Source organism: Parabacteroides leei (assembly GCF_023369805.1).
GTDB lineage: Bacteria > Bacteroidota > Bacteroidia > Bacteroidales > Tannerellaceae > Parabacteroides > Parabacteroides leei.
The window spans coordinates 1-100,511 of record NZ_JAMBQG010000021.1 but is presented as its reverse complement, the minus strand read 5'-3'; the positions used below and the strand labels follow the sequence as shown (position 1 = coordinate 100,511).

75 protein-coding genes are annotated in these 100,511 nt (G+C 44.9%); 26 read left to right on the top strand and 49 right to left on the bottom strand.

The features are described 5' to 3' along the window. Positions 1–548 precede the first annotated feature (548 nt). Positions 549–1,427, top strand: coding sequence for a pirin family protein (locus tag M1P97_RS22135; protein ID WP_249390228.1), 879 nt, complete (start codon positions 549–551; stop codon positions 1,425–1,427). Between the two features lie 105 nt (positions 1,428–1,532). Then, positions 1,533–2,045, top strand: coding sequence for a ferritin-like domain-containing protein (locus M1P97_RS22130; RefSeq protein WP_195374573.1), 513 nt, complete (start codon positions 1,533–1,535; stop codon positions 2,043–2,045). A gap of 66 nt (positions 2,046–2,111) precedes the next feature. On the opposite strand, the gene M1P97_RS22125 is transcribed toward M1P97_RS22130, so the two are convergent. Then, on the bottom strand, positions 2,112–2,780 hold the full coding sequence (locus M1P97_RS22125) for a Crp/Fnr family transcriptional regulator (protein ID WP_195374572.1): 669 nt from the start codon (positions 2,778–2,780) through the stop codon (positions 2,112–2,114). Positions 2,781–3,119: 339 nt separating this feature from the next. Between M1P97_RS22125 and hcp the strand changes: the two genes are divergently transcribed. After that, positions 3,120–4,775 carry a hydroxylamine reductase gene (hcp, locus tag M1P97_RS22120; protein ID WP_249390227.1) on the top strand — a complete coding sequence of 552 codons (1,656 nt, stop codon included), beginning with the start codon at positions 3,120–3,122 and terminating at the stop codon, positions 4,773–4,775. A gap of 74 nt (positions 4,776–4,849) precedes the next feature. Continuing rightward, a complete protein-coding gene (mscL, locus tag M1P97_RS22115) occupies positions 4,850–5,275 on the top strand; it encodes a large-conductance mechanosensitive channel protein MscL (RefSeq protein WP_075558442.1) in 426 nt (141 codons plus the stop codon). Positions 5,276–5,307: 32 nt separating this feature from the next. On the opposite strand, the gene M1P97_RS22110 is transcribed toward mscL, so the two are convergent. From M1P97_RS22110 to M1P97_RS26465, 8 genes are read right to left on the bottom strand one after another with little or no spacing between them, the layout of a single operon-like run. After that, the gene (locus M1P97_RS22110) at positions 5,308–6,660 is read right to left on the bottom strand and encodes an aspartate kinase (protein WP_249390226.1); all 1,353 of its coding nucleotides are present in this window, start codon (positions 6,658–6,660) and stop codon (positions 5,308–5,310) included. Positions 6,661–6,681: 21 nt separating this feature from the next. Further along, on the bottom strand, positions 6,682–8,412 hold the full coding sequence (locus M1P97_RS22105; protein WP_195374569.1) for an ATP-binding protein: 1,731 nt from the start codon (positions 8,410–8,412) through the stop codon (positions 6,682–6,684). Position 8,413: 1 nt separating this feature from the next. Continuing rightward, positions 8,414–9,535 carry a sensor protein KdpD gene (locus M1P97_RS22100; RefSeq protein WP_249390225.1) on the bottom strand — a complete coding sequence of 374 codons (1,122 nt, stop codon included), beginning with the start codon at positions 9,533–9,535 and terminating at the stop codon, positions 8,414–8,416. A gap of 13 nt (positions 9,536–9,548) precedes the next feature. Further along, complete coding sequence (locus M1P97_RS22095; protein ID WP_195374567.1) at positions 9,549–10,304, bottom strand: TorF family putative porin; 756 nt, start codon at positions 10,302–10,304, stop codon at positions 9,549–9,551. A gap of 48 nt (positions 10,305–10,352) precedes the next feature. Beyond that, positions 10,353–10,931, bottom strand: a complete 579-nt coding sequence (locus tag M1P97_RS22090) for a K(+)-transporting ATPase subunit C (RefSeq protein WP_249390224.1) — start codon at positions 10,929–10,931, stop codon at positions 10,353–10,355. A gap of 21 nt (positions 10,932–10,952) precedes the next feature. Continuing rightward, a complete protein-coding gene (kdpB, locus tag M1P97_RS22085; RefSeq protein ID WP_249390223.1) occupies positions 10,953–12,995 on the bottom strand; it encodes a potassium-transporting ATPase subunit KdpB in 2,043 nt (680 codons plus the stop codon). Between the two features lie 27 nt (positions 12,996–13,022). Further along, positions 13,023–14,732: a potassium-transporting ATPase subunit KdpA gene (kdpA, locus tag M1P97_RS22080; protein WP_195374564.1), complete on the bottom strand. Its 1,710-nt coding sequence runs from the start codon at positions 14,730–14,732 to the stop codon at positions 13,023–13,025. Positions 14,733–14,753: 21 nt separating this feature from the next. Then, positions 14,754–14,834 (bottom strand): potassium-transporting ATPase subunit F, encoded by an 81-nt coding sequence (locus M1P97_RS26465; protein ID WP_075558450.1) that lies wholly within the window; start codon positions 14,832–14,834, stop codon positions 14,754–14,756. Positions 14,835–15,301: 467 nt separating this feature from the next. Between M1P97_RS26465 and M1P97_RS22075 the strand changes: the two genes are divergently transcribed. Next, on the top strand, positions 15,302–15,970 hold the full coding sequence (locus M1P97_RS22075; protein WP_195374563.1) for a chloramphenicol acetyltransferase: 669 nt from the start codon (positions 15,302–15,304) through the stop codon (positions 15,968–15,970). Between the two features lie 98 nt (positions 15,971–16,068). On the opposite strand, the gene M1P97_RS22070 is transcribed toward M1P97_RS22075, so the two are convergent. The 14 genes from M1P97_RS22070 to nrfH all read right to left on the bottom strand — a co-directional run bounded on the left by M1P97_RS22070 (position 16,069) and on the right by nrfH (position 39,593). After that, entirely contained in the window at positions 16,069–18,099 is a 2,031-nt protein-coding gene (locus M1P97_RS22070) for a hypothetical protein (protein WP_249390222.1), read from the bottom strand. Between the two features lie 17 nt (positions 18,100–18,116). Beyond that, a complete protein-coding gene (locus tag M1P97_RS22065; protein WP_249390221.1) occupies positions 18,117–19,127 on the bottom strand; it encodes a family 43 glycosylhydrolase in 1,011 nt (336 codons plus the stop codon). After that, on the bottom strand, positions 19,124–20,080 hold the full coding sequence (locus tag M1P97_RS22060; protein WP_195374560.1) for a glycoside hydrolase family 43 protein: 957 nt from the start codon (positions 20,078–20,080) through the stop codon (positions 19,124–19,126). Before M1P97_RS22060 ends, M1P97_RS22065 begins: the two co-directional genes overlap by 4 nt. Positions 20,081–20,104: 24 nt before the next feature. Further along, positions 20,105–22,894: a family 43 glycosylhydrolase gene (locus M1P97_RS22055; protein WP_249390220.1), complete on the bottom strand. Its 2,790-nt coding sequence runs from the start codon at positions 22,892–22,894 to the stop codon at positions 20,105–20,107. 86 nt (positions 22,895–22,980) lie between these two features. Further along, the gene (locus M1P97_RS22050) at positions 22,981–24,552 is read right to left on the bottom strand and encodes a RagB/SusD family nutrient uptake outer membrane protein (protein ID WP_249390219.1); all 1,572 of its coding nucleotides are present in this window, start codon (positions 24,550–24,552) and stop codon (positions 22,981–22,983) included. Positions 24,553–24,571: 19 nt separating this feature from the next. Continuing rightward, the gene (locus M1P97_RS22045) at positions 24,572–27,571 is read right to left on the bottom strand and encodes a SusC/RagA family TonB-linked outer membrane protein (protein WP_249390218.1); all 3,000 of its coding nucleotides are present in this window, start codon (positions 27,569–27,571) and stop codon (positions 24,572–24,574) included. Positions 27,572–27,880: 309 nt separating this feature from the next. Continuing rightward, entirely contained in the window at positions 27,881–31,849 is a 3,969-nt protein-coding gene (locus M1P97_RS22040) for a hybrid sensor histidine kinase/response regulator transcription factor (RefSeq protein ID WP_195374556.1), read from the bottom strand. A gap of 56 nt (positions 31,850–31,905) precedes the next feature. Then, entirely contained in the window at positions 31,906–33,252 is a 1,347-nt protein-coding gene (locus M1P97_RS22035; protein ID WP_249390217.1) for a sigma-54-dependent transcriptional regulator, read from the bottom strand. Positions 33,253–33,331: 79 nt separating this feature from the next. Continuing rightward, on the bottom strand, positions 33,332–33,997 hold the full coding sequence (locus tag M1P97_RS22030; RefSeq protein ID WP_195374554.1) for a Crp/Fnr family transcriptional regulator: 666 nt from the start codon (positions 33,995–33,997) through the stop codon (positions 33,332–33,334). Positions 33,998–34,059: 62 nt separating this feature from the next. Beyond that, positions 34,060–35,373, bottom strand: coding sequence for an alginate export family protein (locus tag M1P97_RS22025; protein WP_249390216.1), 1,314 nt, complete (start codon positions 35,371–35,373; stop codon positions 34,060–34,062). 51 nt (positions 35,374–35,424) lie between these two features. Then, the gene (gene ccsA / locus M1P97_RS22020) at positions 35,425–36,219 is read right to left on the bottom strand and encodes a cytochrome c biogenesis protein CcsA (RefSeq protein WP_249390215.1); all 795 of its coding nucleotides are present in this window, start codon (positions 36,217–36,219) and stop codon (positions 35,425–35,427) included. 2 nt (positions 36,220–36,221) lie between these two features. After that, positions 36,222–37,493: a cytochrome c biogenesis protein ResB gene (locus tag M1P97_RS22015; protein ID WP_249390214.1), complete on the bottom strand. Its 1,272-nt coding sequence runs from the start codon at positions 37,491–37,493 to the stop codon at positions 36,222–36,224. Between the two features lie 2 nt (positions 37,494–37,495). Beyond that, a complete protein-coding gene (gene nrfA, locus M1P97_RS22010; RefSeq protein ID WP_249390213.1) occupies positions 37,496–38,980 on the bottom strand; it encodes an ammonia-forming cytochrome c nitrite reductase in 1,485 nt (494 codons plus the stop codon). 25 nt (positions 38,981–39,005) lie between these two features. Continuing rightward, positions 39,006–39,593 carry a cytochrome c nitrite reductase small subunit gene (nrfH, locus tag M1P97_RS22005; protein WP_249390212.1) on the bottom strand — a complete coding sequence of 196 codons (588 nt, stop codon included), beginning with the start codon at positions 39,591–39,593 and terminating at the stop codon, positions 39,006–39,008. A gap of 95 nt (positions 39,594–39,688) precedes the next feature. On the opposite strand from nrfH, the gene M1P97_RS22000 reads away from it, so the two are divergent. Further along, on the top strand, positions 39,689–40,522 hold the full coding sequence (locus tag M1P97_RS22000; RefSeq protein WP_195374548.1) for an OmpA family protein: 834 nt from the start codon (positions 39,689–39,691) through the stop codon (positions 40,520–40,522). Positions 40,523–40,772: 250 nt separating this feature from the next. On the opposite strand, the gene M1P97_RS21995 is transcribed toward M1P97_RS22000, so the two are convergent. The 6 genes from M1P97_RS21995 to M1P97_RS21970 form a co-directional block, all read right to left on the bottom strand. After that, on the bottom strand, positions 40,773–41,300 hold the full coding sequence (locus tag M1P97_RS21995) for a hypothetical protein (RefSeq protein ID WP_195374547.1): 528 nt from the start codon (positions 41,298–41,300) through the stop codon (positions 40,773–40,775). 260 nt (positions 41,301–41,560) lie between these two features. After that, positions 41,561–43,933 (bottom strand): response regulator, encoded by a 2,373-nt coding sequence (locus M1P97_RS21990; protein ID WP_249390211.1) that lies wholly within the window; start codon positions 43,931–43,933, stop codon positions 41,561–41,563. A gap of 49 nt (positions 43,934–43,982) precedes the next feature. Further along, on the bottom strand, positions 43,983–44,777 hold the full coding sequence (locus M1P97_RS21985; protein WP_249390210.1) for a DUF6261 family protein: 795 nt from the start codon (positions 44,775–44,777) through the stop codon (positions 43,983–43,985). A gap of 825 nt (positions 44,778–45,602) precedes the next feature. Continuing rightward, entirely contained in the window at positions 45,603–46,820 is a 1,218-nt protein-coding gene (locus M1P97_RS21980) for a sugar MFS transporter (RefSeq protein ID WP_249390209.1), read from the bottom strand. A gap of 10 nt (positions 46,821–46,830) precedes the next feature. Beyond that, positions 46,831–47,172: an L-rhamnose mutarotase gene (locus M1P97_RS21975; protein ID WP_075558471.1), complete on the bottom strand. Its 342-nt coding sequence runs from the start codon at positions 47,170–47,172 to the stop codon at positions 46,831–46,833. Positions 47,173–47,264: 92 nt separating this feature from the next. After that, complete coding sequence (locus M1P97_RS21970; RefSeq protein WP_249390208.1) at positions 47,265–48,749, bottom strand: DUF4153 domain-containing protein; 1,485 nt, start codon at positions 48,747–48,749, stop codon at positions 47,265–47,267. Positions 48,750–48,908: 159 nt separating this feature from the next. Here M1P97_RS21970 and M1P97_RS21965 point away from each other — a divergent pair, with 159 nt between their 5' ends. Further along, positions 48,909–49,391 carry a ferritin gene (locus M1P97_RS21965; RefSeq protein WP_195374542.1) on the top strand — a complete coding sequence of 161 codons (483 nt, stop codon included), beginning with the start codon at positions 48,909–48,911 and terminating at the stop codon, positions 49,389–49,391. Positions 49,392–49,557: 166 nt separating this feature from the next. Here the strand turns inward: M1P97_RS21965 and M1P97_RS21960 are convergent, their stop codons facing one another. From M1P97_RS21960 to M1P97_RS21945, 4 genes are read right to left on the bottom strand one after another with little or no spacing between them, the layout of a single operon-like run. Beyond that, positions 49,558–50,259, bottom strand: coding sequence for a GDSL-type esterase/lipase family protein (locus M1P97_RS21960; protein ID WP_394803938.1), 702 nt, complete (start codon positions 50,257–50,259; stop codon positions 49,558–49,560). 22 nt (positions 50,260–50,281) lie between these two features. After that, positions 50,282–51,220, bottom strand: a complete 939-nt coding sequence (locus tag M1P97_RS21955; RefSeq protein ID WP_249390207.1) for a glycine betaine ABC transporter substrate-binding protein — start codon at positions 51,218–51,220, stop codon at positions 50,282–50,284. Positions 51,221–51,250: 30 nt separating this feature from the next. Further along, positions 51,251–52,066 carry an ABC transporter permease gene (locus M1P97_RS21950; protein ID WP_075558476.1) on the bottom strand — a complete coding sequence of 272 codons (816 nt, stop codon included), beginning with the start codon at positions 52,064–52,066 and terminating at the stop codon, positions 51,251–51,253. Further along, positions 52,063–53,289 carry a quaternary amine ABC transporter ATP-binding protein gene (locus tag M1P97_RS21945; RefSeq protein ID WP_249390206.1) on the bottom strand — a complete coding sequence of 409 codons (1,227 nt, stop codon included), beginning with the start codon at positions 53,287–53,289 and terminating at the stop codon, positions 52,063–52,065. The genes M1P97_RS21950 and M1P97_RS21945 overlap by 4 nt, the downstream gene beginning before the upstream one ends. A 1,070-nt stretch (positions 53,290–54,359) precedes the next feature. Between M1P97_RS21945 and M1P97_RS21940 the strand changes: the two genes are divergently transcribed. From M1P97_RS21940 to M1P97_RS21890, 11 genes are all read left to right on the top strand, one after another. Beyond that, the gene (locus M1P97_RS21940) at positions 54,360–55,208 is read left to right on the top strand and encodes a DUF3298 and DUF4163 domain-containing protein (RefSeq protein ID WP_129732468.1); all 849 of its coding nucleotides are present in this window, start codon (positions 54,360–54,362) and stop codon (positions 55,206–55,208) included. 9 nt (positions 55,209–55,217) lie between these two features. Continuing rightward, on the top strand, positions 55,218–55,838 hold the full coding sequence (rsmG, locus tag M1P97_RS21935; RefSeq protein ID WP_195374538.1) for a 16S rRNA (guanine(527)-N(7))-methyltransferase RsmG: 621 nt from the start codon (positions 55,218–55,220) through the stop codon (positions 55,836–55,838). After that, the gene (locus tag M1P97_RS21930) at positions 55,835–56,473 is read left to right on the top strand and encodes an MBL fold metallo-hydrolase (RefSeq protein WP_195374537.1); all 639 of its coding nucleotides are present in this window, start codon (positions 55,835–55,837) and stop codon (positions 56,471–56,473) included. The genes rsmG and M1P97_RS21930 overlap by 4 nt, the downstream gene beginning before the upstream one ends. 14 nt (positions 56,474–56,487) lie before the next feature. Next, entirely contained in the window at positions 56,488–59,340 is a 2,853-nt protein-coding gene (gene gcvP / locus M1P97_RS21925) for an aminomethyl-transferring glycine dehydrogenase (protein WP_195374536.1), read from the top strand. A 19-nt stretch (positions 59,341–59,359) separates the two neighbouring features. Further along, a complete protein-coding gene (locus M1P97_RS21920) occupies positions 59,360–60,472 on the top strand; it encodes a glycoside hydrolase family 10 protein (RefSeq protein WP_249390205.1) in 1,113 nt (370 codons plus the stop codon). Positions 60,473–60,584: 112 nt separating this feature from the next. Further along, positions 60,585–61,973, top strand: coding sequence for an MFS transporter (locus tag M1P97_RS21915; RefSeq protein ID WP_195374534.1), 1,389 nt, complete (start codon positions 60,585–60,587; stop codon positions 61,971–61,973). 847 nt (positions 61,974–62,820) lie between these two features. Next, positions 62,821–66,045, top strand: a complete 3,225-nt coding sequence (locus tag M1P97_RS21910; protein WP_249390204.1) for a SusC/RagA family TonB-linked outer membrane protein — start codon at positions 62,821–62,823, stop codon at positions 66,043–66,045. A 22-nt stretch (positions 66,046–66,067) separates the two neighbouring features. Next, positions 66,068–67,531, top strand: a complete 1,464-nt coding sequence (locus M1P97_RS21905) for a SusD/RagB family nutrient-binding outer membrane lipoprotein (protein ID WP_195374532.1) — start codon at positions 66,068–66,070, stop codon at positions 67,529–67,531. Between the two features lie 323 nt (positions 67,532–67,854). Further along, the gene (locus tag M1P97_RS21900) at positions 67,855–68,763 is read left to right on the top strand and encodes an electron transfer flavoprotein subunit beta/FixA family protein (protein ID WP_195374531.1); all 909 of its coding nucleotides are present in this window, start codon (positions 67,855–67,857) and stop codon (positions 68,761–68,763) included. Between the two features lie 4 nt (positions 68,764–68,767). Further along, positions 68,768–69,787, top strand: a complete 1,020-nt coding sequence (locus M1P97_RS21895) for an electron transfer flavoprotein subunit alpha/FixB family protein (RefSeq protein WP_122363315.1) — start codon at positions 68,768–68,770, stop codon at positions 69,785–69,787. Between the two features lie 3 nt (positions 69,788–69,790). Continuing rightward, positions 69,791–71,497 (top strand): acyl-CoA dehydrogenase family protein, encoded by a 1,707-nt coding sequence (locus M1P97_RS21890; protein WP_249390203.1) that lies wholly within the window; start codon positions 69,791–69,793, stop codon positions 71,495–71,497. Positions 71,498–71,723: 226 nt separating this feature from the next. Here M1P97_RS21890 and M1P97_RS26460 read toward each other — a convergent pair whose 3' ends face one another. The 6 genes from M1P97_RS26460 to M1P97_RS21860 form a co-directional block, all read right to left on the bottom strand. Beyond that, the gene (locus M1P97_RS26460; RefSeq protein WP_249390202.1) at positions 71,724–71,885 is read right to left on the bottom strand and encodes a hypothetical protein; all 162 of its coding nucleotides are present in this window, start codon (positions 71,883–71,885) and stop codon (positions 71,724–71,726) included. A gap of 296 nt (positions 71,886–72,181) precedes the next feature. Next, on the bottom strand, positions 72,182–73,477 hold the full coding sequence (locus M1P97_RS21880) for an MATE family efflux transporter (protein WP_249390201.1): 1,296 nt from the start codon (positions 73,475–73,477) through the stop codon (positions 72,182–72,184). Between the two features lie 217 nt (positions 73,478–73,694). Further along, a complete protein-coding gene (locus M1P97_RS21875) occupies positions 73,695–75,767 on the bottom strand; it encodes a BT4734/BF3469 family protein (protein WP_249390200.1) in 2,073 nt (690 codons plus the stop codon). Positions 75,768–75,923: 156 nt separating this feature from the next. Continuing rightward, positions 75,924–76,310, bottom strand: a complete 387-nt coding sequence (locus M1P97_RS21870; RefSeq protein WP_195374526.1) for an HU family DNA-binding protein — start codon at positions 76,308–76,310, stop codon at positions 75,924–75,926. Positions 76,311–76,672: 362 nt separating this feature from the next. Beyond that, on the bottom strand, positions 76,673–78,280 hold the full coding sequence (locus tag M1P97_RS21865) for a RagB/SusD family nutrient uptake outer membrane protein (protein WP_249390199.1): 1,608 nt from the start codon (positions 78,278–78,280) through the stop codon (positions 76,673–76,675). 34 nt (positions 78,281–78,314) lie between these two features. Then, the gene (locus M1P97_RS21860) at positions 78,315–81,407 is read right to left on the bottom strand and encodes a SusC/RagA family TonB-linked outer membrane protein (protein WP_249390198.1); all 3,093 of its coding nucleotides are present in this window, start codon (positions 81,405–81,407) and stop codon (positions 78,315–78,317) included. Positions 81,408–81,979: 572 nt separating this feature from the next. Between M1P97_RS21860 and M1P97_RS21855 the strand changes: the two genes are divergently transcribed. Beyond that, positions 81,980–83,572 carry an arylsulfatase gene (locus M1P97_RS21855; protein WP_195375453.1) on the top strand — a complete coding sequence of 531 codons (1,593 nt, stop codon included), beginning with the start codon at positions 81,980–81,982 and terminating at the stop codon, positions 83,570–83,572. Between the two features lie 127 nt (positions 83,573–83,699). On the opposite strand, the gene M1P97_RS21850 is transcribed toward M1P97_RS21855, so the two are convergent. Both M1P97_RS21850 and tpx read right to left on the bottom strand, forming a co-directional pair. Next, positions 83,700–84,917 (bottom strand): MFS transporter, encoded by a 1,218-nt coding sequence (locus M1P97_RS21850; RefSeq protein WP_249390197.1) that lies wholly within the window; start codon positions 84,915–84,917, stop codon positions 83,700–83,702. 197 nt (positions 84,918–85,114) lie between these two features. Then, on the bottom strand, positions 85,115–85,618 hold the full coding sequence (tpx, locus tag M1P97_RS21845) for a thiol peroxidase (protein WP_195375455.1): 504 nt from the start codon (positions 85,616–85,618) through the stop codon (positions 85,115–85,117). Positions 85,619–85,777: 159 nt separating this feature from the next. Here tpx and M1P97_RS21840 point away from each other — a divergent pair, with 159 nt between their 5' ends. From M1P97_RS21840 to M1P97_RS21820, 5 genes are all read left to right on the top strand, one after another. Next, positions 85,778–87,055: a DNA recombination protein RmuC gene (locus M1P97_RS21840; RefSeq protein ID WP_249390196.1), complete on the top strand. Its 1,278-nt coding sequence runs from the start codon at positions 85,778–85,780 to the stop codon at positions 87,053–87,055. A 5-nt stretch (positions 87,056–87,060) separates the two neighbouring features. Then, positions 87,061–88,644 carry a YfcC family protein gene (locus M1P97_RS21835; RefSeq protein ID WP_249390195.1) on the top strand — a complete coding sequence of 528 codons (1,584 nt, stop codon included), beginning with the start codon at positions 87,061–87,063 and terminating at the stop codon, positions 88,642–88,644. 38 nt (positions 88,645–88,682) lie between these two features. Next, positions 88,683–89,060: a diacylglycerol kinase family protein gene (locus M1P97_RS21830; protein WP_195375458.1), complete on the top strand. Its 378-nt coding sequence runs from the start codon at positions 88,683–88,685 to the stop codon at positions 89,058–89,060. Between the two features lie 61 nt (positions 89,061–89,121). Continuing rightward, on the top strand, positions 89,122–89,298 hold the full coding sequence (locus M1P97_RS21825) for a DUF4250 domain-containing protein (RefSeq protein ID WP_075560084.1): 177 nt from the start codon (positions 89,122–89,124) through the stop codon (positions 89,296–89,298). A gap of 31 nt (positions 89,299–89,329) precedes the next feature. Then, positions 89,330–89,896 (top strand): phosphatase PAP2 family protein, encoded by a 567-nt coding sequence (locus M1P97_RS21820; RefSeq protein ID WP_229058725.1) that lies wholly within the window; start codon positions 89,330–89,332, stop codon positions 89,894–89,896. 46 nt (positions 89,897–89,942) lie between these two features. Here the strand turns inward: M1P97_RS21820 and M1P97_RS26315 are convergent, their stop codons facing one another. The 5 genes from M1P97_RS26315 to M1P97_RS21800 form a co-directional block, all read right to left on the bottom strand. Then, positions 89,943–90,077: a hypothetical protein gene (locus M1P97_RS26315; protein ID WP_262923251.1), complete on the bottom strand. Its 135-nt coding sequence runs from the start codon at positions 90,075–90,077 to the stop codon at positions 89,943–89,945. A 390-nt stretch (positions 90,078–90,467) separates the two neighbouring features. After that, positions 90,468–91,718, bottom strand: a complete 1,251-nt coding sequence (locus M1P97_RS21815; RefSeq protein ID WP_249390194.1) for an ABC transporter permease — start codon at positions 91,716–91,718, stop codon at positions 90,468–90,470. A 12-nt stretch (positions 91,719–91,730) separates the two neighbouring features. Next, positions 91,731–93,017: an ABC transporter permease gene (locus M1P97_RS21810; RefSeq protein ID WP_249390193.1), complete on the bottom strand. Its 1,287-nt coding sequence runs from the start codon at positions 93,015–93,017 to the stop codon at positions 91,731–91,733. A gap of 52 nt (positions 93,018–93,069) precedes the next feature. Further along, positions 93,070–94,335 (bottom strand): ABC transporter permease, encoded by a 1,266-nt coding sequence (locus M1P97_RS21805; protein WP_195374447.1) that lies wholly within the window; start codon positions 94,333–94,335, stop codon positions 93,070–93,072. Between the two features lie 13 nt (positions 94,336–94,348). Next, positions 94,349–95,680 (bottom strand): ABC transporter permease, encoded by a 1,332-nt coding sequence (locus M1P97_RS21800; RefSeq protein WP_249390192.1) that lies wholly within the window; start codon positions 95,678–95,680, stop codon positions 94,349–94,351. A gap of 43 nt (positions 95,681–95,723) precedes the next feature. On the opposite strand from M1P97_RS21800, the gene M1P97_RS21795 reads away from it, so the two are divergent. Further along, complete coding sequence (locus tag M1P97_RS21795; RefSeq protein WP_249390191.1) at positions 95,724–96,533, top strand: DNA-binding domain-containing protein; 810 nt, start codon at positions 95,724–95,726, stop codon at positions 96,531–96,533. Between the two features lie 206 nt (positions 96,534–96,739). On the opposite strand, the gene M1P97_RS21790 is transcribed toward M1P97_RS21795, so the two are convergent. Beyond that, positions 96,740–97,405 (bottom strand): ABC transporter ATP-binding protein, encoded by a 666-nt coding sequence (locus M1P97_RS21790; protein WP_075558508.1) that lies wholly within the window; start codon positions 97,403–97,405, stop codon positions 96,740–96,742. 380 nt (positions 97,406–97,785) lie between these two features. After that, positions 97,786–99,030 (bottom strand): efflux RND transporter periplasmic adaptor subunit, encoded by a 1,245-nt coding sequence (locus M1P97_RS21785; protein WP_249390190.1) that lies wholly within the window; start codon positions 99,028–99,030, stop codon positions 97,786–97,788. A 202-nt stretch (positions 99,031–99,232) separates the two neighbouring features. Between M1P97_RS21785 and M1P97_RS21780 the strand changes: the two genes are divergently transcribed. Beyond that, positions 99,233–100,072 (top strand): PepSY-like domain-containing protein, encoded by an 840-nt coding sequence (locus M1P97_RS21780; RefSeq protein ID WP_249390189.1) that lies wholly within the window; start codon positions 99,233–99,235, stop codon positions 100,070–100,072. A gap of 347 nt (positions 100,073–100,419) precedes the next feature. Here the strand turns inward: M1P97_RS21780 and M1P97_RS21775 are convergent. Then, the coding region (locus tag M1P97_RS21775) for an IS3 family transposase (protein WP_249390155.1) at positions 100,420–100,511 on the bottom strand (92 nt) is incomplete at its 5' end.

Below are 100,511 nucleotides of genomic sequence, written 5' to 3'. Positions count from 1 at the left end.
GATCAAACTCTTCGTTGTATAAATTGTTTTGTCTTGCTCAGAATCCGTTATTTATTCTCAAGTTTTTGACGGTATTAATTTTTTAATACTTGTACTACTTGTTGATATGTAAATCTTTCAAAGAACTCTTGTTGTTACATTCGCCAGATTTTTAGCGAACGTGGATGCAAAGATAAGAACTTTTATTTCATACTTCCAAATGTTTTCAGAAGTTTTTTCTAAAAGTTTTTTCATCATGTTTTGCAGTGCCGTTCTCTCTCGAATGCGGATGCAAAAGTAGTGTTATAAAACATACGCTCCAAACTTTTCTCACTTTATTTTTTACTTAATATCGCAGCAAAATCACTACACTTCTGTATCACTGAACGTTACAAGTGAAAAAAAATCAAACCAAGTCTAATAACACAAAGCCCCTTCAATTTCAGCCGCTATCCAATTGCCAACCACATCAAAAGCCATTTCTCTATACATTATTATATGGGAAAGGCCAGCTGGTACAACAAAGCCTGTCTCTTTTTTGTTTTACTAAAAAAATAAGGAGATTATTTATGACGGTAAAAAAAGTAGAAAATATCATAGCCCCACCTGCTCCGCACATGGTTGGAGACGGATTCAGAGTACATAACTTCATACCACATCTGGAACAATTAAATAGAGAACGTATGAATCCATTCATCTTGTTAGATTACAATGCTAAAATGGAATTCTCACCGCGCAAAGAACCTAGAGGTGTCGGAGTGCATCCTCATCGCGGATTTGAAACTGTCACAATCGTATATAAAGGAAAAGTTGCCCACCATGACAGCAGAGGTAATAGCGATGTGATCGGTCCAGGTGATATCCAATGGATGACAGCGGCCTCCGGGGTACTTCATAAGGAATACCATGAAGAAAGCTTCAGTCAGAAAGGAGGTGAATTCCATGTTGTACAATTATGGATCAACCTTCCTGCCAAGGATAAAAAAGCTGATCCTAAATATCAGTCTATTATAAACAGTCAGATTCCGAAAGTCGAACTGCCTGATAATGCCGGTCAGATCGAGGTCATTGCCGGTAAATACCAGGAAACAGACGGAATAGCATCCACCTTTACTCCTATGCATTTATTAAATGTCCTATTAAATAAAGGAGGAAGCGCCGAATTCTCATTCCCGACAGATTATAACACAGCAGTGTTAGTCGTTGAAGGTTCTGTAAAGATCAATAATAATGAACTGGTTCCGACCGACTATTTCGCTTTATTCGAAAATAAAGGAGAAACCTTCACCATCCAGGCAGTAAATAAGGCAACCGTACTTATCTTGAGTGGTGAACCGATCAAAGAACCTATTGCTGCATACGGCCCATTCGTTATGAACAATGTAGCAGAGTTAAAACAAGCTTATATTGATCTGGGAGCAGGTAAGTTCGGCAAGCTAGACGATTAAATCACTACAATCTCATAGAAAAATCACTATCAATTATGAACAAACGCCCAGTAGCATTGTTTGAACAATACAAACGAGCATTATACTAAACTAAATTTTACAGTTATGGCAAAAGAAAGTGTTAAGATTCTACAGCAGAAACTAGATGTAGAAAGTTTATTATCACAGCTTAACGCTGCATTATCAGAAGAATGGTTAGCATACTATCAATACTGGGTAGGCGCTTTGGTTGCAGAAGGTGCTATGCGTGCAAACGTACAGGCTGAATTTGAAGAACATGCCAACGAAGAATTAGGCCACGCCAAGTTACTGGCCGACCGTATTATCGAATTGGAAGGCGTTCCTGTACTCGATCCTAAAAAATGGTTCGAACTGGCAAGATGCAAATATGACGTACCTAGCGATTTTGACGTTGTCAGCCTATTGAACCAAAACGTTGCTTCCGAACGTTGTGCTATCGTCAGATACCAGCAAATCGCCGAATTCACAGACGGTAAAGACTTCACAACCTGTGAAATAGCAAAACATATCTTGGGTATGGAAGAAGAACATGAACAGGATTTGCAAGACTACCTGACAGATATTGCCAGAATGAAAAGTTCTTTCTTAAACAAGTAATAGCCGGTCCGGTATAAATTACTTAGAAAATGAGCCCACTCTCTTCTCAGGAGTGGGTTTATTTTATTATTGAGCCATCTGCTTAAGAGCCGGCATATTACGGACTTTTATAATCTTCCGGTCGATGGAAATAACACCCTCCTGCTCCATTTCAGCCAAAGCTCGTGCCAGAGAAGGGCGGGTCACTCCAAACGAGTCGGCTATCTCCTGCTGAGTTTCAGTCAGATGAATAACATCTACCGTTGGCTCCGGCAGTTTACGAAGCAAATAATCTGCAATCTTATTCTTTATATTCTTTAGTGATAAGAACATAATCTTATCGCTCAGGAAATGACTTCTGCCGGATATCAGCATCAAGAAGTTCTGAAGAAGCTGCTTGTTCAGCTGCATCCATTGGGTAAAATCATCCCGATGAATAAATAATATCTCCGAAGGCTCCATTGCCAGAATGTTTACCGGAAGATTATTTTTCGGAGCATACAGGAAAGCCGGCGCCAACAACTGGGAGGCTCGCAACTCTTCAATAACAACAAGTTTACCGGCGTCATTCACCATCTGCCCTTGTAGAAGCCCACTCAATACAATCATCAGATGATTGCATGGTGCTCCCTGAAGAGCGACAATATCTTTCGAACGATAAGCTATCACCCTGTAAACTGCTGTTTCCAGCAATTCTGAAATCTCTGCATCAGAGATATTTCTAAACAGTACGGATTTGGAAAGTATTGCTATCATCGTCATTTATATATAAGGCAAATATAAGAAAAAAGAGGAGGAAATCTTATTTTCCTGCAAAGGAAAGTTATTGCCGAGGGCGTCAACAATATTGTCGAGGACGTCGGCAAAGCTTTCGAGGACGTCAACAATATTGCCGAGGGTGTCGGCAACAACTTTCATCAGCAACTAAATAAAATTACATCAGGTCTGATATAAGTTTCATTCCTATCCAAATAAAAGTACTACCGTATCTATCTGAAAAATATTCGCGTTTGTAACATTTGGTACAATATAAGAAACGGGGCTGTCCTACTTTTGTTTTCAAAATAATATAAACCAATAAAATAATAGAATAGTATGGATGCAAAAATGTTTTGTTTTCAGTGCCAGGAAGCAGCGAAAGGAACCGGCTGTATGATTAAAGGAGTCTGTGGAAAAGACGATGAGACTGCCAACCGGATGGACTTGTTGTTATTCATCACCAAAGGAGTATCTGTTGTTGCCACTCAACTGCGAAATGCCGGGGTAGAAATACCCGCACATATCAATCATTTCGTTGTGGATGCCCTTTTCTCTACAATCACGAATGCAAACTTCGATATAGAAAGTATTACCCGACGCATTGTCAAAGGAATAGAATTAAGGGATCAGTTAAAAGACGAAGCCGGTAAACGCGGTATCGAACTGCCCGTCATCGACGAACTGGTGTGGAAAGGCGATAAAAGTACTTTCGAAGGGAAAGCCCTGACGGTCGGTGTATTGCGCGAAGCAAATCCCGACATCCGTTCTTTGAAGGAACTGATCATTTACGGACTGAAAGGGATGGCCGCTTATGTGGAACATGCCGGAAACTTGGGATTTGAAGAAGCAGACCTACACCGGTTCATTCAGTTTGCGTTGGCAGAGACCTTACGGAAAGACCTTTCGGCTGAACAGCTAACGGCATTAGTGCTGGAAACCGGAAACTACGGGGTGAAAGCAATGGCATTGCTGGATAAGGCAAATACCAATAGCTATGGCAATCCGGAGATCACGCAGGTAAATATCGGTGTACGCAACAATCCGGCCATTCTGATCAGTGGTCACGACCTGAAAGATATGGAAGAACTGCTTGCACAGACAGACGGAACCGGAGTAGATGTATATACACATAGCGAAATGTTACCCGCCAACTATTATCCGGCCTTCAAGAAATACAAACATTTTGTCGGCAACTACGGGAACGCCTGGTGGCAACAACGGGAAGAGTTCGAGAGCTTTAACGGCCCTATCCTGTTCACGACAAACTGTATAGTTCCGCCACTGGAAGGTGCTTCATACAAGGATCGCGTTTATACGACCAACTCGGCCGGTTTTCCGGGATGGAAACATATCCCGTCAAGAGAAGATGGCAAGACCAAAGATTATTCAGAGATCATAGCCCATGCCAAACGCTGTGCCGCTCCGAAAGAGATAGAGCACGGACAAATTACCGGAGGGTTCGCCCACAATCAGGTAATGGCTTTAGCTGATAAAGTGGTCGATGCGGTAAAAAGCGGTGCCATCCGCAAATTCGTAGTGATGGCCGGATGCGACGGACGTATGAAAAGTCGTAACTATTATACGGAGTTCGCCAGCGAATTGCCATCCGATTGCGTTATCCTGACGGCCGGTTGTGCAAAATACCGTTACAACAAACTGCCGCTCGGTGATATAAGGGGCATTCCCCGCGTATTGGACGCCGGACAATGTAACGACAGTTATTCCCTGGCAGTGATCGCCATGAAGTTGCAGGAAGCATTCGGGTTGGAAGATATCAACCAGTTACCGATTGTCTACAATATTGCATGGTATGAACAGAAGGCAGTCATCGTCCTGTTGGCTCTATTGAGCCTTGGTGTTAAAAACATCCATCTAGGCCCGACACTACCGGCTTTCCTTTCGCCGAATGTTGCACAGGTATTGGTTGAAAACTTTGGGATAGGAACGATCAGCACACCGGACGAAGATATTGAAAAGTTAATTCTTGCCTGATTTTTAACAAAATATTGTATATTCGCAACCAAATACAAACGATTACGGTTATATCATAAAAAAGGCGAATATATATGGGGAAATTTTTACAAGAATTTAAGCAGTTTGCCATGCGCGGCAACGTTGTCGACATGGCAGTCGGTATCATCATCGGTGGTGCTTTCGGTAAGATAGTATCATCAGTCGTAGGAGATATCATCATGCCGGCAGTTGGATTACTGGTCGGAGGAGTAAACTTTACAGATTTGAAAATCGTATTGAAGCATGCAGTGATGGAAGGTGACAAAGTGATTACCCCTGCCGTCACGATCAACTACGGAAATTTCTTACAGGTAACATTAGACTTCATCATCATCGCTTTTGCGATCTTTATGATGATAAAAGGCATGAATGCCCTGAATAAGAAAAAGACAGAGGAAGCCCCGGCTACACCTCCCGCTCCACCTGCAGATGTTCAGCTATTGACTGAGATACGTGATTTACTGAAAGATAAAAAGTAAGAAAACTAAGATAAGTGTCAGTATCAACCGCTTCAAGAAGCAGTCGATACTGACTTTTTTGTGTCCATGCACGAAGGGAATAATCGGTTGCTTAAAGCCTGTAAAGCCCTCACCTTATCTTCCGCTTTCATCACTAAAGAGACATTACTGCTACTTCCTCCGTATGAGATCATCCGGACAGGCACATCCTTCAATGCATTGACTATCTGAGCCTCAAATCCTACATTCTGCCACTCGAGATCACCAACGACACATACTATCACCATGTTTCTTTCCACACAGACCGTTGCATACTCTTCCAAACACGAAATAATTTCGGATAGATGCACAGGATTATCGATTGTCACCGAAATGCCCACATCAGAAGTCGTTACCATATCGACCGCCGTCTTATACGTTTCGAAAGTATTAAAGACCAAGCTCAGAAACTTATGGGCAGGAAGAAGGTTCAACGACTTGATCTTTATATAAACAATATTATCCTTAGCTGCGACAGCTTTTATCCTTCCTTTTTCAGCCGTATTGGAAATCAATGTACCCGGTGCAGACGGCTGCAATGAATTAAGTAAACGAACGGGAATATTGCTTTCTTTTGCCGGACGTATACAACAGGGATGAAGTATCTTTGCACCAAAATAGGCCAGCTTGGCTGCTTCTTCAAAATTCAACTGTCGCACAGGGACAGTATGATCGACTACACGAGGATCGTTATTATGCATTCCGTCAATGTCAGTCCATATCTGAATTTCCTCTGCAGAAATAGCCGCTCCTATCAGAGAGGCACTAAAATCACTGCCTCCTCGTTGCAGGTTATCGATCTTGCCATAGGCATTCCGACAAATAAATCCCTGCGTGATGAACAGGTCGGCATTCGGATAAGAAGCAAGCTGTGCACACAACTTCTCCTTTATATACGACAAGTCCGGCTCCAGCTCTGCCGTGATACGCATAAAATCTAATGCCGGAAGTAAAACAGAGTTAACGCCTTTTTCCTTCAAATAGAGATCCATCATTCCGGTGGAAATCAGTTCACCTTGTGCCAACACTACTTTTTCATCGAACGGGGTGAACGGTGCCTCTGCGAACGACCATATATAACGAAAGCGGTCGGCCACCAGTTCCAAAGCCTGTTCCTTATAAACATCAGATTCATATAAACCGTCAATACATACAGCATATACCTGCTCCAACCGACTAATTATCTTATTAGCTTCATCTGTTTCTTTCCGATGAAAAGATCCGGAGATATCGACCAGAGCATTTGTCGTACCCGACATAGCGGACAAGACCACAATATTCCGTTCTCCATTACAGATAATGGACGCGACGTTCTTCATCCGTTGGGCTGAGCCAACGGATGTACCACCAAATTTCAATATTTTCATGATTATATTATACTATTCTTTTTATACGTTAAACCGGATAACAAATGTACTCCCTTTACCGATCTCGCTCTCCACATGGATCGTTCCGCCGTGAGCCTCAACAAAGTCTTTACTGATTGCCAACCCGAGACCGCTCCCCTGCACTTTCGTTCCGGGAACACGGAAATAACGATCGAAGATACTTTGGTGATAACGCGGGTCAATGCCTTTACCAAAGTCTTTCACAAATATTTCCACGGTTTTATCCATCTGCCTGGCCCCAATGATGATACGCCCATTCTCCGGTGTGTAATGGATAGCGTTCGATAACAGGTTAGTCAACACCCAGGCTATCTTTTCACTGTCGACAAACAACTTCGATATCTTTTCCGGATACTCGACTTCGACATGACAACCGAAACGTTCGGCCTGCACACGGTTTGCTTTGATGGCATAGTCGATCAGTTCGATCGGTTTGGTGATCTTCGGGTTCAGTTGCAGTTTACCCGTTTCCACCTGCGTCATTTTCAGGAGTTCGCCGGTGATATCCAATAAACGATCGCTGCTGTCTTTGATACTTTGTGACAAGGCCCTTTGCTCATCGTTCATTTCGCCTACCCGTTTATCTTCCAGAAGCTTCAGACTCATCATGATGGCTGAGATCGGTGTCTTCAGTTCGTGGGAGATCGTAGAGATAAATGTAGTCTTAGCCGAGTCCAGCTCTTTAAACTCCGTAATATTCTTCAACAGGATCACATCGCCGACATACTGGTTCTCCTTCCCGTTCTCATCCGTCACACGGATCGGGATATATTTTGCCTGGAAATAACTTTCCTTGTTATCAGCATATATTTTCAACGGTTCCTTTTTCTCATCCGGTTGGATCAGTTCACGCACCAAACGACGAAGCAAGTCATTCTTTAAAGCCAGTTCGGCGGCGGATTTACCGATCACGACATCCCGTTTCAGGTTCAGGATCGTTAATGCCTCATCATTGGCAAAAAGAATCGAACGGTTGCCGTCGAGACCGATAATGGGCTCCGTGATACTGTTGACAATCGCTTCAATATACTTTTTAGCCTGGATGATATCGGCCAGGGTACTTTTACGGTACTCGGTGAGCCGTTCAGCCATCCGGTTGAAAGAGTTCGCCACATCCGAAAACTCCTGATAATCTCCTAAGTCAAGCCGCTTCTCATAGTTATGGTTGGCAATCTCCATGATACCGTCGGTCAGCTTCCTTATCGGCGTATTGATCGAGCGGGGCAAACGGATCAGGAAAACAAAAGCAGTCAAAATACAGATAACAGCTATTATGCAGATCCACAACAATGCCTGGTCTGCCGTATGTCCGGCGATCTGGCTTTTGCGGTATATGGTAGCCATATTCAGGCTCATGATATCGTTGAGTGCCATGCGTACCCGTTGGATCGTCGTATCATTCAGTTCGTTATGCATCGCTTCATATTGGGTAGCCAGATGAGTCGTTGCCACGTTCTCGTCCACTTCCGTTATATTCATTTTCTGCAATTCGAGGTTTTTATCAAACTCCGCCTGCGCTACGGGGTCAGTCTTGATGCGTTCAAGGGCACTCAACATTCTTCTTGAATAGAGAAGCGAATTGTAATTATCCGCCAGGATATTCTGAGTATCGACAGACATATTGTGGATATTCTTTACAGCCAGTCCTCCCAGCAACACAATCATAACGAACAACAAACCTATCCCATAGATAAGCTTCGTTTTAATCTTCAGACTAACAGACTTACTCATATCATGCTATTATTATTAAATCAATATTCAACTGCGACAAACTATTCAGTAATTTCCGGTAACGATACGAAGAAAATAACAAAGTACGCAAACTAAAGGAAGGCTTACCGATACAAAGCGTCGTTATCATTTTCTCCTTACACACCTGAACGATACTATCCGTCACCGACTCAGACTGTACCTGTATCACCTCTCCCCCCAGTTCCGTTGCCAGCTTGAAATGATTGGACAGATAACGCTGGTTGGCCAACGGTATCCGGTCGATGCTCTCCCGTGGAGTCTGCACATACAAAACAAAGAACTTCGTATTATAACGGGTAGCCAGACGGGCTGCTTTCCGGATTACTTTCCGGGGCGTACGCTCATTACTGCTGATGCAGGCCAGGAACTTTTCATGCCGGACACCCATATTGACCGGAACCGAATTCTCCACCTTCTTCTCTACCCTCAAAGCCACCTCCTTCAAGGCCAGCTCGCGCAGCTGAAGGATGTTTTCCGACTTAAAAAAGTTATTGAGGGCGGTTTCCACCTTCTCCGGACGGTATATCTTTCCGGCTTTCAGGCGCTTCACCAGTTCGTCGGCAGTCAGGTCGATATTGACCACCTCATCGGCCTGCTCCAGCACGCTGTCCGGAATCCTTTCTTTCACTTCTATTCCGGCTATATCCTGCACCTCTTCGTTCAACCCTTCCAGATGCTGGATATTGACTGCCGTGATTACGCTGATGCCCGCTTCGAGGATATCCATTACATCCTGCCAGCGTTTTTCGTTCTTACTACCTTCTACATTGGAATGGGCCAGCTCATCGACAATGACTACTTCGGGATGGACACTCAGGATGGCCTGCAAATCCATTTCCTCCACCTCTTTCCCTTTATAAAAGGATTTCCGGCGCGGAACATGGGGCAATCCCTCCACCAACGCTTCCGTTTCAAGCCTGCCGTGTGTTTCTATATAGCCGACCTGTATATCGATGCCGCTACGAAGCAACTCGTGTGCCTCCTGAAGCATACGATACGATTTACCTACACCGGCAATCATACCGATGTAGATCTTGAAGTTACCACGGCGGGACTTTTTCAGTAAGTCCAAAAAGTGCTGTACACTCTGTTCTCTGTCCATCCGACTATCTATATTACGGTTTCAAAGTGAATCCGAAAACCAAATGAGCATCTTCGAGGCGAGGATTCCAAATGGCTTGTGCAAAAATAGGCAAAGAAAACGAATCGCTGAACTTTATTGCGGTCGTTCCTTTGAGCGCCACGTTCGTTACGGCAAAACTGTTTGTCTGATACTGCGGCGCATTCCAGGGAGTGAAGCCACAGGTCACATTCAGGTCTACCATTTTAACACTGAACGGATAATTCATTTCCACATACGTAGAGTATGCCTGCTCATCATGGCTATTCTTATCCAGACCGGCAAACATTGTGTACCAGGCAATTGATAAAGGAAACTTTTCTACCGGCAATGAATAAGCAATAGCACCTTCAAAATGATGAGCAGTTTCATGACTCTTAAAATTAAAATACTTTCCGGCTCCCTGTCCGGCCCACCACAAGTCGGCAACCGACAATGTCAATCCGGAGTTTCCGAATGTATAAGCCGCTGTCAGGTCGATCTCTTTAGCCCCCTGTCCGGAATTCTCGTTTACACCGGTAAAGTCGGTCGACCCCCAGGCAGTCAGGGAGAAGCCCCCTACGCTCAGGCCGAAAGTCGGCTGGAAGCTGGCACTCGTCTGATACATTCCACGCCATACATAAGAACTCACCAGGTCGCCCTGTACCGTAAACTTTACGCCAGCCTCACCCTCCTGGGCTTGCATTACAGAGAAAGAAGAAACAGAGAAGATCATTGCCACAACGGCAATCTTTTTAAGTATCGATTTCATATTCTTGTTATATCGTTATTTGCTTGTTTAGTAAACTTATTTAATCAATTATTTATCCAGGGCCTTTTCCACAGCCACATTCAATTTCAGGACATTCACCTTTTCCGTTCCGAAAAGTCCCAACAACGGTTTCTCCACATTGGCATTTACGATAGCCATCAATCTTTCCGGAGACACACCACGAGCGGCTGCCACCCGCTGTACCTGTACATAAGCAGCCTTCGGCGAGATATGAGGATCGAGCCCGGAACCACTGGCGGTAACGATCTCGGCCGGAACCTCTTCACGTTTCAGATACGGATGATGTACGAGGAAGGTATCGATGCGCACCTGAAGGTCAGCCAGATACACTTCATTGGATGGTCCCTTGTTACTACCTGCGGAACTGGAAGCATCATATCCGTCGCCCGCGCAGGAAGGACGACCCCAGAAATAAATATCTTGCGTAAAGGATTGGCCAACATTGGCCGCTCCCACTACTTTTCCATTCAATTCCACCACTGTGGCATTCCCACTATTCGAAGTGGCAACCTGGGCAAAAGCCCATAAAACAAATATGTAACAAACACTGAACAATACACAGAAAGCTATTGTCAACTTTAACGATTTAATTAGATTCGATATCATGATTTCTATACTTTTAATTGATTACATAAACAAACTGACAACCAGGTCGATCAACTTGATACCGACAAACGGTGCCACTATACCGCCTACTCCATAGATCAGCAAGTTGCGGCGCAATAATGCGGAAGCTCCGATCGGCTTATAAGCAACCCCTTTCAATGCCAGCGGAATCAGGATCGGAATAATGATCGCATTGAAAATGATCGCACTCAATATCGCACTTTCAGGACTATGCAGATGCATGATATTCAATGCACCCAACTGTGGAATAGCCACCATAAACAAAGCCGGGACAATAGCAAAATATTTAGCCACATCATTCGCAATACTGAATGTAGTCAATGTTCCGCGCGTCATCAATAACTGCTTACCGATCTCCACGATCTCGATCAGCTTGGTCGGGTCGTTATCGAGATCCACCATATTACCGGCTTCTTTAGCTGCCTGCGTACCGCTGTTCATAGCAACCCCGACGTTTGCCTGAGCCAGTGCCGGAGCATCGTTCGTACCGTCACCCATCATCGCAACCAACTTACCGCTGTCCTGTTCTTTCTTGATATAGTTCATCTTATCTTCCGGCTTGGCTTCGGCGATATAATCATCTACACCAGCTTTCTCTGCAATATATTTGGCAGTCAGTGGATTATCACCCGTCACCATTACCGTCTTTACCCCCATCTTACGGAGACGTTCGAAACGTTCCTGGATACCCGGTTTGATAATATCCTGCAATTCAATCACACCGATAATAAAGTCATCCTGCGAAACCACCAGCGGCGTCCCCCCGTTACTCGTGATCTTCTGTACAAGGTCGGCCACCTCTTCCGGATATTTATTCCCGGCAGCCTCACTCATCTTGCGGATCGCATCGAAAGCCCCTTTACGGATACGGATACCGTCTTTCAGGTCGACACCCGAACATTTGGTTTCTGCGGTAAACTTAATCATCTTCGAACCCGAAGTACTCAGATCGCGGATACGAATACCCCGTTCACGTCCCAGTTCGACAATCGATTTACCTTCAGGCGTTTCATCCGACAGGGAAGCCAACAAGCAAGCCTGCACGAATGCCTGTTCCTCGATACCGGATACCGGGTAGAACTGCGTAGCCTTACGGTTACCGATCGTTATCGTTCCGGTTTTATCCAATAACAAAGTATCTATATCGCCGGCCGTTTCCACCGCCTTACCCGATTTGGTAATCACATTGGCACGCAAGGCACGATCCATACCTGCAATACCGATCGCCGACAGCAAACCGCCGATCGTTGTCGGGATCAGGCAGACAAACAAAGAAATGAAAGCCGCAATCGTGATCTGCGTATTCGAATAATCGGCCATCGGTTTCAACGTACCGCAAACAACCACGAATACCAATGTAAAACCGGCCAGCAGGATCGTCAACGCGATCTCATTCGGAGTCTTTTTCCTTGAAGCACCTTCTACCAGGGCAATCATCTTATCGAGGAAGCTCTCGCCCGGTTGTGTGGTCACCACCACCCGAATCTGGTCTGAAAGTACCTTCGTACCGCCGGTTACGGAACTCTTATCACCACCTGCTTCGCGGATCACCGGGGCCGATTCGCCTGTAATGGCACTTTCGTCGATGGAAGCAAGCCCTTCGATGATCTCGCCGTCGGACGGGATCGTATCACCGGCTTCACAAATAAATACATCGCCTTTTTTCAACTTCGAACTGCTTACGGATGTGATAGAACCGCCAGCACCAATCAACTTGGCCGGTGTCTCTTCACGGGTTTTGCGCAAGCTGTCCGCCTGGGCTTTGCCACGTGCCTCGGCAATCGCTTCGGCGAAGTTGGCAAAGAGCAGCGTGAGAAACAACACAATAAAAACAAATAAGTTATATCCGAACGTTCCCTGGTTTTGTGCTCCGGTGGCGGCAGCCCAAATCGTAACGATCAACATCACAAACGTCACTATCTCGACAATGAACATGATCGGATTGCGAAACATCGTACGCGGGTCCAGTTTTGCGAACGACTGTTTCATGCTTTCTATGACAAGCTCCTTTGGAAACAAAGAAGCGGATTTATTCTCTTTCATCTTATTTCTTTCTTAACTATCAGCTAATTAGTAAATGCTAAAATATTCGGCAATCGGTCCCAGTGTCAGTGCGGGGAAGAAGGACAGGGCGGCAACGATAAAGATCACGCTGAATGTCATTACAGCAAACGTCACCGTGTCGGTCTTCAATGTCCCTGCGCTTTCGGGGATGAACTTCTTCTGTGCCAGCAATCCTGCGATGGCCACCTGTCCCACGATCGGAAGGTAACGCGAAATGATCAATGCCAAGCCTGTCGTAAAGTTCCAGAACCAGGTATTATCTCCCAATCCCTCGAAACCCGAACCGTTATTGGCCGAAGCAGAGGTATATTCGTAAAGCATTTCACTGAAACCGTGGAAACCCGGATTATTTAACCATCCACCTTCGCCCTCCACAAAGGCAGGGTGATAAACATAAATATAATTTGCAATAGCCGTAAAGATCAGAATCACGAACGGATGCGCCAGCGCCACGATCGTAGCGATCTTCATCTCACGCGCTTCCACTTTCTTGCCGAGGAATTCCGGCGTACGCCCAACCATCAGCCCGCTGATAAAGACAGCAATGATAAGGAAAGCATAATAGTTCATAAAACCGACTCCCACACCGCCGAACCAGGTATTGATCTGCATATTCAACATTTCCATCATGCCTGAAAGCGGCATCGTACTGTCGTGCATACCATTCACCGAGCCGTTGGAAGTAACCGTTGTCGTACAACTCCAGAGTGCGGTAGCAGCCGGCCCCAGACGTGTTTCCTTACCTTCCATCGCCCCACAAGCCTGGTCGATACCCATTTCGGTAATTTTGGGGTTACCGTTCATTTCATAATACGTATTGATCGCCACGCTTGCCAGGTAAGCAAACAACATCACACCGAAGATCGTATACCCCAGCTTCTTCCGTTTCAGATAAAAGCCCAGTGCAAAAATCATTGCCATCGGCAGGATCAGGATCGACCAGCATTCCACCATATTGGACAGGTAGGTCGGGTTTTCCAGCGGATGCGAAGAGTTTACGCCGAAGTAACCTCCTCCATTGGTTCCCAACTGTTTAATAGGAACGATAGCAGCGGTAGGCCCTTGCGAAACCATCTGTTCGGCACCTTCCATAGTGGTCACGGCCATCTTGCCGTCGAAGCCCATCGGGACACCTTGCAGGATAAGGATAAAACCTACCACGAGCGACAAGGGCAATAGGATACGTGTACAACTCTTTACCAGGTAATTCCAGAAGTTACCGATCGTCGTGGTGCTCTTTGCTGCCATCGCCTTGAAGATTCCGGCCAGTGCCGCCATACCGGTAGCCGCCGTAATAAACTGGAACAGCATGATAACAAACAACTGTGTGAAATAAGTCAACCCGCTTTCGCCACTATAATGTTGCAGGTTGCAGTTCACCATAAAACTGATACATGTATTAAATGCCAGATCGGGGCTTTGGTTCGCATTACCGTCCGGGTTCAACGGCAAATACGCCTGTGTACAGAGAAGGATCATCCCCCAGAAAAACCAAAAAACATTGACAGTAAGAAGTGCTTTCAGGAAGCTCTTCCAACTCATTTCTTCTTTCGGATCGATACCGCAGAGTTTGTAAATCCATCTTTCAACCGGAGCCATGAAGTCCAACCAGGTCTTCTCCTCCTTATATACCTTCGCAATGTACATCCCCAGCGGGTAGGCCAAAACGACCATCAATACGATTTGCGCAATACTACCTATTAATTCAGTATTCATCTTTTCACCTTAAATTTACGATTAAAACTTCTCGGGTTTGATCAATACATACATCAGATACCCGAAGATCACTACGCAGAGTATAAATAAAGCTACAAACATATTTTCTCTCCTTTCTTAAATCTTTTCAAACCAATCTACACACTTAAAGAAAAACCAGTAGCAGGCTGTTCCCACCACACATAAAAATCCAAATCCTACAAATACGTTGTCTAACATACCTTTGTTTATTTAATAGTTAATACTAATCGTTTCGCTATTCTATATGCCAAAGGCGTGCCAAAAAAACGCACAGGATTATTATCGACTCAAATACAGCAAATTAAGAATAACCAGAAGAAAATAGCTCCGGTAACAACCCTTCCATTTTGAAAAGGTAGCCTTTCCAAAACGATAATATCTTTCAAAATGAAAAGGTGAAGAAAAAAGAATCTGATAGGGCCGAATTAGAAAAAATGGATAGACTTTAATTGTTCGAGCCTGCTTACAAGGCTTATGAAGGGGAGTACGGATATACTGATACTGATTAAATAACTATCTTTGCAGCCTATCAACAATATTTAGTTTATATGGATACGCAACCTGTTTTTCCCAAGGGACACCTCATTGATTTTGAGAACTGGGAACGGAAAGACAATTACAATTTCTTCCGTGACTTTGAAAATCCAAGTATATCTATCACCTCCGAAGTGGAGTGCGCCAGAGCAAAAGATCGGGCAAAAAAGAATGGACAATCCTTCTTTCTCTATTATCTGTATGCCATACTGCGGGCGGCTAATGAAATAAAGGAGCTGCGTTTCAGGATAAAAAACAGCGGAGAGATAGTTTGTTATGAGACAGTTGATGTATTGTGTCCGATACGCATGCATCAAAATGGGAAGTTCTTTACAGTAAGGATACCGTGGATTGAAGATTTCGATGCCTTTTACAAGGAAGCCCGCCATATCATCGACTCAATACCGGAAGACGGCAATCCGTACGAATCTGAAAATACTGCAACGGAAGACAGCCGGTACAGTGTTATCCTCGTAAGTGCAACACCCGATCTTTATTTCACATCGATCACATATACACAGGAACGGAAGAGTGGTTCGAGTTATCCCCTGCTGAATGTCGGGAAAGCCGTGACACGGGAAGGCCGGTTAGTTATGCCGGTAGCCATTTATGTGCATCATGGTTTTGTGGATGGGGCACACATCTCCGACTTTTTCCGGAAAACGGAGGAATATTTAAAGTAAAAGTCTGCATAAAAAGGAGAAGCTGTTTCAAAAGTAAAAAAGAACTTTAGAAACAGCTTCTTTTAATCTAAATTTTCAGCAGTAAACCTATTGACGGATCATTCTAAAAAGGCTTCCGCTCTTCCCGGAGAAAACAATTCCCACAGGGAAGCAACTGTCCATCCGGGAGCAAAGATATCATTATAATATCCCTTGCCATTCTTTCCGTAATCCCAATTGGTATGTTGTACCACTTCCGGATAATACCCCTTCTTGGCAACCCCACACATATGTCCTTCGTAAGGTAACAACTGGCGCATGGAGGTGCTGATAACCTCAGCGAAGGTGGAGAAGCGATCTTCTTTATACTCTTTTGATAACCAATGAAGAACGTCTACAAAATCGAAAATAAAAACATCGATATGGTTGTTTTCGACAGAAACATTTCCCCATCCGCGGGTTTGCAGTCCTATATCACCTAACATTTGTCCGGGAGCAAAAGGCACATCCCAGGTATAATACCATGACAGAGCAAAGTAGGCGGCTTTCTTTGCTAATCCTGCGTAATGAGCACGTTCAGCTCCTTTGGTAGCCAGGGCTAAGTAGTAAGCAGCCGTAGAAGCATACAGAGAAGCTTCTTTATCTTCGCAATTGGCATCCAGCGTAGAAGAGAAATAATCAGACTTTGAGATCAGTTCATTTTCCAGATAATTGACAGAACGTTTGGCTGCTTCCAGATAACGTTTGTCTTTAAAGTATTTAGAAGCCATTACCAATGGTAAAGTTGCTGACGGCGTACTACCACCACTTTTATCGACGATGGAGAAGTCATCCTTAAATTTACGTGGGAAGCTACCGTCTTCGTTCTGCAAACGCAGGAAGTTATCCAGCATACCTTTGATACGTTGTTCCCATTGCGGATGCTTACGACCCCGTTCTCTTTCGTAATTAAGATAATAAAGCACAGCATATACTCCTTCCGATTGGCGACGGATACTATGTGTACCTTCTACTTCATCGCGTTGGTAGTAGATAACCTCGTTAAAAAGTCCGGCATCGGAAAAGCCGTTGGTCAAGTATGTGTCAAAGATAGCGTTAGCACTTTTAACCAATTCGGGACGCTGTTGCTGCTCACCGTATTCAAGGGCATTAAATGCGTTGAGCAGGGTACGCCCGACGAAACCGACTTCGGCTGTTCCGGTATTCTTGCAGGTAGCAGTTTCCATATGCACGCCGGAATAATAATGTGTCGGCTTATCGCTCACATAGCTTTCCACAAAGAAGTTACTCATTACCTCTTTCATTTTTTCGGGAGAATAGGCAGTCTCCACCGGTTGCGGACAGTTGGTGTCGAAACTGTATTCCCAGGCTTGTTGCACGCATTGGGAGAAGTCGGTGGCACTGAACTCATTCACTTCCCAGGTCAAAGTGATACTTTCGTCTTTGCGGAGCAGTTGGAAGGCTTCTACGGCGGGAGCAAGTGTGAGTTTGCGGATATAGGTTTTCGGAGCTTCCTTGTAGGGGAAACCGAAAGATAAGGCGGCTGTTCCCGAAACGTTCTCGAAACCAGTGTATCCGATGGAGGTCTTACCGGAGAGAATCACTTCGCCTTCTTTATGGGTGGTCAGGGCATCTGTCTTGAACTCGTCGAGACGGATCACGGAAATTGTTTTGCCATTTTTGGCATCGAAGATAGTGGTCATGGGGGTACTTAAGCGGTCTTCCCGTACGATCCAGCTGTCGGACGTGTGGAAAGAAGGGGCTTTCTCCGGCGAGCGGAGGTTACGGCGGTACCAGAAGCCGGGTAGGTAGAACTGACAATCGCCGTGGCTGAAACCGGTCTTGATCTGCTCCGCGAAATTGAACCAGATATCTTCGTATGCAGTGATACTGACTGTGATCTGTTGTTTACCTTCCTTGTCCTCTACCTTCTGGTAGATCGAAAGGGGGAGTTTGTCTCCCGCTTTGAGTTGGTAATCGAAATAATTATCCTGCAACTTCTGCATTGTCAACGAGTACTGCCGGGCATCGTTTCCAGGTACTTTTAGGGCAATCGAGACTTTTACGTTTTCCGGTGAATAGTTCACAGCCTCCGCGCCGGTTGTTCCGGCCAAGAGTAGCAAAGAAAGGGCTACGTTTTTCAAATTCATATTGATATATTTAAAAGTTAGAATACTGGATTTTCTGATTTCAAAGAGGGAGAGTCATTTGCGACGGTAGGCCAACTATCTTTCCAGTCGATACAATCCATCATCAGGACACGGCCGGAAGGGTCATTCACATTAACTGCGTGGTAGAATACCCAGTCGTTGCCAGCCTCATCTGTAATGATCTCGGAATTGTGGCCTGTTCCAACGAAAGAACCATTTTTGTGGATCAAAACTTCGTGATGGTTTTCCAGCATCGGTTGTCCGCTCTTGTCCACATAGGGACCAAACAGTTCCTTCGAACGTCCTACGACTGTCGTGTAGGTACTTTTCAGTCCCTCACAGCAGGAGCCAATCGAGGCGAATAGATAATAATATCCGTCCTTTTTATGGATATAGGTTCCTTCGTAAGCCGTTCCTGCGACCTGCACGGGTTGAGAACCTTCTTTCAGGGATAGTCCGTCGTCACTCAGTTCGATGCCGTAAATACCGCGGAAACTCCCCCAGAAAAGGTATTTCCGGTTGCCTTCTTCTATATAAAAGGGGTCGATAGAGTTCTGCACATTGATCTCGTTGCTACGGAACATCATCCCGTGGTCGCTGAAAGGGCCTGACAGACGATCGGCGATAGCACAACCGATACCGCAAGTCCATTCGCCTCCCCAGACCGACATGGAATAATAGAGTACGTACCGGCCACCGATCTTGTTGATATCAGGAGCCCACAGTCCGCCGTCGGGTTCGAAGTCCGGACGTGTCTGGTCAGTAAATGCGGTGCCGACCATTTCCCAGTTAACCAAATCTTTCGACCGGTGGATAGGTAAATTGCGAATATCCTCTGTCGCATACAGGTAGAAATAGCCGTCGTCCCCCCGGATAACCGAAGGGTCGGGAAGGCTGTAGGCGATCACGGGATTTTGATAGGTTTCCGTCTTTTTTCCGGTGCTACCGCCTTTGTCTTCGTCTTTAGAGCCGGACGAGGAACAAGCGGTAAAACTGCATAGTGCCAGTAGTAATAATTCTTTTTTCATTTTGCCAATTTAGGGGTTATATATTCTTTGCTGATTCTCATACGGTCAATACCGTCGACTTTTTCGAAACTGACGTTACCGATGTGCATGGCACGCGGATGAATATTATCTTTATCCTTATGCGCATGATAAACGATCCGGAGGTTTCCCTCTTTATCCGTGAACATCGCGCTGTGCCCTACACCGACCAATTCTCCCGGTGTCTGCAACAAAGGATTTTCGTCATATTTTGTCCATTCTCCCATAATATCTGTTGCCGTTGCACAGCCTACTCCATATAAAGGGCTTTCATAACTGTTGGCGGAATAGGTCATGTAATAAAGTCCGTTGCGCTTAAGAACATAAGGGCCTTCATTTACGCGTGGCCAGACGGTTTCCCATTCCTGCGAGACGTGAATACAAGGGTGGGAGGTATCTTCCTTTATAGTAATGAGGTCTTCCTCCAACCTGGCAACCCATATATTATTTCCGTCGTTAAAAGGGACATAGAAGAGATAAGGTGTACCGTCATCATCGATGAAGAGCGAGTTGTCAATGCTCTTCTCGGTTGTTATCATCGGCTTCTGTTCTTTTTGCCTGAACGGGCCCAGAGGGGAATCGGAAGTGGCAACACAAATATGTTCATCCGCTGAATAATACATATAGAAGGTGTCATTTACTTTATAGATCTCGGGGGCCCAAAACCATTTGTCAGCCCAGCTGTCTTCTTTATTCAATGCCAGCCCGGCGAGTTTCCAAGTATTCAGATCATCGGAGGTATACACCTCGATCCCCTGATCGGAATGTGTTCCATACGCGTAGTAAACTCCGTTATGCAACAGAATAAACGGATCGCCCAAGGGGATTGTTTCCGCTGCTATCTCCACATTTTCTCTTTCCTTTGCTTTGTTGGATGAACATCCGACAAGAACAATCAATACTAGAATTCCAATGTAAACAAAACTTTTTTTCATGGTCTTATATTTTCTATGAATAATTTACTTTCCAATATGATATCGTAAAACACCATTATAGGCCGGTTGACAATCTTCTGAATAAAGTCCGACTTTCGATAGCGGGTAAGCAGCCTCCAAATGACATATTTCTTTTCCGTCTATAAACAGATAGAGGTCATTGTCTTTTTTTACGGCACGTATGTTATAAGATGTCTTCAATAATTCATTGATCCTGATCTTGTCTATGTGCCGTGACAGATCCTGCGGGTCTTTATTAATGAATCTCAATGCATCGGTCTTTACCGGAGAGAATGATAGCTTGTTATAGGCCGGATGTGAAGCAATTTCACTTTGGCTGTTCTCCCCAAGAGGATACCATTTCCCGTCTTTCACATATTCTATCACGAATTGATCGAACATATTCTCCACAAAATCATGCTTATCTCCGACATCATGGCGATTCAAATAAAGAGCATCTAACCAGACAGGGCTTTGAAAGCGATAGCCTTTCTCTATAAAGTCTGTATATTTGACATCCGGATAAATGGTTCTCAGGCATTCCAGAGGAAAACTGTTTTTCTGTAAGGTCTTGCCGTTTTTGACCATTGTTACATTTAGCGTACGTGTACTTCCGTTAATTACAGCTTTCACATAGTTGTCCTTATCCATATAGACCGGATAACCGCCTGCAAGACCCTTTTCGGAGAGGTTGGATACCTGAAATGAATATTCATAATTATTCAGCATATCCCCCTTCAGTATCTCAGTTTTGTTATTATCCGTAACCTTCAAGCCATTTGCCACACATTCATATTTTCCATTGATACATTCCCAACCGGGCATGGAGCAATCGTAATCATCAAAGCCTAGCGTATATATTATTCCGTCAAAAGCAGCCTTTCCCTCTTTAACAAACAGACCGGGGAAACCTGCTTCTGATCCCGGTAGTATTCCTTCAAATTGTGACTTCCCCGGAGCAGGAATGCCATCCAGAAGCACTTTTATATTATCCATATTTTTTTCTATCGTAAAAGTATGGTATACTCCAAAACGAAAATCTTCCGGTAAATTGAAAAATTCTTTTCGCTCCTTGCCTTGTGTACAAGTTTGCAGATACCAACCGGAGCGGATTGAATCCAAGCCTGCATTTATATAATTCTCCGCATCTTTCCAATAGGCTATGACTCCGGCTTCATTTGTCGCGTTTACTCCGGCTTCAAACAAATAGGATGTGCCTGATTGTACCTTGTCTAGTAACCCATAAGAAGATTTTGGGTTTTGCCATACCAACTCACCTCCGGTAATACCCCATTGATCGTTTGCCGGGAAAGTCCAGCTTTTCATCAAAGACGCATCATCAAAAGTATCGCCGTAAGTCGGTTTGGCCGGTTCCGGATGATATCCTTTTGTATTGGGGCCGGTTATCCCGTCTACATAAAGTGTTTTATCAAAGAATTGCACACGGTTTATGTATTGTCCGCGAGGTTCATGGTTTTTATTCGCCATATAAATAAGCCACCATTCAAAACCATTCGGTCCACGTAAAATATTAGGTTGTCCGGGAGTTAAAAAGATATCGTCTGCTTTATCTTCTTTCATATCGAATAAAGAAACATCAAAAAAGTTCGTTCTACGTCCTTTATTCGTTTCAATAGCCAGGACGTTAGGAGTATCTTTCTTCAATATGGCAACTTGCTTTTCACTCAAATTAAGGATACAATAATCTGCCCCTTGCTTATTATAAATCAACTCCCCGTTCAAATAAATCTTAGTGTCTCCGTCATGGGCTACACGCAAAGCGGCATTCTTTATCGTATTACTTATTTGGAAGGCCTTGCGTAACCATAAGAAAGAAGCCTGCCATTCTGTTCCCTTATGACGTGTAGTCGATCCTTCCACCTCTTTTGAAGCAAATCCGGATTCTCCTTTTTTCCAACCGGTAGCATTATAATTGGGTTGTATCCAGTTACCTTCCGGCCGTTCTTCCATATAAGCGAAGTACGGCTCATAAACTTTGCCATATCTTAATAGATCCACATAGTCCTCTTCCAAGGAAGTCTGATTGGATAAAACTACCGGATAACTGTATTTACCTCCATTCTGAAAAGTCAGTGGAGAATCCGCCTCTGCTACACCTAATTGGTAATTTCCCCATTCTGTCGATGTATGATTAGCATTATACATCATATAATAACGATCTCTGTACTTCATAACCCAGGGGCCTTCAGCTACGCGATTGTCCATTGTCTCCCAGGTGTCGGGTAAAGAAGCAAACTGACAAACCGGTTCACCGGAAAACTCTGATGGAGATTTCATTTTACGTCCCCAGATCGTATTCCCGTCTGTAAAACGAACCATATACATATATAACTGTCCGTCATCATCTTTAAAGACCATAGGATCGATCCGGTTATCCATCCAAGTTGCTTTATCCGGTTCCATATAGGGGCCTAATATATCTTTACCCTGTGCATGTACGATATGTACGGCATGTTTATCTTTCCCCCAATAATTGACTGACCAATATAAATGAAAATCTCCATTCAAATAGAACATATCATTTGCATGAATCTGGTTATCTCCGGCTCCGCTACCTTTTGTCCAGTCATTATCCATAGATACTACATGTACCGGAGTTCCCCAATGAACAATATCTTTAGACACATAAAAATCACCGTTCGTAAAAACTCCTCCGATATAATATTTTCCATTGTATTTCATTACGCCGGCATCTGCGACTCCTGGTAGTACCGGATTTTGGATATTTTGCGCACACAGGTCTAAAGCATAGGAAAGTATTAATAATAATATTACTTTTTTACTGATATTCATGGTAAAGATTATTATAAAAGTATCCTTTAATCTTCATACTCACAATTAGAGTGTGAAGATAAAGGATACTTTGTTAACATAAAATATTAATACATCGGATTCTGTGTCAGTTGCCCTTCACTATTATCCACTTCTATTTGCGGGATCGGCATACGTTTATGCTTACCTATAATGAAGTTGTTAAAATCTGCATCTCTACTCTTCAACTCATCAATGCCGGCCTGGGTATCCAGAAGTCCCCAACGTTTCAGGTCAGCCCAACGCCAGCCTTCGAAACAAAGTTCCAGCGAACGTTCCATCTGTAGACGTTTCATAAAGGTTTCTTTTGAATTCAGAGCCCCCTTCCACTGACTTGCTGCTAATTTAACAAGTCCGGCACGTTCTCTGACTTTATCTACATAGCCGGCAGCCTCCGTAATCGAACCTCCAGTCTCGACAATACATTCTGCATAATTCAACAGGATATCGGCATAACGTATGATACGATAATTGTTGCGGGCAAAATAATCTTCCGTTTCACGATAATAAGAGGTATTATATTTACGGATATAGCAATCTTCTTTACTTTGTCCCCAGTTATCCCATTGTGTGTTATCATCCGCGTCTGCTATTTTATAATATTTCCGGGACTGATCCGGGAAATCCTGCGAGAAACCGTGATACAAAATACTAGTATACAAACGGAGGTCATTCGAGCCATCCGCCCTCTTCTCTTTCAGGAATTCATCCACCAGCCATCTGCGTGCTTTTCCGTCTCCCCAACCGATACCACTCGGTGCATAAAATTGTGTACGCTGAAATCCCATAGCCATACTTGCATCATTACCTGTACCTCCTTTATTCTGATCATCAAACTGGATCTCAAAAACACCTTCTTTGTTATTTTCATCCAGATCTGTGAAGTTATTTTCTCTGTTATCGATCAATCCGTATAGTGAGCCTTCCTTATCTATTAACCATTGAAGTTGTTCTTTAGCCTTATCGAATTTGTGTTGCTGCATATAAGCTTTACCCAGTAAAGCTTTCGCTGCACCTTTTGTTGCTCTGCCGACATTGGCTGCATCCCATGCTTCCGGTAGATTTTCTGCTGCAGATAGTAAATCTTTTTCTATCTGTGTCCATATTTCTTCTTCAGATGCATCCGAAGGCACATAATCTGCATTTGCCGGTTCTAATATCAATGTTCCTTTTTCCCACAGCAAATTGATCTGAAAATACCATAAAGCCCTCATAAAAGAAGCCTGAGCCAATACTTTACTTTTCTGGGTTTCATCCATCTCTATTTCAGGAACATACTGTAAAACCTGGTTACAGCGGTAAATTCCCATATAGAAGAATTCCCAATGCTGGTTATTCCCTTCATTAAAATTGTAATTCGTATACAGAAAACGTGTCCAGTCGCCAAGTTCAATCCATGGAGAAGAACTCCATCCTTCGTCGGAAGATAAATCGTAACGAAACGACAGCCAACGCATCCAGGTAGGTTCTTTGTAAAGTGCGCTATAGCAAGCTTTCACTCCAGCTTCTGCATCTGACGCTGTTTTCCAGAAGGTAGGGACAGTTGCTTCATTGGGATTATCTATATCCAATAGATCCGCACTACAAGCTGTACATAATGATAAAGCGCTAACAACTAATAATTCATATATTTTTTTCATATCTTCTCTTGATTATAAATTAAAAGGTCAAATCCAATCCGAACATTACAGAGCGGGTATTAGGGAATGCAAAACTGTCTGTTCCTCTATTCCATACATTGGTATTCACAAAATCAGGATCCAAACCGCTATATTTAGTAAAAGTAATCAGGTTGTTCCCTGCAACATATAAGCGGAGCTTATCTATACCGAAGTTGTTTAGTAACTCTTTAGGGAGACTATATCCCAATGAAATATTTTTCATTCTGAAGAATGAACCATTTTCAAGGAAGCGATCACTATCCATCGAATTACGCTGGTCACCATATATAATTCGAGGCGTATCTGAATCAGGATTTACCTGATAAGGTTCTTCCCCTTTATCGTAGCGAATATAGTTTGAGTTATCGGAGAACAGGCGTCCCTGCCATTTCGTAACATTGTAAATTTTATTTCCAAATTGTCCATACCACATCATTCCGAAATCAAAATTCTTCCATTCAGCATTGAGCATGAGTGAGAGTTGCATTTTTGCCCACGGACTTCCACATATCTGACGATCATCCGCTGTGATATTGGCATTATCATCGGTATCTATATATTTAACATCACCCAGTTGAGGGCGTTTACCGTTGATCATGATCGGTTCACCCTTCGAATTCACATAATTATTAATCTGTTCCTGAGTTTTAAAGATACCATCTGTTTTATATAAATAGAACATAGATAAAGACTGACCGATCTCTGTTTTAGCCTGGCCTGAATAATAGACATCCTTTCCGTATCCCAGATCTATAACCTTATTACTTAGGGTTGTTATATTCATATTTACATTATATTTGAAATCTTCCACCTGATCTCTCCAACCGACAGTCATTTCAAATCCCTGATTTTTTAAACTTGCAGCATTAGCCTTCGGAGCACCTCCCTGATTACCTGTAGATAATGCAATAGGCATATCAGTTAACACATCACGGGTTTTAGCCACATAGTATTCTGCACTTAAACTTAATCGTTGATCCAAGAAAGCAGCATCAAAACCATAATTCATTGTTTCTTTGGTTTCCCATACCAGATTGCTATTTACGATTTTAACCTGTGATGCCCCTGGAACAATTGTACCTCCCAACAAGGTAACAATACTTTGATTGATCGTTCCTAAATAATCCCATTCATCAATGGAGGAGTTACCCAGGCGCCCCCAGTTTCCTCTGATCTTTAAATCATTGATCCATGGAACATTAAAGAAGTTTTCTTTTGAAATTCTCCAGGCGGCAGAAACAGACGGAAAGTTACCCCAACGATTTTCTTTCGATAAACGGGAAGTCCCATCCCGACGGAATGTTCCGGTTACATAATACTTATTATCGTATACATAATTAACACGGCCTAAATAAGAGATCATTGCACTTTTCCTGATGCTGTTAGTATTTTGCTGATTACTTTGACCAGCATTCAGTACTGTCAAATAATCATCAGTACCCAACTGTGGAAAGTTCAGACGAGAAGCCCATAAGCCTTCCCATTCATTTTTTTGATAAGTAGTACCTACCACGGCATCAATATGATGTTTCTTGATATCTTTATTAAAGTTCAGCGTATGCTCCACCAACATATTATAGGTGTTATCACGTTGCTTCTGACTTTCCGGATCACGGTGTTCCTGGTTCTGAGTCCAGTTACCTTCTCCTCTGAACCATGATTTTTCATAAAAATATAAGTCTATACCGCCATTGAATTTATAAGACAGAAAATCAAATGGTTTAAATTCTAACCAAACAGAACCATTTAAACGATTTTGTCTTTCTTTCATCTTCTCAAGATTTTCACGGGCTATCGGATTCGTTCCAAAAGTATTATATTTTGCTGCATCTCCATAACCATATCCCCCTGGGTTGTTTGCATCATACACAGGAATTGTCGGCATCATACGAACCACATCATTATATGGGTTTGTTTGAAGAGGGTCTTTGTTTATTAATGAATAAGCCAGATTTTCACCAAAAGAGAACATGCCTCTTTTACCCTGTGTATTGACACGGAAGCTGTATCTGTCGAAATTATTACCATAAGAAACACCGTCATTATTATAATAACCGGCAGACACAAAATAATTACCCGAATCTCCACCACCGGAAAGTGACACATTATAATCTTGAACTAAAGCAGTCTTAAATACTTCATCTTGCCAGTCTGTATCAAATTCAGAATGCTGCTGCGTTGCTGTAATACTGGCAATGCCATCTTTTATTGCTTCATTATAGGCAATATCATTATATTTCTTATATTCGGCAGCATTCATTAAATTGTAGCGCGGAGTCCACTCCAATGTTTCCTTTACACTGACACCTACTTTCATCGGGCCTTTAGTACCCTTCTTTGTCGTGACAATGATCACTCCGTTTGCTGCACGCGAACCATAAATAGCTGCTGCCGAAGCATCTTTCAATATTTGAATAGATTCTATATCTGAAGGATTAAAATCCACACCCGGAGAAGTGATCATTCCATCTACTACCCACAATGGGCTATTGTCACTTAAGGAGCCGACACCTCGAATTTCGATTGATGCATCTTCACCTGCTTTTCCGGTACTACGAACGTTTACACCTGTAGCCAGTCCTTGCAACTGATTTGCGATTGTACCGGCAGCACTCTTTTTCATTTCTTTTGTGTCAACAACTGCTACAGCTCCTGTTAAATCAGATTTTTTTACGGTCTGATAACCAATCACAACTATTTCTTCCAATGCTTTGGAATCATCCTCCATAATTACATACAAAGGGTTTCCTTTATACGTCATCTCTTGAGAAGTCATACCTATATAGGAAAAAACTAGCGTGTTACCATTTTCTCCCGATAAAGAGAACTTTCCATCAAAATCAGTTGTCGTACCAACAGTTGTTCCTTTTATTAAAACATTAACACCGATCAACGGCATTTTTTCTGCATCCACTACTGTTCCGGAAATAGTTACATTCTGGGCAAATGCTGTTACCGTAAATACAGTAAAAAACAGAACTAATAATTTCTTAATCATTTTTTATAGAATTAGATTTTAAACTTTGCGAAAGCCGATCTTCCGCCTTTTCAGTTAATCAATATGTATGTATTTTCTACATACACGAGATGTAAAGATTCAAAGATTACAATACTTATGTCATAGGCTTTTCTTTTTTCACGGTATTATTTATTTTTGTTTAGAACTCCTGATCGCAAATGTATTTCAATATGACAATAACAACTGCAACTATTTTTCCAATTAATACAATTATATAATCAAAAAACGCCTTCAGAGTGTTTTCTGAAGGCGTTTGATCCTATTGTTCTATTTTATTATCTGATCGTTTTATTTCACAAAATCCTTAGGTAAGATACCAAACTGTTTCTGGAAACATTTAGTAAAATAAGAAGGTGTATTGAAGCCTACCATATAGCAAATCTCGTTTACTTTACATTCTCCCTCCTTCAATAATTGCGCCGCTTTCTTCAATCGCTCCAAACGGATGTAGTCGTTCGGAGTCATATCCAACAATCCTTTTATTTTACGATTCAAACTCGACCGGCTCATATTTAACAAACTTGCCATATCATCCAGGCTGAAATCCGGATTTTGCATATTGGTCATGACAACATCATTTAATGTTTTCAAAAATGATTCATCCGCTTTCGTCATTGCCATCGTATTTGTTTGAACAAATGGAGAATGTGCAAAAGCGGCATGTAATTTCTCACGATTCATCAGAAGATTGGCTATAGCCACTTTCAGATACTCAACAGAGAAAGGTTTATCTACATAAGCATCTGCACCGGATTTTAAACCATCTATTTTTGATTGCATAGTTGTCTTTGCTGTCAATAAAATAATCGGTATATGACTGTAATTCAAATCAGACTTAATATGGTCGCACAACTCTAATCCATCCATTTCCGGCATCATTATATCCGAAACAACCAGATTTACTATTTGATTTTCAAGCACATCCAACGCTTCTACTCCATTTGTAGCCGTTAAGACCAAATAAACCGGAGATAATTGCTTAACTACAAACGATAACATTTCGGGATTGTCCTCCACGACCAATACGGTATGGCGATTCTGTTTCCGAACTGTTTGTAACTCTTCTTTTAATATATTCTGAGTTTCCCGGTCATTTTTCACTACTGCGATTGTATGTTCCTGATTAAGGGGTAAAGTTAAAAGGAAGCAATTATACTCTACAGAATCATCCATTGATAATGTCCCATCATGAAGCTCTGCTAATGAACGTGCTAAAGCCAACCCAATACCTGTACCTGATATCATATTCGATATGCCGTCTTTATATTGTATAAATGGTTCAAAAATCTTTTCTCGCATTTCCAATGGTATAACATTGCCATCATTGCAAACTGACAATACGAAGGTTTCATCTATTGTATTATGCAATAACTTCACATGAATATAAGTCTCAGAATATTTTATAGCATTTGAAAACAAATTACTTACTATTTTCGTCAGACCTTCGCGATCTACCGAGGCATACAATTGCTCAGGACAATCAATTGTGAACTCCAATCCTTTTTGACGAGCTAAAGGAGTGAAACGCGTATATATTTGTTGTAAAGATCCTGCAATATCACAATTAACAAAGTTCAACTTAAATTTTTGAGTCTCCGTTTTTCTGAAATCAAGCAACTGATTGACAAGATCTAACAAACGGTTAGTATTCAGATCCATAATTTCAAGGTCATCACGTATTTCCCCCGGTATATTTTGAGAAACCAGTACATTTTCAAGCGGGCTTTTTATCAATGTCAGCGGAGTTCGGATCTCGTGTGCCACATTCGTGAAAAAGTCAATTTTAGCAGTGTACAACTCACGTTCCTTTTCCCGCTCAAACTTCTCCATCGCTTGTTGATGCTTTTGTCTGTTTCTCTTCCTGAAATAATAAATAACCCCAACTATGGAAATGATAAGCAATAAGAAATACAATATATAGGCCCAGGTAGACAAATAAAAAGGAGGGCATATATGAATCTTCAAAGTACGCTCAATTTCATTCCACTTACCGTCACTATTTGAACCTTTCAAACGGAACCAATAAGTTCCATATGGCAAATTTGAATAATTAATCAAAGCATTTCGTCCCACAGTATACCATTCCTGATCAAACCCTTCCAGTTTATAAATCAGCTGATTCATTTCAGGAGCCTGATAACTTAAAGCTGCTGTATGAAAAGAAAAAGAATTTTGATCAGCATCCAACTCTATTTCTTCCGAACAAGTGATACTTTTTTCTAATGGAGAATGTTCCCGGTTAACAGGAAGTCGTTTATTAAATAAAAAGAAATCCGTAATGACTACAGGAGGAATAAATCTATTCTCAACAAATGTAGCCGGATCAAATGCTATAAACCCGTTTATACTACCAAAATAAAGATGCCCTCTCTTGTCTTTATAGCCCGATTGATAATTAAACTGATTGCTAAGCAACCCATTTGCCGTAGTATACACCCGTTTATAATTCGTATCCGGATTAAAACAGACCAACCCGTTGTTTGTTGTCAACCAGAAATTTCCTTGGTTATCTTCCAACATCTTATAAATAATATTACAAGGAAAGCCTTTTGACATATCATAGCGGGTAAAATCTTCTGTTTGAGGATTGAAGCGACAAAAGCCCGCCCCTTGAGTCATAAACCATAAACGCTTCTGGCTATCTTCATAAATACTGATAACCTTATCATACGGTAAAGAAGTTGAGTCATTATACTGATAAACGAAGTTCTTCCATTCTTTTCTATTGATATCATAGCGAAAAACTCCATTTGAATAAGTGGCTAACCATAGATTACCATTAAAGTCTTCTAATATGTTATAAACAAACATATTGGTCAGTTCCGGGATACGCGTAAAATCATCTGTAGCACGGTTATATTTTAGTAATCCAGATGTAGTACCGATCCATAAATCTCCGGTTGTTGTTTTGTATATGGAAAAAATATTGTTCGCATCCAGAGAATTAACGTCAAGGCCTTTCTGATAATGTTTAAGTTGTTTGGTTGATAAGTCTATACGGATCAAGCCACCGGAAAAAGTACCGACCCACAAATAATTATTGTCCAGACACAAACCATGTACATTATGATAAATCAACGGATGTTGGAATGGTTCTATTTTTCCTGTTGCGGGATCAAAATTAAACAGCCCTTTATCCTCCGTACCGATCCATAAAGTACCATCATTACTTTCACAAAATTCACGAACACGGCGTCCGAACTTTTCTATATTTTCGCGGGGATAAAACTTTTCAAAATAAGTCCATTGCCGGGGATAATAATTCACCCCTCCAAAATAAGAGCCTATCCACATACCTCCTTCTTTATCGCGATGCAAAGAGTAAATCGCATTATCAGATAATGCATAGGGATCATATTCATTTGACTGCATCAAATGAATATGGCTTTCTTTACCCAGATCATAAATATATAAACCGGACTCTGTCCCTACCCATAGTTCCTTGTCTGATTTAAACTGAATATCACGAACATAATAATCCAGCAACCGACGAACTTTACGCGTTGTCATATTGACTTCTGTTAATCCATTGGAAGAACCAATATACATACAATTGTGGGAGCCTATAATCCGGGTATTTATTATATCATCTTTAAATGGTTCATGACCATTAATATCTTTAAAAGAAATAGGTTCGGTCTTAAAGTTATCTTCTGTATAGTATAGATTATCATCGTACAGACTAAACCAGCAAGTATTTCCATTAAACCAAAAGCGGGTTACATTGGCTAATTTATTTCCATGTTCATCCCTATCTAAATAATTAGTCAATTGTTTATCCCGAAGGTGATAGTGGAACAATCCCTGATAATCTACGGATATCCATATATCATTATTCTCATCTTCTCCAATCATAGTGACAGCCCGTTCAATCACACTTCCAGTATTGCTAACCACATCAAAACGGGTAAAAGTTTCTAACATAGGATCATATATAAATACACCGGCATCAGTACCGACCCAGATATTACCCGCTTTATCTTCATGAAGAGCCGTTATAAAGTTATTACCTAAATCTGATTCTTCTTTTTTGAAAATACGAAAAGACAGTCCATCGAAACGGTTTAATCCGTCCTTGGTTCCAAACCACATAAAACCTTGTTTATCCTGCAAAATGGTATTCACGGTATTTTGTGAAAGACCATCTTTTATATCCAGTGTTTTAAAGTAATAATGAATATTATTCTGTGCGTGAAGAGTGAACACACATAGAAAATACAGATAAAAAACAAGTTTAGAAACCCAAGGCCTTTTCATGATATCATACTGGTATTAAATGGTTCAAATCAATAAACTGTAGTTGAAGCATATTGCTATAATTGCAATTTATATTCTTCTATCTTTCGATACAAGGTAGTCAGGCCGATACCCAGCAAACGGGATGTCTCGGTTTTATTGCCGTTTGTATACTTTAAAACCTTTTGGATATGCATTTTTTCAACTCCACTCAAGTCGAAGCCGGAATAAGTGTCGGAATTCGCCATTTCAGGATGCTGCAAGTTTAACGGGAGTGACTCTGGAGTGAGTGTATTGCCATCGGCTATGATCAGGCTGCGTTCAACAACATTGCGGAGCTCTCGCACGTTTCCTTTCCAACTATGTTGTTTCAGAATATTGATATATTCAGGTGAAACAATTTGAATAATCTTTCCCATCTTGACAGATAGAGAATCTACAAAAGATTTTATATGCAGCGGAATATCTTCAATGCGTTCGCGTAGCGGCGACAGGTGGATTTGAAACACTGACAAACGATAGAATAAATCTTCACGAAAATGTCCTTCGGCAATTTCCTTTGACAGATCCCGGTTTGTGGCTGCTATTATACGCACATTTACTTTGACCGGACGTGTATCTCCAATTTTTATAAACTCACCGGTTTCGAGTATACGCAATAATTTTGCCTGCAAATCAAAAGCCATTTCACCTATTTCATCCAAAAAGATCGTTCCGTCGTTCGCTTCTTCAAATAACCCTTTCGTATCCTTCATAGCACCGGTAAATGCTCCTGCTTTATGGCCGAACATTTCGCTCTCCAGCAAATCACGACTGAAAGACGAACAGTTAATTGCAACAAATGCTTTCCCCTGACGACTGCTAGCCTGATGGATGGATTGTGCAAAGACTTCTTTACCTGTACCGGTTTCGCCCGTCAGCAAAACGGGAACATCGGTCTGAGCTACTTTACGAGCCAATGCTATCGCTTCCTGAATAGCCGGAGACTTTCCTACAATTGTATTAAACGAATACTGTTGACCTACGGGAGATTTTGATACTTTTGCCAAACAATAGGCAGCCGTTGCTTTTTCCGTTGCCTTAGCGATCAATGGAAGAATTTTATTATTGTCGTCACCTTTAGTTATATAATCAAAGGCTCCGTTCTTTATAGCTTGCACACCATCCGGTATATTCCCGTGTGCAGTCAATAAGATCACTTCAGAAAGAGGGCGCGACTTCTTCAATTCTGTAACCAACTCCACGCCACTTCCATCGGGTAGTCGAACATCACACAATACGACTTCCGGACTATACTGCTCCAGTTGTTTTAATCCTGCTTTGCAACAAGAAGCCTGAAGGACTTCATAACCCTCCAGTTCAATAATACGTGACAGTAAATTTAAAATCTGTTTCTCGTCGTCAATGATCAATACTTTTCCCATCTCGCTTGGTTTCTGAAAACAACGGCAAATGTACAATATTATTCGTTTCTGCAAGAAGGCTACATATATAATATGAAATCTAAAGCAGACTGATCAAGGCTTGTTTATTCAATATTTTTACTTTCCCACGGGAAATACTGATAAAATTACTATCGACCAGTTTGCCTATTTCTTTAGATAGAGCCGGCCGCGTTACACCGAAATATTCAGCTAACTGTACCTGATTGTGTTCCATATCCACTATATCTTCTCCCTCTTTCAAATGATCCAATAAATAATAAATATAGCGGCTACGGATTCCACGGAAAGACAATACACGGAGACGAGTCATAGTACATTTATTACAACTCGTACTTACACATAGGAAGTTATGGAGCAATAGAGGCATTGAATGCATCATCTTAAAAAAAGAGTCTTTGGCTATCTTCATCAGTACGACGTCTTCCTCAACAGAAAATGTAGCGGGAAAAAGATTCTTTTCGGAAAAGACATGAGGCGTGGCAAAGGTTCGTGGGGCCTGGATTACTTCTACCCGGACTTCCACCCCGGAAACATCGACAACATCAACGTTCAATTTGCCTTCCAACAATACATGTATAGCCTGACAGGGAGATCCCTGATGGATAATAGTTTTTCCTTTCGGATAGTTTTCAAGCGTATACTCAAGGTTTTCAAGAAAATCTTCTTGCATTTTCTGCGTAAAATTCCTGAACAGAGGTATTTTAAAGATATCGGTTATGTCCATCAGTATAGATTTAGTGTCGGAAATGTTTATACAAAGTTAAGAACATTTCCGACACAAACAAATCACCACTTCGCCATAAATATGCGTGGGTTTATGTTTAACGACAGCCAACCCCAGTCTTGCCAACTGCCCTTACTGCCTCCTTTTACAATTTCCATAGTTGAAGTACCGAACATTGTTGAATATCCGGTGGATAGTTTGACATCCTTCATGATCTGCCAGTCTACCTGAAGATCGACTTCGGAACCCAGACCACGACCCAATTCTTTGTTATCTATCACCAAGTCACTGGTGATAGAGAAGTAATGATATGCTAATGACAGATTAACCTTTGAAGAAACATTATAGGCTAGTTTCACCTGATTATCCCATAGCCCCGGATTAAAGCCTGTCTTGAAAGGTGTTGCATAATAATAATCCATTGCTCCATAAAACTTATGATGCGTTCCATATAATGGATCAAAAGCTTTATATTTGGCATCCGGACCATCTGTATTGTTTGCACCGCTCAAATAGTCACTACCAAGAGCTATGCTCCATTGTGAATTGATCTTATAAGCAGCATTCAAGGCCCAAAGAAAAGCGGATACATCGCGATTTGCCATGTTCTTTCCGAACTCATAATAGAAAGTTCCTCCAAATGTCCAGTCGCCCGGAGCATAATACAGGTTTGTTCCAAGTAATTGCATATATTTAGTGTCAGACTTTTGAGTCTCCGGATCTCCCGCTTCCAACCCCAGGTTCATAAACATAAAAGAAGCATTGAAAACTTTACTACAAACATGCTTATACCATAAAGTCTGCATGTTTTTATAAGGTTGGGCTCCCGGATTATAGTAGGTTCCACCTGCATTCCTGTTGTCATTGTTCTGATTAAAAGCTAAAATCAAATGTAGTTTGTTTTGAGAGTTTTCATACCCTAGTTTTAGAGCATCATGATAACGGCCAGCGACATTCCAGTCTAATCCGCCAAGGATACGTTCGTCATCATAAATCAGGGATTGACGACCAAGTTTGGCGAAGATACCATGACCGAAATCAAGTTGAGCCCAAGCTTCGTTCAGTATAAAACGACCATTCTTGTCGATCTGCGGATCTTGTCCCCATACACCGACATGTTGGGCAGAAAGACCCAGAGACAGACGATCGCGTTCATAGTTCATAGACAGACGGGCACGATTACTGATGAAACCTGTTGGGGTCTGTCCTTCTTCACGAGGATTGGATGCCCCATTCCTGTATTCCGCCCGCGGACGTATCTGTGCACTCATGGAGAATGTGTTCTCCTTATCTTTAGCTGTTTCATTTTCATCAGCCTTCATCCACACCGAACCTAACAATAGTAATCCGGAAAATACAATCATCCGTTTTTTCATATCGATTATGTTTTAAGTTTTTATAAGTTCAATATTATACCAATACACTTCTTATTCCATATTATAAACATGCACACTGTTTCCCTGTGCCGACGGCAGATAATTCACACCGAACCAACATACCTGCAGGAGAAGAAATGCAAATACCAATAATCCGAGAGCCGCCTTATATCGCGTATGCCGATGAAGCCGAAAATGAATGTATAATAGATTTCCCAGCCACGTAGCAGCAGCCCATGTTTCTTTCGGGTCCCAGCCCCAGTAATGTCCCCAAGCCTCTTTGGCCCAGAGCGCCCCGAAGAGCATTCCGATAGTAAGGAAAGCGGTTCCTACATACACCAGATTATCGCATAGGCTCATCACGTTCGGATCGATCGCAGTCTTCCTTGAACGAACCAATAAATAAATGGCAACGACAGCCGCAGCCCCCAGCATCGCATACGCAAACATATAGACAATAACGTGCGGGGCAAACCACGGACTTTGCAAAGCAGGCATCAACGTCTTGTTATGTATCTCCGGTTTAAAGATATTGATACAGATAAAGACGAATGACAAAACCGTACTAAACGATAAAATCCATTTATACCGCCAACGCATATACGTTATGATCCCGGCCACAGGCAGAAAGAAAGAATACCATAAACGAGTCTCTCCCATCGTACGGAGCGGCGGACGTTCGAGCGACAACCACATTCCGACAATGAATGCCATAAAGATTGCCAGTCCAAGGATTGTCCATAGAAGCACCAGCCCGGATTTATTCGGGCGATATGCCATAGCTGCCCCTATCGACCAGCAAGCCACGGCAGGCAAAGAGAAATATATAAAATGACTCCATTCCATAATCACACAGTTTTTGTATCGTTAGCGGCCATTTTCCCCTGTTTATTCCCAGGGGCTAAAACAAAGAGACAGACAGAACCAAGCAACATCATCAGGATACCGATATATACGACTGGAAGCCACGGGTCTCTGACCAGTTCAAAAATACTGGTACGGCTCCATTTTCCTTTTGTTTCGTCATAACTAAGCTGATAGATTTTCCATCCTTCCATACTTAACGGCTTGTTCACTTCGATAAGTGCATCTGCCCGTTCCCCGCTTTTGGTGTAAACGGTAACTTCGGAAGCAAAACGTTTGGGTTCGCGTTCCGGCATCACCAGGCTTACAGAATCACTTAAGGGCAGGGAAACGTACGGGAACATGAAACTGCCACTACTGACCCACCCGCTTTTCTCCGTTCCGTCCACTCTATTCCGGGCTTTTACCATTAAAGCGGTAGTAGCACCTTCGGAGTGGAAAGCTACAAAGTTTAAGGTATCGATACTACGCACACAAGCTGCCAGCGGTAGAGAATGGGAAACTTCAATATCCCAATCGAGCAAACAGCCGGAGAAGGGAGCATTTTCCACCAATACGTTTTCCGGATTGTTTTCCGGCAAGGCTTTACCTGTCGTATTATCTATCGCTAATAGTTTGGGAGGGTATTCGTCGATCGTAAATGACTTCAGTTCGATAGCCAGAGGAAGTTCCACCATTTCGCCGGTTTCGTCGGTAGCTCGCCATTCGGGACCATCGAGGGAAGCCGTCATGCGGAGACGTTGCAGGTCGCCGTTACCGAGAATAGCAGCCAACAGCGTGATGAAGAGGCCGGCATGATTCAATATAAAAGGCGTATCTTTCCAGCAGAAACGGCTGATCTTACGGATCGTGACCAGCCCCAATACAGACAGAAAATAAAAGAACAGTAACATAAAAGGCCATGAAACCGTCATTTGCATGAAACCCAACCCTGACAGTAGTCCTCCGTGAGTAACCGTTGCGGAGGGAGCCATCTGCCGGGTCAGTCCCATGATGATAACCAAAACCATCCAGGCCGTCAAAGACGTAATACTCGCCGTCAAGCTGTAAAACCATTGCAAGGCAACGGCTTTACGGCTCACGACATAAACCATTATCAAGAAAAACAAATACACTCCACCTGTTAAGGCATTGAGGGGATACTGGAAAAGCGTCGCATCCACCTTCCCGGTCGTCAGTTGCAAAACGACACCGGTAATAAACAGGCCGATACTAATAGCCCACCCTTCGGTATATCCCCACGGTTGTTTCCACATAATCAGATCTTATCTGCTAAACGTTTGTTTGCTTTTGCTTCTTTGATCCATTCGGGCACGACAGTGTTCAGGAACTTTTCTTTTGCCTGACGTTCGGAAGCTATATCCAAACCGATATACTGTTGTGCTTTATCTTTTGTCGAGATATCCGGCATTGGAACTTCATCCGTGTAACCTAATTTAGCCAATACTTTGGAAACTGCCAGACGAGCCTGCATCGTTCTATCCAGGCCATTGCCCAGGATACGTTGTATTTCCTGCGGGGCATGGAAAGAAGCTCCGTGGGAAGCCACTCCGAAGTCCCAACGCCATTGAGCCTGGCGGATCAACTGCAATACAGGGGCCATTTGTGCTTCCGTAGCTCCCTTGTCCCAGGCAAACTTCGCTTCGATATGCGCTTTGGCCAGTTCCGCTTCCAGACGGTTACGCATTTCGTTTGCCTTGTTCTGGCGTTCGTAAACGTTGTTACGTAAAGTCTCTTCACTTTCGCGGTGGCAAACCTGACAAGTTCGGTCTATCATTGCAAGCGGGCTCATGATATGATGGTCGCTGTATTTCACACCGCCTTCGCTCTTGTACGGCATGTGGCAATCGGCACAGGAAACGCCACGTTGTCCGTGGATCCCCATCATGGCCAGTTCATAATCAGGATGCTGCGCTTTCAGGATCGGCGCTTTGCTCAATTTATGTGTATAGTCTGCAAAACCTTCCTCATCGTAATAAGCTTCCATATCTTCCACCGTGAAACCTTTATCCCAAGGGAAAGTCAGATATTTGCCATCACCCTTGAAATAATATTCCACATGGCACTGTGCACAAACCAACGAGCGCATTTCCTGTTGGGTCGCTTTGGTGATATCGCGTCCCTGGCGCTGGAAAGCTTCGATCAAAGCCGGACGGCTGATCTGCAGATTCATTGTAGTAGGTTCATGGCAATCGGCACAACCGATCGGGTTCACGATCTCGTTACCCATAGAAGCCCATTTAGCCTTATAAAAATTATCCACACCGACAGCCTGCATCATGCGGGGAACGTCCGGGCTCTTACAAGTCCAGCAAGTTGCGGGCTGAGGACCTTCGTCGGGTGTCATCGGAGAACCTACACGCAGTGTATGACGCATATCATCGATAGCATGCATGTGTCCGCGGGGGGAAGAATAGTCCTTGGAGAAAGCATACCCGGCCCATAAGATCACCATTTCGGGGCGGGCAGCCAGTACATCGACCGCCTGGTTTCCGTTATACTTGCTCTGGAAGCTGGTATCCATCGTCTGTGTCCATGTTTCATATTCACGCGGATAGTTCGGCTGGAATTTTTCATTCACCGACTCGATCCCTGTGATCTCTACCTTCTTATTATTCATAACACTGGCGATCTCCGCCCTCCGTTCATTGATAGAAGCGGCCAGCACGCCCAGTACAAAAACGACTACCATTGTTCCGGCAAACAATAACCAGCCTTGCCATGATTTAAGTTTCTTTTCCATATTCGTTGATTTTTATTTATTCGTTTTACTTAAGCATATCTTTCAGCCATTCAGGCGTATTGGTTTTCGGGTAAGGAACAATTGCCGAGGGAGTCGATGAGAGACTGTTCGAACCTCCATGAGGGACATCGCGGTGGCAATCCCAGCATGCTTTCCCTTCGCCGGCCATTGCCATGTTGTGGTCGACCCGTCCGGTGTTAACAAATTCGGTATTCAGCTGCGTGTGGCAACGAATGCAGTTGTTCATGATCACTTCGGCGCTTTCGTCGATGGCCTGGATCACCTGAGGTTCACCGCGCATCATAAAGACAGTGGCGTGGCGCATACCGTCCATTCCTTTGAAGAACCATTTCTTCGCAGCATTTTCGTGCGGCACATGGCAGTCGTTGCAAGTGGCGTTACGGCTATGCGAACTATGGTTCCAGGTGGCATAATAAGGCCCCATGATATGGCAGTTCACACAGGTAGACGGCTCATCAGACAAGTAACTCCAGGCCTTTGATACATAAAATGTATAAAAGCCTAAACCGCAGATAGCTCCCCCGGCAATTATGGCGAACAGTTTCCATCGCCTTGTGGGGAGAATCGAGTTTATTATCTCTTTTATCTTCATACAGCCTTAATTAAAGTTTAATTCTTGACAAATATCTTAATTCGGGTACAGGTAAAGTGTAATATATATTACATTGCACAAAATTTATTTGTCAAATGAGAAAGGTTTTATTCATGGCAGTCTCCGCACTGCTGATTTGCACATCATGTGTAACGAAAAAGAAATACTTAGAGGCTGAAAACGGACGGCTGGAAGCAATTGGCCGCGGGAATGCTTTGCAGGAACAACTTGTCGACTGCAAAGATACCGGTGACAAACTAAATGAACGGCTGGCCGCACTGCAACGGGATACGGCACGGCTGGGTTCCAACATCCGCAATTACCAGACGATGCTGAACTCGAACATGACACAACAGGAGAAACTGAACAGCCTGCTCAGCCAGAAAATGGAGGAATTAAACGAACGGGAACGGACGATCAACGAATTGCAGGATATGATTAACGCTCAGAACGAGAAGGTACAGCGGTTATTGAACAGTGTAAAGGATGCATTACTGGGCTTCAGCAGCGAAGAGTTGACGATTACGGAGAAGGATGGTAAAGTGTACGTTGCGATGTCGGATAAGTTATTATTCGAATCGGGTAGCGCCCGCGTAGACAAGCGCGGCAAGGAGGCGCTGGCAAAGTTGGCGGAAGTCCTCAACAAGCAGACGGATATAGATGTATATATCGAAGGACATACGGATAGCAAGCCGATCAATACGGCACAGTTTAAGGATAACTGGGATTTGAGCGTGATACGTGCGACATCGGTTGTTCGTATATTGACGAAGGATTACGGGGTGAATCCGTTGCAGATACAGCCTTGCGGACGAGGCGAATATATGCCTGTCGCCGACAATGAATCGGCTGAAGGTCGCAGCAAAAACCGTCGCACGGAGATTATTATGGCTCCAAAGCTCGACAAGCTCTATCAGATGTTACAGTAGATATTACTTTTCTCTTGATAGAAAAGTAATCAAAAGATCAAGGCTGCACCGGCTTCGCTGCTGCGGTGAAAGACTACGCTGTCGTCTGCGAACTCGCTGCGCTCAAACAGCGCAGCCTCCTCACGCTTCGTCTTTCCCCTCCGCGGACGCTCACCCGCTGAGGCCTTTCCTAGAACGCAAAGCGTTCTCTTAGGATGGCCGATACCGACAGTTGAGAGGCTTTCGGGGACAGCCGGGATTTGACCGGATATTATATTTCACTTGCGTCGATCAATCGGCATTTCCAATAAATATCCTCCGGGGGATAAGGTAGCCATAGATTCATTACTTCTCCTCCGACTTCCCTCGTTACATTGACGAAATAGGTAGAGATATTTCCGTATCTTTTATTTTCTGTCACATATCCCGACTGGATACATCCTCTTCCCGACAGTTCGGGATCTTTATATCCTTCCATCTCTGTATTCAGCGGGGAGGAAAAAAGGTAATCTTCTCCTAATATTTCGGACGATTCGACAACAGCCTTATAGGTGACGTAAATATATTTCTTATCCAAGCTGAATTCGGCGGCGATGGAATCCGGTAATTTACCTTTAGACTTATTGACAGAGGTACAAGTATTATATCCTTTAATATATACGGTATCACCATGGGTAGAGATCGTAATTTCCGGGTTCGATTTGTAGATAATGTGTTCCTTCAATTCATCATCATCATTTGAACATGCAGCTAATAGGAACATAAACAATAGGCTGAACACTAAAGATTGATTTTTCATATAATTATCTCTTATAAAACAATAATTCTTCATATAACTTTTATCTATCAGTATTTTATAAAAAAACGTCAGACTTTGTCTTATATTGTTCAGATGAAATTTATACTATATACTGACGTCTCAACTTCTACCCTATTGCTTACTTTGGATAGCAAAAGAAAAAATCTGCGCTCCATGCCTCTTTTGTAGTAGAGAATAGGTTTTAGTCAGAGGCATGGAACGGGTACTGTCGGCTCGCTTGCCGTCCAGATACCTATAATTTAACGCAGATATGTATTCAGAATCTTCATCAGAGCCTTTATATCGATCGGTTTCGACAGATGGTTATTCATTCCGGCCCTGACGGCATTCACGATGTCTTCTGAAAAAGCGTTCGCAGTCATGGCGACAATGGGCAACCGGGTCATATTCAAGTTCGGAAGGAGACGAATCTTCTGTGTTGCCTCATAGCCATCCATCACAGGCATTTGGATATCCATCAGGATCAGGTTATAGTAGTCGGTAGGAACTTTTCTCATTATTCCGACAGCTTCGAGTCCATTTGTAGCGGTATCGACCGTAGCACCTGTTGCCGAGAGGATTTCGATAGCTATTTCACGATTCAATTCGTTATCTTCGACTAGCAAAATACGTTTATCGGAATAGTCGGCATCGGACAGTTTGAATACGTTATCCGGTGTCACTTCCTTTTTCCCTTCGTGGGTAAAAGACTTTAGTATACGGACCAGTTTCGATTTATAGACAGGCTTTGTCATATAGGAATCAATCTTCATAGTGCGTGCTTCTTCTTCATATTCTTCGATATCATAGTTGGAAAGAATTATGATCGGGATATGCATTCCCAATATCTTCCATATATGCCGGATTGTTTCCAAGCCGTTCATGCCGGGCATTTTCAGGTTGATGACAATGGCAAAATAATCTTTGCCTTCCTCATAGTCCTGTTCGATTTTTTCCAGGGCTTCGGGGCCAGAACAGACATAATTGCAGGGGACACCTATTTCGTCGAGGTAACGACAAGTAGTGATGCAGGCAAGTTCATCATTGTCGATTATCAGGATACTCTTTCCGTTGGTATTGATCCATTCATCGGTGATTTGTTCCCTGTAAGATAAAGGAATACTGATCGTAAAACGCGATCCTTTACCGTATTCGCTTTCTATCTCTATATCTCCGTCCATTATTTTTACTATCTTGTAACTGATAGACATTCCCAGACCTGTTCCCTGGATATTTGTTATTTTATCATCGTTGGCGCGTTTGAAAGGAAGGAATATTTTGTCGAGGAATTCAGGCTTCATACCGATGCCGTTGTCTTCAAAAATGAATTTGTACATTCCAGTTTGCCGATCCAGTTCCTCTTCTTTTATCGTTATATTTATCAGACCTTTTTCCGGGGTATATTTGATAGCGTTGGAGAGTATATTCATCAATACCTGGCTGATACGTTGAAGGTCGCCCCACACATTTTCATGTTTAATATGTTGCATATAGATATGCAGGGAATGTTGTTTGCTTCGGGTTTGCGGTTGCATCATAACGACCAGTTCCTCTATGAGGTTGCCGATGTTGATATCCTGTTTCGACAGTACCAGTTTGCCGCTTTCTATCTTCGACATATCCAGTACCTCGTTGATCAAGCTCAGAAGCAGTTTCGACGAACTGTCTATCTTGCCCAGACAGTCGAGAACCTTTTCCTGATTATTTATATGGGCTTTCGCGATCATCGTCATTCCCATGATTGCATTCATCGGAGTACGGACATCATGACTCATATTGGAAAGGAAATTCAATTTAGCATTATTAGCCTTCTCTGCCAGCCTCAACGCTTCCTGCAATTGTATGGATTGCTGTTTGAGTTTTTTCTGCAATTCATACTGTTCCGTAACATCGATATAGACGAAGAGATAAATCGGTTCGTCGGCTTCCCAACGGATACATTTTCCACTGATCTGCATGCAGACGTCTATGCCGTATCTGTCTTTCGTGTGAAATGTGAAATAGACAGGCTGGCCTTGCCGCATGTGGAGAATATTCATTTTGAGTATGCTCTTTCCATCGTCGGATATGGAGGAAAAAGGGATGTAAGAGGTAACCTCGTTTTCACCCAATCCGACAAAATCGGCAAATTTCTTGTTTGCTTCAAGCAGGACAAAACGACCATCGCGGCATATTTTCTGCTGGGAGACAAACCCGGGAATGCTTTCATAGGTGATCGATTTGATAAGCTGTTCCTGCATGCTGTCGTCGATGTCGGTCATCACAGTATAAGCTATATTGACACCGTCGATAAGTTGGTCGGTAAACGTGGTGGCTATCTTTACCCATTTAAAGCCGCCTTTTACCGGCATACGGACTACTGCTTCGTATCCATTTATCTGATTTGCAATGGCATTATGAATTTTATCGGTTATTACCCGGGCTGTTTCCGGACAATCAGCCAGATATAAATCCGGCCGATTGTGGAAAAGTTCCTCATATTCTTTTTTAGGATATCCTATTAGTTCGTAATAAGCATCGTTTGCCCAGAGAACGGTAAAATGTTCATCCAGTAAATGCTTGCTTACACTTACTCCCATTAATTTTGCCAATAGACTATATTCTAATTCAAAATTGGATTGTAAATGATTCATCCTTTATTTTATATTACAATTTGAGTTTATTTCTTGATCACTAATCGACTCATTCTATCACGGGACGGTCGTCTTCATTGCCACCGCTGCCGGGAAATGGAGTATTACTTTTGCCGCCGTCGAGTTTACCTCCGGCATTCTTACCATAACGGTCGGATAGTTTGATACGATATTCGTCGATCATGGCGTTCCACCAACTGAAAAGTTCGAAATATTTGTCGTTACCGTTGCGGCGGGTGTAGGAGTTTAGTTCGTCTACAAGCTCGTCGTATGCCTTGGCCAGTTCGGCACGGGTAAGTTCGGGCTTGCGGGGGCGTTTATATCGTCTGCTCGCTAAGATCTTATTAATGACCACATCTGCACTTTCTTTATTAATTACTTTAAGGGAAGCCAACTGGTCGGTAAGTCCGAGTGTCGTTACTTTACCTTTATAGATATCTGTTTCAAGCAGATTGATGAAAAGTTCAGTATCCTGTATCAGGTTTTCAATTGAAAGGTTACGGCATTTTCTAAACCCGCTCGTACCCGCATCGACAGAAATAGCAGCCCTTCGCTTTTCGTCGATACGTGATTTTTTGTATCCATCAACTACGCGAAAAATAACACTCCGATTATTTAAATTCTCATTTTTTAGTCTTTTAGCCTCTGCTGTATATTCATTGATACAACGTTTGACGATGCTGTTTGCATATTCATCCGTACAAGTATTGAATACATCGAAAAACGATTTAACCGGCTCGATTACCCCGTCGGTATCATTCATTTTCTGAATGATAGATTTTGCTGCATCTAAGAATTCACCGTTTCTTAACTGTGATTTCGGAAAAGTCTGGATCTTTGCCATAATTGTATTTTTTTTAAGATTGATAAAATGGATTGATTATGTTGTTCCGCAGAACCGCGGTTCAGCCAGTTTTGATGAAAAACTACTGCCAAAGTAGTTGGAAGTAGCAAAAGCTATTGAAAAGGCCATTTCCACCCCCTTTGGAGAAGCAAAAAATGTTCGTCAACATACACCGCGGAGCTTTGACGGGGTAAAAAGTTAAATATAGTTTCACCAAATATCCGCGGTGAATGTTTTACTGTTTTTGTAGCCTCGCCGTAGAGTTTGAGCGAGTAATTTCGGGATAGACAAATTTCGGCGACCGATTTTATCGCAAGATTATCATTGCGAAACTTCTGAACGCAGAACTTCGGCGAATATTGACTTTGGGTTGCAGCGGGATTTGCAAGGCGAAGGAATATTTGTTGTTGTGTTCTTTTTGGGTTGCTTATGTCGCTTATTTCCATCAGAGAGTTATTAAATTGTCTTTACTAGGCCGACGAATAAATGACTAGTAAAAACGGTCGTTTTTTTTAGTCATTCTGAGGGCGAAATAGGCAATAAGAAATTGAACGAAATTTCAAGCTTTAAAAAATTGATTATCAAGGATTATTTTTTCTTGATAGCTATTGTTTTTTAAAAGTTTCTCATTAGCTTTGCAATGACTAAAAAAAACGACCCTTATTTTTAGTCATGCCAATTAACATTCGTGCCTTTTATTTTTCAAGTCACAAAGTACAATTTATCCACTGTTTTTTAACAATTGTTTTTTTCTTTCTCCGGAGAATTGGAAAAAGAATGTTAAGGTTCTGATTCTCTATTTGGAACGTACCATATTGTATAAATTCATTTGCACTTAATAGCAAAATAAAGAATATAAAGGAAAGCAACCAACGGTACGAAGAAACCGATTGCCATATTTTCCGCTCCGATATACCCCATCAACATCGGGCTGAATGCGCCACCGGCAACTCCCATCACGATATAAGAAGAAGCCTTCTTGGTGAAGCCCCCCATACCTTCCAGACCTAATGCAAAAATGGTCGGGAACATGATCGACATAAAGAAGAAAGAAAGATAAAGCGCGTACAAAGAAACCGTTCCGGCCGAGACAACCACCAGAGCCATACAAACGGCATCCGCCAGGGCGAACCAGGTCAACAGCTTACCGGGCGACATCCATTTCATCGTGAAGCTACCCGACAGGCGGCCGATCATAAACAATGCCATACCGCCGAAAGCCAGGATACGCGAGGCCTCGATATTCGTCATTTGCGGGTCGAGTTCTGTCACATAGTTGATGAAGAAACTGAAAATCCCGGTCTGCGCCGCACAGTAGCAGAACTGGGCAACGACCGCACGCACGAACTGGCGGTGTTTCCAAATGCTGGTGGCAGGCAATTTCACGTCCGCCGGGGTTTCTTCCTGATCCTCCACTTTGACTTCCGGCAGGCGGGTAAAGAAGAAGAGGACGGCAACCAATAGCACGATACTTCCTACGAGGATGTAAGGCTTTGTCAATGCAAAGGCATCGCCCTCAGCACCTCCGAAGATCAACGCCCCACCGACCAACGGCCCAAGTATCCATCCCAATCCGTTGAACGACTGCGAGAGGTTCAGACGTTGTGCGCCCGACTCCGACGGTCCCAGGATCGTGGAGTACGGATTAGCTGCCGTCTCCAATATACACAGTCCGCAGGCGATGATGAACAGCGCGACCAGAAAAGGCGTGGCCGAATGCAGGAACGCTGCCGGGATGAAAGCGAACGCGCCGGCCGCAAACAGCAACAGGCCGAGGATGATACCTTTCTTATATCCGTAGCGTTTCATAAACATTCCCGCGGGAAGAGCCATCAGGAAATAGGCGATATAGGTAGAGAATTGCACCAGTCCGCTTTCGGCCTTCGTCATGGTGAATGCGCCCTGGAAATGCTTGTTCAGTACGTCGAGCAATCCGTGAGCGAATCCCCACAAAAGGAACAGGCTGGTGATAAGTATAAAAGGCAGTAGGTATGATTTACCGTTCGGGGCGGCGAATAAGCTTTGTTTGTTTTTCTTTTCCATTTGATTATTTTTATTCGGGAAGTTTGAATATGCGATCCATGAGCTGCCATTTCTCGGCCGACGAAGCACCGGGGGCGACCTGCTGGTAACGGGCTACAAAGTCTTCCCATTCGGCCTGCCGGTCGAGGGTGGCGAGGCGGGCGAAGGCGGTATCCCAGTCGAAGTCGTCGGGGGTTTCAAGGATCATGAACAGGCGGTTACCGAGGCGGTAGATCTGCATATCCAGTATGCCTACTTCGCGGATACCCTGGCCGATCTCCGGCCAAAAATTCTCAGGCGAGTGCCAATACATGTATTCCTGTATCAGTTTTTCGTCGTCTTTCAAGTCTAATGTCTGACAATATCTCTTCATAACTATAATATTAAGGAAATGCAAAGGTACTATTTTCTGTTAATAAATGAATCCATAATCAAGGCGTCCGGGAATGCCGGACGCCTGACAGGTTATTTCTTTTGCAGGTAACAGGCCGGGGTCATGTAAGAAACCCGATAGGCTGAATCGGGCGAAGAGCGGTAAAGACTGATCGTCTGGAAAACGAGCTTTGCCGAGTCCATATCAAACTCAAGAAGAATGGGGAAAGCCTCTTCGGGGATGGTGTCGCCGGGCTGGATGCCTGCTTTGGAGAGCTGGTTATTCCAGAAGGTGGAGATATCTTCGCTGTAAACAGTATCTTCTGCTTTGTTAAAAATATAAAAGGTATCCCGCTCGATGGTCGTCCACATGCCGTTGGCACTTCTGTATCCGCTGACAGGTATCAATGTCCGGTAACCGGAAATATCGACCGGGGCGTTGCCATCGAGCTCTATGAAGGAACGGAAATCGTAGGTCGTCTCCTTCGGGGGATAATTGCCGCGCCGGGTTTGTGAGATCCGTTCGATATCTTCTGCCGTGATACCGGGTATATAGGTCACGGCCGACAGAAAAACGATAGCCAGGCATGCCGCATACAGGTAACGCCCCCACTGCCGGGTGAAAAATAGTGCGACAAGGCCGGTCAGGATGCCCCCGACCGCCACCAGATAAACGCGCGGCTCCGTAAAGCCATACTCGTTGATGCGATAGTAGACACCGATCCAGTACATCACCAATGCGGGTAATACGGCTAAGCTGGCATACCGGTAAAACCAGTCGTAATACCGTTTCGAAAGAAAGACCTGGCATCCCTTCAAAATGAAGGTAGCCGAAACGAAGCTGACAACGATATAGGCAACCGCCCCTTTCGGCAGCGACCAGAGGACAGCAACCTTGATGAAGTAAAGATACAGGATCACCGCATAGATCAACAGGGCCGGCGAAAGTACATAGTTCAGTAAAACCTCGAACAGGCGGTTGCGGCTCTCCGCCCCTTCCTCTTTCGCCTGGTTGAACATCAGGAACAACAGGGGCATCGCGCACATATATATAATATAGGCGGCTTCGGTATAGAACCGCCGGTCGCTTCCCTGCCATATCTCGAATATATATTGTATGGAGACGTAAATAGAAACAGCCAACAGGTATGCGATACCCGCTAACAGTCCGGCCGACAGCATAGCTTTCATATACCGGAGGGCGACGCGCACGAATTCATCGTTCTCTTTCTTTCTGCTGCTCACCAAGTAAATGAGTTGCACCACGACAAGCGATACGAGGTACCGGGGTGTCCATATCCTCTCCATCGTCCACCAGAAAAAAGGCAGGCAGAAGAGAGCGGACATGTAATAGATCCAGCGGTAGGACGTCTGCGAGAAGAGTCCGTTCAACGTATATGTCGCCAGGAACAGGACAGGAAAATAAACCAGCGGGGTTTCCAGAAACTTATAGTCGTATCCACTTTCGAAATGGATGCATCCCAGCAGTGCGAAGGCAACCGACAACAGTACCTCCACCGGATGCAAACGGATGGCCAGCAGTAACCGGGCCATCAGTATCTCTATTTTCTTTTTCATATACGATATTTTTAGTTATAAAACGAAGATAAGGATTTCTTATTACATTAATATAAAGCATAGCATATATCCAGTGCAACAAATCGTATTCTACCCGAACAAATCCGGAAGCTGTTTGTTTTATAAATAAAACTATAAACATATATAAAACATACAGCTATGACTTTAAGTAGAAAATTATCCGATGCTCTTAATGAGCAGATCCTTGCAGAGATGTGGTCTTCCAACCTTTATTTGTCGATGTCCATTCATTTTGCCCAGTTGGGTATGGACGGTTGCGCACACTGGATGAAAAAGCAGTCGCAGGAAGAATTGGAACACGCGTATTCGATGATCGATTATTCAATCAAACGGGGTGGACAGGTTAAACTGGACCAGATCAATGTGGTTCCGACAGCCTTCGGTACACCGCTGGAGATATTCGAACATGTATACCAGCATGAAGTACATGTATCCGAGTTGATCGACAAACTGGTAGACGTAGCCGCAGCCGAGAAGGACAAGGCTACCCAGGATTTCCTGTGGGGTTTTGTACGTGAACAGGTTGAAGAAGAAGCAACGGCCAAAAATATTGTAGAGAAGCTCAAGATGTATGGCGAACATCACATCGCCATTATGGATCATCACTTGGGTAAAAGATAAATATGGGTTATTAGTTATTATTGATTTTTTCTGTTAAAATCCGGCTTGTTGCTTTTCTGCCATTAAGCAGCATCCGGTAAAAATAAAAAATCCATCCGGAAGAAATTCGTTTCCCATCCGGATGGATATTTTTTTGCCCGCAGGTATTTCTTATTTAACCCATTCTCTATTCTAATGCTTTCATGATCGCTTTTCCCCAAAGCTGCCCTAAAACGGCTGCGCCCTTCTCATTGGGGTGAAGGTAGAAAGTTCCGGCATTCCCGTCTTCGGGGAAAAGATCCGTTTGATAATTTTCTTTGAAATAATCGAAGCCATCGGTATCCCCCACAAAAACCTGGCCGGGGAAACGTTTGCCGTAGTCCGCCACCAGCGATTGCAATACAGGATAATAGTTCTGCAAACGGTTCAGTCCTTCTTTCAGGTACATCGCTCCGTTATAGGTGTTCGGGCTATACCATACCGGACGATGCAGGACAATCTTGCAATTCGGATATAACGCCAATAACTGGTCGACGATCGCCTTCATGTTCTCTCCATATTTTTCCGGGGAAGCCGGGGCACCGTTCGGGCCGGTAATCGCGCTGTCGTTCGTTCCGAGCATAATGGAGAAGACCAGCGTTGCCCATGTTTCGTCCGCGAACTTGTCGGCCGCCGCTTTTGCTCTCGGGAAAAGTTTTTCCGCCTGGGGCAGATAGTCGGTAGTCGTACAGCCGCTCACGCCCTGGTTTGAGTACTTCACCGAAGTAACGGAGGGTTGTTTTGTCAGGTACAGGGCAGCCTTGACGGGCGGAGCATCGTGCGTAGGGTTCTTGATCAACGCTCCTTCCGTTATACTGTTTCCTATAAATACGACATTCAAATTTTTCATATTCTCTCCTTTTATAAAAGGACTACCGATTGCCAGTGCCAGCAACAGGCATGTTATTTTCCCGGTCAGTTTCATATTCGTTTTGCAGAGTTAATTGATTTGTTTGCGAAGATAAAAATAAATCAACTATTTCCGGATGCTTTTTCAACCAAACTTTCGCTCCTTCCAATTCCTGCATCGGATACTGCTCCATGATGTCCATAAGCTCACTCAACTGGTCGCCGGTGAACTTGAAGTTACGGAAGAACCGGGCCACATCGGGATGTGTTTGCGAGAAGCCTTTGGTGGCAACGGCTGCAATATGTTCGGCATTCCCGTAAATTCCTTTGCTATCTTCCAGAAACTTCAAATTATACCGTGAAAACATCCAATGGGGCATCCAGCCGGTGACGACGATCCATTCATTATGCTCGACCGACTTCTGCAAAAAAGCGGTCATAGTCGGCCCGCTCGATGGCATCAGCTTCAGTGACAGATCGTATTCTTTGACGACATCTTCCGTCAGGTTCATCAGGCTGGCACCGATATCGATACCGATAATTTCGTTGTTGAAACGTTCCTTATTCGTCTCCAATTCCTCTATCGTATTGATTGTTACGTAGGAAGGGACAGCCAAACCCAAGCGGGCATTGTCGAACGGCACACCGACTGTTTCCAACCGGTCGCCGTATTGCCGCATGTAGTCGACATGCGTATTCGGAAGCCAGGCATCCAGGAAAAGATCTACTTTTCCCGCGGCGACTGAAGTAAAGATAGGTGCTATGTCCGCATTTTTCAACGTGACTTTGTATCCCTGCTCCTCCAACATCGCTTTAGCCAGGTAGCTCATGGCAATCCCTTCCGACCAGTTCACGTAGCCGATCGAGATCTCTTTCGGATCTTTCTCCCGACTACACCCGGACAGGAACATAATGACTGCCAGAAGCAGGACTAAACTGATAAGTATAACTAATCTTCTCATAAAAATTTCTTTTTTGTTAATCACTCGGGATTATCTTTTACGGACAAATCCCTGGGTTATACGGTCGAGCACGATAGCCAGAATCACAACGGCTATACCTCCTTCGAAACCGAGTCCGATCTTCATCTGGGTAATTCCTTTCAATACGATCTCGCCCAAACCTCCGGCAGAAATCATTGCTGCGATCACCACCATAGACAAGGCCATCATGATCGTCTGGTTAACCCCGGTCATAATCGTCGGCAATGCCAGCGGCAACTGCACCTTAAACAACAACTGCCGCGAAGTCGCTCCAAACGACCGGGTCGCCTCCACAATATCCTCCGGAACCTGACGGATACCAAGGTCTGTCAGGCGAACCACCGGCGGCATCGCAAAGATCACTGTGGCAAAAGCTCCCGGTACAGGTCCCAGCCCGAAAAACAACACGGCAGGGATCAGATAAACGAAGGCAGGCATCGTCTGCATCAAGTCCATTAGCGGACGAATTATTTTGGCGGCAATGTTGTTACGTGCTGTCCAGATCCCCAACGGTACACCCAGTACCAGGGCGATAACCGTAGAGGATAAAACCAGCGCCACCGTTTGCATCGTCTGTTCCCAAAAGCCCATCCCATAGATAAGGAATAACCCCAGCAGGGTAAGTACCGCTGTACCTTTTCCCGCTTTAAACCAGGCTAAAACGGTCAGTGCCAAGATCATCACATAAAACGGTATCCATAATAAACCGTGTTGGAAGCCGTCGATAAAGCTACCGATGCCATTATTTATTATATCAAAGAAAGGGGCCCAATGTTCTGTCAGCCAGTTGATGGCTATTTCTATATATTGTCCGATATTAATCATAAGTCTATTGCGTTTTGAATTATTTCTTCTATTTCTTTCTGGTCTTTTCCGGTCATTTCAATGATGATGGCAGAGGGGGAGACAACTCCGATCAGCCGGTTCTCGCCATCGACAACAGGTAAAGCCTGCCGTACTTTCGGTAGTAACGGAAGCATATCCTCTACCGTCGTATTCTCCAATACGGAAGGGACTTCCTTAAGGACTATGGAAGCAACATCTTTACTTCCCTCTTTTCGCAACTTCAGGACATCCTTATATTGTATTTCACCGATGAACTGATCCTCACTTCCTATTACCGGCAAGGCGTATAGACGTTTCTCGCGCATCTTGCGCAGGATAGTCTCAGGGCCTTCTTTCCTGAGTCTGACCACGACCGGCTGTTTCAGCATGATAGAAGATGCAGTGACGATACGTCCCCGGTCTACGCTTTCTGTAAAACGGGTGACATAGGCGTTGGCCGGATCTGTCAGTATCTCTTCGGGGGTACCGACCTGTACGATCTCGCCATCCTTCATAATTGCGATACGGTCGCCGAGCTTGATCGCTTCGTCCAGGTCGTGGGTAATGAAGACAATCGTCCTTTTCATCTTTTCCTGCAACAGGAGCAACTCGTCCTGCATCTGTTCGCGGATAAGCGGGTCGAGGGCGGAGAAGGCTTCATCCATCAGAAGCACCTCCGGGTTGTTTGCCAGTGCACGGGCCAGCCCGACACGCTGTTGCATACCTCCCGACAATTCGTCCACCCGCTGCTTTTCGTATCCTTTCAGGCCTACAAGCAAAACACTTTCCTGCGCTTTCTTCTCCCGTTCTTCTTTAGGAACACCCTGCAACTCCAGGCCAAACGACACGTTACTCAACACCGTACGGTGGGGTAACAGTCCGAAATGCTGGAAAACCATAGCCAGTTCTTCCCTGCGTATTTGTAATAACTCTTTATCGGATGAACGGGTGATGTCAACACCGTCCAGACGGATCTCCCCCATCGAAGGTTCGTTCAGCCGGTTAATGCATCGCAGTAATGTCGATTTTCCGCTACCGGAGAGTCCCATGATTACGAACATCTCTCCTTCTTCTATCTCCAGGTTGGCGTTACGTACAGCTACAGTGCATCCTGTCGCCTTGAGGATCTCCTGTTTACTTTTTCCTTTTAAAATCATCTTTTTCGCTTTGGCCTTCTCAGGTCCGAAAAGGATGGATAAGTTTTTTATTTCAATTTTTGCCATATATATTTTGGGTTTATGATACAACGATCTTAGTTCCCCGAACGCATCGTTCAGACAAGTATTATTCTATGCCGGATTCATCGTGTGAGTCCGGCAAATTTCAAACCGTAAAATTTTGAATTATTTTATCTCAGGTGGTGGCTTTTACTCTATGCCACATCTATAAAACAAGCAAACGTTGATTTAGTTCATTTAAAGCGCATTTATAAATAGGATGGTTCTTTTCAGAGCAAATATCTATTAATTTCCAGGCCGAAGTGTTACCGGATAATAAATAAACATACCCATTTCTTAATAAGACTTCTAAACTACCTTGAAATTCAAGAATATGAATGACATCTAAAAAATATATGATATTTTTGCGGGAAGAAGTCTCCGGCAAGATCAATGCAGTATCTGTTTTCAGAAACATACCATACATGATTCAAGGCTAACAAACTATCCATCAATTCCCTGACTGGATAAAACAAAAAAAAGCGTGGAAACTGTTTATATATAGACATTGAGGCTCTCGACAGGCCCCCCAACAATATATATAACAGTACCACGCTCTTATCCATATACACGAATCAATTTTAAACAATTCTATATTGTGCATAGATAGACAAGAACATCTGCATTTACTGCCTATTATTTGTTGGGAATGAAATTGTCGAGATTTCAATGCCAAATAATATTTAAAACGCTTATGTCCAATAAAAAAAGCGACACGCATTGCAACTCCTTGCATTTCATGCGCGGGACAAAGATAAGCAGAAGATTTAAATAATCAATTTTTCGTAAAAAAATATATGCTAAATCTTCCATAAACAGACACTATACCGCCTGTTTCCGTTATGGCTGATTTTACCATATGACATCAATCTGATCGTTTCAACAGCAATATGATTAGTTAAAAAATATTACCCGGTAGACTAATTTCATTTACCCGGTATATTAATCCTATTTACATGGCATAGTATGACAAATTGATAGGTGGAGAAGATTTATAAAATCGGTTATCTATTCGGTAATTCGGAGATAAACATGTACATTTGCAATTTAAAGTATAAAATTAAATCTGTATCACAATGAAGACGCAATTATGCCAGAAATTGGTGGCTCTATTTCTTATAAGTATTTTTGTCAGTGGTTGTAATATCGGGACAAAAAAGACAGCGGATAATGATATAAAATTCGACTCGATCAGTGTGGATAAAACCTATCACCTGCTTGAAAATCCGGAGAACCCGAATTGTAACCTGCAAATAAACTTTACATTCCCGGTACAGTCAGAGAATAAAGAGATACTGAAAAAGATCCAGCAGCAATTCGTGTCATCTTACTTTGGTGATAACTATGAGACATTGTCTCCCGAAGAAGCTACCGCCAAATACACGGAAGATTATCTGAACAGCTATAAAGAATTGGAAGAAGAATACAAGGCTGAAGTTGCGAAAGCAGATGAAACTCCGGTCGGAGCCTGGTTCTCTTACTTTGAAATGTCGTCGGATGATATTGCTTATAACAAGAATGATATCCTGAGTTATACGGTCAACTTTGATAACTACACAGGCGGTGCGCATGGTGCACACTCGTTCACCAACCACGTCATCAACACAAAAACAGGAGATCTGATCAAAGAAGAAGATATATTTATCGAAAACTACCAGGACGATCTGGCCCAGATATTGGTAGACCGGATTGCCAAACAAAACAATGTTGATAATCCTAAAGAACTGGAAAGTGTTGGATTTTTCAGTGTAGAAGAAATTTTCCCTAATGGGAATTTCCTGATAGACGACTATGGTATTACCTATACATTTAATGAATATGAGATCGCAGCCTATGTAGTCGGTGCAACGAATGTACATCTTCCGTATGAAGAAATACAATACTTGCTCAAAAAAGATAGTCCGATCGCTCATCTGGCATTTTAAAAACAATCTATGGAACTTATAAAAACTTATTTTCCGGAGCTAAGTGAAAAGCAACTGACACAGTACGAAGCTCTGTATGATTTATATACTGATTGGAATTCAAAGATCAACGTCATATCCCGTAAAGATATAGAGAATCTGTATCCGCATCATGTGCTCCATTCGTTGGGGCTGATTAAAATGATGAAGTTCAAAAACGGCTCTACCGTAATGGATATAGGTACAGGGGGCGGATTTCCGGGAATTCCCCTGGCAATCTTCTTTCCGGAAGTGCAGTTCCATCTGGTCGACAGCATTGGAAAAAAGATCAAGGTCGGACAGGCGGTAGCGGAAGCTATCGGTCTGAAAAACGTAACTTTCCGCCATTGCCGTGCCGAAGAAGAAAAACAACAATTCGACTTCGTTGTCAGCCGGGCCGTTATGCCTTTGGGCGATCTGATCAAAATTTCTCGTAAAAACATAAAAAAGGAACAGCAGAACGCACTTCCCAACGGACTGATTTGCCTGAAAGGAGGCGAACTCCAGCATGAGATACATGCTTACCAAAAGCAAGCGATCGTAATCGAACTGGGGGAGCATTTCAAAGAAGAATTTTTCCAAACTAAAAAAGTAGTATACGTACCGCTATGATTACAATACAAGCATTTCAATTTAATTACTTTCAGGAAAACACCTTCGTATTGTATGACGATACGAAAGAAGCAGTCATTATCGACTGCGGTTGCTGCCGTAAGGAAGAAGAGAAAGCACTGAGTGACTTTATTTCTGAAAATAAGCTGATAGTAAAGCATTTGCTCTGCACCCATCTTCATCTGGATCATGTTTTCGGTAATCCGTTTGTGTATAAGACATATGGCCTGAAGCCGGAGGCAAACAAGGCGGATGTTGAACAGCTTCCTGCTCCTGAAGAGCAAGCGAGACTATTCGGCGTTCCCGGTAAAATGGAAAATATTCCGGTTGGGAAATACCTGACAGGTAATGAAGTGGTTAAATTCGGGCATTCCGAATTGGTGGTACTTACTGTTCCCGGACATTCACCCGGAAGTGTAGCGTTCTATAATAAGAAAAACGGCTTTGTCATTGTGGGCGACGCCTTGTTTGCAAACAGTATCGGACGTACAGACCTGTGGGGCGGAAACCAGGAAGTCCTGATAGCTGCTATTAACGACAAGCTGTTATCTCTTCCGGACGAAACAGTCGTTTATCCCGGTCACGGTCCGGAAACAACAATCATTGACGAAAAATTAAACAATCCTTATTTATAAACACATTAAATACTATGGACACAAATAAATTTGTAAACCGCCATGTCGGCATTGCAAAGGAAGATATTCCGGCTATGCTTGAAGCTATCGGTGTTAAATCGGTTGACGAACTGATTGACCAGACCATTCCGGCCAATATCCGTCTTAAAGAACCTCTGAATCTTCCGGAACCGATGACGGAACGGGAATATGCCGAACATATCTCTGAACTGGCATCCAAAAACGAAGTATTTACATCCTATATCGGCATGGGCTGGTACGATACCATTTGCCCTGCCCCTATTCAGCGGAACGTATTCGAAAATCCAGCATGGTATACTTCCTATACACCGTATCAGGCAGAAGTATCGCAGGGACGTCTGGAAGCTTTACTTAATTTCCAGACAGTGATCAGCGAACTGACCGCATTGCCTCTTACCAACTGTTCCCTGCTGGATGAAGCAACTGCTGCAGCCGAAGCTGCTACCATGTTCCACGGTAGCCGCAGCCGTGCACAGGCTAAAGCCGGAGCCAATACATTATTTGTAGATGAAAATGTATTCGCCTCCACACTTGCAGTTATCAATACCCGTATGATCCCGCAAGGCATCAAGGTGGTAACAGGTGACTACAAGACATTCGAATTCACTCCTGATGTATTCGGTGCAATCGTTCAATATCCGAATGCGAGCGGTTCGATTGAAGATTATAAGGAATTTGTAGCCAAAGCTAACGCTAACGAAACCCGTGTAGCCGTAGCAGCCGACCTGATGAGCCTGGTATTATTGACACCTCCAGGCGAATGGGGAGCAGATGTCGTATTCGGTAGCAGCCAGCGTTTCGGTATCCCGATGTTCTACGGTGGTCCGTCTGCTGCATTTTTTGCAACAAAAGACGAATATAAACGTGCTATTCCGGGACGTATCATCGGTATTTCGAAAGATGCTTACGGACATCCGGCTTATCGCCTGGCTTTGCAGACACGCGAACAACACATCAAACGTGAAAAAGCAACATCTAATATCTGTACCGCACAGGCTCTACTTGCTACAATGGCCGGATTCTACGCCGTTTATCACGGTGCAGAAGGTCTGCGTGATATCGCCGGACGCATCCATGCATCAGCAGGCTTCCTGGCAGCTGAACTTGAAAAGCTGGGTTACAGACAACTGAATAAGGATTATTTCGATACGTTGAAGATCGAATTACCGGCTCATGTTTCTGTGAACGTTCTTCGCGAAATCGCATTGGAATGTAAAGTAAATCTCCGATACTTCGAAGCCGGACAAGTAGGTATCAGCATTGACGAAACAACGCAACCGACTGATATAGGTGTGTTATTATACATCTTTGCCGGAGCCGCCGGAAAAGATTATATGTTGGAAAAAGCTATTCCGGAAAAAACTTATTTCGATAAAAAATTTGCCCGTACGTCTGACTTCCTGCAAGAAGATGTATTCAAGAAATATCATACGGAAACAGAATTGATGCGTTACATTACCCGCCTGGGACGTAAAGACGTATCACTGGCACAGTCGATGATCTCCTTAGGTTCATGTACCATGAAGCTGAATTCAGCCTCAAGTATGTTGCCACTGGGCCGTCCCGAATTTCAGAATATCCACCCGTATGCTCCGGAAGAACAAGTGGAAGGTTACAAAGAGTTGATTGAAAATCTTTGCAACTATCTGACAGAGATCACCGGATTTAAGGGAGCTACCCTGCAACCGAACTCTGGTGCTGCCGGCGAATATACCGGTCTGCGTGTAATCCGCGCTTATCTGGAAAGTATCGGACAAGGACATAGAAACATTGTCCTCCTTCCGGCTTCCGCACACGGTACGAATCCAGCCAGCGCAATCCAGTGTGGTTATACAACCGTTACTGTTAAATGCGACGAAAACGGAAATATCGATCTGGAAGACTTCCGTGCCAAAGCAGAAGAAAATAAGGAGAACCTGGCAGCAACCATGATCACTTATCCTTCCACACACGGTATCTTCGAAGTCGACATCAAAGAAATGTGTGATATCATCCATGCATGCGGTGCACAGGTGTATATGGACGGTGCCAATATGAATGCACAGGTAGGACTGACCAACCCGGGTACGATCGGTGCCGACGTTTGTCACCTGAACCTGCACAAAACATTTGCTATTCCTCACGGTGGCGGTGGCCCCGGTGTAGGTCCGATCTGCGTAGCGGAACATCTGGTTCCGTTCCTGCCGTCTCATCCGGTATTATGGGGTTGCGATCAGAATACAGTATCTTCCGCTCCTTACGGTAGCGCAGGTGTTCTTCCTATCACATACGCTTATATTCGCATGTTGGGAACAGAAGGACTGGAAACAGTAACTAAAACGGCTATCCTGAACGCTAACTATCTGGCTTCTAAATTCAAAGATACTTACGGAATCGTTTATACAGGAGCCACAGGACGTGTCGGCCACGAGTTGATCCTCGAATGCCGTGGTGTAAAAGAAGCATCCGGCATCGATGAAGGCGATATCGCCAAACGCCTGATGGACTTCGGCTATCACGCTCCTACACTTTCATTCCCGGTACACGGCACGCTGATGGTCGAACCGACCGAAAGCGAAAGCAAGGCCGAACTCGACCGCTTCGCCGAAGTTATGGATTGCATCTGGAAAGAGATCAAAGAAGTAGAAGAAGGAAAAGCTTCCAAAGAAGATAATGTGCTCAAAAATGCTCCGCATCCTGAATACGAAGTAACAGCCGATGAATGGAAGCATGAATACCCTCGTAGTAAAGCAGCTTTCCCGCTGGAATGGTTGCATGACAGTAAATTCTGGATCAATGTGGCACGCGTAGACAACGCTTATGGCGACCGTAACCTGATCCCGACTCTCTGTGCTTGTGAAATTTAATAACAACAAACAAATCTGAATGAAAAAAGTATTTATCGCTTTAGCAGCCGTTGCATTGTTTGCAACGGCTTGCACCAAAGCTCCTGAAACAAAGATCAAAGCGTACGGCTGGCAAGGTGAAGGCGGCAAAACCACCGAAGAAACATTACAGGCCGATTTCAGCAAGTGGAAATCTCACGGTCTGGACGGTGTTTGCTATAATGCCGGTTTCAACGTAGAAAAACAGGCACGTGCCGCTAAAGTGGCTCATGCCAACGGGCTGGAATACCATGCATGGATACCTACGATGCTAAAAGGCGATGCCGACTCTACATGGTATGCCGTTAACCGTAAAGGAGAATCTGCCTACAATGTACAGGCTTATGTTCCCTACTACAAATTCATGTGTCCGAACAATGAAAATGTAATTAACTTCCTGACTGGCGAATATGAAAAGATAGCCGCTATTCCCGATGTTGATTATGTTCATTTCGACTACATCCGCTATGTCGATGTCATCCTGGCAAAAGGCTTGTGGGAAAAATACGGACTGGTAATGAACGAAGAGTATCCGACTGCCGACTACTGTTATTGTGACAAATGTGTTGCCGATTTCAAAGCAGCAACAGGTATCGATATCAAAACAGTGGAAGACCCGTCTAAATGTAAGGAATGGGCACAGTTCCGTTGCGACGTGATCACTCACCTGGTCAATCATATTGCCGATGCAGTCCATGCCAAAGGCAAAAAGGTCAGCGCTGCTGTATTCCCCGGCCCCGATTCTCATGCAAAATGGATGGTTCGCCAGGAATGGGACGAATGGAATATAGATGCCGTCTTCCCAATGAACTACAATGATTTCTATTTGGAAGATGCAGCCTGGGTTGGTAAGATCACCAAAGAAGAAGTGGATGCGGTAAATAATAAATTTCCGGTTTACAGTGGCCTTTTCATCTGCCATGACTGGCAGAACAAAGCCAATATCAAAGATCCGGAAGGACACGGACTGATCCCTTCTGAAATAGAAGAAGCAGTACGCGGAGCCATGGAAAGCGGAGCGGCAGGCGTTTGCCTTTTCACCCCGCAGGGAATGACGGACGAACACTGGAAGGCGTTCGACAAAGCTATTCACCAGACATACACGAAGAAATAAATAACTTATACAGTATGTAAACTACGCAGGTATACGCAGCTCTAATTTTCTCATCTGCTTATACCTGCGTTTTACATTTCTATTCTAAATTCTATAAACAAACAACTATCACATGAACACGACAGCAAAGAAAGAGAAAATCAAATTTAGTAAAGCGTTTTGGGTTGCCAACACCGTCGAACTTTTTGAACGTGCAGCCTACTATGGCGTATTTATCGTAATAACACTCTACCTCAGCCGTATTCTCGGATTTAACGATATCCAGGCGGCAACTATCGCCGGAACATTCTCCGCATTTCTTTATTTTCTTCCGACTTTTGCCGGAGCATTGGCCGATAAGATCGGTTTCCGTAACTCCATGCTACTGGCATTTTCCTTACTGACCATAGGCTATGCCGGATTAGGACTCTACCCAACCTGGCTTCAGTCAGCCGGATTGGTTGAATACGGGACAACGACAACATTTACCGGATTGCTTGAAAGTAATCTTCGTTATGGGATTATCCCGGTCATGATACTGATCGTAATCGGAGGTTCATTCATCAAAAGTGTGATTTCCGGAACAGTAGCTAAAGAAACAACTCCTGAAACCCGTGCCAAAGGTTTCTCCATATTCTATGCGATGGTAAATATCGGAGCTTTCTCCGGCAAAACGATTGTAAAACCGTTACGCGAAGCCTTAGGAAACGAAGGGTTGATCACTCTCAACTATTTCTCCGCCTCAATGACCTTCCTTGCTCTGATAGCGATCTGGTTCTTCTATAAGAGCAGCCAACATTCGGGAGAAGGAAAAACGTTCGGACAGATATGGAAAGCATTGATAAAAGTTTGTACAAACGGTCGACTGATCACACTGATCATTATTATTTCCGGATTCTGGATGGTTCAGCACCAATTGTATGCAACAATGCCCAAATACGTTTTGCGTCTGGCCGGTGAAGGAGCATCCCCTTCCTGGTATGCCAATGTTAACCCATTGGTTGTTGTATTAACAGTTAATCTGGTCACTCAATTAATGCGTAAGAAAACAGCACTTACCTCTATGACATTCGGTATGTTTATCATGCCTGTATCCGCTCTTTGCATGGCTTCCGGAAATATGCTCGACGGAACCACCACTATTCTGGGTATGCACCCGGTCGCCTTTATGATGGTAGTCGGTATTGTCTTTCAAGGATTGGCAGAGACATTTATATCTCCACGTTTCCTCGAGTATTTTTCTTTGCAGGCTCCCAAAGGAGAAGAAGGGCTATATCTTGGTTTCAGCCATCTTCACTCGTTCCTGTCATCCATCCTCGGATTTGGCCTTTCCGGTTTCCTGCTCAGTAAATATTGCCCGGAGCCAACGCTTTTTGCCACACATGAAGAATGGGTAGCAGCCAGTGCCAATGCTCATTACATCTGGTATTACTTTGGAGCAATCGCTCTGGTTTCTGCTTTTGCCCTGATTATCTACGGTCAGGTTGTAAAGCGACTGGATGCTTCTCGTAGCCTAAAATAAATACAAAAGTGGCTGAAAACAGAAATAGTATTTTCCTACTCTTTTTTCAGCCACTTACATTACTATCATATAATTACTATTTATTCTTATCACTTAAAACCACATCACACATTTGGATTGATTTACATACCCCATACAATATATCTACAGAAAAAATAAACATAGTTCTTGCAGAACTCAGTACCTCTATAAAAACAATTCAGTACCTGTATTAATAACGAAACTTCACCGGAATTCATTAAACTAATTTTAGTGATACTTAAAATGATATTCCGTTTTCAACAGATTAAACAGAATAGGTTATTTAATAAGAGGCTTTGAACGCTATACCTATTTGAAAGATAGGGGGAATAAGATTAATTTCTTTTCATAGGCACATTTTTTAATTAATAATACTAGTTCTCTGTAGATGGTGCGCAATATATGAAAATATTTTCAAAAATATACCAATTCCGATAAAAATAAAATTATTTTAAATAATAAATATTGATGCTAAAATGAGTTTATATATTTTATACTGAAAACGAAAGAATAAAATAGAAATACAGTCTTTTAGGTTGTTTATTTATAGAATAAAACACTAGCAAACACATCCAATTATCTATTAATCAATAGAATAAAATCAAATAGAACAGAATAAAGCTACTTGCTTTCTACTTACCATATTATTAAACCATGTTCTAACCAACAATATTTATTTCAAAACAACAGGAAACACAGGCAGATACGCACAAACACATAAGCCTTGAACGCCAAGTTCTGCAAGAACTACCGCTCTAAAACAAGCATGAATTGATCTGAAAGTGAATAAATCCTTAATAACCTAATAAATCTAAAATTCAAAAGTATGATAAGAAAACTATTTCTCAGTTTGCTATCCTTCATATTATGTACAGGAATAGCATTTGCTCAAACAAAAAAAGTAACAGGAACCGTTACCTCTGCAGACGACGGACTACCTGTTATTGGAGCATCCATTATTGTTAAAGGCACAACTGTCGGAACAGTAACAGACATGGATGGTAAATTTTCGCTGGAAGTCCCCAACGAGGGTAAAATACTCCAGATATCTTTTGTTGGCATGAACTCACAGGATGTAGCAGTAAAGCCTCAGGTTACAGTTGTTCTTCAATCCGATACGCAAGATTTGGAAGAGGTCGTCGTTACGGCACAAGGACTTACCCGTAAACAAAAATCATTGGGTTATGCAACTCAGCAACTCAAAGCAGATGAGTTAGTCCAGGTTCGTCAAACAGATCTGAATAATGCCTTGGTTGGTAAAGTATCAGGAGTTCGCTTCATCGGCTCTTCCGGTGCTACTTTCGATCCGGGTAAAATCGTATTACGCGGGACCTCTTCATTAACAGAGGCCGGAGGTAACGAACCGATCTATGTTGTCGATGGAGTTATCACCAATAATATGTCGATCAATATGGATGATGTAGCTTCCGTGAACGTTCTAAAAGGGCCGGCAGCCACTGCATTGTATGGAGCACGCGGTGGTAACGGGGCTATCATCATTACATCCAAGGGAAGTACAGGCGAACACAGTGAAATAACGGTAAGCCACACTATCGCCTGGGACAAAGCTAATATCCGCTACGACCTGCAAGACGAATACGGTGGAGGTTACTTAGGTGCTGATGCCGAAATGCCCGTATTCAAATATGATCCGAATAAACACCCGGCATACCTTCAAAAGCTGGATGGTGTCCGTTACTATGACTACAACAACGATGCCAGCTGGGGGCCTAAATTGGATGGTCGCGAATATGCCCCCTGGTATGCATGGGACCCGACAGACCCTCGATTCGGACAAACAAGCCAGTGGACTTCCCAGATGGACCTGAACGATTTGTTCCGTACCGGTGTCAGCAATACGACCAATGTAGCATTTACAAAATCAGGGAAAGATTATATGAGTCGCATTTCTTTCTCCAACGTATCCCGCAACGGTATCACCCCGAACAGTAATGCCTCACGCCGGTTCCTCTCTGTCAGAACCAGTTTCAAGCCGATCGACCGCTTAAGGGTCACTATGGATTACAAATATACTTACCGCAACAATCATAATGCTGCAGCCGAAGGATACCAGGAACTGGGAAATGCCCTCTATTCTTACGAACAGTGGGGACATACAAATGTCAACCTGAACGATCTGAAAGATTACAAACGTCCGGACGGGACATTTCGCTCATGGAATATCACCAGTCCGACCAATCTTACCGCAGCTTTCCATGAAAACCCGTTCGCCCTATTCAACGAGATCAACCAGGACAAAACATACCAGTGGCATGTATTCAGTGGAGATGCAGAATTGGATATCATTAAGAACTTGAAAGCCGGTATCCGTGTAAACGGGAATATCCGCAGCTACAAAGAGGAAGTACGTCTACCTCAAAACATACATGGGGAAGTCTCTAAATACACTCAGGATCAGAATCAATTGTCCGATATCCAGACACAGGGCCGTTTAACATGGAGCGAGCACTTTATCGACAGTAAACTTTCCGTCGATGCTGCTTTATTCTTTGAAGACCGCGTCTATAATCTGGATGAATTACAAGCTTTTACCCGTGATGGTTTGTTTATGGACGGTTTCTTCAGCACGGCAGCATCTTCCGGTTTACCAGGCGGCAGCAGCAAACTGACCAAACAACACGACCAGAGCGTTTACGGAACAGCCACCGTAGGCTGGGATAACACATATTATCTCGATTTTTCTTTACGTAACGACTGGACTTCCACACTGCATCCTGACAAAAACAGCTTCCTGTATGGTGGTGTTTCTGTTGCAGCAATAGCCAGCAACTGGATCAAAAATGCAGAGTGGCTGTCATTCTGGAAACTGAGAGCATCCATGGCACAGGTCGGCTCAACGATGAATCCTTATAATATTTATCCGACCTATGTATTAAAAAATTCCGACGGCGATCTGATCAAATACGGACAACTCTCTAATATGTGGAACAGCACGAACCTGAAAGACCTGTATATTAAACCGACCATCTCCACCTCGTATGAAGTCGGTACGGAATTCCGTTTATTTAAAGACCGCTTATGGGGAGACTTCAACTTCTATAATCGCGACTCAAAAGACCAGATCATTAATGTGAATACAACACCGGCCAGCGGTTACCGGTCACGAAAGATGAATGCAGGTCTGATCCGTAACCGGGGTATCGAATTCTCTTTAGGTGGTCAGATCATCCAAACCAAAGACTGGAACTGGGAACTGAATGCCAACCTCTCACATAACCGTAATACGCTGGAAGAATTAATCGACGGACAAGATACTTACCAAATCTATTGGAGAAGCTGGTCTTCACGTATCTATTCTTACGCAGAAGTAGGCAAACCAATCGGAGTCGTCAGGGGTTCCACATGGAAAAAAGATCCGGAAGGACGCATTGTTTTACAGGAAAGAAGCGATCCCAATCATCAGTACGGCCCGTATGCTCCTTTGGTAGAATCAACGGCACAGGAAGAATTAGGTAACATCCAGCCGGACCTGACCGGAGGTTTCTCTACTTCCCTGCGTTATAAAGATTTCCATTTGGGAATGTCTTTCGACTTTCAGGTAGGAGGAGTGATCGCCTCTGCGACCAATATGTTTGGCGAAAGTTCCGGTTTGTTAGCATCGACCACAGGTACAAACGACAAGGGTAATCCTATTCGAGCACAAGTAAAAGATGGCGGCGGTGTACGCATCGACGGTGTTGTAGAAAACCAGGATGGTTCTTATACGCCGGTTACAGCCTACGTAGATGCCAGCTATTATTTCCAAAGTCGCAAAGGAACCATTTGGGAAGACTATGTATATAAGGCCAGTTACCTGAAAATGCGCGAATTGTCTATCGGATACGATATACCACGTTCCTTCCTGCAAAAAACGAATTGTGGTGTTAAAAAAGCCAGCGTATCATTTGTCGCCCAAAATCCCTGGTTAATTTATTCCGCAGCTCCCAACCTCGACCCGTCGGAAATGGGTGCAGCAAGTTATAACTATGTTGAAGGCGGTCAGGCAGCCTCTGTACGCACATTCGGTTTTACTGTAAATCTTACCTTCTAATTTTAAAGACACGAATTAAGTTATGAAAAAAATAAAATTATTCGCATTAGCATTAATCGGACTATTATCTTTTAATAGTTGCGGGGATTACGGAGATGACAACATCGATCCGAACAATCCTTCAAACCCGGAAACCCGTTTCCTGTTTACGTATGCCTGTAAGAATGTTTCCCTATTTTCTTATGTGGCTAATTACAATCCCTGGACACAGTTGTTTCCTCAATACCTCTCGGAACGTCAGAACATCCAATATTCGGATTTCGGTATGACTGATTTCAATACGGGTCCTTATTATTACGAATATATCCGTAACCTGGAAACAATTATCAAACTGAATACGGATGAAGAAACGAAAGATTTACCCAACGTAATACAATTGGGCAGTACAGCCAACCAGTTGGCCGGTTGCCGTACATTACGTGCTTTCTATTATATGCACCTGACAGACATCATGGGTATGATCCCTTATAGTGAAGCATTGAAAGGGGATGATGGGAACTTCAATCCGAAATATGATACACAGGAATTCATCTATGAGGATCTGGAAAAAGAACTGAATGAAGCGTATGCACAATTCGATGAATCCGGCACACTGGATAAAACGTATGACATTCTTTACAACGGTGACGTGGCCAAATGGAAGAAACTGAATGCTTCATTACGAATGATGATGGCCATCAAACTATCCGATGTAGCTCCGGAAATAGGGAAGGCACGTTTTGCCAAGGCTTACGCCGACGGAGGTATGACAGACAACAGCGAGTTGCTGGAATACAAATACCTCCCGGAGACAGCCAACCAAAATCCTCTGTATACTAATATCATAGAAAGTGGACGTAAAGACTTCGCTCCGTCAAAGACCATCTTGGATCAATTGATAGCCTATAACGATCCGCGCCTGAAAGAATATGCAGTGCCCAATTCGGAAGGAGAATACAATGGGGTACCTTTCGGCCTTACCAAAACAGAAATTGCACAATACACAGACATGGCTTTTTTCAACGAAAGATATTATCAGCAGGATGCTCCTATCGTTGTGATTTCCCCATCCCATATTTTACTGATCGAAGCAGAAGCGGCCATCCGAGGCTGGATCGGCGGAAATGCGGAAGAACTGTATAATGCAGGTATCAAAGCCTCTTTCGGTCAATACGGTATCGGTTCAGACGAATTCGACAAGTACATCATACAGGATGCGATCAAACTGACAGGCTCCGATACTGAAAAGATCGAAAAGATAGCCATGCAACGTTGGTTAGCCAACTTTATGCAGGATGGTGTCGAGGCATGGTCAGACTGGCGTCGCCTGAACGTTCCGGATATCAAGCCGGGACCATCGGCAACCATCACGCATATCCCGTATCGCCGTGTATATTATCCGGACGACTATAATACAAACAAGGCTAATTACGACGCAGCGATTGCAGCACAAGGTCCGGATAATTTCGACACGCGTGTCTGGTGGGATACATCGGACAATAAATAAGAAGTTATTAATTACAAATAATGCCAAACCCTATTTTATCTGATCAAAGATAAAAAACACACTTATTAAGACCGGGGTTAATAGTGATATTAGCTCCGGTTGTTTGTTATTTAAGGGACAGAATCATATTATCAACAGACGTACATATAGATCGGTTTATAAATATAAATCCCCAAAACTACTGCTCAAAAAAACCTAAAGTGTGCACATTTCAGGTTAAAGTTGTTTGATATAAAGAATGTTTGACTACTTTTGCAGTTCGGTATTTTTTACTAATTACCGAATAATTTTCAGACAATAGAAATCTAATATTCCTATTTAATATGAGTTTAAGAATTATTGTTTTAGCGAAGCAGGTTCCGGACACACGCAACGTGGGAAAGGATGCGATGAAAGAAGACGGAACGGTAAACCGTGCCGCACTTCCCGCCATCTTTAACCCGGAAGACCTGAATGCATTGGAGCAGGCTCTGCGCCTGAAAGATGCCTACCCCGGATCAACTGTTACATTGCTGACTATGGGCCCGGGACGTGCCGCCGAAATTATCCGTGAAGGTCTATACCGCGGAGCAGACGGCGGCTTTTTGTTAACCGACCGCGCCTTTGCCGGAGCCGATACACTGGCTACTTCATACGCTTTGGCTACGGCTATCAAAAAAATTAATGATTATGACATCATCATCGGTGGCCGTCAGGCTATTGACGGAGATACGGCACAGGTAGGTCCCCAGGTAGCAGAAAAGCTGGGATTGACACAGATCACTTACGCTGAGGAAATCCTGAATGTGGATGAAACAGCACGCCGTATCACCGTTAAACGTCATATCGACGGAGGTGTGGAAACCGTAGAAGGTCCGCTGCCTATCGTCATCACAGTAAACGGCTCGGCAGCTCCCTGCCGTCCGCGTAACGCCAAACTGGTACAGAAATATAAGCGTGCCATGGGTGCACAGGAAAAAGCAGCTCACCCGACAGCCTGCCATCCTGATGTTCCGAGCGAACTGCCGTACGCAGACCTTTACGAAAAACGCCCGTACCTGAATATCCAGGAATGGAGCGTGAACGATGTAAACGGAGACTTGGCACAGTGCGGTCTGTCCGGTTCACCTACAAAAGTAAAGACTATACAGAATATCGTGTTCCAGGCAAAGGAAAGCAAAACGCTGACCAGCGCGGATAAGGATATAGAAGAGATGATTGTTGAACTGTTAGCTAACCATACCATCGGATAAGATTATGAATAACGTATTTGTATATTGTGAGATTGAAGGCACAACCATTGCCGATGTAAGTCTCGAACTTCTGACCAAAGGTCGTAAGTTAGCGAATCAGTTAGGTTGCCAACTGGAAGCAGTTGTTGCCGGTAGCGGCCTCGAAGGTGTAGAAAGCCAGGTACTGCCTTACGGTGTCGACAAAGTACACGTGTTCGATGCTCCGGGCCTGTTTCCTTACACTTCACTACCCCATTCTTCTGTCCTGATCAACCTGTTCAAGGAAGAAAAACCCCAGATCTGCCTGATGGGTGCTACCGTTATCGGTCGCGACCTGGGTCCTCGTGTATCTTCTGCACTGACCAGCGGTCTGACTGCCGACTGTACTTCACTGGAGATCGGTCCTCACGAAGATAAACGGGCAGGTATCACATATGAAAACCTGTTGTATCAGATCCGTCCAGCTTTCGGTGGTAACATCGTTGCCACCATCATCAACCCGGAACACCGTCCTCAGATGGCTACCGTTCGCGAAGGTGTGATGAAGAAAGAGATCCTGGATGCCAATTATAAAGGCGAAGTGGTAAAACACGACGTAGCAAAATATGTATCCGATGCTGATTATGTAGTAAAAGTAATCGACCGTCACGTTGAAAAAGCAAAACACAACCTGAAAGGCGCTCCTATCGTAGTTGCCGGAGGTTATGGCGTAGGGTCGAAAGAAAACTTCAACCTGCTGTTCGAATTAGCTAAAGAACTTCATGCAGAAGTAGGTGCCAGCCGTGCTGCTGTCGACGCCGGTTTCTGTGACCACGACCGCCAGATCGGACAGACCGGTCTGACCGTTCGCCCGAAACTCTATATCGCTTGCGGTATTTCCGGACAGATCCAGCACATTGCCGGTATGCAGGACGCAGGTATTATCATCTCCATCAACAACGACGAGAACGCTCCGATCAACACCATCGCTGACTATGTGATTAACGGTTCGGTTGAAGAAGTGATCCCGAAGATGATCAAGTATTACAAACAGAACAGTAAATAAGATATGGCAAACTTTTATTTAGATAATCCCAGCATGAAACATCACCTGCATCACCCGTTGATGCAGCGGATCGTAGAGCTGAAAGAACGCGGCTATGCCGACAAGGATAAATTTGACTATGCTCCTCAGGATTTCGAAGATGCAATGGACAGCTACGAAAAGGTACTGGAAATTGTAGGTGAAATCTGTGGTGAGATCATCGCTCCCAACGCAGAGGGCGTAGACCATGAAGGCCCGTCTGTTGCCAACGGACGTGTAACGTATGCCAAAGGTACTCAGGAAAATCTGGATGCCGTACGCAAAGCCGGCCTGATGGGTATCGCAATGCCACGCCGTTACGACGGTCTGAACTTCCCGATCGTTCCTTACATCATGGCAGCCGATATGGTATCGCGTGCCGATGCAGGCTTCGAAAACCTTTGGGGATTGCAGGACTGTGCGGAAACATTATATGAATTCGGTAACGAAGACCAGCGTCAGCGTTATATCCCGCGTGTTTGTGCCGGAGAAACGATGTCGATGGACCTGACAGAACCGGATGCCGGTTCAGACCTGCAGTCTGTTATGCTGAAAGCTACTTACTGCGAAAAGGACGATTGCTGGTATCTGAACGGCGTAAAACGTTTCATTACCAACGGTGATGCCGATATTCACCTGGTACTGGCACGTTCCGAAGAAGGCACACGCGACGGTCGTGGTTTGTCAATGTTCATCTACGACAAACGTAACGGTGGTGTAAATGTTCGCCGTATCGAGAACAAGATGGGTATCAAAGGATCCCCTACTTGCGAATTGGTATTCAAGAATGCTAAAGCCGAACTTTGCGGTGACCGCAAACTAGGTTTGATCAAATATGTAATGGCATTGATGAACGGTGCCCGTCTGGGTATCATGGCACAGGCCGTAGGTTTGAGCGAAGCGGCTTACCGCGAAGGTTATACCTATGCAACGGAACGTAAACAGTTCGGCAAAGCGATCATCGAATTCCCGGCTGTATATGAAATGGTAGCCCTGATGCGCGCCAAAGCGGATGCTTCCCGTTCCATGCTTTACGAAACTGCTCGTTTCGTAGACGTTTATAAGGCGTTGGACGATATATCCAAAGAACGTAAGCTGACTCCGGAAGAACGTCAGGAAATGAAGAAATACAGCAAACTGGCTGATGCTTATACCCCGATGGGTAAAGGTATGACCACCGAATATGCCAACCAGAATGCATATGACGCGATCCAGATCCACGGTGGTTCAGGTTTTATGAAAGACTATGCCTGCGAACGTATCTACCGTGACGCCCGTATCACAAACATCTACGAAGGTACGACCCAGTTGCAGGTGGTTGCAGCGATCCGCCACGTCACCACCGGTACTTACCTGGCTCAGATCCGTGAATACGAAGCTATCGAATACAAACCGGAACTGGAAGGTCTGAAGAACAAGCTGAAAGCAATGACTGACAAGTACGAAAAAGTAGTTGCCGCGGTTACAGAAACCAAAGACAACGAATACATCGACTTCCAGGCACGCCGCATGGTAGAAGCTGCCGCTCATTGTGTCTTCGGTTACCTGTTATTGCAGGATGCCAACAAAGACGACAGTTACCGCCGTTCAGCCGAAGTATATATCAACTACGGTCAGGCAGAAGTGGACAAGATCGAATCTTTCATCAACAACTTCAACCGCGAAGATCTGGCGTATTACAGACAAGCATAATACAACATCTCATAAAAAAGAAAATCCGGGTATCGTTTGATATCCGGATTTTTTATTTCTACATTTGTCCCAACAACCAAACAGTATTAGCTATGAACAATTACAATCCTTTATTACACCACCGTCATAGTATCCGGCTACAAGGATACGATTACTCCCAAGAAGGTTTATATTTTGTAACGATATGCAATGCTTGTTCGGCAACATCACCAACGGCCAAATGATATTAAACCAATTTGGCCAAATCATCGAATCCGCCTGCCAACAAATCGAACAACAATCCCCCCACATCCGCTTCAACATCTATTGCATCATGCCCAACCACTTCCACGCCATCATCGAAATCCCCTCCCCCTGTACGGGCGGTTCGCGAACCGCCCTTTCCCACCCCACCAAACCCCTAGGCCGCATCATCGGCGCATTCAAAACAATCACAACCAAAAACATCAATCTTATCAATAACACACCAGGCCAACAATTGTGGCATCGCAATTATTATGAACATATTATCCGCAATGATTACTCGTATCAGAATATATATAATTATATATTGGAGAATCCGGAGAGGTGGGATAGGGATAAATATAGGAGATGAGAGGGGGGGATGGGGGCGACGGTAGGGGCGGTTCGCGAACCGCCCCTACAGGGCCTGCCCTATTCAAATAAGCCTGCCTTATAGCATATTCAGATAGAGGCAAAAGAGCGGCGATGCCACAATATCCATTGCATAATCCCGCGCAATGACAAATATATCAAAAACGCCATCCATAATGCATGGTTTCCCATTATTCCATAAAACAGATAATAGACAACGAAGAATGTTCCAGAAGCGACCAGCATCGAATAAAGCATCAGGCGGGTAGCCGTAGCCCCGATCAGGATGCCGTCCCAGAGGAAAGCGGCAAAACCGGCCAACGGGATAGCCAGTACCCAGTAATAATAAGTTCCGGCAGCCTCTATGACTGTCGTATCATTGGTCAATAAGCCCAGAAAGCCTTGACCGCCTATCATATACAAAATTGTAAAGGATAATGACAATCCCCATCCCCAACGGAATAGTAACCGGATCATCCTTTGTAATCCATTCCGGTTCTGTGCACCGACATAACGCCCCGTCATCGCTTCGCCGGCATAGGCAAAGCCATCCATGATATAAGAAAACAAGGTGAACAACTGCATTAATAAGGTATTGACAGCCAATACGACATCTCCCTGTCGTGCCCCTGTCGACGTGAAAAAGGTTGTGACAGCCACCAGGCACAACGTACGGAAAAAGATATCGCTATTTACCTGGAAAAAACGATGCATAGCCGTCCAGCCCAGGATCTCCCGCCAGCGAAAAGGGATTTTCAATCTTCCGTAATAACGTAGCCAAAGCAGTAAAGCCATAAAAAGTCCGGCGTATTGGGCAATCAACGTACCCAATGCCACGCCCTCGATCTTCATATCCAACAGATAGACAAAAGCCAGGCTCGCGACGATATTCACTATATTTTGTGTAATCGCTATAAACATCGGGAAACGGGAATTCTGCATGCCGATAAACCACCCGGCAAAACCATACAACCCCAGTACAGCGGGTGCTCCCCATACACAGATACTAAAATAAACCGTAGCCAACTCGCGAACCTCGGCAGTAGCATCTATCAAAAGAAAAGCGACTTTCCGAATCGGATACTGAAGCAGCAACAGGCATAAAGCTATAAAAAGTCCTACTCCCACCGCCCTCAACAAAACACGGGTCACCTCTTTCAAGTCACGTTTACCAAAAGCCTGCGAAGTCATGCCACTCGTCCCCATCCGCAGGAAACCGAACAACCAATAGATTATATTAAACAGCATCCCCCCCACTGCGATCGCTCCGATATAGGAAGCCGATCCCAGATGCCCCACAATGGCGACATCGATCAGTCCCAAGAGAGGAACGGTTATATTTGAGACAATAGAGGGTATTGCCAGTTGAAGTATCTTTTTGTTCATATTATATCCTTATATCGACATGCAAAGATACAGATTTGTTTGCATTTTATCAGATTTGTATTATCTGCAACAACAATGCCGAACAGCTTTCATACAAATGTTTCACTTATTTCATCTGTCATCTGCAACAAATACACATAACACGTTATTGAACAGCGAATTTACGGTTGCAGATTCAACTATTTATCTGCAACCGCATCTGCCACCTGTCACCCCTTTACTTTATTTTTACAACAGAATAGCAAGTACCGCGTCGGGTACGCCGGGAAGGATACTTGTTTTTCTGCAACAGGCGACCGAAATAAGATAACCGTTTATTACCCAACTTCACACCACTCATCTTTTGCAGATAGAGGATTATTTCAATCGGAGAAAGACATTCACAATCTTCATCCGGCAAAGCAGGACGGAAATATTGCAAAAGCAATTGTTCTTCAACAGGCATTTGCTGAAAAGCCTCATTATTCTTTGTCGTCGAGAACTCTTCTTCGGAAGTAAACCAGTAACGCTCGCCAGAAGCCAAAGCGGCTGATGCCTGTGCATACAATTGCCCGTAATTTACCGTAAACGAATGGTCGATCGTACCTGTTATTTCAATACAAATAAAACGGCGGCTTCCGGTCGGATCGGACAATAAGTCGTAATTATTGCAGGTCGCGATGAAAGAAGCATAGCGATGCAGCGCATCGATACTCCGCTTATAAGGCTGCCGGGCATTGACTACCGGCTTTTGAAGGACATGCTTCAAAAAACTCTGATAAGCGGAACTGACCGAGTCGAACTCGTCGATATTGATCAAGGCAAAACGACTTAACATCAACTCCGCATTTCGCTTGTTCCCGAAATCAATACTATCGGTATAATATAGACGCAAAGAAGGAGGCAACAAATTCCGGCACCAGGTAGACTTGCCGCATCCCTGCGGACCTACCAGCAATGGCAACGAACTGTTCGCATGCAGATGTTCGCGCCTGCGCCAATGCATGACCACACTCAGAAACCAAATATAAAACAGATCGCGCCAATCCGGATTCGCAGTCGGCAATGTATCTGCCAAAGCACGAATATGATCCTTTCCGTCCCAGGCAGGCAAATGATCCAGAAAATCATCCAATGGGTGAAAGACCGGTGCGCGATCCGAATAAACATACCGTTTCACATCCCTGTCCCACAAGGCCACCCCCTCCGCCTGAGCATTCAGCCCGATACTGTTCAATACGGTATCTGTTATCGGAGCAAACTGAATATAATAAGATCCGCGAGTACGAAACTCGACCTCCCCGGTCAGCATATTACGCCGGAATTCATAACGCCGCTTCATAAACTCATCCGTTTTAACAGCCATCAATTGTTCCTGGGGTACAGTAAACTTCTTCCCGAAATTCCTGGATAATTGATAAGCCGTATGTATCGTTTCCCTTATTTCCTCTTCAAAAAACTTCAGATCCTGGTATATCATCGTCCAGCGAACGGCATCTTCTTCCGGAATACCCGAATGGAAACAGTTTTCAGCCAACCGGATCAGAAAAGGCCTGACCTCTCTCCCTTCATCCAGCCCTCCGGTCTTGTCCAACGCATCCTGTACACAGGCATTATACAAACGGGAAATAATATGGCTACGCTCATAACCCGGCATTAATCGCAGTAACGGGTCTTCATTTTTCTCAACCGCCTCCCTGTAGGTAATTTCAGAAGACAGCTGCATCGGTTGCTTCAATGTCAATGGGATAGCCGAAGGATTATAATAAAGTTCCGGATCATACGAGAACCTGCATCCTTGCTCCAAAGACGGGTTTTCAAACGGGATATCACGTTGCAGCTGGCCACGGTAATAATTCACCGCACGCCGACAGGCTGTTGCATGAAACAATTCTGCCAACTCTTTCGTTTGCGGCAAAGAACCATCCGGCAGGGTAAACGGAACCAGTATTTTCACACTTTTCCCACTCGATCCGGCAAAAGCCGCCAGTGTCTGTGGAGCTTCCGAGGCTAATTTCTTTATCTTTTCCACTTCTCGGCGATCTGCCAGGTTATTGACCTGCACTAACACGATGCCATTGTACAAACTGAAATACAGCTCATTCTCTTTTTTCCTGAACTTAGCTGCAAACAGTAAAACAGGGATCTTATCGGCATGGACATTTTTGCGACCAGGCATTATGCTTTTCAGTGACTCTCTCAACAATGCTATTTCTCTGCTATACTCTTCATTGGCCATCGTTGCCATTACAGCACCCAACTCTATATTTTTCAGCGACTTTCCATCACCTTTCATTTGTGTTACTTTCATAAATACCCTTTATTTTATTTGAGGTGTGTGACAGATAACAGATGCTGTTGCAGATAACACCTCATCATCTGCCACACCTAACAAAATATCTTTCAGCCACCTACCAACAACAGTGGCAGATGACAGATAAACTCCCAAAACTTTATGTACAAACGATTATTTCAGCTTCGTAAACTCTATATCACTCAGCTTTTCCTTCAGTTTCGGACTGGGTTTAAAGCTGATACTTTTCAATTTGATGGATTCGGCACGTATCTTGGAAGGAACTTCCACCTCCCGGTTCGGTTGGGCGGTGATACTGAACGTACCCAAACCGTCTATCGTAACGGTATAGCCATCTTTCAGATGAAATGCGACCATACGGGTCAGGTTTTCGATCATCCCTTTTACCTCCCCGTAGTTGAAGGTGCTGGCATCGGCCATCTGTTCTGCCAGGGCGTCGAGATTAACATTACCGTTGCTTACGGTGGTTACTGAGTACTTCACCTGCTCTTTATTGGTAATATTGTCATTGATTTTCGTGAGTTTGTACTTTACAGCCATGCGGTTCCCTTTCTTTTAGATTTAATATTACTACTAGTTATGTTATAGATTACCACCTTCTATATCAAAGGTTATTATCCGGTAATATCAGCCTGTACAGGATGGTCGATTATGGTGTACAGGATAATCGGACAAGATGTACATCATGGTCTGCCAGGGTGTAAAGGGTGGTTATACCAAGTCAGGACTAAAGGTATAAAATATCGGGAGAAAAGCAATAGTTTCCGGTAGTATTCTTTCTAAAAAACAGTGAGGAAGAGTTTTTCAGCCATACTGCCAAAGAAATGACAGCGGTTAAAAACTCTTCCTCCGCTATATATAAAGGCGTTCCAAAGTACTAAATGGCACGCAGGTCACACGGATCAGTACCCCGGATTCTGTTCCAGTTTCGGATTCTTATCTATGCTACCCTGGGGGATCGGCAAGTAACGGTTCTTTGCAGCGAACTGGCGGTTTTCGATGAACTCCGAGCCTTTTACGACGGCCCGTTTGTAAGGATCCGTTTCTTTGTAGTCGATAGTACCGGAGATACGGTTCAATGTACCGTTCAATACTGTCTCAGCCAGCATTTTATTATTGGCATCTTTCCAACGCAGAATATCCGCACGACGCAAACCTTCACCGGCAAACTCGACAGCCCGTTCGCGGTGGATCAGTTCACGCAATTGGTCTTTAGATGCATACTTCGCCCTGTCTACCACCGGCATACCTGCACGGGTACGGATCTGATCCAGATAGTCGTACACCTGAGCCGAAGGACCGTTCAACTCGTTTTCCGCTTCGGCATAAGAAAGCAGCACCTCCGCATAACGGAATACGATCACACAAGCTCCGGTATTCCATACATTGGGATACTGTTCAAACGGGTCCAGGTATTTCGCCCAGGTAAGAGCCGTCTTGGAAGCATTGTCCGTATAGGTCGGATAGTTGATGTTCTTCCCGCCTTCCGGTGTCAGTTCGTCCAGTGTATTTAATACCTCACCTCTCCAGTCCTGTCCCGGGAACAGGATGGTCATTTCCATACGGGGATCGCGGTTGGCGAACGGATGAGCCGCATCGTACAGGCTCGACTCTTCCTTCGTTTTACCATCCGTCATTTCATACATATCCACCAGGTTCTGAGTCGGAACGATAGACGACCAGCCGGCATCCTTGTTGTTATACATCTGGCCGATCGTACCCAGACCGAAGGTATTGGGAATACGCTGGTCGGCAATGATAATTTCTTTCGAGTCGACACCGGTCAGCTTGAACAGGTTGGAGAAATCAGGATCGAGCTCATACTGTTTCAGGTCGATGATAGCCTGAGCAGCCTCTTTGGCTTTCTGCCATTCTCCATAATACAAGGCTTCACGCATTTTAATAGCTAAAACGCCACCTTTGGCAATACGTCCGCGTTCGGAAGGAACCGTATTGATACCGGCCAGGGCATCATCCAGGTCCTGAGCGATCTGTTTACGCACTTCTTCTTCCGTATTACGGGGCACCTGGGCCTCCTCAGCCGTCAGGTAAGAGTCGATGATAGGCACACCGCCATACCACCAGTTCATCAGGAAGTATTTGTAAGCACGGATCGCCTTGGCTTGTGCTATCAGGTCTTTTTTCTTTTCTTCCGATTTGAACTCTACGTTATCGATATTATCGAGTACCGTATTACAACGGCGGATAATGGTAAAACTATAGAACGAAGCACCAGTATTGGAGCTTGACAAAGAGCCGTCTCCCCATGGACGCCACCCTTCCCAGGAGAAGTTGTTATACCCCAGATCGGAACCGCAATCCAGATACAGGATCGAACCCGGGTCCCACAAGCCGTTATAACATCCTACCACAAAGCTTTCGGCATCGGCCTCTGTCTTCCAGGTGGTGGAAGGCGACAGGGCATCATGTGGAGCTGTATCTAAAAAGTCAGAGCAGGAGGCAGACAAAAGGGCTACTCCGGCCAATAAATATATAGATAATCGTTTCATAAAATTCAACTTATATTAGATAATCATTAATCGTTTAGAAGGTAACATTAACACCGAATGAATGGGTTGTCGACAAAGGATAGCTCGACAAGCGCGTACTAACAGTTTCCGGGTCTACATTCAACGGCATAGAGTCGAATGTCAACAGGTTTTCTGCCGAATAATACACTCTCAGGTTCTGAATACCTGCTTTTTCCAGGAGTCCTTTCGGGAAAGTATATCCCAACTGGGCGGTTTTCAGACGCAGATAGCTTGTATTCATTACCCAGAAATCGGAGAAAACGACGGATGCTTCGCTCGGTGACATGCGGGCTTCCGCAACACGAGGCATACTTGCATTCTTATTTTCGGGTGTCCATGAGTCCAACCAGGCTGTCGACGGGTGGCCGGCACTGCCGGAGAATTCACCGAAGGCTTCTTTTGTATAAGCAAAACCGACGTTCGCCGCACCTGTAAAGTTCAGGGTAAGGTCGAAGTTCTTATAACCGGCATTCAGGTTCAGACCGAAAGTCATCACCGGGTCTTTTGTCTTATATAGTTCGCGGTCTTCGGCCGTGATCTTGCCGTCGCCGTTCGTATCCACATACTTCAGGTCGCCGCCTTTGAACTTAAGACCGAACGGATAGCCGTCCTGTCCGGCATATTTATCCATCCAGGCCTGTGCTTCGTCATCCGACTGGAAGAAACCGTCGGTTCTGTACACATACCATGAATTGATCGGCGAACCGACCTGGCGCATGAAGTCACCGTCTGCCATACGGTTTACACCGCCCAGGTTTTCGATCTTGTTCTTGTTGTAGGCAAAGTTGCCGACAACGCCCAGTTTCCAGTCGCCCCAGGTATTGTTGTAACCCAACTGGATTTCAACACCGCGGTTACGCATGGCACCTACATTGTCTTTGTAAGCTCCCAATGCAAATTCGGTCGGTACAGGCACTTCCATGATAATATCCGTCGTCTTACGATCGTAATAATCGAAAGTGAAACTGATCTTATCATTGATTATAGCATCCAGTCCCAGCCCCCAGGTGGTCGACTTTTCCCATGAAAGGTCTTCGATCTTATAGCTTCCCTGATAATAACCGGTTGTCAGCGAACCGCCCATCGGATAATTTGCCCCCAGATTATAGGTATTCAGCCAGGGATAGAAGTCACCGCCGGTAGGTGTTCCGTCGCTCAATGCATCCTGGTTACCGAGCATACCCCACGATCCGCGGATCTTCAGGCTGTTCAACCAGTCTCTCGTATTCTCCATGAAACTCTCTTCGCTGATACGCCATGCGGCAGAGAAAGAGGGGAAATAGCCCCAACGGTGTCCGGGAGCGAAGCGGGAAGAAGCATCCGAACGGAAATTGGCTTCCAGCAAATACTTACCGGCATAGTCGTAGTTCACACGACCGAAGTAGGAAAGCATGGCCAGTTCGCGGGTGAAACCGGAGTTGGTCTGTGTTGCGGTAGCACCGGCATTCATATCGTCCAGTTCATTGTTCGGGAAGTTTTCGCGATACATATCATTATAACGTACATCGTATTGTTCGGTATGATATCCCAACATTACTTTCAGTCCGTGTTTACCGAATGTCTTGTCGTAATTCAACAAAGCATCGAAGTTATAACGTGTCCAGTTCGTAAAACGCTCTTCGAGACTGTTCGGACGGTTTGCCTGCGCCGGATCATCGGCCAGTTTCATAACAAATGCCTTGAAATGCTGGTCATCATTCACATACGAACCGGATAAGGTCGCTTTCAAACCATCTATGATCTGATAGTCGACAGCCAGTGAACCTGTGAAGTTCTGGTTGTATTTATCGACCGTCTGCCCCGAGTTCAGCCAGGCAATAGGGTTTCCGTCATTCGTAGAACCGTAAGTTCCGTCTTCATTATAGATAGGGATCATCGGACTCAGAATATTCAACTGGCGAATGATCTGGTCGGACCAACCGCCGCCGTAGTTGGAGTTCGGGTCTTTATAGTCATTCTTGATATAAGCCATATTCAGGCGGACGGTCAGTTTCTTGGTGATATTCATGTCCAGGTTCGTACGACCGTTAAACTGCTTACGTTCCGAATTGGGAAGAATACCGGTCTGTCCCAGATAGCCGACAGAAGCCATATATTTCGTGTTCTCATTACCACCGCTCACATTCACATTGTGTTTATGCAATACCCCCGTACGGTAAGCGGCATCATTCCAGTCGGTGTTCGGATGTCCGTATGGGTCGGAACCATCCTGGAACAGACGGATATCTTCGTCGCTGTACCGGTGCGGTTGCCCGTTGTTATCGTCGATCCGGTTATACAGCATGGCATATTCGGCCGAACTTACACGGTCGATAACGGCAGTGGGACTCGATACACCGACATAGCCGTTGTAAGAGATGCGCGGAGCACCCGACTTGCCTCGTTTGGTGGTTATCAGGATTACACCGTTAGAAGCTTTCGAACCATAGATGGCTGCGGAGGATGCATCTTTCAGGACAGAGATACTTTCGATATCGTTAGGGTCGACACTATCCATCGAACCGCTTTCGATGCCATCGATCAGGATATAAGGGGAAGCGTTGTTCAGGGTTCCGACACCACGGATACGGATATTACTGCCATCCTGTCCCGGACGACCCTCACCGGCTGTGATCGTTACACCCGGCATCAATCCCTGCAATCCGGATGAGACATTAGAGATAGGACGATTGGTCAACTCGTCACTGGCCACGGATGCCACAGCTCCCGAAAGGTTGGCTTTCTGCTGCGTTCCGTACCCCACCACTACAACTTCATCCAGTTTTTGCGTATCCTCGACCAAACTGACTTTCTGAGAAGATTGCCCCGTATACTTAATCTCCTGGGTCAGATAACCGATGAAAGAAATCTGGATCACATCTCCGTTTCTGACGTCCAGAACAAAATTACCGTCCATATCGGTAACTGTTCCGTTCGTCGTACCTTTTACGACAACAGAAGCTCCGGCAACAGGGCCGAAATCGTCATTCACTGTCCCTTTCAAACTTTTTTGTTGCTGAGAAATGTCAACTTTGGGAATTGCTGTATGACCGGATGCATAAGCTCCCCCGGAGCATAATGCAACAGACAATAGCATAAGGCTGACTGGTCTTGCGATTTTCAACATAACAATTGCTTTTTGTTTAATAATAATACTAGTAACTATATGAATTAGATCCAAGGAGCTGAAACTCACCACTACGTATAGATTACATATTTTCTATGGCATTCAGATTCTCACGTCTCTAAGGATTTAAACCACCAAACATAGTTCTGATAGAACTAGTGCAAGCAACAAAACATCAAAGCCCACAAATACAATAAGATACACAAACAAGAAGGAGTAAACATAAGATTTCCTGATTAACTTATATTTTAAATAAATAATTAACACAAAAGGATTAACAGCTTATATATTATTAAACATATTGCATAAATAAACCATTTATAATAAAAAATACATTATATTTGCTGCATCAATAGAATTTAGTTCTATCAGAACTATGTCATAAAATGGCGTATATCAAGCCAATAACTCGTATATAAAAAGACACAATTAGACAATAAGCATCTCATTTTACAAGGCTTTATCAGATAGAATAATACTACAATAAGAAATTCTTAGTAACTTTAGCCCTTGATCTATGATAAAACTCTAAAAAAGAGAGCAATAATTTATCTCTTATAACCTTAGGTAACATGATGAATAAAATTCTATTGAGTACCGTGGCTCTAGCCTCTTTGGCACAAGTCACGATGGCCGGTAATTCCGGCAAACAGACGCATCCAAACATTATTCTGATCCTGTGCGATGATATGGGATTTTCAGATTTGGGATGCTACGGAGGGGAAGTTCAGACCCCTAACATTGATTACCTGGCTGAGAACGGCGTACGCTTCAGCCAGTTTAAGAACACCGGGCGTAGTTGCCCCAGCCGTGCCGCCCTCATGACAGGACGCTATCAACATGAAGCAGGAATGGGATGGATGACGGCTGTCGACGAGCATCGACCCGGATACAGGGGGCAGATATCGGCCGACTTCCCCACTATCGCCGAAATACTGAAAACGAACGGATATGCCACTTACATGAGTGGTAAATGGCATCTGACAGTGGAGGGCGCTTTCGAAAAACCCAACGGCAGCTATCCTACGCAGCGGGGATTCGATAAATATTACGGCTGCCTGAGTGGCGGCGGAAGTTATTATACTCCTACTCCTGTCTATTCCGGCACGAAACGTATTACGGAATTTCCTGACAATTATTACTACACAACAGCCATTACAGACTCTGCCGTCAGCTTCATCAGCAACCATCCGGCGGATGTTCCGATGTTTATGTATCTGGCGCATTACGCCCCTCACAGACCTTTACAGGCCCCTGAAGACCGGGTGAAAGCATGTCGTGAACGATATAAGGTGGGATATGATATCTTGCGGCAACAACGTTTCGACCGCCAGAAAGAGATAGGACTGGTCAATGCCGGAGATACGTTGCCCATCCACCAGAAAGAATTTGAAGGAAAACGCCCGGCCTGGACCAGTCTCACTCCGGAGCAACAGGAAGCATGGATAACGGACATGGCAACCTATGCCGCCATGATCGAAATAATGGACGACGGCATCGGAAAGGTTATTGCCGCTACCAAAGAAAAGGGTATCTACGAAAATACCATCTTCTTATTTATGAGTGACAACGGTGCTACCAGGGAAGGCGGATTTATAGCGCAGTTGCAGGCCGATTTAAGCAATACTCCTTACAGAGATTATAAAGCATTGTGCTTTCAGGGAGGAACAAGCGCGCCTTTTATCGTGATGTACGGCGATCCGCAAAAGAATGTTCTCAAAGGCAAGTTCAGCCGGGAATTCAGCCATATCATCGATGTGATGCCAACCTGTCTGGAGATGGCTTCGGCCGGGTATCCCCCACAATTCAACAACAAAGAGCTGCATGCCACTGAAGGGGAAAGCCTATTGCCTGCCATTCAAAATAAAGAGATCGCTTCACGGGATTTATTCTTTGAACATAACACCTCCTGTGCCATCATTTCGGACGGTTGGAAACTGGTACGTGACAATGCCAGACATCCCTGGGAGTTGATCAACCTGACGACCGATCCGTTTGAAGAGAATGACCAGGCGGCCGTGTATCCTGAGAAGGTTAAAGCATTGGAGAAGAAATGGAACCGATGGGCCGAAGAAAAACATGTATTTCCGTTTGAATACCGCCCCTGGGGAGAACGTGTGAAGTATTACAAAACGCTCTACCCGGATCAGAGCGGAAAAGATTAAAGAAAAGACTATTCCAGAAGCCTGTTTTGTCAAGGCGGACTCGATCCGCCAACTCATACTATACCGATACAATGTCAAGTATGCGATCCCGGGTTACACCCGGGATGACAAAACGGCGATGACAAGACTATTTATCAAACCCTTTCTTCAACTCTTTTATGGCTGGCGTAGCAAACGAGAACAGTCCGGTCAGCCCCACCAGTCCTCCGCCGATAATAAACGTATTTCCAATCCCGATCGTATCTGCCAGGAAACCGGTGCTCAGCAACCCAACCATCGAAGGGAGCAAGCTGACACTCATATAAAAAGAGAATACGCGTCCCATCACCACCGGATTGATACGGGTCTGCACCACCGTAGTAAAGGAGGCCATATAAAGAGAACCGGATATGCCGCCAATGGCAGTCAGTCCGACAAACACAGGATAACCCGAAACCGGCAGGACACCCGACAAACCAAAAGTCAATCCCAGCAAAATATACATCCAGTTTATCAACGAAATCTCATTCAGTTTAAACTTCTTCATCCCCAGAAAAGCACCGCCCAGCAAAGCCCCTATTCCCCAGGCAGCCTCAACCAGGCTGATCTGAAAAGCATTGCCGGAATAATGGTCGAGCGTCATCAACGGGAATAAAACACTGACCGGCATAATAAAAAAAGTAGCGATGATAGAAAAGACAAACAGCCACGACACCCCATGCTGTGCATGAACTTCCGCGAAGGCCTCCTTTGCTTCTTTCAGCAGATGCACCTTTTGCGTCTTTTCCGTATTATCGGGATCGGGGATCTTTACAAATAAAAGAGAGGTACAGGCCAGTGCCGCCCCGATCACATCCAATAGCAGGATATTCGTCATCTCCATAAAAGAGATAAAAAGGGCAGTCAGGGCAGGCCCGGCAATATTACAGGCCGATTGGATGATCTGATTGATCCCGGCTATACGGATCAGCTCCGACTTGGGAGCCAGTAAAGGCACAGATGCTTGCATCGCCGGCATATGAAAAGCCGATCCTACCGAACGCAAAGCCAGCAAGATATACACATGTCCGAGCTTCGCTACATCCAGATAGAACAGGACGGCAAGGATCAGTGTACAGAATGCAATGAAGCTATCCGCCATAATCATAACCCGCTTCCTCTTCCAGCGGTCTATAAATATTCCGGTAAACAATCCGAGTACCGACTGCGGAAGCATGGCGGCTATGGCTGCAAAAGCCAATACCTCAGCCGATTTCGTTTCAAAACTAAGCCATAAGATGATTGCGAAATTAACGATCGAGCTGGTCAGGATAGAGAAGAACTGACCGGTCCATATAATAGCGAATACTTTTTTCCAGTTATTCATAACTTCTTTTTAATTAAAATAAAATATGTAGAAAAGAGGAGAAGTTATTGAACACATAAGATGATTTAATTTGATGCAATGATACGAATAAATTCCAAGATACCCAACTCTAAAAAACGAAGGCTGCGGGATTCACATCCGACAGCCTTCTACACTAACCCTTAACTTTAACCAATGAAAAACAATAATCTACTTAATTAGTTTTTTAGCGAAGCGATTGCGGCTTCGTAATTCGGTTCGTTGGTAATTTCGGAAACAAGTTCCTCATAAACCACTTTACCTGCTTCGTTGACAACTATCACGCCACGGGCCAATAGACCTTTCAGCGGACCGTCAACCATCAGCATCCCGTACTTATCTTCGAAACATGAACACCGGAATGCAGAAAGTGTGATCACTTTATCGATGCCTTCCGTCGTACAGAAGCGTCCATGTGCAAAAGGCAGATCTTTCGATACGGCCAGAACCACAGTATTAGGCAAAGAAGCAGCTTCTTTATTAAAGCGTCTCACCGAGGCGGCACAAACCGCTGTATCCAGACTGGGAAATACATTGATCACAACGTTCTTTCCTTTCAGGTCTTTCAGAGACAATTCAGACAAGTCACTTTTTACCCCTTTGAAATCCGGAGCCTCTACTCCTACTGCTGGTAATGAGCCATTTGTATTTACGGCACCACCTTTAAATGTTATTTTTGCCATCTTTGTAGTATTTTATGTTTTACGTTACAAGCGGCTCACAAATATAAGCTGCTTTGTACCACTAAAACAAAAGTTAAAGAATAATGTTCTTTCTTTTAACTCTTTTTAATTACTTAATGAGAGCACAGTTTTTCTATCTTTGACGCAAAATAAAAAGACATGGATTGGTTAATCATTTGCGGACTTCTTATCATCATTATTTTACAGATCTTATTCCGTCCTAAAAAGGACACTTCCGATACACAAAACAAACTGAAACGCCTGCTTGACGAGATGCAACGTTCGTTCGAACGCATTGAAAAAAACTTCAGGGAAGACTTCCGCCTGAACCGCGAAGAAGGACGTATCGTTGCCCGCGATAACCGGGAAGAACTGACCCGTTCCATGAGCGAATTCCGTGAAGCTTTCGACCGGGGTATCGCTTCTTTCAACAACCTGCAACGGGAAAAGTTCACTAACCTCGACGAACAGCAACGCCTATTGATCGCCAATACGGAAAAACGTCTGGAAGATATTCGTGTCACCGTAGATGAGAAACTACAAAAGACACTGAACGACCGGATCGGGCAATCTTTCCGCCTGGTCACCGAACAATTGGAGAGCGTACAGAAAGGACTCGGGGAAATGCAGACGCTGGCACAGGATGTAGGCGGACTGAAACGGGTACTGAGCAATGTCAAGACACGTGGAAATATCGGGGAGATACAACTTAATATGCTGCTCGAACAGATCCTGGCTCCGGAGCAGTACGAAGCGAACTTCCATACCCGCAAAGGATCGGATACCGTTGTCGAATTTGCCGTCAAGCTGCCGGGCCGCGACGATATGCGCGAATATGTCTATCTCCCGATCGACGCCAAATTCCCCAAAGACATATACGAGCAACTACTGGATGCCTATGATAATGCAGACCCGCAGGCAATCGAAGCCGCAGGCAAGCTATTGGAAACAACCATCAAGAAGATGGCCAAAGACATATCCGACAAATACCTGGACCCGCCCGCTACGACTGACTTCGGTATTATGTTCCTCCCGTTCGAAGGGATCTACGCCGAAGTGGTGCGCCGCTCCGCCCTATTGGAAGAGTTACAACGTACCTATAAAGTGGTAGTGACAGGCCCGACAACGCTAGCCGCTATCCTGAACAGCCTGCAAATGGGTTTCCGTACCCTGGCGATACAGAAACATTCGGGCGAGGTATGGACGATACTCGGTGCTGTAAAAAAAGAATTCGAGAAAGTAGGCGGTATGCTGGAAAAAGCACAGAAGAACCTGCAAACGGCCAGCGGCCAGATAGAAGAGGTATTGGGTACCCGCACCCGTGCCATCCAACGGAAGCTGAAAGATGTGGATACGTTGAGCGATCGTGAAGCCCGTGCCATCATCCCCGAACTCGGACCGTTGACAGAAATCGAAGAAGAAACAGATACAGAATAAGAATCATGAAGAAAAGACAGATACCTCACACGTACGTTATCATATTTTATATCATCCTCTTTTGTGCCGCCCTGACCTGGATCATTCCCGGCGGACAATACATGGAAAGTATCGACGACGCAGGACAGAAAACAGTCGTCTACGAAACGGTAGAGCGGGTTCCGCAGACCTGGCAAGTATTTTCTGCATTCTATAAAGGCTTTGTCGACAAGGCGGACATCATCGTCTTTATCCTGATCATCGGCGGGGCATTCTGGATCGTAAACGACAGCAAGGCTTTCGATATCGGCACCGTCAGTTTCCTGCGAAAAGCCCGGAAGATGGAAAGCAACCCGCTGATACGGAAAATCGGGGTAGAGAATTTCCTTCTGACCTCCATCATGTTATTGTTCAGTATATTCGGAGCTGTGTTCGGTATGAGTGAAGAGACAATCGCCTTCTGCCTGGTATTGGTTCCGATGGCGATCTCGATGGGGTACGACTCGATCACCGGGGTCTGTATGGTGTTCGTTGCCGCCGGACTCGGGTTTGCCGGAGCTATACTCAATCCTTTCACGATCGGTATAGCACAGGGGTTGGCGGGTATTCCGCTTTTCTCGGGGATAGAATACCGCATCTTCTGCTGGTTTGTAATTAACATCATCGGATTTGCATGGATATTGCGATACGCAGCCAAAGTGAAGAAGAACCCGAAGCTCTCTCCTGTTTACGAAGAAGACCAGTACTGGCGCGACCTGCACAGCAATACCTCGCTCGACGTCACTTACCATACACCCAAAGCTGCCTGGATCAGTTTCGCCCTGTTGACGGCAGCACAGATCGTCTTCGCCATTTATTATCCGCTGACGACCTTACGGATAGGTAACAGCACAATCGAAGGATTACCTTTAATGCCGATCCTTACCGTCGCTTTCATCCTGACTTCGGTCGTTGCACTGAGGAAAACGGTTCACCTGTATATACTGAACCTATTGTTCTTTACGATCTTTTACCTCATCACCGGGGTGATGGGTTACGGTTGGTATATCATGGAGATCGCCACCCTATTCTTTGTGCTGGGAATAGCAGCCGGAATAGCCAATAACCGTACACCGAACGAACTGGTCAAACTCTTCCTCAACGGATGCAAAGATATTATGAGTGCCGCCCTGGTTGTCGGACTGGCAGGCGGTATCATCGTGATCCTGCAGGACGGAAAGATCATCGACACGATCCTCTTTAACCTGGCCAAAGGGATGGAAGGACTCGGACAGGTGGCCACCGTCGGCATGATGTACGTTATCCAGACACTGATCAACCTGGTGATCCCTTCAGGCAGTGCGAAAGCCGCCCTGACGATGCCTATCATGGCTCCCTTCTCCGACCTGATCGGGTTGTCCAAACAGGCAACCGTCATGGCCTTCCAGTTCGGTGACGGGTTCACCAACCTGATCACTCCGACTTCCGGCGTACTGATCGCCGTACTGGGAGTCAGCCGCATCCCTTACGACAAATGGTTCGGCTGGGCCTGGAAGTTTATCCTGGTGATGGTCATCGTCGGATTCCTATTATTGATCCCTACTGTTTTGGTTCCGATGAACGGATTTTAATTAAAATGCCTATCTTTGCGGCTTCAACAGGTTATAATATGAAGAACGATGGTTTTACTTTCCGCAAACGGCTACGGAGTTTCCGGTATGCCTTCAACGGAATACGCATATTGATCACAAAAGAGCACAATGCCTGGATACATTGCTTTGCAGCCGTTTGTGTGATAGCGGCCGGTTTCCTGTTGGATATTTCGCAGACGGAATGGATCGCCGTCGTGATCGTGATCGGTGCAGTACTGGCAGCCGAGGCAGTCAACTCGGCACTGGAAGCGATAGCAGATTTCGTGTCACCCGAATACAGCGAAGCCATCAAACGTACTAAAGACCTGGCAGCGGGGGCTGTATTAATCATGGCTATTGCCGCTGCTATCATAGGCGGAATCATCTTTTTCCCTAAACTGATCGCTTTATATTAAAACCGCCCGTTTTGAACAAAATAGAATATTTCACAGTTATTTAAATTAAATGATGAAAACAATGAAACTCCCCGAAGACCCGGCGATGCTCTTTAGCGTAGTCAACATGAAACTGCGCGACCGATATGCATCACTCGATGAATTATGCAGTAAGATGGATGTAGACAAGGATATGCTTGTACATAAACTGGCTATTGCCGGCTTTGAATACAGTGCTGAAAACAATAAATTCTGGTAAAAGTCGTTCATATCATTAATAAAACATGATTATGCGACCTATCAAACACATTCTTATTATCCTTCTGGCATTCACGGCCTGCCTTGCTGCAAACGCACAGGAAATACAAATCAGCGGAAGCCGCAAAGCGGTACGCACCTCCGGCGACGTACTGGCCTTCGTAACACCGGCCGCCAGCCTGGCGACCATATTGGCGTTGCAGGACTGGCAGGGACTGAAACAAGGTGCACTGGCCGGCGTGACAACTTTAGGTATGACCTATGCCCTGAAGTATATCGTCAAGAAAGAACGGCCCGACGGCAGCAATAACCATTCGTTCCCTTCCATGCACACTTCGGTGTCTTTCACGGGAGCGGCCTTTATACAACGCCGTTACGGTTGGAAATGGGGTATCCCGGCATATGCCGTAGCAACCTATGTAGGATGGAGTCGCACGTATGCCAAGAAGCACGACTGGTGGGATGTGGCTGCCGGAGCGGCGATAGGTGCAGGAAGTGCTTATATCTTTACACGCCCATTCGCTAAAAAGCATAACCTGACCATCAGTCCGGTTGCCAGCGACAAGCATTTCGGCATTTATGCCTCGATGAACTTCTAGAAATAATTGAACCTACTTTTGGCTTGATCCAAAAGTAGTCAAAAGATCAAGGCTGCACCTGGTTCGCTACTCCGCATCCTACGTTCGCTGTCGCCTCCGAACTCGCTTCGCTCAGACAGCGGATGCTCCGGCCGCTTACTCCGGCTGCTGCGTTTAACGCTCGCCAGCTGAGGCCTTTCATAGGAAGCGGAGCTTCCTCTTAGGATTGCCGATACTGTCAGTTAAAGGCGAAAACACCTGTTGTATTATAAAGGTGTCGGTATCGGCCATCCCCAAAGAACGCTTTGCGTTCTCTGACAGGCCTTCGGCGGGTGAGCGTCCGCGAAGGGGAAAGACGAAGCGTGAGGAGGCTGCGCTGTTTGAGCGAAGCGAGTTCGCAGACGACAGCGTAGTTTTTCCCCGGAGCAGCGAAGCCGGTGCAGCCTTGAACTTTTGGTTACTTTTCTTTCAAGAGAAAAGTAACATTCAAAACTGTCAAGAATTGAATCTGTTCCTACTTCAATTGCCATATTCATGTTAAAACAAGGCAAAGCCGGACGGGCATATCGGCACATTATCGAAGATCCCGACCTTACTCATAATGTAACGCCTCCGCCGGTTCCTGGCTGGCTGCTTCGTTGGCCGGATACCAGATACCGGCAATGATCATCCCTACGATCAACAGGTAAGTAATCAATATACCTATGATAAAACGCAGGACAGTGTTATCCATCAGTACTGTATTTGTCAGATCTGCAAACATGATATTGCCACAGATCACGACTGCCGGAACAAAAGCAAGAGTCAACAGCAAGACACCTTCGCCCAGGACAGTGCTTCGCAGTTGGCTGCGGGTAGCCCCCAATGCCATGCGAAGTCCCATCTCCCCCTGTCGCTGGCGGGTACGGAACCAGAATGTTCCGACTATTCCCAGGAAGATATTGATCAACAGGAAGAGCAGGATCGATAAACGGGTATTCATCTCCCCTTTGCCTTCACGTATGCCGTCCTCCCGTATAGTAGATATAGGAGTGATGCTTTGCAGGTAAAGGTTCCCTATCTCTACCTGATTACTGTTCTCTTTCATAAAGGTTTCGGCAAAATCCCTGTCTGCTTCCGGTTTTACCCTCACCGAAACTTCGGCCCAGGGAAGAAAACCGGCATCTATCGTCTTTATATCCCCTTCTCCCATACAGAGATACACATTCGGTCCGGGACGCTTAAACTCAGAACTACGAACTACCCCGCAAATAGCCCCTACTTTGGTTGTCCAGGTATTATCGCCGGAATAGACCATCTTTCCGAGAGCATCCTGCCCTTCGAATATCTTATCGGCCGCATCCTTTGTCAGGACAATGCTATTGGCAGTCACTCCCTCTCCCGGCTGCCGGTTACTTCCCGGTGCCGCAGGGATACGGTAGACATCAAAATACTCCGGTGTTACGTAATAGATACGGCAAGCCGTCTTCTCCACCACCGTATCACGTCCCAAAGGCATATAATTGATTATATCGTTATACGGCACGCCGAATCTCGACAAAGTAACCGCTTCCACCCCCGCATGCAGCCTGAGCCTGTTCATCGCATCCCACAAGTCCTCGCCTACGGTTGCCGGATGTTCTTCGGACGACAGATACCTCTCGGCACCCTCTTCGCGTGCGCTGAACTGGAACTTATAAGTATGGTCGATATCAAACCCCACAGGAGCACTGAAAGCATACAGCGTCACCAGCAAAAAATCGATTATGTACCACAGGCAAACGGCTACAAGCAACAGTTCACCGAACAACCAGCTGTTACTCTTCCGCTGGTTCCATATTTGTTTTAATATATGATTAATCATCTTCGTATGGGTTTAGTATTCGTTCAACGCTTCCATTACATTCTTCCGGGCCATCCGGTAAGCCGGTATTCCCGCCGACATCAGGTTGAGTATCAGGCAAAACACAAAGGCATAGAGGAATATCACCGGGTTAAGCAGCTCCGTCACCGACAACGCCGGCGTGCCTCCGAAGACAGAGGAGATCGAAGCAAAGCTGTTGCTCAATAACCAGGTACGCATCAGCCAGATCGCTATATAAGAGATAAACAACCCGATAACGCCTCCCAACAGGGTCAAGACCATGCTCTCTGAAAGGATCTGCACCAACAATGTGCCCCGGGTTGCCCCGAATGCCTTACGGATACCTATCTCCGACATGCGCTTCCGCATCTGCGACAAGGTCATACCCGACAGGTTGATGGCCGGAACGAGCAGCAAGATAACGATCACCAGCAGATATTGCAGGATGGTCTTTGTCTTGTCAGGCCCCATTGCCCCCAGACCTTTGATCTCCCAATCCAGATGAGTATCGGGCTGGTCGTACAGCGTAAGTTTGTAATCGGCCAGCGAACTGTTGTAACGAACCAGTTGCCTATCCATCTCTTGCCGGATGGCATCGAAATCGGAAGGAGAATGTGCCAGGATAATGGCCTGATACCAGCCGGTAATGCTCTCTGCCCAGGTATCGTCGGGGAAAGGCTGCGCCGAATAAGACACCCAGACTTCGGAATACGAAGCTTTGGCAATCGTAGACACATCTTTCACTACGCCGCTGACGGTATAGGGTTTATAGCTGATCATGATCGTCTTGCCGGCCGCATCGGAAGTACCGTAAAGCCGACGGGCAAGCGACTCCGCAATAACAACCTTTTTGATACCCGACTGCACCTCTTCTTTCGTATACGGGCTACCGGACACAAAGTCGAAGTTGAATACCTTCCAGAACACATCGTCGGTAAACAGCATCAGGCAATCTTTCTTCTCCCGTCCTCCCGGAATAGAAGCCAACTGGCTGCGCCAGGGGGAAACAATGGCGACTGCTTCGGGTGTTTCCATCGTCTGGATACACTCCCGGATCGTCTTCAGGGAGAGGTAACCGTTACCATAGTTTGAACCTTTAAAGTCACGCCCGCCCCACCGCACATACATCGTCCGGTCGCGGTTATCCTCCGGCGAATAGTTATTTACCCTTACCTTGTAAGTGATCACCATCACCATAATCATACAGATAGCCAAAGCTGTACCCAGAATGGAGATCAGGCTGAGGAGTTTATTCTCCTTCAGCATGGCCAGGGCTTGTTTGAAATAGAGTTTATACATAGTCGTTATTGTTGTTTATGCAGGGGCGGTTCGCGAACCGCCCGTACGGGATTTATTCATAATGTAAGGCCTCTGCCGGTTCCAGATAGGCTGCCTTATGCGACGGATACCAGACGGCCAGGATGATGATACCGGCCAGGATTCCCCAGGTAAGCAGACTGACGGTCAACAGACGTCCGAAGGTAACCTCCATCACTTCCCGGCTGAGAAAATCGACATAGGCCATATTCAGGCAGATCAACAAAGCCGGGATCGAAGCAATGGTCAGGATGACCAGACTTTCACCGATTACCAGCCGTTTGAGATCGATGCGGGATGAGCCGATGGCCATACGCAATCCTAATTCGCTGCGCCGACGGTTCACGCGGAACCAGAACGTACCGATCATAGCCAGGAAGACGTTCACCAGCAGGAAGAGATTCACCGCCACGGTCAGCCGGCGACCGTTTATCTGTAGGGAGTTGTCGAGATACTTCGTACGAATATCCGGATAATACTGCACGTCGGCCAGCCAGAAATTGCCTGATGCGAGGCTTTGCTTCATCTCCTTTTTGAAACGGGCAGCATAGTCGGTGGAGCCTGCCACGGCGGGGCGAAGGCGGATACAGATCAACGTACGGGCCAGTTCCTGTTCGCTTACCTTGTATGCTTCTTTCTCCGTCATAGCCATGAAGCCGATTACCCGGGGTTGGTCGAACCCCTGCTTCTTGATCGGAGCCGTTATACCGTCGATGCGGTAGGTGGTACTATCTCCTTTATTAAAAGCCAATCGTTTTCCTTTCAGTTGTCCATCCGGTACGAGTTCCTTTGCCAGTGTCTCGCTGACGACCCAGCCGGTAGACAGGGCTTCCGCCAGCCGCTCGGGTGAACCTCCGTCGGCCGTATGGATATCGAACACCCGGAAATAGTCGGGACTGACAGTATAGTTCAGCCCGCCGACCGACGAGATGGTATCGTTCCAGTACGTATTGTAATTATTAGAGTAGGTGAACGGAGCCGATTGCTGATTACAGAATGTAACCGCTTCCACATCCGGATGCATCCGCAGACGGTCGACGATACGAAGGAAGTTCTTCCCTACCTCTTCGCTGCCTTCGTCATACGTTATATAAGAGGCACTGGTATGCGGACGGACAGCCAGCGTCACTTTACAGACGTTATCCACCGAGAAACCTTCCGGCTGGAAAGCGGTAATGCCTTGCATCAGACAGTTGTCGACCGACCACCAAAGCAGGATAAAGACGATCAGTAGTTCCAGGAACACCCAGGCATTGCTTTTCCGCTGGGCCTTGATCAGTTTGAGTATATGTTTGAACATAGCCATTCTTCGTTTAATTGTTTATAGCCTCTATTATATTCACCCGCACGGCACGCCAGACCGGTATCATCGACGACAGGACGTTAAGCACCAGGCAGACCAGGAATGTATATCCGAACACGGCGGGATTCAGCATCATGCCCGGTGTCAGTTCCACACTCACCCCTCCACCTGTCAATAGGGCAAACACTCCCGGAGCCAACAGCAAGTTCCGGAAAAGGATCACCAACAGATATGAGAACAGCAGGCCTATCAGTCCTCCGGGCAGCATCAGCACCATATTTTCGACCAGTATTTGCAGGAACAGCCCTGCCTTACGTGCCCCGAAGGCTTTGCGTACGCCCAACTCGGCGATGCGGTCTTGCATGTGCGAGGCGTTCAGTCCCGACAAGTTGAGGGCCGGTATCATCAGGAACAGGAACACCAGAAAGGCGAGAGCAAAGTAAACGATGTTCACCGGATTGGCTCCTCCCGAATTGGTACCGATACTTCCTCCCACAAACTGAGCAATGACGTGCTTTCCATGCGACTCAATCCCATTCTGCAAGCGGATCTTCCCGTCACGCAAGGTGGAGTTGTAACGGCGGATCTGTTCGTCCAGCTCATCGGCCACCTCCTGTTCCGATACGCCCCTGGCAGGCAGGATACTTCCCACCAGGAAGCCGATCGATGTGTCTGACTCGCTGCTGCCTGTTTCCATAATGGCGGGCAGACAGGAATAGGGTATCCACAGATCGGCTGCGACCGAGGGCGTGATGGCGGAGACATCTTTCACTACCCCGCATACCCTGTATTCCACATCATCCAACAGGATGGACTGTCCCGATACGTCTGTCCGCGAAAAGAGCTTCTTCGCCAGTGAGGACGACAAGACTACGCGGGGCATGGCTGACTGAAATTCGGCTTTATCAAACGGTTTACCGTCGAGGAAGGAGAACTCGAAGAGATGCCAGAAGCCATCGTTCGTCCCCATCATCGACACCTTATAAGGATCACCGCCGGATAGCTGGGCATAGGAGTCGCCTTTCAGCAGCGAAAGGATGACGGGATCGGTCGCCACGGCTACCTCCTCAGCGGTCTTTAAGGAGAAGAGGCATTCCTTGGCGGTGCGTGCACTGAAAAAGGCGGAGCTGGAACTGTTTCCCTTCGCATACTCAAGAAAAGAGACATACAACGTCCGGTCGCGATGCACCTCAGGCGCCATGCTGGCCGTGCGTATATGGTAGGCTATCGCCATCACCATCACCATTGAGATCGCCAATCCGGTACCGATGATGTAAACGGCACTGTAGAAGCGGTTCTGCTTCATCAATTGCCAGGCTTGTTTGAAGTATTGTTTATACATAATGTCTATCTTTGTTATTCAAACTTTAAAATCACACTAGTCTATGGATAAAGAACTACCCAAATCGCGGATGACCGTCAAGCCCGGCAAACTGCTTGTCAACCTGACCAAAAGCCAGCTTCCCGGACAGGCTCCGTTCTACAAAGGAACCCTCCCCCTTCACCACACGCTGGATATCGATGACATCGCCGAACGGGCGGTGGAGCATCATTCTTCCTATTCGCACGGGACGCTCGTCGCCTCCTTCCGTACCATGATGGAAGAAATCTACGGCGCCATCGAAGACGGTTTCAACGTCGACTTCGGACTGGGTCGTACGGAGTTGACCGTCAATGGCCGCTTCAAGACCGAGTACGAGAAGTTCGACCGCGAGCGGCATGCCATCCGTATCAAGCTCCGTCCCTCGCCCCGTCTCAACCAGCTGGCCGACTGGTTCCCGGTGGAGGTCACCCCTTACCACCGCAACGCGCCGGCGCCTAACGAAGTAAGTATCCACAACGACCCTTTCCGACGCCAGGAGGGTCGCGAGTTCTGCGTCATCCCCGCCGGCTACACCCTTCCGCTTTTCATTCATGGCCTCCGTATCAAAGTGATGGGCGACCATCCCGAAGTGGGCCTCGTGCTTCGTCAGGAAGAGGGTGGCGACAAACGCTATTTCATCGAACCCAACCGGATCTTCATCAACGAATCCACCCGCCTGGCCTTCATGCTCCCCGAAGTACTGACACCGGGGAGGTGGGTGGCGGAGGTGCATAGTCAATACAACCCCAGCTACCGCCTCTATCAAAAGCCTCGGATAGGGACAGTCAGCCTTACCGTGCTCGACACTGCCGCATCAGGATGCGGCGACTAACTGTATCCGGGTGCGGCTCTTCACCGCATCGGGGTGCGGTAGTCTACTGCATCAGGGTACGGCACTGCCGAGCCTTAGGCTATCGACATTCCCCGCAGCCGGGTATCGGGTTAGTACACTGCCTCTGTCAGTCCTGCCTGTGACACACCCCCTGCCCCCTCTCAAGAGGGGAAAGGTTACTTTTGGATCAAGCCAAAAGTAACAACTTATTGAACCTGGCGCCCGTCGAAGAACCGCACCGTACGGCTGGTTTGCTGTGCCTGTGCCTCGTTGTGAGTGACCATCACGATGGTGCGGCCGTCTTCCTTATTCAGTTTATGCAGGATCTCCATTACTTCGATACCCATCTTCGAGTCGAGGTTACCGGTCGGCTCATCGGCAAGGATGATGTCGGGGTTACCCACGATGGCACGGGCGATGGCTACACGCTGGCACTGACCACCGGAAAGCTGTGTCGGGAAGTGACGCATACGATGGCTGAGGCCAACCTTCTCGAGAACAGCTTCGGCTGCCTTGCGGCGTTCGGAAGAGGACACTTTGCGATAGAGCAAAGGCAGTTCCACGTTATCGAGTACGTTCAGCGAATTGATCAGGTGGAACGACTGGAAGACGAAACCGAGCTTCTGGTTACGGAAGGCGGCCAATTGTTTGTCGTTCATGCGGATCGTGTCGGTACCGTCAATCTCGATATGGCCTGATGTCGGGGCGTCGAGCAGTCCCATGATATTCAACAGGGTGGATTTTCCGCAACCGGAAGGGCCCATGATACTCAGGAATTCACCTTTCCGTACTTCCAGATTTACATTCTCTAAGGCAACTGTTTCAATCTCTTTCGTGCGGTAGATCTTCTCGAGGTTTGTTAACTTGATCATAATGTTTGATATTTAAATTGTTGTTATTAATTCGTTATTTGACAGATATTAGCTATCATTGAAGCTATCCCCTTATCAAAGAGACTTCGCCATTACAGGTTCATTTGCCGTCTGCTTTAGCTGACGGATTACAAGTTGTTTATCCTCTTTTGGCTTTAGCCACATTTCTCTGTAAATAAAGAGACTGTTTAAAAGGGGACTAAAGTCCAGAGAAATAGATCATTTACTGATCCGTCAGTTAAAACTGACGGCAAATAAACCTGTAACTGGGTTTGTCTTATTTATAACTGATAGCTGATGGATAGACAGGGGCATTTTCCTATATTATTGACTCAGTTATTGCTATCTCCGAGCGCGAAGCCCATCTGTCAACTGTAAAGTTATTTTATTTTGAGTTTGTTCTTGTCCTTATAGCTTGCCATGTCGGAGACGATGACCTGATCACCGGGTTCGAGGCCGCTGACTACTTCCACGTATTCGTAGTTGCTGTCACCGAGCTGGACTTTACGCTTCAACAATTGGTCGCCGTTGATGACAAACAGTTCGTATTCGCCTTTACCTACGTAATAGGAAGCGTTGGCAATGCGCATGACGTCGTCTTTTACGGCATTCATGACGTAGACGTCCGTCTTCAAACCGGAGCGGAGACGGCGGTGACTGTCCTCTTCCAACTGTACGGTGAAGGAGATAACACCGTTCTTGGAGAGCGGAGTCACATCGCTGACAGTCCCGTCGAGTTTATCGCTGCCGATCTTCACCACCGCTTTGCTGCCGGCGGCGATACGGTCGCCATAGGTATCGGCTATCTCGCCTTCGATCTTGAAGTGCGAAAGGTCGGAGACGATGGCGACCTTCGTGCCTTGCGGTACCTGCGAGCCGATCTCGTTGTTTACATACGTAAGGATGGCCTTACGGGGGGAACGGATCTGGGCATCGTCGAGCGTACGCTTGGTCTCGGCCAGGCCTTTGCGGAAGATGTTGAGTTCGAGTTCTTTTACTTTCAGGTCGGCATCCGTCAGGGCTTGTTCGTTAATGTATTTCTGTTCGTCTTCCTTCAGTTTGAGTTGGCTGACATTGTAGTCGAGTTCTACCTGGCGGACTTTGTCGGTGGTACCCGCGCCAAGGCTGTCGAGGTAGCGTTCGTTGCGGAGTTCCACGGCTTTACGATCGAGTTCCATGCGGGAGACCTTCAGCTTCATTTCCATTTCGGAGAGTTTGCTATGATTGGTGACACGTAGCTTTTCGAGTTCAAGGCGTTTCATTTGTTCTTCGTCGAGTAGTTTGTTATAGTCTGTCTCCGCGCTTTGCAGGTCGAGTTTGAGGATAGGCGTTCCGATATCGACGGAGTCGCCACCCTTTTTGTATATCTCGACGATGCGGGAATTGATCGGTGAGTTGATGATTTCCTCAAATGCAGGGATCACCTTACCGGAGGCGCTGACGGATACTTCTATCACGCCTTTATCTACGGTCGATATAGTTAAATCTTTACGATTCAAGCTGGTTTGTAGAAAAGAGATGACAACGGCTATCAGTATCACGGCAGCTCCTACGCCGGCACCGATCTTTATAAATTGCTTGCGTTGTTCTTTTCTTTGTTCCTCTTTCGATATCTCTCTGTCCATATTTAGTATTGTTTTATGTTCTGCCCCGGTAGAGGCAAACTCCGTGCCAAAAAGCTAACGTATTGAATATGTGCTATTAGTTACAAATATAGAGTGTTCAATATCGGACAGTGTGTTCGGTTTTACACAGAACATTCCACGCGGCAGGGTTGTTATTATCCAACACAATTATACAATGTATTAATCGCTAAACAATAAACGTATGAACACAAGATCAATCTTATTCTCCCTGATCGCAGGAATAGCCTTATTCACGACGGCTTGCGACAACAACGACGACGACCACAAGAACGCGATCGAACCTACCCAACCTGTGTTACAGACCTTCAACGACAAATATCCGGATGCCTCCAACCCGATCTTCACCATCGAAGGTAATTATTATGTAGCCGAATTCACCAACAACGGCGTCTCCACCGAAGCGTGGCTCACCGAACAGGGCAAGTGGATGATGGATAAGGCCGACACGCCTTTCAACCAGTTGCCTCAACCTGTCACAACAGCTTTCGACAACGGCCTTTACGCAGGTTGGAAAGTGGACGATACCTATACCATCCACCGCGACAGCATGGCGGTAGTCTACAAGATTGAGGCCGAAAAGGCGGATAGCGACATGGATTTGTATTACTCCGAATACGGTAACCTCATCAAAGCAGTCCCCGACAAAGGGAACGAGGATGCCCCGATCGTCATCCCCGATCCTGTACACAACCTGATGAACCTGACTTTCGCCACCTGTACCTTACTGGATATACAGAGCAACAGTGAAGGGTATATCTTAAATATGCTGGATGGACAAGTCTACAAGATCGCCCAACTGAATAAGGACTACAGATGGCAAAGCACTTCATATGCGATCCCGGAACAAAATGTGCCGGAAATCATCATGGCTGCCTTCCAGTCTACGGGTTATGCAGGAGATACAATAGAGTCGATCAATGTAAAGATCGATACAAACGGTACATTCTATACCTTCACTGTCGATCATAATGGACAGAGTACAGATGTAACGTTCAATGCGATAGGAAATATCGTAGAATGAGTGAGGTTCGTATTTAGAAATAACTGAGTCAATAATATAGGAAAATGCCCCTGTCTGTCCATCAGCTATCAGTCATAAATAAGACAAAACCAGTTACAGGTTCATTTGCCGTCAGTTAAAACTGACGGCAAATGAACCTGTAATGGCGAAGTCTCTTTGATAAGGGGATAGCTTCAATGATTGCTTATATCTGTCAAATAATGAAACATTCAAAACTGATAATTAATGAAACATTCAAAACTGTCAATATCTGAAACATTCATACCTGACAACATCCGAATCCATTCATAAAAAATCCCCTCCGCACATCATTTGAAGTGACCCCGAAAAGTTGGACAAGTTATCTACTATATATTTTGATAAAGAGTTCGGTACTGCACCGGACTCTTTCCATTTAATCTGATTTTAATTCTTTTATTGTTATAATAGTCTATATATT

Bases quoted from the DNA above. Each gene is read 5' to 3' on its own strand.
- M1P97_RS21805 (WP_195374447.1), bottom strand. From the start codon at position 94,335: ATGTTCAAACATATACTCAAACTGATCAAGGCCCAGCGGAAAAGCAAT.
- M1P97_RS21955 (WP_249390207.1), bottom strand. From the start codon at position 51,220: ATGAGAAGATTAGTTATACTTATCAGTTTAGTCCTGCTTCTGGCAGTC.
- M1P97_RS21980 (WP_249390209.1), bottom strand. From the start codon at position 46,820: ATGGAAAAGAAAAACAAACAAAGCTTATTCGCCGCCCCGAACGGTAAA.
- M1P97_RS22030 (WP_195374554.1), bottom strand. From the start codon at position 33,997: ATGGACATAACCGATATCTTTAAAATACCTCTGTTCAGGAATTTTACG.
- M1P97_RS21855 (WP_195375453.1), top strand. From the start codon at position 81,980: ATGATGAATAAAATTCTATTGAGTACCGTGGCTCTAGCCTCTTTGGCA.
- M1P97_RS22105 (WP_195374569.1), bottom strand. From the start codon at position 8,412: ATGAGTAAGTCTGTTAGTCTGAAGATTAAAACGAAGCTTATCTATGGG.
- M1P97_RS22135 (WP_249390228.1), top strand. From the start codon at position 549: ATGACGGTAAAAAAAGTAGAAAATATCATAGCCCCACCTGCTCCGCAC.
- M1P97_RS22000 (WP_195374548.1), top strand. From the start codon at position 39,689: ATGAGAAAGGTTTTATTCATGGCAGTCTCCGCACTGCTGATTTGCACA.
- hcp (WP_249390227.1), top strand. From the start codon at position 3,120: ATGGATGCAAAAATGTTTTGTTTTCAGTGCCAGGAAGCAGCGAAAGGA.
- M1P97_RS21830 (WP_195375458.1), top strand. From the start codon at position 88,683: ATGAAGAACGATGGTTTTACTTTCCGCAAACGGCTACGGAGTTTCCGG.
- nrfA (WP_249390213.1), bottom strand. From the start codon at position 38,980: ATGGAAAAGAAACTTAAATCATGGCAAGGCTGGTTATTGTTTGCCGGA.
- M1P97_RS21890 (WP_249390203.1), top strand. From the start codon at position 69,791: ATGGCAAACTTTTATTTAGATAATCCCAGCATGAAACATCACCTGCAT.
- M1P97_RS21990 (WP_249390211.1), bottom strand. From the start codon at position 43,933: ATGAATCATTTACAATCCAATTTTGAATTAGAATATAGTCTATTGGCA.
- M1P97_RS22095 (WP_195374567.1), bottom strand. From the start codon at position 10,304: ATGAAATCGATACTTAAAAAGATTGCCGTTGTGGCAATGATCTTCTCT.
- M1P97_RS21815 (WP_249390194.1), bottom strand. From the start codon at position 91,718: ATGATTAATCATATATTAAAACAAATATGGAACCAGCGGAAGAGTAAC.
- M1P97_RS22075 (WP_195374563.1), top strand. From the start codon at position 15,302: ATGGATACGCAACCTGTTTTTCCCAAGGGACACCTCATTGATTTTGAG.
- tpx (WP_195375455.1), bottom strand. From the start codon at position 85,618: ATGGCAAAAATAACATTTAAAGGTGGTGCCGTAAATACAAATGGCTCA.
- M1P97_RS21840 (WP_249390196.1), top strand. From the start codon at position 85,778: ATGGATTGGTTAATCATTTGCGGACTTCTTATCATCATTATTTTACAG.
- M1P97_RS21790 (WP_075558508.1), bottom strand. From the start codon at position 97,405: ATGATCAAGTTAACAAACCTCGAGAAGATCTACCGCACGAAAGAGATT.
- M1P97_RS21835 (WP_249390195.1), top strand. From the start codon at position 87,061: ATGAAGAAAAGACAGATACCTCACACGTACGTTATCATATTTTATATC.
- M1P97_RS21910 (WP_249390204.1), top strand. From the start codon at position 62,821: ATGATAAGAAAACTATTTCTCAGTTTGCTATCCTTCATATTATGTACA.
- M1P97_RS21810 (WP_249390193.1), bottom strand. From the start codon at position 93,017: ATGTATAAACTCTATTTCAAACAAGCCCTGGCCATGCTGAAGGAGAAT.
- M1P97_RS21895 (WP_122363315.1), top strand. From the start codon at position 68,768: ATGAATAACGTATTTGTATATTGTGAGATTGAAGGCACAACCATTGCC.
- M1P97_RS22015 (WP_249390214.1), bottom strand. From the start codon at position 37,493: ATGTGGAAACAACCGTGGGGATATACCGAAGGGTGGGCTATTAGTATC.
- M1P97_RS22065 (WP_249390221.1), bottom strand. From the start codon at position 19,127: ATGAAAAAAGAATTATTACTACTGGCACTATGCAGTTTTACCGCTTGT.
- M1P97_RS22025 (WP_249390216.1), bottom strand. From the start codon at position 35,373: ATGAAAAAACGGATGATTGTATTTTCCGGATTACTATTGTTAGGTTCG.
- M1P97_RS21960 (WP_394803938.1), bottom strand. From the start codon at position 50,259: ATGAAAAATTTGAATGTCGTATTTATAGGAAACAGTATAACGGAAGGA.
- M1P97_RS21825 (WP_075560084.1), top strand. From the start codon at position 89,122: ATGAAACTCCCCGAAGACCCGGCGATGCTCTTTAGCGTAGTCAACATG.
- M1P97_RS21970 (WP_249390208.1), bottom strand. From the start codon at position 48,749: ATGAAAAAGAAAATAGAGATACTGATGGCCCGGTTACTGCTGGCCATC.
- M1P97_RS21860 (WP_249390198.1), bottom strand. From the start codon at position 81,407: ATGTTGAAAATCGCAAGACCAGTCAGCCTTATGCTATTGTCTGTTGCA.
- kdpB (WP_249390223.1), bottom strand. From the start codon at position 12,995: ATGAAAGAGAATAAATCCGCTTCTTTGTTTCCAAAGGAGCTTGTCATA.
- M1P97_RS21870 (WP_195374526.1), bottom strand. From the start codon at position 76,310: ATGGCTGTAAAGTACAAACTCACGAAAATCAATGACAATATTACCAAT.
- kdpA (WP_195374564.1), bottom strand. From the start codon at position 14,732: ATGAATACTGAATTAATAGGTAGTATTGCGCAAATCGTATTGATGGTC.
- M1P97_RS21780 (WP_249390189.1), top strand. From the start codon at position 99,233: ATGAACACAAGATCAATCTTATTCTCCCTGATCGCAGGAATAGCCTTA.
- M1P97_RS21945 (WP_249390206.1), bottom strand. From the start codon at position 53,289: ATGGCAAAAATTGAAATAAAAAACTTATCCATCCTTTTCGGACCTGAG.
- M1P97_RS21915 (WP_195374534.1), top strand. From the start codon at position 60,585: ATGAACACGACAGCAAAGAAAGAGAAAATCAAATTTAGTAAAGCGTTT.
- M1P97_RS21975 (WP_075558471.1), bottom strand. From the start codon at position 47,172: ATGAAGAGATATTGTCAGACATTAGACTTGAAAGACGACGAAAAACTG.
- M1P97_RS21850 (WP_249390197.1), bottom strand. From the start codon at position 84,917: ATGAATAACTGGAAAAAAGTATTCGCTATTATATGGACCGGTCAGTTC.
- gcvP (WP_195374536.1), top strand. From the start codon at position 56,488: ATGGACACAAATAAATTTGTAAACCGCCATGTCGGCATTGCAAAGGAA.
- M1P97_RS22055 (WP_249390220.1), bottom strand. From the start codon at position 22,894: ATGAATATCAGTAAAAAAGTAATATTATTATTAATACTTTCCTATGCT.
- M1P97_RS22035 (WP_249390217.1), bottom strand. From the start codon at position 33,252: ATGGGAAAAGTATTGATCATTGACGACGAGAAACAGATTTTAAATTTA.
- M1P97_RS21950 (WP_075558476.1), bottom strand. From the start codon at position 52,066: ATGATTAATATCGGACAATATATAGAAATAGCCATCAACTGGCTGACA.
- M1P97_RS21875 (WP_249390200.1), bottom strand. From the start codon at position 75,767: ATGAAAGTAACACAAATGAAAGGTGATGGAAAGTCGCTGAAAAATATA.
- M1P97_RS26465 (WP_075558450.1), bottom strand. From the start codon at position 14,834: ATGTTTGTAGCTTTATTTATACTCTGCGTAGTGATCTTCGGGTATCTG.
- M1P97_RS22125 (WP_195374572.1), bottom strand. From the start codon at position 2,780: ATGATAGCAATACTTTCCAAATCCGTACTGTTTAGAAATATCTCTGAT.
- M1P97_RS21800 (WP_249390192.1), bottom strand. From the start codon at position 95,680: ATGTATAAACAATACTTCAAACAAGCCTGGCAATTGATGAAGCAGAAC.
- M1P97_RS22110 (WP_249390226.1), bottom strand. From the start codon at position 6,660: ATGAAAATATTGAAATTTGGTGGTACATCCGTTGGCTCAGCCCAACGG.
- M1P97_RS22070 (WP_249390222.1), bottom strand. From the start codon at position 18,099: ATGAATTTGAAAAACGTAGCCCTTTCTTTGCTACTCTTGGCCGGAACA.
- M1P97_RS22050 (WP_249390219.1), bottom strand. From the start codon at position 24,552: ATGAAAAAAATATATGAATTATTAGTTGTTAGCGCTTTATCATTATGT.
- mscL (WP_075558442.1), top strand. From the start codon at position 4,850: ATGGGGAAATTTTTACAAGAATTTAAGCAGTTTGCCATGCGCGGCAAC.
- M1P97_RS21880 (WP_249390201.1), bottom strand. From the start codon at position 73,477: ATGAACAAAAAGATACTTCAACTGGCAATACCCTCTATTGTCTCAAAT.
- M1P97_RS21785 (WP_249390190.1), bottom strand. From the start codon at position 99,030: ATGGACAGAGAGATATCGAAAGAGGAACAAAGAAAAGAACAACGCAAG.
- M1P97_RS21820 (WP_229058725.1), top strand. From the start codon at position 89,330: ATGCGACCTATCAAACACATTCTTATTATCCTTCTGGCATTCACGGCC.
- M1P97_RS22100 (WP_249390225.1), bottom strand. From the start codon at position 9,535: ATGGACAGAGAACAGAGTGTACAGCACTTTTTGGACTTACTGAAAAAG.
- M1P97_RS21965 (WP_195374542.1), top strand. From the start codon at position 48,909: ATGACTTTAAGTAGAAAATTATCCGATGCTCTTAATGAGCAGATCCTT.
- M1P97_RS21865 (WP_249390199.1), bottom strand. From the start codon at position 78,280: ATGAAACGATTATCTATATATTTATTGGCCGGAGTAGCCCTTTTGTCT.
- M1P97_RS22090 (WP_249390224.1), bottom strand. From the start codon at position 10,931: ATGATATCGAATCTAATTAAATCGTTAAAGTTGACAATAGCTTTCTGT.
- M1P97_RS26315 (WP_262923251.1), bottom strand. From the start codon at position 90,077: ATGAAAGGCCTCAGCTGGCGAGCGTTAAACGCAGCAGCCGGAGTAAGC.
- M1P97_RS21920 (WP_249390205.1), top strand. From the start codon at position 59,360: ATGAAAAAAGTATTTATCGCTTTAGCAGCCGTTGCATTGTTTGCAACG.
- M1P97_RS21930 (WP_195374537.1), top strand. From the start codon at position 55,835: ATGATTACAATACAAGCATTTCAATTTAATTACTTTCAGGAAAACACC.
- M1P97_RS21995 (WP_195374547.1), bottom strand. From the start codon at position 41,300: ATGAAAAATCAATCTTTAGTGTTCAGCCTATTGTTTATGTTCCTATTA.
- ccsA (WP_249390215.1), bottom strand. From the start codon at position 36,219: ATGGAATGGAGTCATTTTATATATTTCTCTTTGCCTGCCGTGGCTTGC.
- M1P97_RS22130 (WP_195374573.1), top strand. From the start codon at position 1,533: ATGGCAAAAGAAAGTGTTAAGATTCTACAGCAGAAACTAGATGTAGAA.
- M1P97_RS21795 (WP_249390191.1), top strand. From the start codon at position 95,724: ATGGATAAAGAACTACCCAAATCGCGGATGACCGTCAAGCCCGGCAAA.
- M1P97_RS21985 (WP_249390210.1), bottom strand. From the start codon at position 44,777: ATGGCAAAGATCCAGACTTTTCCGAAATCACAGTTAAGAAACGGTGAA.
- rsmG (WP_195374538.1), top strand. From the start codon at position 55,218: ATGGAACTTATAAAAACTTATTTTCCGGAGCTAAGTGAAAAGCAACTG.
- M1P97_RS21940 (WP_129732468.1), top strand. From the start codon at position 54,360: ATGAAGACGCAATTATGCCAGAAATTGGTGGCTCTATTTCTTATAAGT.
- M1P97_RS22060 (WP_195374560.1), bottom strand. From the start codon at position 20,080: ATGAAAAAAAGTTTTGTTTACATTGGAATTCTAGTATTGATTGTTCTT.
- M1P97_RS21900 (WP_195374531.1), top strand. From the start codon at position 67,855: ATGAGTTTAAGAATTATTGTTTTAGCGAAGCAGGTTCCGGACACACGC.
- M1P97_RS22040 (WP_195374556.1), bottom strand. From the start codon at position 31,849: ATGAAAAGGCCTTGGGTTTCTAAACTTGTTTTTTATCTGTATTTTCTA.
- M1P97_RS21905 (WP_195374532.1), top strand. From the start codon at position 66,068: ATGAAAAAAATAAAATTATTCGCATTAGCATTAATCGGACTATTATCT.
- M1P97_RS22045 (WP_249390218.1), bottom strand. From the start codon at position 27,571: ATGATTAAGAAATTATTAGTTCTGTTTTTTACTGTATTTACGGTAACA.
- nrfH (WP_249390212.1), bottom strand. From the start codon at position 39,593: ATGAAGATAAAAGAGATAATAAACTCGATTCTCCCCACAAGGCGATGG.